Here is a 115,343-nt window from a genome sequence, read left to right on the forward strand (position 1 = left end):
GCAGCGCATGCGTACCTTAGAGATCGCCATCTCCGAAGCAGATCCTGCTGCTGACTCTGGCAATCTCCTGAAAGAATACGACCAATTGCAGCATGAATTTGCAGAAAAAAATGGCTATGGCTATGAAAATGAGATTCGCTCCGTCTTGCACGGTTTTCAGTTTGATCCTTCTTTTTACACGCAAGCCATCAATACCCTTTCTGGTGGTCAAAAAACCCGCTTGGCACTAGCAAAAATGCTGCTGCAAAAACCTGATATCTTGATCCTCGATGAACCGACCAACCATTTAGACATCGAAACGTTATCTTGGTTGGAAAACTATCTGCAAGGATATGCCGGTGCGTTGCTGATCGTTTCCCATGACCGTTACTTCCTAGACAAAGTCGTCAACGAAGTCTACGAACTGAGTCGTCAAAAAATGCGCCACTACAAAGGCAATTACAGCCGCTATTTGACCCTGAAAGCGGAGCAGTTGCAAAGTGAATGGAAAGCCTTTGAAAAGCAGCAAGAAGAAATCAATAAACTGGAAGACTTTGTTGCCCGCAACCTTGTCCGTGCGTCTACCACCAAACGCGCGCAAAGCCGCCGTAAGCAATTAGAGAAAATGGACCGGCTGGATCGCCCGCAAGGAGATGAAAAATCCGCCCACTTCCTTTTTTCTATTGAAAAGCCTTCAGGAAATGTTGTGATGCAAGTAGAAAATGCCGCTATCGGTTATTCTGAAGAAGAAGTCTTATCGGCGCCCATCGACTTAGATGTTCGGCGCAAAGATGCGATCGCTTTAGTAGGACCGAATGGGATCGGCAAATCAACCTTACTGAAATCGCTGATTCATAAAATCCCCTTTATTCAAGGAAAGGTGCATTTTGGCGCCAATGTCTCAATCGGGTACTATGACCAAACTCAATCCGATCTGCATTCAACCAAAACGATCCTCCATGAGCTTTGGGATGACCACAGCACCACACCTGAAGTCGAGATTCGCAATATATTAGGCAGCTTCTTATTTTCTGGAGAAGATGTTGAAAAGCCGATCACGCTATTAAGCGGTGGCGAAAAAGCCCGTGTCGCTTTGGCAAAGTTAGCCATGGACCATGACAATTTCTTGATTTTGGATGAGCCAACCAACCATTTAGACATCGACAGCAAAGAAGTCTTAGAAAATGCGCTGATCGATTATGAAGGCACTTTGTTCTTCGTATCTCACGACCGCTACTTTATCAATCGAATCGCCACCAAGGTCGTGGAACTGTCTGAAAACGGCAGCAAGCTCTATCTCGGCGATTACGATTATTATTTAGAAAAGAAACAAGAAGAAGCTGAGATCGCAGCGATGTTGGAAGCAAAAACAACCGAAACCACCCTCTCAGCGGGCAAGCAAAACTTTGTCCAAAGCAAGGAACAGCAAAAAGCCGTTAGAACCTTACAGCGAAAAGTCACCCAAATCGAAGAAGAACTTGCCGCAATAGAAGAAACGATCCAACAACTGGAACAAGACATGACCGCACCAGATGCGTTGAATGATCATGTCAAATTGACCGTGTTGAATCAAGCATTAGAACAAGCCCGCACTGAACAAGAAGCTCTACTAGAAGCATGGGAAAATACTAGCTTAGAACTAGAAGCATTTGACAATTGATCGAGGAATCGGTCTGTAGGCCGATGACAAGCGCCCCCTCCTTTGTTTTACTTAAAAGAACAGGATGAATACGTACGATTCGTAAAACAAGGAGGGAAAAATGCAAAAACAGACAGATGTTTATCGAAAGCGTCGGCCAATGGTTGTTTTGGCAGGATTGGTGTTGATTTGGATTGGGTTCAATCGAATCTCTCATCACGTGTTGTACGGAGAGTTGTCCGAACACGTGCACACCGTCGTTGCCTATGATGAGAGTTATGACGACGAATATGTTTATTCTCAGGCTATCTTTAGTGATGACATCAATGCTTATTTATGGGAAATGGACATCACGACACCGATTTTCTTGCAGACGAACGAAGATTGGGCCGATAGATCCTATGGCAATGACGGCAGCCAAACCTTAGCAGAAAACGGCTGTGCGATTGCTTCTCTTGCGATGGTTCAATCCTATCTTGAAGGCTATCCCATTTCGCCACTAGAAGTCCTCGATTGGGCAGGAGATCATTATTACGTTGACGGCCAAGGAACGGACTGGCGGATTTTTTCTGACTTTGCCGATGCAAACGGCTACAACTATTATGATCTTGGCACAGATCTAGCCAGTGTTGAAGCTTACTTGCAACAAAATCATCCCGTCATCGTTTCTGTGACTCCAGGGGAATTTACAGATGGCGGCCATATTATGGTCTTAGGTGGAATGATGGACGATCAAGTGTTTGTCTTAGATCCCAATGATGATCCAGAAAAATCCCATTACGCTATCTATTACACACTAGATGAAATCGCTAATCAAAGCTTACGCTTTTGGACCTTCAGCTGATTGATCAAAAAAAGTCCCCGTTCGGGGCTTTTTTCTTTGTCGTCCCGAAAGCAGCAACTGGATCTTACTTTTTTAATAAAAAAACCATTCTTTCTCCCCTTAGGAATCCGCTTTCTATTATAATGGAAGAAAGAAAGGTGTGAAGTCTATGAAAATCGGTATCCCAAAAGAAATCAAGAACAATGAAAATCGTGTGGCATTGCCGCCCTCGGGAGTCTATGAGTTAGTCCAAGACGGACACGAAGTCTTCGTTGAACAAGGCGCTGGTGCAGGATCAACCTTTTCTGATCAAGCGTACCAGGAAGTCGGCGCTACGATTACTACCGTTGAAGAGGTTTGGGCCTCTGAATTGGTTATGAAAGTCAAAGAACCTTTACCAGAAGAATACCCCTTTTTGCATGAGGGACTGGTTTTATTCACCTATTTCCACGTAGCCGCCAATCAACAGCTTGCTCAAGCGTTGATCGACAGCAAAGTGATCGCTGTTGCTTATGAAAACGTCCAGCTGGCGAACGGCACCCTGCCTCTGCTATCGCCTATGAGTGAGATCGCTGGAAGAATGTCTGTTCAAATCGGCGCACAATTTCTCGAAAAAATATATGGCGGAAAAGGGATCCTGCTTTCAGGTGTTCCCGGCGTCCGTCAAGGTCGGGTAACGATCATTGGTGGTGGCGTTGCCGGTGAGAATGCCGCGAGAGTCGCCGTAGGTCTAGGCGCACAAGTGACGATTTTAGACGTTTCGATCCCACGCTTACAAGAGTTGGATCGACAATTTTCTGGTCAAGTCCAAACCTTGTATTCCAATCGCTTGAATATCGAACGAACGATCCAATCCGCAGACTTGGTGGTAGGAGCCGTCTTATTGCCAGGACAAAAAGCTCCGTGCTTAGTGACCCGCGACATGGTGAAACAGATGCCTGAAAAATCCGTGATCGTCGATATTGCCATTGACCAAGGCGGAATTTTTGAGACCGAAGACAAAGTCACTACCCACGACGAGCCAACCTATATCCGGGAAGAAGTTATTCACTATGCAGTCGCGAATATGCCAGGTGCTGTGCCGCAAACGGCAACCATCGCATTGAGCATTGCCACCTTACCGTATGCCCAGCAGCTAGCCAACGATCCTTTAGCAGCGTTGCGAGAAAATCAGGCACTTGCCAAAGGGGTCATCGCCTATGAGGGCGCATTTACTTCAAAAGAAGCCGCTCACGATCTGTCATTGCCTTTTACCGATCTATCGGAATTGATTTGAACCACTCTCCCACAATAAAAACAGCAGCCGCACAAGTAATTCGCGGCTGCTGTTTTGCTTTCTATGAGAATTTCCTTTTTTGGGTAGCATGGGCTTTGGAAGTATGCTATATTCATACTTAAAAAAATTCGACCTAGACAGGAGGAACACTGTGCTTACTCAACAACAAATCCAAGCATTTCCCAAAGTAGAACTTCACTGCCACCTCGACGGTTCCATTCGTCCAGAAACATTGATCGCCATCGCCAATCAGCAAGAACTACCGATCGAGCAAGACATAGAAGCTGTGAAAGCACAGATGCAAGCCCCCAAAGATTGTCATGACCTGAGGGATTATCTTCGCTGCTTTGATTTCGTTCGGCCGTATTTGCAAACACAAGAAGCGTTAGCAGCTGCCGCCTATGATGTGATGGAACAAGCCGCTCAAGATGGGGTCGCTTATATTGAGATCCGCTTTGCTCCCAGCTTATCGATGGACAAAGGACTCACTTGCAGCCAGACCATCCAAGCCGTGATCGAAGGCATCGCACGAGCAGAAGAACGCTACCCGATCAAAGGCAATGTTTTGGTCATTGGGATGCGTCAAGAAGACCTACCAGCTATTACGGCGATTTTTGATGAAGCGATCGCTCTTACCGATGAAAAAGTCGTCGGCATTGATCTGGCAGGTCCAGAAGAAGACGGGTACGTCCCTGATTTAGCTGCCAGCTATCAAGTGTTCCTCAAGAACCAAAGTGTCCAGCTGACCTTACATGCAGGCGAATGCGGCTGTGTGCAAAACATTTATCAAGCCATCGAAAGCGGTGCGCAGCGGATTGGCCACGGCATCGCCTTAAAAGGAGATCCTACTGCTCAAGCGTTTGTTCGAGAACAAAATCGCTGTATCGAAGGCTGCCCTACCAGCAATGTTCATACGCGTGCGATTCCCACATACTCGGCATACCCATTAAGAGAATGGCTGGAGGCCAAGGTCCCTTTTTGTTTGAACACCGATAACCGAACGGTCTCAAACACGACATTGACCAATGAATACCTGCAAATGGCTCATCATTGCGACATGTCCGAATCAGAGATGCGCTTCTTAAACGAAACTGCCGCTCAGCATTCCTTTGCGGAAGCTGCCGACAAAGCGGTACTCTTGAAAAAAATTCAAGAATGGCAATTCTAATAAACATGGACGCTAGTGATCCCCACTGGCGTCCATGTTTTATTTCCAAAACGATCAACTTTTTTTCCTTCACGCAAAGAAGAGCCGATCGATCCGTGCTAACCCCAAAGCATCGATTTCTAAAAGAGCTCTTTCGTAAATTTCTGTATTCGTTAAAGCCGCACTCTCGTGGGCATCGATCCCAATAATACAAGAGCAGCCGACTTCCTTGGCGATCTTCCAAAATTCAGGATGCGGATAGCCACCGTTCGTATAGCCTGCCAAATTATACTCCAACGGCAGTTGATACTCTTTGGCTTTTTCACATAGGCGGTAGGCAACTTCTTCACAATGAGAATCGAAGGTTTTATAGCCCCGCATGAACACATCTGGGTGTGCCATATAAGCAAAAATTTCTGATTCAATTCCCTGTAAAGAAACACGGAGATAATCTTTGATCGCTTTTACCGAATCCCCGGGTGTGTGGTCGTAATAGTGATTGCTTTCGATTTCAGGAAAGTGATTACCAAAAATCAAATAGTCGATCGACAGCCTTTCTTTCTCTGCAACTAACCAAAGGATCATTGTTTCAAAATATTCACACTCTAATCCTAATTTCACATCGATTTGTCCTTGGTACTTTTCCTGTAAGCTTCTCATCGATGAAACGTAATCTTCCAATTGCGCAACATCCATCCGCATGGGGGAGACATACCCATCCTCAAAGGGCCAGGGACAATGATCAGCGAAGCCAATTTCCTTAAAGCCAGCTTGGATGGCTTTGATCACATAGTCTTCATCAGAATCCCGTGCATGTTTGCATCGAGTTGTGTGGGTATGATAGTTTGCTTTCCACATGGTTAATCACTCCTTCTTATTACATTTAGGTTAATTTGTTTTTGTGATCGCATTTTAGGTACACTCTTCTTGAGGCGTTATCCTTCAAACCGTTCGTTATTTTACAAAATATTTTGTAAGCGGAACCATTTTTTTCGAAAAATAGTACTAGCTATCAACACCTATCACTTAGCAACTTCCTCATTCTGGATTTATTCCAGTCCATTTCATTATAGAATTGCGGCTATCCCAAGACAATCAAAAGAAAGCTGCAATCGGTTGCTTCTTTTCCCATCACTTCCATTGAGTCGTTTCTCTTGGGACAAATGAATTTTTCAAGAGAACGTGTCTTGGTGCGGTTTTGTCTCCTTGTACCTCTTGAAAAAGTAGCTGGGTCGTCCAATCCACCATCTCCTCTAATGGTCGTGCGATGGACGAAAGCAAAGGGCTAGTACAAAGACAAACATTGGTGTTTTCATAACCAATCACTTGAATCGCTTCACCAACCTTTTTATCCAGTGAATGAAGGGAACGTAAAGCACAGGCTGCCAAAAAATCGCTTGCCGCAAAAATGCCATCGATAGAAGGCCATTGACGAAAAAGTTGATCAAAGGAAGTTTGCGTGACATTTACAAAATCGAGTATGACCTCGTGAACATAGATCTCTGGGTATTGGTCCATCACTTGATAAAAACCAGCTGATTTTTCTTGAACGGAATGTAATGTCTTTGGTCCATTAATGAAGAGGATCTCGCGACAACAATTTTGGATTAAGATCTGTGCTGCCAACTGTCCACCTGAGGTATTATCCGCAGAAACGGAGGATACTTCATCGCTAAGGACTCTACCCACACTCACTAGAGGTAATTTGAGAACCTTTTGCAACAACGGACCTTGCGTACAAAGGTTGGTACATAAAATTACCCCATCAATATTATTTGCGAGAAACAAGTTCAAAAAATAGGTTTCTCTTTCAGGATTCCCTTGTGTGGTACCGATCATCAAACTATAGCCTTTCTCAATCAGTTGCGACTCGATTCGGGTAATAAATTGATTATAAAAATCATTTTTCAAATCATAAATCAGCAAGCCGATCATCTTTGAGGAATTGTAATAAAAGGACCGTGCTAATTCATTTGGTACATAATCAAGTGCTTGAATTGCTTCTAGCACAATCTGCTTTGTTTCTTCATTGACATATTTTCTGTTATTGATCACTCGTGAGACGGTGGTCACAGATACATTGGCAAGTTTTGCCACGTCTTGCATGTTTGCCATTGGTTCCTCCTTTCTCTCTTTTACATGTCTCGTAAATATTAAATCCTTTTCCATTTGATCCATTATCCGAATGCAACAATCCAAAACGCTTCTTTTTATTCTATAATAACAAATTTTATCTCGTATTTTTTATTTTTATGAAAATAAAAAAGTTGTTTAGATGAAATTTCATCATAAACAACTTTTCTATGCTAGATAAAATTTGCATTCAATGCCAGCGTTTTTTAAGAAAACAAGAAAACTACTCCCGTGTTCTCTTACACAATCATCTACACAAACCCCCAGCTAATTTTTTAGATCTAAGCCTTCAATCAACGCCACCGCACGATCGATCCCAACATCTTTTGTTTCTTCTAGCACCACGTAACAGTATGGCTTGTGGTTGATCAAAAGCTGTAAAATTTCTGGATACCGTATTTGTCCTTCGCCTAATGGGACAGGGATCACTTCTTCTCCCGAGAGTTGAAAATCCTTTAGGTGCAAGCAGACGATTTTCTCTCCGAAAAGAGTAAATGCTTCTTCTACCAATGCGACTTGATCAGCAGCCGTTTTTGCGGTGATCAAATTCGTTGGATCGTAAATGATCCCTAAATAATCAGAAGGAACACGTTCAATCAGCTCGGCGATGCGCTGATTCGAATACAGCGGATGATTCAGTCCGGCTTCGATCCCTACCATGATTTGATATTTTTCTCCCACTCGAACGAGTCGCTGGATCACATGGATCAAGTCTTCAAAAACCTCATCTGAAAAATTCTCTTCACTATATCCCAGTGCGGCAATGACTGAGCCTGTTTCTGAAGCCACCATGCTGGCACCAAAATAACGGGCATGGAATAAATAGCGCTCAAATTTCTGTAAGATTTTTTCTCGTTCCTCTGGTTCGGGATGAATCAAGTTACTATAACAACTTAACAAAGCGATTTGAACGCCTTGTTCTTGGAATTCATTCTTGAAGAAGGTCCCCATACCTGGATTCATCTTTTCAGGAGCACTTAGATCTGGAAAAGACGCATTCAAGGCAAACTGAACGTTTTTTATTTTCTTTGCACCTACCGCTTGTGCTAACTGCTTTGGTGTATATTCTCCTGAAAGGTCATGCCCTCGGATGGCTAAATGAATCATCTGACTCCTCGCTTTCTACTGTTTTTTCCCATTCAATAATCAAATTTTCATAAGGTTCTAGCCTATGGTTACCCCGCGCCAGCGCTTCACCTGATAAGCGTTCGAAACCGGGTAGATGTAAGGTAAAATCAGCTGTCGTCAGCCCTAAGTTACTGATCCAGAGTTGGACATGGGTCGCTGACTCTCGGCGATACTTCATCACACCTTCCGAACATTTGATCAACTGGCGCTCTGATTCATAAGGGAAAAGTTCTTTGCGACAAAACGACTGCCATATCAAACTGTCTGGTAAATTGCTAGGTAGCGCACCTAAATAGATGATCTCTCCTTGAGCCAGTTGTTTCTTAGCTAGTAGCGTTTGGTCATTCCCTCGTCCGATCGTTTCCCAATCTTCTGGGCAGTGAAAAACTGTGACCAAATGATCCAAAGGTTCTTTTAGGCCGTCATAGGTTAGCTGATAAGTCAGTCCTTTCACCGTAAACTGCTGGATTTGGTCAAACCCGAGCCATTCTCCTAAACGATCTAAGCCATTCGTCGCTGGCCACGCCAGCTCTTTGGTCCGATCCCCCGTCATCGGGCCTAAAATCAGCTTGCCTCCTGCTTCGGTAAAGGCGGCAAATTTTTTCAGTAAGGTAGGACTGATCCAACGAACAAATGGGGCAAGAACAACATCATACTCTTCTAACGGACTATTTTCTTGAATGATTTCTACACGAATCCCTTGGCGAATCAGACTGCCGTAAAATTCGGTAAACAGGCTGCGATAATTATAAACACCCCCATGATCGATCGTGTAAAAGCGTTTCGAGTAGTCCGAGTAGATGATGGCTATTTTTGCCGATACATACTTCGTTTCCGCTAAAAGTGGTGCGATCTGTTGTCTTAGTTCACCAATCCGAACTACCTCTTCATACCCACGATCTGGCTCTCCCCAAGCAGTTAACACGGCGCTATGGGGTTGCTCCACACCATAGCGATGTCCACGAAAATGCCAAAAGCAGAAGGATTTCAAATTACCAGCATAGCCAATGAACGCTTCACTTGTGACAAACCCATGAGGACGAGGTGCCGCATAATTTTCAATATGACCTGCATTGGCAGTACAAGTTTCTAACAATAACATTTCCTTGTTGCGCGGTTTGACATTCCGCCAACGATCCAAGTTCATCGTATACGCTGGATAGTTGTCTGCCGGTGCATACGTATCAAAACCAGCAATATCTAAATCAGCAAATAGCTCATCATTTTGCAAGTTAAACCCAAAAGCGGAGTTATGGGTAATGGGTAACGCGGTCTCCATTCGGATAAAATGACAAAGATCATGCGCAAACTCATTCAACGTATCGGTGGTAAAACGGCGAAAGGCATTCATCAAGGAAGAATTATGCAAAAATGGGGTCGTTAGCGGCAAGACGACATCCTCAAATGCGTCATACCACTCACTCCACACCTTCGTTCCCCAACACTCATTGAGGTTAGTCACGGATTGATAGCTGTCTTTTAAATACGTATGCCAACGCGTTTGGCACGTCGTACAATAACATAGATCGACATGACATTTAAACTCATTGTCCAATTGCAACATAACGACATTTTCATGTTTTTCGGCAATCTCAGCGATTTTTCTCGTTAACCGATAAGCATAACGGCGAAAGTCCTCGTTGTTTGTACAGACATGCTGTCTTGAGCCGTGATGCATCTTCGTTCCATCTTGGTTAGTGACCAATGCTTCTGGGTACTGTTTTGTAAACCAGCGGGGTGGGGTCGGCGTTGGAATACATAAGCAAACATCGATGCCATTTGCTTGGTACTGTTCTAGCGCACGTTCCAACAACGAAAAATCATATTCTCCAGGTTGAGGCTCCAAGTCACGCCACATGAATTCCCCAATTCTAGCAAAATTCATGCCTAACGTTTTCATCGTGTGACTATCACTTTGCATGATTTCTTCCGACCAGACTTCTGGATACATGCAGGCGCCGTAATAAATATCAGGAAACAGTGGTTGCTCATGGAAAAACGCCTGTAGACGAATCGCTACATAGCGAGCGATCATATGCGCCCCGAGCTTTGAAAAGTGGGTATCATCTGCAAGACCTGCAGGATAATTGGGGTGCTCATTCGGTGCTAACCAAACAAAGAGTGCTTTGGAAGCTTCTAGTCCTAATGTGTCATAATAATGATAGGTATAGCGATTTAAATCAAACAAAACCACTTCTTCCGTTCGACTAAGTTCTCTTAAGACAGGTAAAAATGCTGACAACGTATGCGCCAATCGTCCCTCTTCTCCTACCCGCCGTTCAACAGGTGTACACAGGATCGGGATTCCTGCTTTTTCTTTGATTTGACGGATCATGTCTGTCAAATGAGCAATGTACGCCTCCATCGTGACATGATTTTTCTCTTTTTGGTCATTATGTCCAAATTGCAGTAGGACGACTGTATTCGGTTCGACTTCTTGCAGGAGTTGCTCAAACAACCCTTCTTCGATAAACGAACGAGTCGTACTGCCGTTTTTTGCAAAATTGCGTACGTTTACTTCTGGGGGTAGATAGCTTGGTAAGGCTTGTCCCCAGCCCATCATTGGCTGTTGATCAAGGGGATAATCCGCCACGGTTGAATCTCCGCCTAGAACGATTTTCATTTCTTTTCTTCCTCCATCTATTTACTATCAGATTTCCAACAGCGTTGACAAGTCCGCTGGTTTTCTTGCTGAACTTAAGCTGCATTAGAAATCGCTTTCTTTTCTATTATACAAAACATTGGCTGACGAAAACATGGAAAAATCAGAGCAAAAGCTGCGAAAATACGAGCTTTTCCGCAGCAACCAACAGTGATCAGCTCTGACCTTTTCGATATTGTCCTGGGGTCATTCCCGTGCACTTTTTAAATAAACGATTGAAGTAACTGGGATTATACCCAAGGTTTTCTGCGATTTCATTGATTTGATGATCGGTTTCTAGCAACTGCCGTTTCGCTTCTACGATGCGAACATTGGTTAAATAATCAATAAAGTTGACCTGCTTGGCACGCTTGAACTCCTTACTCAAAAAGATTGGGTCTACTTCGAAACGATCCGCAACATATTCTAACGAAATTTGTTCATTGCGAAAATCAGATTGGATGTACTCCGCTACTTTTTGGATCATTTCACTATAAGAATTAGCGACATTTTCTTGCCAGAGGATGGAAACGGGCTTTAAGAAATGATGGTACAAAAAGGCTTGGATTTGATTGATGTCCAAAAGTCGTTCGATTCGCTCTAACACAACCGTTTTCGATACATAATCCGTTCGTGAGACACCATTTTCATTTAAAAGGTAATCGACTTGATCGTACAGTCGATTGACCACATAGATCACCGCAGCCTGTTGATTGTTTTCTGCCACGACCTGTTCCAAAAACCGCTGGACACTTCGTTGCAATTCTTCATGATAGCCACTTTTCAGCGCTGTTAAAATCAAATTTTCTTGCGAAAGAGAATACTTCGGCAGCGGGCGCATTTTCTCTCCTTGAAGCACTTGATTTTCGGGAATCAACCGTTGCAGATGGATTTGCTTTTTGAGACGTTGGGCAACTTCAGGCAACTTGCGAATCTCAATTTCTTGTTGCGAACTAACGATGGTGACATAACGGCAGACGATCAAATTGATTTGCTTGGTGACCATCGTGAAGTAATCTGCCAGTTGCTGCTCTTGATTGACCACAAAAACCGAAATCCGCCCTTCATTTGACGAAACGATGGTTGATTCTGGGAAAAACATGGCTGTGACATCCGTTATAATGTTTTCTAGCGCAAACAAAATGTGGGTTTCATCTTGTGAATTTGCTTGATTGCTTAATAGATCATTGAGTTGGTAATAAAACAGGCGATACCCTTGTTCACTTAAGCGCCAGTTTTTTTGCTGCAGTAATTGTTGCGATTCTTCCTCTGACAAATAGCCATAATACCCTTCCATCAAATGTTGGATCACTTGCCGCTTCAGCGAATCTTGAAAGCGTTCCGCCTGATTTTGTAGCAATCCTTTTTCCCGACTTAATTGTTGCCAACGGTCCACCAAAAACTCCAGATCGTTTTCTTTTTTCCATTGGGTATTACCAAAGAGCTGATCCATCGTTTTTTCAAAAGGTTGGTATTGTTTTTTTGCCAAAAAGAGACTCATGACTGCCACACAAGCAATAAAAAGAATGCTTACGACGATCAGCACTCTAGCCAAATGAGTGACTGGCTCGGTAATCAAAGCTAAGGGAACGACGGTATAAAACGTCCATATTTGGTTGAGTCGCGTACTGTTTACGGCGATCATGCTATAATCATTGCCATTGATCGATTCGACCCAGGTTCCTTGATGCTCCTCACTCAGCGGTTGGATAACATTCGCTAAGTTCTGATCGCCAATAAAACGAAAACTCTCATGATTAAAGGAAATCGCTGCGAGTCCATTTTCAATTTGGGTATCATAAAAATACTTTAACAATGATTGCTCGTCGATCGTTGCAACTAAAAAAATTTTAGGCTGATCTTCGCCTTGGCTATCAATGTTTTGTACAAAAATCAATTCATCCTCTTCTTCAATGATCTTCCACTGATACTGCCTACCATTATCGATCCGATAGCGTTCAAATGCTGTTTTGGTTTGCTCGAGCGTTAATTCATACGTGCCGCCACTTTCAATTCCAAAGGGCGCCTCTCCAAGCGAATAAATACCGATTCGATTGACATAATTGGAGCTATTGGTTAAGTAAAACAATTCTTCTGACAGCTGGATCAACGTCTGATAATTCGTCGTTTCCAATAAATCTTCTTGGTAACGCCTTTGAAACGATTGCCCCCAAACGCTTAAAGTCACTTCCAGCTGCGAGAACTGTTGGTTGATGTTACTAACGATTCCTTCGACTTGGCGATTGTTTAGTTCTTGATACGATCGTTGTAATGGTCCGATCAAATAGGCATGCAAAAAGATTGCAACGGCTAATAGCGGTACGACGATCCATAGACTGGCTAGCTGCAGTTTTCGATGAAAACCGCCTGTTTTAAAGTACTTCATTCCCAAACACCCTTGTAATAGATTTTATGTAACAAATTGTCATGCGAAAAAACGCATGACAACCTATCCACAACTATTGAAGTGTATCATCCTTTGACGGATCCAATCAGCATTCCTTTGGCAAAATGTTTTTGCAAAAACGGATAGAAGATCAAAATTGGCAAAGTCGCCACAATGATGACTGCAAATTTGATTCCTTGTTCAGGCGGCACATAGTTGGGGTCCATACTTGCTAACGCATTGGCACCACTGGAGGCCATCGTGATCTGTCTTAACAATAACTGAATCGGCCATTTTGCTGAATCGTTGATATAGAGCAATCCACTCATGAAGTCGTTCCAGATACCAACGGCGTAAAAAAGGGTGAAGGTCGCGATCACTGGTTTTGATAAAGGCAAAATGATTTTCCATAAGATCCCTAGTTCCGTACAGCCGTCCATCTTGGCGGATTCTTCCAATTCGATCGGCATTTCTTGGAAAAAGTTTTTGATGATCATTAAGTTGAACGGATTGATTGCAATTGGCAAAATCAATGCCCAATAAGAATTGATCAGTCCTAAATTTTTAACCACGATAAACGTTGGGATCATCCCACCTGAAAAGAGCATTGCAAAAATCACGAGATTCAACAAGGTGTTCCGTCCTTTTAGGTGCTTACGTGATAAAGGATAGGCAAAGGTGAAGGTACAGAAAAGCTGCACCAGCGTGCCAACGATGGTAACGCCGACCGTTACAAGCAAACTACGGATAAAGGTGTTGGTTGAAAAAATAAAGCGATAGGAGTCGAGACTGATCTCATTTGGCCATAAGAAAAACGAACGTGTGGTCAATTCTAACTCCGTAGCAAATGAACCTGCGATCACATAAATAAAAGGAATCACCATGAATAACCCAATCAATGCCAAAAATAGCGCATTAAAAATGTCAAATATTTTCCCTGCCTTCGTATTGTGTAAAGTATCCATCTTTTTCCTCCTTAGTATAAGCCGCTTTCGCCAAAGCGTTTCGCTAATTTATTGGTACAAAGTACGAGGATGATCCCAACGATCGATTTAAATAATCCGACGGCTGTTGAGTAACTGTAAGCGCCATTGGTGATCCCCATCATATACACATACGTATCAAAAACATCTGCTACTGTTCGGTTCAACTGATTGGTCATCAAGAAAATCTGATCAAACCCAGTAGACAAAATCGACCCGATCCGCATGATCAGCATAATGATGATCGTCGAACGAATCGCAGGCAAAGTGATGTGCCACACACGACGGAAACGTCCTGCACCATCCATGATCGCGGCTTCGTATTGTTCCTGATCCACACCTGATAAGGCAGCTAAATAAATAATGGTCCCCCAACCGATCTCTTTCCAAATCGATTGCATCACGATCATGGGGCGGAACCATTGCGGGTCTGAGAGAAAGTCGATTTCAACGCCTGTCAACGAAGCGATAAATTGAGTGATCGCTCCATGATCGATGTTGAATAAGATATGCCAAAGACTAACGACGATCGTCCATGAAAGAAAATGTGGTACATAGACGAAGGTTTGAATGGTCCGCTGAAACAGCTTGTTGCGCAATTCATTCAGTAACAGTGCCAAAAAGATGGGTGCTGGAAACGAAAAGAAGATGTTTAAAAAGGCAATCATCAACGTGTTCCACAAGATCCGAAAGAAATCAGGATTATTGAAGAAATCCATAAAATTTTGTGTTCCAACCCATGGACTATCTGCGATTCCTAAAAAGGGCACATAATCTTTGAAAGCAATGATCAACCCATACATCGGTGCATAACGAAATACTGCAAAATAGATGATCCCGGGAATCGTCAAAATATAGAGCCATTTATTTTGTTTAAAATGGTTGAGAAAACTCCCCCATTGCTCTTTCGTTTTCGGCACTTTTTTTATTGTTGTTTCCATTCATTCTCCTCCTCTAACTCCGCTCCGATCAGTGCTAAACAACAAATCGTATTTAGACCCCACTGTGACAACACATTGGTCGATACCCACGGCATTTCTTTTATTTTTTTCCACGTTGTCGCTGCTTCAATGGTCGCTTCGATCGGCAATGGAACACCCGATTTGTCATTATCAAGCAATAACTGCCAAGCCCTTTGACTGATTGCTTGATCGTTACGCACTCGCCCAGCAAAGGCCATCATCGTCGACGCAAACATTGGCCAGGCAAAATGAGGTTCCGTCAGTACCCCGTTTGATTCTTCTGCTTTTCTCTCAGGACTCAAGCTATAAAACCAGCCAAACTCCCCTAACATCTCTGTCCACTCGGGGTCTTCCAGCACTTGAGCAAGTTCTAACCAAACTTGCGGCGCCCCAAAGGAGATGACCATGTGATAGCCGCCAAAATTCCCAGTTCCTATATAAGATAAGGTTTTGTCTTGTGGATCAAATAACACTGTGGGACCAGACAATAGGCGCTGGGGCATGGCTTTGATGCAGGTGATGCCGGTGCGAATTTTTTCAAGGTAAACAGGATCATTCGTCCGTTCCCACTGGGTAAACCAGTTCGAGACTAGCGCAGCCCAATCTGGTCCGATGCGAATCGGTATCCGTTTCGTTTCTCGTTCATAAAACTCGCGCATCGGTGGTAACGCATCAAAAGCATAGGTTTCATTGTCTTTGACTTGTTCCATAATCTCCCCAATGCGTTCATCCGCTGTCAAATAGTAGTAGTAGCGATGGAGACCCGCCATTGAAATTCGAACTTCTTTTGCTTGGCAGCCCCAATGAATGACATTATGCCGTGACCCTAATCCTTTGTATTCACCAGCATGGTACTGATCGACTTCTGAAGTATGTCTCGTCATGCTTTCAGCCAGATAGTAAACGCTTGGATCACCAGTCCGTAAGAAATCTAGCCAAAGCCACATGTTAGGGACCAATTCAGTGTTTTGCCAAGCGTACCCACCAAGATCGTAGCGCCATTGGTGTCGAAACTGATCATAGGTATGCATGACATCACCATAGTTCCAATAGCCATACCAACTTCTTTGTTGGACTTCTGCTAAATAGAATTGACGCATCTCAGCCAATTGTTGCTCCAGCAACTGTTTCGTTTTCGTTGATTCGTCTGGTAAACTGATCCTGCCAAAAACCTTCGTCTCTTGATAACGCTCAGGCAATGAAACGATCTGGGCAGGTTCTTGGTTTTCTTGAGCTAAGCCCAGCAACACTTCTTCTGATGGGGCTTCTTCATATAGATCCAACCAACAACGCGTCGTATTTGCTACACCAACTGCCGTCGAACGAATCTCTTCCATTCCTTCGTATCCGCTAAGCATATGATCCCGTTTGGAATAGTGCTGAAAATCCATTGGCTTGGCATTCGGTGACCACTGCCACATCGTGATTTGGGTTTCTTTTTGGGTGATGCCTGTCACCTCGATCGCAGATGGTGCTTTTTCCCAAAATTTCTCCATGCTGCAAGCAACGCCGCCGGTTTCTCCCCCAGCGTAAAAGGTACCTGAATAATGCTCGCCATCCCCAATGGGCAACCAACAGTACCCAGCTTCGGTCTGTTTTTCTAATTCAAATGACCGATGATTGATTTGATTGACCCGAAAATTGTCCCAAATAGCATTTTCCACCGCATGAGACAGCATCGGCTCGTCCGCTGGGGTCAATGAAACGAGCTGTCCACTGGCTTGTTCTTGATAGGGAATGTTTTGCTGATAGTGTCGACGTGAAAGTAACAATTGTGCCGCTTCATGATACACAGCGTCTGCAATAAATTTGACTTGTCGATTCCAATTTTCACCTGTCAACGCATAATCAAATGCTATCCCCATGCCTTCATAAGTAAGTGGTTTGATGATAATGACCGTATGAATGATTTCCAATTTGCTGATTTCGCGAAAGATGCGGAACCGTAAAATAAACTCTTGCACCACTTCTTGATCGATCTCGATGACGCCCGATACTTTGATAACGGCTTTTTCTGAACCATTTTCTTCCAACATCAAGTCCGTTACTTTGGACTGCACCTTTTTGTTTTGGTATTGCAGGATTGCGTGAAGATCTTGCAATTTTTTCTGCCCATTGACCGCTACCCAGTCCAATACATTTTTCCCTTCCCCATGTTTCGGGAAGAAGCCTTTGATCGTACCGTTGTCAAAATAAATACCATTGTAAGCTTCCCTAGCAATCGCCTGTTTCTTCTGGACACGCTGTTTTCTTTGAAAAAGTAACTGCGTCGTTTCTGCCACCAGACCACTGTGTCCTGTCCATTTCACACTGCCATCTGGCCAGTAAGCCAGTACTTTCGTTTGCAGCGGCTCCTCCCCCAGCAAAAACAGTTCCTCACTTAGAACCTCAGGTTGTAAAGCTCCTTTTTCCCATGGATACCCAAAACTCAGCCCACGTTTTCCCTTAGGTTTATTTTTGAGCCATTTCAATGCCATGTTCGATTTCCTCCTCTTCCCTCTCTGCAGGTTGAACTGCATCGTTTTTTTGCTTTAGCTTTTGTTCATTTTCATCAAATAATTTCAAGTAAATCCCCATTGTGCCAATGATCCACATCCCAATACTTAAAAATGGAAGGAGACCGGGGAGAAAAAAGCTGATCGTACTACAAATTCCAAACCAAAGGACGCCTAAAAAGGTGCCAATAGGCTGAAAAAAAAGAAAGCGTAGCGAAGCGCCTAGGTACTTCTTCGTTGGGAGCACATAATATTCGTACATGCTAAGCAATGTATTGATCACAGCGATCGCGACGCATTGGCTAACGATCAATAGGATCAAGCCTGTTTGAGTCAATGCCGCTAAAAATCCTTGCTGGATCACCACCATGGGGCACAAATAAAAGAGAATGATCGGTAAGCCCAAGCGATTCGATCGCCAAAAGTTCCTGCGGTAATACCCAAAGAACGTTTGAAAAAAAGGCGGCGATTCCTGTTTAAGGGTTTTCTTTGCTATGTGGAATCCTGCTTGTACGCTAGGCGCCAGTCCAAAGATGATCCCACCTACTAGTGCACCTATAATAACGGTTACATTTATCAGCAAACAATAAAAGACAAAATCTGCTGCTTGATATGCTTTCTGCCAATTCATCACCGTTCCTCCTCTAAGGAATATACCTTTAAGTCTTTATAGCGGGCCTTCATTGGCGCCATTTGCCGAAATCCGATCGCTCCTTTGGTTAATACGGGACCAAACTGTTCCTTATCAAGGTACCTTAACACCAATAAGTCATTGATCCAAAAGGAAATCGTTGCACCTACCTTATCGATTTTTAGGTGATAAAAGCCTCGGGCATCTGCTACACTCGGAAGTGGATCTGCGCCTTGGGCGACCAGATGAAACCCATGACTTTTGCGCAAATTACACGTTTCAAACGCCCGTTCCTCCTCATACTTTCTTCGAAAATAAGAGAGGTGGTAAGCATTGATCCCTCCAGAATGATACTCAGGATATGCCCCGGTTCGTTTGGGTACTTCAGAATCGAAGATCGAGCCACCCTTGCGATTGGCTGCTGCAAAAAAGAGCATACATAAGCCTGGTTCAGCCAGTGGTTGAAACTGCCAGGTGATTCGTAGGTCCGCTGGAAATTGTTGAGGCAGCCATAAAACAAAATGTGGTTGTTTGTTTGATTCTTCAGAATACGTATTCGCCAGAATCATCCCGTCTTGGAAAGTAATTTTGGGCTCTCCTTCAGCAATAAAGTGTTGAATATCTGCTGCTTGATTCAGCGGATTTTCATAGATCAATTTCGCTAACATTTCTTCTTCTCCTTTTATGCGTATATGAGCTGCTTTTCTCTTTTCATAGTAAACTTGACCTACATTTCTAACAATTGACTTTTTTTGAATTCCTTGATATCAAGCGTTAGATTAGGGTTTCCACTTGTTTTTTTCCATTTTTTCTTTTCTGATTTCTTACTACCTGTCTCGTCTCACCTAAATAGTACTCCATTTTATTAGCTGAATAATTAGCTGAAAAAAATTATTGAAAAAGAAAAAGGTTGAGAGCAAGATCCACTCAACCTTCTTCGACTGTCGTTATTGTGCTTGATGAAGGGCATTCGTTTCTTCCATCAGCTGCGTGCCTCCTTGATTCTTCCAAAGTTCGATCGCAGCTTCCCAACCCGCTTCATCGATTTGTCCTGCAATAAATTGAACCCGCGCATCACTAATGATCTGATCAAGCTGTGCCCCTTTTGTTACATACGTATCTGTATTATAGGAGGCTGCTGGGTTAAAGACAGCGTGCTCTAAATCAGCTTCCATCAATGACAATCGTTTTTCATAGCTTTCAGTAGCCGCTTCTGTATCAGGCTTAGCAATATAGTACAGGGTATCTTCCGTTACATTCATCCCAATTTGTGAGTACCCTTTGACCGCATTTGCTAACGCTTCAGCTTCTGATTCTTCTAGTGCGACGGACATTCCATCCACTACTTCAAAATTGATTCCTTCGATTCCGTTGTTCAGCAATACCTGTGCTTCTTTATCATTTAATTTATCAAGGAACGTCAACACCTCTTTTAGATGTTCCTCTGTCTGGACACTCGACTTAGGAATCGCCAAGAAACCAGAATAGCCATCTGTCGGTAACGCATTCATCGTACCGCTATTATCTTTTAAATTCCCTGTAAAGACGACGAGGTCTTCTTCTCCAGCTTGCAATAATTTATTACTGATTTGTGCTGCTCGTGAATACGTATCAATAATGATCCCACCACGTCCATTGATAAACGGCTCATCCCATTTATCTGCTGCCATGGTTGCAAAATCACGATTGACATAGCCTTGTTCCACCATATCTTTAACAAATTGCATTGATTCTAGGTATTCTGGTTGCATAAAGGATGGCTCTAAAGTGCCGTCTATTTCTTTCCAAGCATTTCCTGCCCCAAACCAAGTAGCTAACACATCGTAAGGACTATTGGAATTGATCGAGCCAGGCCATTGGGGAATAATCAAACCAAACGTATCATTTTCACCATTCCCATCGGGATCGTTCTCAGTAAATGCTTTGGCAACCTCATAGAGATCATCGATCGTTTCTGGTACATCTAAGTTTAAGTTTTCTAACCAATCTTTTCGGATGATCACCGCCGTCCGCATCGCATCACGTTTCCGATAAATTCCGTACACTTTGCCATTCACAGAAGAATTACGCAAAACATCCTCGTTAGATTGAGAGAGATTAGGATAATCAGCTAAATAGTCGGTCAAATCCCAAAAAGCGCCATTTTCTGCTGACTTGATAAATCCTCCTGATTTTCCTTGAATGACCATCACTTCTGGAATATCATCTGAAGCTAACGTAATATTCATTTTATCCTCGTAGGATGTATTGGGTGCCCAGGTAATATCAATGTTTTTGCCAGTGTACGCTTCTAATTGCTTCAAAATCTCGTTGTCACTTGCAGGTGGTTCAGTTTCAATGTACGGCGATAAAATCGAAATCGTATCATAATCTGTTGTGGAACCTGCTTCCTCCTTCCCACATGCCGACAAAAAGGCGACTGATAGTAACCCCAAACCAAGAATCGTACTTAATTTTTTCACTACTTTTCCTCCTTAGATTTTGTTGTTGAGCCCGATTGAATAAACCGCTTTCAATACCAAAAGCATAACGAAAAGCAGGATTTCCAGCAATTGACATTTTTTGTTAATCGTTGATATATGGCTGGGTAGGGGTTTGTTGACAACGATCTGCTGAGTCTTCCCTTTCCAAAAAAAGTAAGAACATCTGAAGCACTGGCTCTTGGCTTAAAATCTTCGCTCTCTTTTCTCTATCCGTCTCTAATTTCATGCTATGCTTCTAAATAGATGGACAGATCTTTCTTACTCAAGTAGCACATTCTCTTAAGAAGTTACTTGTGACCAAACCAATTAGGCTGTAAATTTTTCAAATTAAAAAAGACCAATTTCTTGGTCCTTTACAAACTGATTTCAATCTTATTTTTACTCTGATAGTGTTTGCCATTGATCAATACCGTAATGCCTACGCCCTTGCCAAAATGTTCTCCTGATCGATCATACCAGACAGAAATAAAATCACCTTTCATCGGCAAATCCTCAAAAGAAAAATACTCAAGCGTCGTATCTTTAATAGGGTCGATCGTCAGTAGTCCCTCATCAGAAAGATGAATACCACAATATCCACGAATGAATAAATCACTGAAAGCAGAATGATTGTAATCTTTTCCACGTTCATAGCCACCTTTTCCTATGGGCCAGTTCTGGTCTTTTAAAATTTTTCTGGAAAGCCATTCTCCTGTATCTGGATCAATATTTTCATCAAGCCAATTGACTTTTGTCCCATCTGCTTTGTTTCGATAAAAACTATTCGCATAGGTCAGCAATTCTCGTGAAATGTCTGTTGCTTTAAGTGAACTATTTTTGTTTTGCCGTGAGGCTATCATTGCATCGATCGTTTGGGTTGTGGCAAACGGCCAAGATGGTCCATTCCAAAGGCACTCATGATTTTTCTCACTGGGTAAGTTATAACACAGATGATCTCTGGCTGCTGTAGTCAGACCATACTCACCGTGAAAACACATGGGATCACTCAAATAGCGCCAAGCCCTCGCATGAGTATCTTCGGCAATACCAAAGAGCCAAGGGAGATAGCCAATCAATTCTTTTACATTGTGTTGCTTTGGTATTTGTTTAAAATCAAATGTTGCAATTTGCGCATCTTTATCCTCTAAGGGAATCACTTTAAAAAATTCTTCTTCAGAATCCCATAAATACTTTATTATATTTTGTTTTAAAAGTGACGCTTTATTTCGATAGTCTTTAGCAAGTGAAGAATCACCTGCTTGCTCGGCAAAATAGGCAATTCCTAAGGCATTGGCATACATGTAACTATTTAATGTTGGCCTCAATCCGCTACCACTAATAGAACACTCCATGGCATCCCGGTCATCATTTGACCAAAACAAACCATAACGAGTCAGATGATGCGTTTCGATCTCTTGATAAAAGGTTACCAAATGAGGTAATAACTGAACACCATACTCAGCATCTGACCAAAGAATCGCATAATTTTTGATCGCATCAATGATCCAAGACGAATAGGCATACTGATTTCCACTGCCTTTAAACCAAAAATCAACATATTCGTGAATGAGTTCGCGACCACATTTTAACCAACGAGCTTCGGAAAGATGATGTCCAACAGCACAATTGATGGAATTGTATGGTCCTGACCAACGAACGGGTGGTAAAAACTCAGTTATGATCGTTCCCTCTGGTGTGGCTTTCAGATGCTTCCGAAATACCCACCATCGAAAATAATATGCTTCTTCAAATAATGGTTGATTACATGTAAATACTGGGACGTTTTGCATCATCCAGGTTTCTGCGTCAGCATTTGATATACATTGAGAATAAAGTTCTTCATCATTGTGATTAAATGTATCAATATATTTCTTTATAAGATTTTCCCTCATTGTGCCCCTCTCTTTTCCTACTTAGCGATGTACGTTCTCGTTGTCTCTCTACTACCGCTCATACACATCATTTTGATCCAAGGTCGGCGCTAACGCAGTGACGATCGTTTCCACCATCTTTAAGTTCTCAACTCCTGCAATCTTGCCGAACTCGTCGGCATGGATGGAAAGATTTTTTAATGTTAGATTGCGGATCGGTTCTGCTGGGCTGGCCTCGATGAAAAAAGCACGCACGCTTTGTTGTCCTGTTTTGGTAGCTTGCACGTTTTCAATAGTAATGTCGCAGACCTTTGCTGGACCTACTGGAATAGCTGGTTGTACCATCAATTTGTGCCAATAGTCGGGAATCTCTTCCTCATAATCAGCTGGCAGTTCTGGATAACTATAATCTGGGTACCAATTTGTTTGTAAGAGAAAAGGAAAGCCAACATCCTTCATCGTTAAATCCGAAGCAGTGACCTTGCGTATAAATCCACCTCGATTGTTGGCGGATTTGATCCGAAACCCTGCGCCAGTTTGCTCAAAGACGACTTTTTGGATGTTGATCTCTTCGATCCCACCCGAAGTTTCACTACCAATGGCAATTCCTGAACCATACCCTAACTGACAGTCTTTGATCGTGATTTTCCGACAGCTTCTTTGCTGGGCTAAGGCTTCTGCCCCACGTCCCGCCTTGATCGAGATATTGTCATCGTTGCAGGAAATGTAGGCATTTTGAATCGTGACTTCTTCACAGGAATCAATATCGATGCCATCAGTACTAGGCCCTTTTCCATTGTCTATCGTGATGCCGTCGATCAATATGTGGTGAGAATACGTGATTTGGGTATTCCAAAAACCCGACTGTACCGACGAAATGCCTTTGATGGTTACTTGCTGACTTTCATAAACAAGGATATTTCGTGGGCGCTTGCAATCATAATCTGCTGCCCAGCGTAAGCCTTTCTTTGCGTAATCCGCCATCATCCCGCTGGCTTCATCTGTTCCCCAAAACGTTTGCCACCATATTTCTCCACGACCATCAATTTTTCCTTTTCCAGAGATCATGACATTTTCTGCGTGAAAAACATTGATCATCGCTGCAGGCCACTCCATATTGATCCCTGCGACCCGATTATCTACTTCGGGATAATCGGCCAGTTCTTGACTACCATACAGAATCGTATCCTCTGAGACAATCAAGTGCACATTGCTTTTTAAAAACAATGCGCCGATTTGATAGGCGCCGGGTGGTGTAATCACTGTTCCCTGCACAGTTGATGCTTGGTCAATTTCTCGTTGCAATAATTGCGTGATGTCTTCCATTCTTGCTTGCCTCCTACGTTTTTGTTTTAAGCTGTTGATAGGTTTGTCGATACCCATGATTGTAAAAATTGCGCATCGCCAACCTTTTTTCATCTATCATTTCGTTGGATAGAACTGAGTGCTTCTTACTGGCGCTGTCCATCAAGTAAAGCGTTCCTCTTGGCACATCTCGTTGTCTTTTCCCATGTGCTTTCTGGCGTCCTTTTTTCCTACATTCTTTACTATAGTCCCCTTAGCGGCAAAAGAAAGTTCTTTTTGATTTCTGGGGATCGTCTTTTTTTGCATCGTCCTTTCTTGTTAGAAAAATGCGCCTTTTTGTCTACAAAAGCAAAAAGGCGCAACCTGTCAAGGGAGGAAATAAGGTGCTTAACTAACTGTTTCTCATTGGGAGAACCAACGCAGATCATTTTCAAAAGCTTGTTCTACGTGAGTTTCTTTTGTCCCACCATGGATAGTTCGACTGTTTCTTGGCAACTTATTGCGTCACTTATGGCCGCTCGATCAATGATCGCTGCCTCTTTAAAGCTGACCTCCTGACACTGTTCAAAAATCATTTTCTTTTGCCCTTTAGCTGATTCAAAGGCAACTGACTCAAAAGCAACGCGTTGGATCGGTGAAACCTGCTGTGCTTGTTCATCGACAAACCCTTTTAGCTCGACCAAAGGGTTCTGCCCTACGATACGGGTATTCTTGACCAAAATATCCGAAATGATTGGTAACTGTTGGGCTGCCTGACCATCGGCATTGTAAGCGACAGGATGAGCCATGAAACGATCCAACAGGCAATCGATGATCGTCACTTGACGAATATAGCCACCACGATCATTCTGCGCTTTCAATTCTAGCCCATAAAGCGTATTGGTCAGTTGACAATCTCGAAAGGAGATATTTTCGACACCACCAGATTGCTCACTACCAATCGCGATGCCATGTCCCCCACGAATAGCCAAATCAAACAGCCGAATATTTTTCGCTGGTCTATTGATCTGATTTCCTTCTGGATTTTTGCCAGATTTGATTGCGATACAATCATCACCCGTATCAAAAATGGCGTCAAAAATCAGCAAGTTTTGCGAAGAATCTGGATCCCATCCATCGCCATTGTCGATGCCTTTGGACTGAATATTCACCCCATGGGTCACAACGGTGTCACAGTAGATCATATGGATAGTCCAGCATGGTGGATCAATCAACGTCAACTCTGTCAAATGGATGTTTTTGGCCTGCATCATACAGATCAAACGTCCCCTTACTCGTCTTCCAGGTTTTCCATCAGAAACATATTCTGGATACTGTTCACGGTCTGCATAAGAGTTTCGCATCGCCAGTCCTAATGGATTCCCGCCACCAATGATCGTCCCTTTGCCACAAAGACGGACATTTTCACAAACGATACGTCCTCGATCGCCCCGATCGATATACCCAATGTTGATCAATGAACGGAAGCAAAACAATTCCCAGCCTTCATAACGGCTTAATGGTAAGCCCTCTTGATTCACGCTTCCTAAATACTCGTGAGGGGCAACCCGATACGTTTCTATGTCGAGGCTTGCTTGCAATGTGCCATCTACCTGAAAAATCATATTGCTTTTTAGCTCCAACGCACCAGAAAGGATCACCGCCCCTGTTGGGATCCAGACAGTGCCATTGCTAGGGCAATCGTTGATCGCTTGCTGGAGAATGGCGGTACTATCTTCTTTGCCTGCGCTATCAGCATGGTAGGGTGCTTGCGTAACATCTAACACAACACTTTTTTTCTTTGTACGAAAGGTCGTCGTGACTGCGGTATTTGTAAGCAGGCACCCCTGATGATCGAGGCAGATGATCGTTACTTGATACGTTTGATCGGCAGATAAGTTTGTCAACGTCCAATGCGTCTTGTTTGTTGGTCTGGTTTGGATCAAATCGTTGTCTAAAAACAATTGATAACCAAAAATAGCTTGAGCGTGCAGCGGCTTCTCCCAAATAAGGGTCGCTTGATGAGCGCCGATCGTGCTTGGTACGACATGAAAATCAATTACTTGAAATGGTTCCATCGGTTTGTCCTTTCTTCAACGAATTCATTCAATAGAAAAAAGATATTCCAAAACAGCGAATATCTTTTTCCACAATTATTTAAGACCAGTCGTGCTGATGCCTTCAACAATGTATTTTTGAAAAATAAAGAAGATGATCAACACAGGCAGTAAGGAGACCACAGACATCGCGAACATCGCTCCCCAATTGGAAGTGCTGCTAGCATCTAGGAACTGCTTTAAGGCAATCGATACCGTGTAGTTTTGCGGACGTGTAAGGTACAGCATCGGTCCGATCAGTTCTTCCCATTTCCAATAGAAAGAGAAGATCGCAGCGTTTGCCAAGGAAGGCTTCATCAACGGTAGAATCACGCGGAAGAAAATACCGACCCGTCCACAGCCGTCCATTTTTGCTGCTTCATCTAAATCTGTCGGGATCGCAGAGACGAATTGAACCATCATGAAAATAAAGAAAGCTTGTCCGAAGTATGAAGGAACGGTTACCGGACGAATCGAGTTAAGCCAGCCTAATTGATTAAACCAAAGATACTGAGGCACCATGATGATCTCTTGCGGCAGCATCATCGTGACCAAGATACAAGCAAACCAAAAGCCTTTTCCTTTGAAAGGAATTCGACCAAATCCATAAGAAATGACAGCCGAAGAACAGACCGCCCCTACCATTGAAATCAACGCGATTTGCAACGAGTTGAAAATATAGCGAATGAAGGGAATCCCTGCGATCCCTTCAAACCCCTTGGTAAAATTTTCTAACGTCCAGTTTCGGGGGATCAACTCCGTTGCCGTTCGAAAAATGTCACTACTAGGTTTAAAGGCACTAAACAGCAGCCAGAAAATCGGATAAAGCATCAGTAATGCAGCAACTAAGATCACGGCATCAAAGAAATAATTTTGTTTTTGTTCACGCATCAATCAAACCTCCTCGTTTTCTTTAAACACCCAAAATTTCGATGTTGCGAACAACAGAATCGTAATCAACCCAACGATGACCAGTAAAATCCACGCTAAGGCTGAAGCATAGCCCATTTTGAAATCGGTAAAGGCTCGTTGATACATGTACAAGGAATAGACTAACGTGCCGTTACGGGGTGAACCCGTCCCATTCGAAATGATAAACGCAGGTGTAAACGTCAAAAAGGCCATGATCGTTTGATAGATCAGATTGAAAAAGATGATTGGCGTCAGGACTGGAACCGTGATATTGAAAAACTGTCTGATTTTTCCTGCCCCATCAATTTCTGCCGCTTCGTAATAATCTTTCGGAATATTTTTCAAACCGGATAAGAAAATCAACATCGACGAGCCAAATTGCCACGCTGCTAATAAAATCAAGGTCATCAACGCTAAGCCAGGACTTTTAAAGAAGTAGATCGGGTCTAAGCCGATCGCCGCTAGCACGCCATTGATCAACCCTGAATCGCCAAAAAGATTCCGCCACATGATCGAGACCGCCACGCTCCCACCTAAAATCGAAGGGATATAAAATAATACCCGATAAGCGCCGCTTAATTTCGATGGGCGGTTGATCAGCATCGCCACTGCTAATGCGACGATCAGCCGTAAAGGGACTGCCAACACAACATATTTCAGCGTAACAGTCAGTGACTGAACAAACTTGGGATCATTCGTAAAAATCGTCTTAAAGTTATTCCAGCCAACAAATTGCGCCTCTGTCAATAAATCATAGTCATGAAAAGACATAAAAAGAGAAATCCCCATCGGGACGATAATAAAAGCAAAAAAGCCAATGATGAAGGGTGAGATAAATAAGTAGCCTGTAACCATATTCTGTTTTGATTCTGGTAATCGATTAAACCAGCTTTTGAGTTTCCCAGGTTCTTTTGCCGTGGGTGATTTTGATTGTAGTTCCATAATTTTCACTTCCTACCTCCTATAGTTGATTACGCTTACAAGTTGATTTTAACGAAGTGCTTCTTAAGAATGAATAGAAAAAAAAGTACAGAAATGTGAAAAACTAGAGGACCTATTTTTTTCCCCCATTGTTTCTCCTAAAAAAACGCCTTTACTGAAAAAGTCAGTAAAGGCGCCGCAGCTATGCTTATTGATAGTTTTCTGCAAAAATTTCTTCGCAGCGTTGCGTAAAGGCATCATAAGTTTCTTCTGGTGTCATCGTGCCATAAGTGATCTCTGCGTACAGCTCTTTAAAGTACGTGTTGATTTCAGCAAACCCAATTGGTGGGATTGGGGATGGATCACCGACGATGTCTGCAATATCATCTAAGAAATCAGAGGACTCTTGTTCTTCTGGTGTCATGTCGGCATAAAGCAATTCTTTGATGGCATCATTGGAAGGAATTCCCCGCTCAGTACCGATGATCTTATTGGCTTCTTCACTATTCACTAAAAAGTCAACAAACTTCGCAGCTGCTTCTTTTGATTCAGAAGCATTCGCGATCGAATAAAAGAACCCTGGTCGATACGCCATCGCCCCGTTTTCTGAGTCGAATGGACGAGCCAAGTTGATTTCGACATCTTCTGCGGCGGAGGCCTTATAGGTCAAGTATTGATTGGACCAAGTCATCATATAGGCTGCTTTTCCTTGTGAAAACGGATATTGATCCATACTGTTGGCATTGCTAGTCACTTCTGCGGTTGGCATTGCTTTGGCTTGCGTAAGATCTGCGATATCCCCCATAAATTCAACCCAGTTTTCTTTGGAAAAACCGATCTCTGGTTTGCCGTCTGCATCGTATTGGTATAGATCTTCGCCTTTAGTACGTAAAAAGTATTGCAAAATCGTACTGTTGTCATTGTTATCATTCCAACCATAATCACCGGTTGCTTCAGCGATCGCTGCCGTACTTTCTACAAGGTCATCGAAGGTATAATTGCTAAAGTCGATCCCAGTGCCCCCTTGTTCTACCAATGAGGGATTGTAGAGCATCGCCATCGTATTGACAGAAGTTGGTATGCCAAAAACTTTTCCATCTAACTCGCCAGTTGCTAAAATTGATTCTTTGATATCATCGGTTTGAATCTCATTGCCGATAAATTCCGACATATCTGCTAATTGATTTTTCGTTCCATATTGCGCAATGTACTGCACATCCATCTGGATCACATCAGGTAATTCTCCAGAAGCCGCTTTTGTTGCTAGTTTTTTCCAATGGTCATCCCAAGAACCATATTCATATTCAACTTTGATGTCAGGATTGTGTTTCTCAAATTCTTTGATCGATTCGATATACTTCTCGTGTCTGACTTCTGAGCCCCACCAGGTAAAGGAAATCGTCGTTTTCCCATCTGCATCAGCTTCTGAGCTTCCGCTACTATTGCCGTTGTTGCCACAAGCTGCTAAGGTCGCCCCAAGAAACAACAAGCTCGCTGCTTTTAAAAAAGTTTTCTTCATTCTTCTACACTCCTTTTTTGTTTGCGCTTACAATGTGATTGTAATGGAAATCCTCGTTAATAAAAATGAAAAAACAAGAGCAAATATGTGAAAAACTAGACTGCCGTTTTTGCTGAAGGCTAAGCCTTCACGGGCAATAGCTAGAAAAAAATAGAAAAACAGATGAAAAATGTAAAAAAACAGACATGCTCTATTTTTTCCAATATACTATGCTATACTAGCGTTGAAAAGGCTTACTTTTCAAAAAACAAGGTAGGTGGAAACAATGAAAAAAATACAAACCGGACTGTTTCGTCTTTTTACGGTAACAGCTTATTTTGCTAAATTAAACCTTTTATGGCTTTTCTTTACCCTTTTAGGGTTGGGGATTTTTGGCTTCGGTCCTGCCACCGCTGTCACGATTAAATGTTTACATGATTTTCGTAAAACTGGCCATGACTATTCAGCTGTTGCCTTCTGGCAAGCCTACAAGCAAGCCTTTCGCACCTTTTCCCTTTTTGGCATCGGATTATTGAGTACAGTACTCCTGTTGTTGTTTAACTTACGGATTACTCATTTTTTCCCGACTGAAATGGCTTGGCTGCGCCCTGTCTATTTACTTTTAACGATTCTCCTCCTTTACACTGCATTCATCAGCTTTATGACCTATGCCAAAGCCGAACAACACGCTTGGAAACAGACCTTGTACGTCAGTATCTTTCTAGTCTTTCGCTACCCACTGCAAGGCCTTGCCTTGTTGTTTACCTGGTATTTATTGTTTCTCTTATTGACTGCCAAAACCTCCTTGTTACTCGTCTTTGGACTAGTGATTTTCTTGTTTTTCGCTGAATTTTTTCATGGTCAGATGATTGAAAAAACCAAACAATTGCAAGCAAAGCGAGGCAGTGTCCATGAAGTCCCAGAAGCTGATCAATCACTTTAAAAAGCAGCCTTTTGAGCGACAGTTACATTTTGTCTTTTTTGCGACGGTGGCAATTATCGTCTCATTGGCTGTTCTCCTGACCTTAGTTTGGCGACAAGTCTACATGGCGCAGCTGAAAGAAGCCGCGTATAAAGATGTCTCGATCATTTCAACAAATATCGCCAAACGTTTAACTGCCGTCGAAACCCTCTCTTTTCGCATTATCGATAGTGCACCGATCCAAAATGGCCTACAAAGGATCTTGGCACAAGATTCCTTGCAATCCTTAGAAGCGATCGACCAAAAGAATGCCTTAAGTGCAGAAATCAACGCCCTCGTACGCAATGAATCAACGATTCAAAACGTCTATCTCTTTACCCCAACGAACGAAAACATGATCAACTTTCTAGCCGAGACCGACCATATCTTTAATGGCCAAACCATCAAAGATATGATCGAGACTTTGCCCGATAAGCCTGCCAAAGGGAGTTGGTTTTTTGCAAAAGACCTTTCTCAAGGTGTCTATCTGCGAAAAATCTATTCAACAGCCGATCTTTCTTTAACCTATATTGGTACGGTGATATTTCTAGTCAATACGTCCTTCTTTCGTAACGAGATCGAAAGTCTTCCTATTGTCTCTGAACAAAACCAATTTTTCATGGCGTATCAGAACCAATTTTATAGTACCGCAAATGACGAGCAAACCCTCGCTGCGGATCAAAATACCTTGCAGCAGAAAATGGGAACCTTCCAGCGATCGATCGGCTCCATGACGTTTGATAATCGCCAGTACTACTATGCAATGGATCGGAAGACGATGCCGAATATGACCTTCATTTATTTACTGCCTGAAAACCAAGTCTTAGCGGATCTTTATAAACTACAAGGCCTTTCCATCGCTGTTAGTTTGCCTTTTTTATGTTTGATTATTGTTGTGATTCGGAAAATAAGCAATCAGCTGACCCGTCCTTTAGCTGACTTGGCTTCGCAAATGGCCGTTCTGCGGAAAACGAAAAAACTGGCCTCTTTAAAGACCCTCGCTGTCCCAGAAAATAGTCAAGAAGAGATCATGGTCCTTTACGAAAGCTACAATACGATGATCGATGAATTAAATGCCTTGATCAAGGACAATTATGAAATGCGTATTTTGTCCCAAGAAATCGAATTTAAGGGATTGCAAGCGCAATTAGATCCACATTTTCTCTACAATACGTTAGACTCGATCAACTGGATCGCCATTGAAAATCAGCAGTGGCAGATCTCAGAGATGGTCACCTCCCTTGCCTATTTGTTTCGTAAAAAAATCGATACCAAGTCTGACTTCACGACGCTGCAAGATGAGTTAGATATCGTGCATGCCTATATCAATATTCAAAACGTTCGCTTCGGGAAACGGATCGAGTATATCGAAGTAATTTTGGTGAATGACCTGTCCTTTAAGATTCCTAAGTTACTAATTCAACCATTGATTGAAAATGTCTTTAAATACGCCGTCAATGATATGAAGGAAACGTGTCGCCTCATCCTCACGATTGAACAACAAGCAACCTTTCTCCAAGTCAGTGTCTCTGACAATGGCCCTGGTTTTAAAGCCAACTTCTCGATTGAAAAAGAAGGCGGCATCGGATTGACCAATATTCAAAAACGATTGCAACTGCATTATGGTGATCAAGCGTCGTTAGCCATCGTCTCCTCGATTCCCTTCAAAAAGACGACGGTGCGCTTTGTGATCCCCTTAAAAGGAGTGAGTGAAACATGAAAAATATCCTCGTTGTTGACGATGAACCCTTGATAGCAAATGGTGTGGCTAACCTCGTTGCTTCTTTTGATTTCCCATTAGTGGTCAAAGGAATTTACACAGACAGTGAAGAAGCCTTGGCATTTTGTCAGCAAAACACCATCGACATCGTGATTACCGACATCAATATGCCTAAAGTCAATGGACTTGCCTTGATCAAAAAATTAAAAGCCATCAATCCTGCGATTCAAATCATTATTTTGACAGGTTTTGGCAGCTTCTCCTTTGCCAAAGAAGCGATGGCTTTAGGGGTCAAATTTTTCCTTGAAAAACCTGTTTTTCCGAGCAAGCTTTCAGAAGCGTTGGCTGAGACGATCGAACGCTCTGAACGTCGCCAAATGGAATCTACCCTCTATTTAAAACAACAAATTGAACAATACATCAATAGCTGCGGAGAAGAACCGCTGCCTGAATCGTTAGTTTTTCCATTTTGTATGTACTTATTTGATTCGAAATTCTATCACGCCATCGCTAAGCGGATCGAAAGCTATGAGAACCATCACGAGTTGGTGATCGGTCATCAAAACAAAGTTGGCTATATCCTGAACTTCAGTACGGAAAATACCTTTAATCTCTTTTTTAAAACGAAGGTACAGGCTGCGCATCTAGGAAAAGGGATCGCCATCAATTGCTGGGTCGAAACTCCCGAAAAATTTTTACTCAGTTATCATTTAGGCAAGCGGAACTTGGATAAGGAGTTTTATTTTGATACCTTTGAAGTCATCCAAGAAGCCCAAATCTCACAAGAAAATGTCTATGAAAATAGTCTCTATATGGAATACCGTGAAAAACTTTTGGCATTGATCGACAAAGGCGAACTGACTTTAGCCCAAGTTCTTACGGAAAACTTTTTTTCTACCTGTCGCATGGAGCTTTACCCTGTCCAACTATTGCGGCTGCAGGTCAACGATTTGTTATCGGCAATTTTTGAAAACCATCGCATCAAAAAAGACATTTACTTTGATGACTATTCCCCAAAGATCATGCTCTTGAATAATTGGCACGAACTCCAGTTTATGCTGCTTCACTGTATCGATTTGATGCGGGGCAGCTTAGATGATAGCGAGAACATGCAGCTGTCCCAAAAGGTCAACCTGATCATCGAAGAATATTATGACCATGAAGCATTGTCATTGAAATGGATCGCAGCCCATCTTTTGTACTTGAATCCTGAATACTTAGGAAAAACCTATTACAAAGAAACCGGGATTCGCTTCAATCAAAAATTAGCCGAATACCGCATCCAAAAAGCACAAGAACTGCTGAAGAAAAACTACAAAGTCTACGAAGTGGCAGCGATGACGGGCTTTAGCAATGCGCCTGAATATTTTGTTCAAACGTTCAAAAAGATTACTGGTATGACACCAAAGAAATTTTTGAAGCAGCAAGAAAAAGCCCTTCTCTCTTAACGTTTCTTCTATAACGAAAGCATTGTTTTGCTATTTCAACAAAAGAGGTAGTCCGCTCACGAATGTGAGCGAACTACCTCTTTGGCTAACCAGTGATTGATGTCAAACAACTGATGCGACCGTGTTCGTTTTAAGGAATGAGCATTTTTGTCTAGCTTACAGCGTAAAGACTTCCTTTAACTCCTGTGTCACTGGCGAATCATCCGAATTTGTTTCCATGAGTTCTGCCATGTAATGCCACCATTTTTGGTTGATCTCGGTTGCCGCTAACTGCTGCCAGCGGGTTTCATCTTCAATCTCAAGGTAGCCAAACAACGCAAGGGTTTCTGGATCTAAGAAAATCTGGTAGCTTTTCGCCCCGTGTGCTATGAGCTGCTCTTTTAGTTCTGGCCATAGTTCGCGATGCCGTTTTTCATATTCTGCTTCATAACCAGGATGTAGCTTCATCCGAATCGCTTTTTTGATCATCTTTGTTTGCTCCTCTCTTTATTGCGTAAGGTGTTTAACTTAACAAAATGAAACCAATAGTTCAGTAAATGCTAAGACTGTCAGTGATTGCCCGTAAGGCATCGCCGTAATCGCAATGTTTTTGTAGTACGCCAAGTCTTCTCCCATTCCAGTGCCGATGGAAACATTTTGGACTTCTCCATCTTCTGCGACTTGTTCGATCAAACCGGCTAACGCTTTATAGGCAACATCTTCCCAAGCTTTGTCAATGTAACGCTTATGAACGGCTTTTAAAATCCCATAGGCAAAACCAGCCGTCGCGGAAGCCTCCACATACGAGCTAGGATCGTCTAACAAGGTGTGCCACAGGCCACTTTCATCTTGCATTTCTTGCAAGGCAGTTAGTTGGTCTAAGAGGGTATTGATCAAGAAGCTACGTAACGCATCTCCTTCTCGCAAGTCGAGAATTTCAATGATCTCAGGAATCGCAATGGTGATCCAGCAGTTGCCTCTTGCCCAAAGCGCTTGTGCATAATTGTGGCGTTCTTCAAAGGTCCAGCCGTGGAACCAAAGCCCAGTTTTTTTATCCACTAAGTATTTGATATGGATCATAAATTGTTGTTTTGCTTCTTCGATATAAGCCGGACGATTCAGCAACATGCCAATTTTCGCCAAAGGCAAAGCAGTCATCATCAAGGTATCGTCCCAAAGCTGGTTACGATTTTCTGGTCCATAGGTCGCATGCTGCAGACCATTTTCGTCGGTTCGCGGCATATCATGCATGACCCATTCCGCCCATTGTTCAAGGTAAGGCAAGTAACGAGAATCTTTGGTGTCTTCATAAAGATACGCCATTGCCAAAAGCGGCGCCATCGTGTTGACATTTTTAGGCGGCGCGCCTTCTAACATCCGCTGCTCAAACCATTCTTCCACAACTTGGAGCGCTTTAGGATTTTTGGTGATTTGGTAGTTTTTATAAATGCCATATAGTCCCACTCCTTGCGGCCAGTTCCAAATCCCCCAGCTTTTATCATCAACGATCAAGCCGTCAAAGTCTAATAGAAATTCACCATTATCATCCTTGATCGTCGTTAAATTTTCGATCATGCGATCAATTTTTTCTTCCACGACACGTTTTTCCACAAATAACTGTTCTAAAATCACCATTGGGTTCATCCTCTCATTTCTCTTTGATAGATTGATCGTAACACGCTTACATTTACACGAAAATAGCAGTTATTGACACTTTACTATCTATTCTTGTATGATAAAATCAAACGAGCACGAAAGGAGCCAATCATGGAGAAGCAAAGTGCGGACACGATGATCAACGATCGCTTTGAGGCCTTTCATATCAAAGACATCGTAGAAGAAAACAATACCCTTTATCATTACCATAGTTTTTATGAGATTCACTGTACCTTAAAAGGATCAGCGGTCTTCTTTATCGATGGCGGAGAATTCCCTCTAGAACCTGGTACGATCATCTTGATTCCTCCGAATGTCTTGCATCGAATCGTCCATCAAACTTCTGATTTTTTCGAGCGAACCTACCTGTATATCAATCCTAGTTATCTCGCTGCCCTCTCCACTACCCAAACAGATCTCACTGCCTGTTTTCGTAGCAACGGCGGCATCAACAGTCGTGTTTTATCGATCGATGCCGACCAACTAGACCAGCTATTGCGACCTTTGCGAAAAAAAACGGATAGCAATTATGGCACCGACTTACTTTATCAAAATCATTTGATCGCGTTTTTGATTTCCATCAATACGATTGCCTATCAGGAAAAAGAACCGCTGTTTTTATCCGACTCACTCTATAAAAATAAAGACATTTTGGCTGCCATTACCTATATCAATCAGCATTTGACCGCTGATCTCTCTTTAGATACTGTCGCCAAAGCCCTTTTCATGAGCCCATACTCGCTTTCAAGGACCTTCAAAAAAGAAACTGGCGTCGCCTTTCATGCCTATGTCGTAAAGAAACGACTCTTAAAGAGCAAAGAAATTTTACGTAAAACCAGAAGCGCCACCGCCACCTTCGAAGCTTGCGGCTTCAACTCCTATACCCATTTTTTACGCTGCTTCAAACAAGAATTTCAGCTGACACCAAAAGAATTTTTACAAGAAGAAGCCCAAAATCAGTTTGTTCGTTTTACGCATTTTGCAGGGAAAAAATAGCAAGCCGATGAAAAGCGTCCACCATTGGCTCGTGTAAAAAAAGAGTTCCTGCTTCCCTGTCCTGATGTTGCACGACACAATACAAAAAGAATGACACATTTTCTCGTGTCATTCTTTTTGTATATTATAAAACTTCCCCATTTGAAGCGATCACTTTTTTATACCACTCAAAGGATTTTTTCTTGGTTCGTTTCAAGGTGCCGTTGCCTTGATCGTCTCGATCCACATAGATAAAGCCGTAGCGTTTACTCATTTGACCGGTGCTGGCTGCTACAAGATCAATACAACCCCAAGTAGTATAACCAAGTAGTTCCACGCCATCGATCGTCACTGCATCTTTGAAGGCTTGAATATGTTTTTTTAAATAGTCGATCCGATAATCGTCTGCGACAAACCCATTCTCATCAGGGGTATCGATCGCCCCTAACCCATTTTCTACGATAAACAACGGCTTTTGATAGCGATCATACAATTGATTCAATGAATTTCTCAGTCCTAACGGATCAATCTGCCACCCCCACTCAGTCGATGATAGATGTTCATTTTTAATTGATGGAAAGAGGTTCCCTGTCGCTTGCGCATAGTCTTCTGGGTGGGCACTGACCGTTCGAGAACAGTAATAAGAAAAACTGACAAAATCAACAGGAGAAGCCGCTAAAATCGCCTCGTCCTCAGGTGTTATTTTGATTGTTAAGCCTTCTCGCTCAAATTTTTTCAAGGCATAATTGGGGTATTTGCCTCGGGCTTGCACATCGATAAAGAAATAGCCTTCGCGATCACGATTGATTGCTTCTTGGTAATCTTCAGGTCGGCAAGTATAAGGATAATGACTGCCACCAGCCAGCATACAACCAACTTGATTGGTCGGATCGATTTCATGAGCTTTTTGGGTTGCTAAGGCACTGGCGACTAACTGATGATGCGCTGCTTGGTATTTGATTTCTTGACGATTGTCCCCTTCTTTAAAGACGATCCCGCCACCTACAAAGGGCTGATGCAGCAAAATATTGATTTCATTGATCGTCAGCCAATATTTGACCAACCCGCGATAGCGTTGGAAGACGGTTTCCGCATAAGCCACATAGAAATCAATGAGTCGGCGATTTTTCCAGCCACCAAATTCCTTGATCAAATGCAGCGGAACATCGAAGTGGGCAATCGTGACTAATGGCTCGATTTGATGTTTTTTCAATTCTTTGAAGATTTTCTCGTAAAAAAGCAGTCCTTCTTCGTTGGGCGCTTCGTCATTGCCATTCGGAAAAATCCGTGACCAAGAAAGTGACATCCGATACACGTTAAAACCCATTTCGGCAAAAAGGGCAATATCTTCCATATAATGGTGGTACATATCAATGGCCGTTTGGGCTGGATAAAAAGAATCTTCTTGCCATTCCAACATTTCCAGTTCACCAGCAGCGACCTTTGCGCGATCAGGACCAGTTGGTAAGAGGTCGACATTTGATAAGCCACGTCCTCCTGCTAATACGCCTCCTTCTGCTTGATTGGCAGCCGTTGCACCACCCCATAAAAAATCATCTGATAATCCCATGTTATTTCCTCCTAAACTTTGACTACAAGTACTTCCTCTTCTTTAGCTACCAATCCTTCCTTCACAAGTTCGACTGCGGTATATTGTGGTGTATTGGTAACGATGATCGGTACTTGTGTGACATATCCTGCAGCTTTTATCTGCTGTACATCGAACGTCAGCAGTCGCTGCCCTTTTGTAACTTTTTGCTCTGCTTCTACTAACGCATCAAAATACTGACCATTTAGTTCCACTGTGTCTAAACCGACATGGATCAACAATTCAATTCCCGTGTCTGAAACCAAGCCAATCGCGTGTTTGGTAGGAAATACAGCAGCGACTTTTCCATCAAAAGGCGCAATGACTTCACCGATGGGTTCATCGACCGCAAATCCTTTTCCGAGTGCTTCAGAAGCAAATGCGTCATCTTTGACTTGATTCAGTGGCATCACGGTTCCTGGTACAGGATTGATCAATAGGGTATCTTCTAAGACTACTGCTTTCATATCTGGAACATCAATTGTCACTTTTGTTTCATATTTGAAGCTTAAGACATAGGTAACGACCACACTCACCACAGCTGCAATCACCAATGCGATAATGATATTCCAAAAATAGCGCATCGTATCATCACCGATATATAGTAAGACTGCTGGGAGACCAGACGAACCGGTCGCAAAGCGATGCGTATTGGTCAAGCCAGCATACAAACCACCAGAAGCCCCACCGATCATTGCCGCAACTAACGGATATTTTTTTGGCAAATTGATTCCATATAAAGCGGGTTCAGTAATCCCCATGTAGGCAGTGATCGCCCCTGATACCGCCAACTGCTTAGTCTTTTTCTCTTTCGTACGCAATGCGACAACTGCTACTGCAGTTGCTTGAGCAATGTTTGAGACCAATGCCCCTGGACCAAAAATACTGTCATACCCAAGTTCTGCCATTTGCATCACCCCTAAAGGAGCAATCCCATTGTGCAATCCAAACATCACCATGATTGGTAAAAAGCCACCAATCAAAACCGCTGGAACCCAGCTAGCATGGACACTTAAGAAGGTAAAGAAAGTTGCCAAATAGCCACCCAAGATACTACCGATTGGTCCAAATAGCGAGAAGGCTAAAGTACCCATTATCAAGAATGTTAGCATTGGAACAAAAACCAGTTCTACTGATTTTGGAATCACTTTGTTCAAAAACTTTTCGACATACGACTGGAAAAAAATCACGATCAGGATCGGAATGACTGATCCCGTATAGTTTGCTAATGTAAAAGGAATAACCCCAAAAAAGTGAACGGGTTCGCCTGCTGTGACCAAGGCACCCCAATTAGGATGCATCATCATAGCAGCCACTGAAGCCGCTAAAATCGGATTGCATCGCAATTTTTGTGCCACAGTGAAGGCCAGGATCATTGGTAAGAAGAAGAAAACACCATCTGCAAAAAGATTCAGCATGTAATAGGTTTGCGAATCAGCGGTGATCACATCAAAGACGATCAACAAAGCCAAAACTGCCTTAACCATTCCAGCACCGGACAATGCCGGAATAATTGGTTGAAACGTTCCTGCCACAAAATCGATCACTGCAGCTGCCGGTCCTTTTTTCTCCCCAGGCTCTGACGTCCCTGATGATTGAAGCGAAACCAATTTTGTGACTTCTTCATAGACATCTTTGACATGTGTTCCAATCACGACTTGATGTACCCCTGCGTTATTGATGTATTTGGCAACCCCATCGAGTGCCTCTAATTCTCCTTCATCTATACGCTTTTCATCTTTGACTTTAAAGCGTAATCGTGTTTGACAATGATAGGCATCCGTGATATTTTCTTGTCCCCCCAGATACTGGACGATTTTTTTTGCTAATGATTGATAATTTTCACTCATACATTCCACCCCTAGATAAATTTCAAAGAAAATCTATGTTGTATGTGCTCACCGGTAAAACATACTGTTCTTTCTGCCAGCAATGTACCATTTTTAGAGAACGGTTCCAATCCTTTTTCCTAAAGTCAAAATGGATTTCACCTTTTCATTAAATACCGCTCTTTTTTCGAAATTTATTCCACGAAAAGCCCCCGCATTGCCTTGACGAAGCCAGGAGAAACAATGGTATAATTTACTCTATGAATGCGACACTTTTGAATTGTGGCAATCAAAAACAATCGATGAGCGCACGCCATAGAATAATCATGTAAAAAAAGGCGGCACAATACTCTCTTAAAATTACTGGAACTGCAGCTTCTTTCCCCCAAACCGTTGAAGCACCTCATAATGGAACAACGATTCAGCATAGCCTGTTACGAACGGCGATGCTGCGTTGGATTTAAAAAAAACAGCCGAAGGGAACGAAAAAAAATGACAAACGAAAAACAAGCAATTCCTCCAAAAACGATTGTCTTTAACGAAAAAGCTTTTCAAAAAACGGATCAAACGATCATTCGATGGTTAGGAAATTCCGGCATTCTTTTAAACAGCCGGGGTACTTGTATCATGGTCGATCCGGTCTTAGAAGGATTTGACCTGCCGTTACTGATCGATCTGCCAATCAAACCGTCGGCAGTTCCTCACTTAGATGCGGTATTGATCACCCATTCGGATAACGATCATTACAGCATTCCGACAATTGACAAATTAGTTTCTGTTACCGACAGCTTTCATGGACCCAAGTATGTCGCCGAACTTATACAAGAGCACTTTCATGTTGCTGCCCAAGGCCACGATATCTATGATTCATTCACCGTGAAGAATTTGACGATTTCTTTAACAAAGGCGTATCACCTTTGGCAAAATGAAACGACAAAATTTGATCGTGTCTTCCAAATTGAGGACTATTGTGGCTTTTGGATCGATACACCTGATGGCTCTTTGTGGATTCCTGGAGATTCTCGGCTTTTACCAGAGCAATTAGAGATGCCTCAGCCAGATGCGATCTTGTTTGACTTTAACGACAACGCGTGGCACATCGGCTTTGAGAATGCCGTCAAGCTGGCAAACACCTATCCGCATGCTGAATTGATCCTCTCCCATTGGGGAACAGTGGATGCTCCGCATATCGATGCCTTTAATGGGGATCCTGAAGCTTTGTACGATCGGATCGTCAATCCAAAGCGGATTCGTCTTGTCGCTGCCGGTGAGCCTATCGAATTGAAATCAACCACTCCTAACAATGTACAATAGGGAAAAAGGACCACACCATATTCGGTGCGGTCCTTTTATTCTTCTGCCATCTCTTTAAACGTCGTTTTTCGGCTCGTCTCTAAAAAACGAGCATTGGTGATTTTCATTTGGATATTTTCCTGATAATCGAGGGAAAAAATCTTAGCAAACAAAACTGTCAAAAGGAACTGAATCGATTCTTCTGTGGAAAAATTTCCGATTTTGGAATACAGTTTTTCTCGGCTAGCAATCGTCAAGACGATCGTCGAATAGTCCCGCAAATAGTTCTCTCCACCACTCGTAATACTGATAATCGGCACACCATTTTTCAACAATGTTTTCACATTTTTCATAGGATACGTTTCTGAATTATTACCAGAATAAGAGATCAGAATGGCACAATCCTTTGGGGTCAGCGTATTAGAAATCAAGCCAGATTCATCCGCATCTGCAAGAAAGGCTTTTTTATGGATCGTGTTTAAGTTGCGTTTAAACAGCTGTCCGAAATAAGAATTTGGACTACGCCCATAGATGACGATGGTTTGAGCGCCATTGATGAGCCTCGCAGCTTGATTCAGGTCTTTTACGGTCATAAGTGCCGCTGTTTCTTTAATCGTTTGCATACGCAAGTTCGCCAAGTTTTCAATGATTTCTAATGTGTCTGCAGCTTCATCAAAAGGAATGTTCACATCGATTGCTGCTGACCCATCATCAAAATGAGCCAATTCGTGCATGAAGGCATATACAAATTCTTTCCAACCAGAAAAGCCAAAATATTTTGCAAAACGGACCAGCGTCGGCTTGGAAGTATGGGTCAGTTTTGCGATTTCTTCCATACTATACTCACTAACTTTTTCTCGATTGCTTAATAAAAAGTCACCGATGGTTCGTCTCGCATCATTTTGTTTAAACGCTGCTTCTTCAATTTTTTGAAAAAGATACATCTGGTTCTCCCCTCTGATTGACGCCTGCAGTTTGTCTAGTACGCTCAACTCATCATTGTTTCTTTTTATTATAAGCGATGAGAAGGATGAAATGAAGACGGAAAACGAGGATCAAGCTAGCTTTCGCCTATCCTCGTTCAAAATACAGAAAGTATTTATTTCCCAAAAAAGCTAGGACACCAATCAAGCACAACAAGCCCCCAGATAGAATCATCTGCATCCCTGCTGTTTCATTGCCGCTGACTAGTATCAGCAAGCGTGATGCATAAGGTGCTAACGTGACCCCTAAATTGTATGCAACGATCGAGACGATCGTGCCAAACTTAGCTTCCGCTTCACCACCAGTCGTCAGCAAGTGGGTGAAAAAAGGCATGATGTTGCGAAAGGCAAAGCCTAGTAGTAAAGAACAACCCAAGAGCAGCCCCACCGTCTGCAAGGGATAGGTCAAATAGATGCTGCTTCCTGCAAGCAATGCCGCAATGGGCAGCAACCAGCGATGTAGGCGGCTATATATCAAGCCAAAGGCATTGCCTGCGATAAATGCCCCCGTCGCAATGGCGGCGATCATGTTACTGCCATCGGTCGCATCACCAATTCCTTTTTCCAACAACAACGGTGTGATCTGCAGATTGTAGTTGATAAACAAGACAACGATTAGAAACAAGAGCACACCCAAAACAAATGACTTTTGTTTCCGTTCTGTTGAAACCGTGACGTTCGCTATCAGAGCCGCATCAGTGGTCGCTTTTGTTTCGTTGGGAATAAACACCTGAACAAAAAAGAGACTGATCAAGGCAAAGCCATAAACGAAGAAAGAGATCTCCCAACTGATCTTCACTAGCTGCCCTACCAGCAAAGTCATAAAGATACCACCTAAACCACCGACGGCACTTTCTAACCCAAGGGCCTTGGCTTTCTTTTGCGGCTCATTTTGGAACAACAAACTAATCATTTGAATCGCCAAACGATTGAATAAGCCGATCCCGAAGCCAAGAATCGCGCGCGAAAGAAACAAGACAGGAAAGCTCCCCTGATACCATGCCGGCAGCGTGCCAAAAACTGCCACAATGACCAAGCCGGTGACCATCGTGTATTTTTTGCCGATCCTTTTTTCGATCATGCTGGTAGTAAAAATCCCCAGCAAAAGAAACAATGACGGAATCGTGGTCAGTAACCCGACGTAGACCGCATCTACTTCTGGAAAGCTTGCCGCAATCGCTGGAACATTGGCAGAAATCGCCGGTGCCGAATAGACGACCATTGCCACCGACAACAGTGCCAGCAACTTCATTGAAAAAAATTTCATAGTTACCCCTTTTCTTTTTACAAAATACTTTTTTTGTTTCTCTGAGTTCAACCAGATAAGACACCAAAGCAATCTTTTCCTACCTCTTTATTATTTGCTGGATCGCTAGCATTTGACCAATGCTTCCTACGCTGAGGCTTTATGCTTGAAAAGCATTGGTCTTCTGCATTTGCTGCAGATCGTCACCGATAGTCTGCGAAAAAACCTTGCAGTCTGTTGTTCTGCAAGGTTTTCTTCGATCATTCATTTTTTAACAATCCTATCAGCTACGCAAGACACCCTAAGAGAACTTATTTCTGCAGCTGTTCTATGACATCTTTCGTAATTGCCTCAGCAGTGATACCAAGTTCGGATAAAACGTCCGCTGCCCGGTAATTATCATAAAATTTCTTTTCTAAGCCATAGTTTTTGACGGCGATCTCACGATCACCAAGATAGCTGGCAATCATTTGTCCATAGCCGCCCTCTCGTATGCCGTCTTCCAACGTGACAACGAGTTTATGCGCTCGTGCCACAGCATCCAGCAATTCTTTGTCGACCCCTGAAATAAACTTAGGATTGATCACCGTTGGGGTAATTCCATGTTGCATTTTCAATTGTTCTGCGATCTCTTCCGCTAGCGCATAAAAGTTTCCGACACCGACGATGGCTACCTGCGTGCCAGCTTGAGTCACTTCATTTTTTTGATCGCTAAAGTCAGTAGAGGCTGCTCGTACCGTTTCGTTGACAGGTCCAACCGGTACCCGGATCGCAACTGGAGCGTTGGTTTGTTCCAGCGACCAATCCAACATTGCTAGATATTCTTCTTTAGAGGTTGGCGCAAGATAAACAAGGTTGGGAATATGTGCCAAAAATGGAATATCAAAAATTCCCAAATGGCTCTCGTCATTCATTCCATGAATCGATGCACCGTATACCAGAATCGTTCCAGGCAGATGATTTAAGGCCAAAAATCATGGGAAATTTGATCAAAACTACGTTGCATAAAGGTAGAAAAAACGGTCCAGACAGGTTTCGCTCCATTTTTTGCTAACCCAGCAACCATCGATACCGCATGTTCTTCTGCAATACCCACATCTACAAATTGTTTACCTGCTTTTTCTCGTTGTTCTGGAGAAAAAAGCAGCATCGGTGTACCAGCATTTACAGCCACGACTTTAGGATCTGTCGCCATTTTTTCTAATAAATAATCCGTCGTTAAGCTGTTGTAGGTTACTTGATTGCCCCCAGCAGAAATATATTCGCCGGTTTCTAAATGAAAGGGACCGCCTGCATGAAACTTTTCACGATCTTCTTCCGCAAACTTGAAGCCTTTGCCTTTGATCGTATGAATGTGTAATAAAACAGGATGATCAATGTCTTTCACTTTTTCAAATAAAGCGATCAAGGCAGCGAGGTCATTTCCTTCATCTAAATAGTGGTACTCAAAACCAATCGCTTTGAACAGATTGTCTGCTGCTTGCCCCTTGGTTTCCCGCAATGCCCGCAAATTCTGGTACATCCCCCATGGTTTTCCGCGATTGATTGGTCATTGTCGTTGAGGATCACGATGGTATTGGTGCCTAATTCCACAATATTGTTCAAGCCTTCAAACGCTAAGCCACCTGATAGAGAACCATCGCCAATCACGGCAACGACGTTATACGTTTCATTTTTTAGGTCACGGGCTTTCGCCACACCATTTGCCAACGAAACTGAGGTGGAGGTATGACCGACTGTAAAGAGATCGTGCTCGCTTTCTTTCGGATTCGTGTAACCAGAAACCGCATCATACTGCGTAGCATCAAGAAAGGCATGGGCGCGTCCCGTCAGCATTTTATGGATATAGGTCTGATGAGACACATCAAAAATCAGCTTATCGGTGGGGGAATCAAAGACTTTATGCAACGCGATCGTCATCTCAACCATCCCCAGATTGGGGCCATGGTGCCCCCCATGGTGACTGATTTTTTCCAATAAAGCAGTTCGTGCTTCTACTACCAGTTCTTGAAGTTGCCCACTGGTCAATTCTTTTAACGCTTTGGGGCTTTTGATTTTCTCTAATAACATGTACGTCCCTCCTGTAAAAATGTTTGAATAGTTCGTGTGTTTACTCACAAGGAAAAAGACACGAAGTCGAAATGAGTGGATCGTTCTCTAAAATGAAAAAAAGCGGCAATCGGAGCTGGACGCTCTTTTTTAAATTCCTGTCAAACCAAGAAATAGCAAGTTATCCTAAAGGGATATCGTGATTTTTCTTAGTTCTAACCATCGCTGCTCATTTCTTCTATCTAAAAAGATACCACCTAGAGTTGACTTTAGGTCAAGTGGTTTTTGAAACATTTTGAACAAAACGAGGTTGATTTTTCCTAATTATTGAAACAATTGCAGGTTTATTCTCTATAAATTTTCTTTTCTAATACATATTCCTAGAAGTTCATTTGATATGTCATAGTAAATTATAAAAAACTGCCATTAAACAGGATCCATTCCCTGCTTAATGGCAGTTTGCTTATTTCCGATACATCTTCAATTCCAAGAACAAATCATTATAGATGCCCAGATACTCAGCACCTAAGTTTTCATAGACTTCGAGGTGTTCCATTAATTCATCGGATGGATAGAATTGTTCGTCTTCGGTGATCTCGTCAGGCAGTAATGCCATGGCTTCTTGGTTAGGTGTGGAATAGCCGATGTACTCTGCGTTTTGTGCAGCGTTCTCGGGTTCTAGCATAAAGTTCAAGAAGGCGTAAGCACCGGCTTCGTTTTGTGAGGTCTTAGGAATGACCATATTATCGAACCACAGGTTGGAACCTTCCGAAGGGATCACATAATGAATGTGCTCGTTTTCGTACATCATGTCGGCTGCTTCCCCAGAAAATGTGACCGCAACCGATGCTTCTTCATTGGCCATGTACATTTTGATTTCATCTGCGACGATGGCTTTGATGTTTGGAGTCATAGTCCGCAGCTTATTGAATGCCTCTTGCAGCTGATCATCGTCTTTGCTGTTAAGAGAATAGCCTAAGCTGTCCAAACCTAATCCCATCACTTCACGCGCGCCATCGATCAGCATGATGCTATTTGCTAATTCGGGTTTCCAAAGATCGTCCCATTGGGTGATCTCACCTTCATCAAAGAATTTATCGTTATAGACGATCCCCAGTGTTCCCCAGAAATAAGGGATGGAATATTGATTGCCTGGATCAAAACTCAAGTCCAAAAAGCGAGGGTCGATATTGTCTAACCCTTTGATTTTACTGTGATCCAATGGTTTTAAAAGATTTTGTTCCATCATTTTCTCAATCATGTATTCACTCGGTATGGCGATGTCATAAGACGTACCGCCTTGTTGGATCTTCGTGAACATCGCTTCATTTGAGTCAAAGGTTTCATAGTTGACTTTGTAGCCTGTCTCTTCTTCAAACTTACTGATCAAATCAGGGTCGATGTAGTCGCCCCAGTTGTAGATGTTGACGACCTCAGCGCCTGCCATACCAGAGGAGCGTTCCAATTCACGGACACCAAAGAGCAAGATCAGGACGATCGCAACAATACCGATAATCAGAGATTGTAGTCGTTTCATCGCAGATTTGCCACCTCCACACGGCGGTTTTTACGCAATTTCTTCGCGCCGTTTTCTTTACTGATAAAGTAATAGCCTACCACCAGGATCATGGAGAATAAGAAGACAAGTGTACTTAATGCATTGATTTCTAAACTGATTCCTTGACGTGCTCTAGAATAGATCTCTACCGATAAGGTACTAAAGCCATTGCCTGTCACAAAGAATGTCACGGCAAAATCATCGAGTGAATAAGTAAATGCCATGAAATAGCCGGCGATGATGCCCGGTGTCAAGAAAGGCAAAATGATATTTTTAATGACTTGAAAATTATTCGCGCCTAAATCACGGGCAGCATCGATCATTGAATCGTTCATCTCTTGCAGTTTCGGCAAGACCATCAACACCACGATCGGGATACTAAAGGCGATATGCGAAAGCAATACGCTGAAAAAGCCTAAGCTAAACCCGCGGAACAAGTTGCCGATCATCGTGAAGAAAATCAAGAAGCTGGCACCAATGATGACATCTGGTGAAACCAACAAAATATTATTCAAACTCAACAATGCCGTTCTCGTTCGGCGTTTGCGGGTATAGTAGATGCCCATCGCACCAAATGTGCCGATGATCGTTGCCAGTAATGCTGATAAAAATGCCAGCATAAAGGTGTTCAACACGATGATCATCAAGCGGGTATCTTGAAAGACGGATTGGTAATGTTCAAAAGTGAAACCCGTAAAAGCATTCATGGTGCCTCCTTCATTGAAGGAATAGAAAATCAAATAAAAGATCGGCACGTACAAAAGAATAAAGACGACGATCAGATAAAGATTGGACCAGCGAAATTTTTTCATTTACGTTGCCCTCCTTTTTTCTTTTCTCCCGTAAACAGCATCACGAGGAACATGGCGATGATCAAAATGACGCCGATGGTCGAACCCATGCCCCAGTTTTGGGTAACGAGAAAGTGCTGCTCGATCGCTGTACCAAGTGTGATCACGCGATTGCCCCCAATCAAACGGGTCAACATGAAGAGGGAGAGCGACGGAATGAAGACGGCTTGGACACCGCTTTTCACACCGTTTAACGACAGAGGGAAAATCACTCGTCGGAACGTATCATAGCTGTTTGCCCCTAGATCGCGACTAGCACTGATCAAAGAGGGATTCATTTCTTCTAAGGCATTAAAAATCGGCATGATCATAAAGGGCAGTTCGATATAAACGGCAACCGTCAAAAAGCTAAAGTCGGTAAACAAAATCTGCTTTGGTCCAACACCCATGATTTCTAGGAAGTTGTTGACACTGCCATGAATGCCGAAAATCCCAATAAACGCATAGGCTTTTAACAATAAGTTGACCCACGTTGGTAAGATGATCAACAGCAGCCACAAATCTTTGTGACGCAGCTTAGTTAAGAAATAGGCTGTCGGGTAGCTGATCACTAAGGTAATCACGGTGATCAAAAAGGCATACCAAACCGAGTTTAAGGTCATGATCAAATATTTGCCAGAACCTAAGTAGCTTTGATAATTGACCAGCGAAAAGTTGCCGTTCATATCAAAAAAGGATTGGTAGATGATCAATAAGACTGGTGCAATAACAAATAGCAATAACCAAAAGACATAGGGTATCGCATAAAAACGACGCATTTTCGTCATTAGCTTTCCCTCCTAATCTTCGTAGCTCTCTAAACGAGCATCAAAATCTTCTTCGGACTCATTGAAACGCATGACGTGGATGTCTTCTGGTTCAAAGGAAAGCCCGATCTTGCTTCCTTCAGTGGCTTTTCTTGTAGAGTGAACCATCCATTCGTTGCCTTGTTCATCGTAACAAATGATTTCGTAATGCACGCCTCGGAACAATTGCGTGTCTACTTCAACGACCAGCTTGCCTTTTTCCGCCGTCGTCAAATTCAAATCTTCTGGACGGATCACGATCTCAACAGCTTCATTCGGCCGCATCCCGCCATCGACACATTCAAATTGCTTGCCGACAAATTCCACTAAGTTGTCTTCGATCATCGTGCCTGTGACGATGTTGCTTTCACCGACAAAATCTGCCACGAAATGGTTGATTGGTTCATCGTAAATATCCACTGGTGTGCCGCTTTGGACGATCTTCCCTTTGTTCATAACGAAAATCTCATCACTCATCGCCAACGCTTCTTCTTGGTCATGGGTGACAAAAATAAAGGTGATGCCTAGTCGCTGCTGCAATTCCCGCAGCTCGTATTGCATGTCGGTTCGCAATTTCAAATCCAATGCGGACAATGGTTCATCCAGGAGCAATACTTTGGGCTCATTGACGATCGCTCGTGCGATTGCGACCCGTTGGCGTTGTCCTCCAGACATTTCGCTGATTTCACGATTCTCATAACCAGGAAGCTGCACTAGCCGCAACGCTTCTAAGACTTTTTTATTCACTTCATCTTTTGGTAATTTTTTGATTCGCAGACCAAATGCCACATTTTCAAAAACGTTCATATGTGGGAATAAGGCGTAATCTTGAAAGACAGTATTCACTTGCCGTTGATTGGCAGGAACGTCATTGATTCTTTGTCCATCAAAATAAACGTCGCCTTCTGTTGCGTCCGAAAAACCCGCAATGATGCGTAAGATGGTTGTTTTTCCACAACCTGAAGGACCTAACAATGTATAAAAGCGACCTTCTTCAATATCAAAACTCACTTTTTTCAAAACTGTTTCATCATCATCAAATCGCTTCACCACATTGTTGAATGAAATTATTGTTTTTCCCACACTCTTTCCTCCTGTACTATAAATAAGAATCTGTCACGACTACAAGCACACGGCTTTTTTTGCCCGCAATATTTTTTAATTGATGCGGCTCAGTCGCCTGATAATAAATCGATTGGCCTTTACGAGCCTTGTACTGCGTTTCTCCTAGTGTCAACGCCACACTGCCCTCTAAGACATAGATAAATGTTTCTGCTAACGATGGTTCAAAGGTCTTGTATTCGCCCGCTTTATCAAAGGTCAGCAAGACTGGCTCCATTTCTTTTTCATTGGAATCGGGAATCAGCCACTTCAATTCATAGCCATTTTCTTCATCATAATAAAGCGTGCTGTCTTCTTCGCGATAAACCACTTGATGCTGCGCATTTTCTTCTCGGAAAAATTCCTCTGGTGTCACGCCTAAAACTTCTAAGATCGTAAAAAAAGTTTCCATAGAAGGCGAACTCAAATCACGCTCCAACTGTGAGATATAGCCTTTCGTCAAATCGGTCCGCTCGCCTAATTCTTCTTGGGTCAAATTCTTTTGAACGCGCAAATTGCGCAGCTTCTCGCCAATCTCCATGTTCATTCCCCCTTTGATTGACACAACTTCAAATAAAAAAGTTTGCTATAAGTAAACTTCATGTTTAATTTCACTTTTTCTAGTATACAAATAATTGCAAAAAACACAAGCTTTTTTTCTTCATTTTTTTGAATTCTTTTCTCTCTGATCAAAAAAAGGAGTGACGCTAAACGCTTGTATTATAAAGGAAAGGAATGGCGGTCCCGTCATTTTCGCTTTTCACAGGTTTAAAAGAACAACTTCTATTTTAACGAAGAAAAGGTAGATTTAATAATAATCTGTTTTTACTGATTTTTTGATAAGAAGACCTGCCTTTTCTTGCTTCACTGGTTAAAAAAATAAAACTTATGGTATTATGAGTACAAACCATCAAAGGAGTGTCTGAAATGACGAATTTCTCTACCTTTCGTGTCATGAATGAACCAAATTTTACTGCTTCACTCACAACTGCAACCCTTGACGAGCTGCCAGCAGGCGATGTGCTTGTCCGTGTTGATTACTCAGATGTCAATTACAAAGATGCCTTGGCAGCAAAAGAAAATGGCGGCGTGATCCGCACGTATCCGATGACGCCGGGAATCGATTTAGCAGGGGAAGTCGTGGACAGTCAGTCTGCTGATTTTGCCCCAGGCGACCAAGTCTTAGTGACAGGTTATGGCTTAGGGGTTTCTCACCCAGGCGGTTACAGTCAATTTCAACGGGTCCCAGCCGAGTGGCTCGTGAAACGTTCTGCTGGTTTTTCAGCAAAAGACAGTATGACCTATGGCACTGCTGGGTTCACAGCAGCTTTAGCAGTGCAAGAATTAGAACAGCTGCACTTAGCAAAAGACGCTGCTATTTTGGTGACAGGCGCTAGCGGTGGCGTCGGCAGTGTCAGCATTGCTTTATTGAAAAAACTGGGCTATACAAATATAGTGGCGCTATCTCGGAAAAACGATGCGCAATGGTTGTTAGACCTAGGCGCAGCAAAAATCATTAGTCCTGATGACGTGGTACCAGAAAAGGTCAAACCATTAGCAAAACAAACGTTTGCAGCGGTCATCGATACAGTTGGCGGTCCATTGCTTGCGGCAGTGCTTCCGCAAATCGCGTATGGGGGCGGTGCCTTCTTATGCGGCAATGCTGGTGGAATCAAAATCGAAACGACTGTCTTACCCTTTATTTTGCGTGGGATTCGCGTAATTGGGATCGATTCGGTCAATGTTTCCCATGAGATCCGCTCGGCATTATGGGAGAAATTAGCGGGTGAGTGGAATGTGATCGATCAGCTTTACACGAAAGCCATCACTTTGGAAGACTTGCCAGAAACATTGGCAGCTTTATTAGCTGGTACGCACCAAGGACGGACGATCGTTGAGGTGTCACAAGCGCAATGAGAATTTTGATTACGGCTGGCGGTACTTCCGAAAAAATCGATGATGTCCGTGCAATCACGAATCATTCCACGGGCTCACTTGGTCAAGCCATTGCCAAGGAATGGCTGCAATACCCTGAGGTGGCCATCGATTACGTTACGACGAAAACTGCCAAACAACCGCCGACCGATCCACGCGTTACCTGTCATTTCATTGAAGGGACCACGGACTTGTTGACGCGGTTGACCGATTTATTGACGACCCATTCGTATGCTGCTGTGATCCACAGTATGGCAGTCAGTGATTTCACCCCTGCTGCTCATTTTTCAGAAGCAGCGTTTTATGAAGCAATCAACGATGCCCTACCAGCTTATGACAACCAGGTCACTCCGGCATTGATGGCACACGTGCTCACACAATCTGAAACAACGGCAGGCAAAGTTTCTTCCAATACTGATCATTTGTTTTTAGTGTTGAAGAAAACCCCGAAAGTGATCCAAACCATCAAAGCATTACAGCCGACAACCTTATTAGTCGGATTCAAATTATTAGTAGACGTAGCGGAAGCCGAGTTGTTTGCGGTCGCACGAAAAAGTCTGCTGGCTAGCCAAGCGGATTATGTGTTGGCCAACGACTTGACGCAAATTTCTGGAAACCAGCATGTCGGACACCTTTTGACACAAGAAGGACAAATCGGGACTGGCCGCACAAAAGCTGAGATCGCAACCTTGATCGTTGACACATTACGCAATGACCTGCGTGCTTAGCTAGATGTTTTTTTAGAAAAGGAGAAAGAAACATGAAACAAAAACACGTTCTGCTTGGCGTCAGCGGCAGTATCTCTGCATACAAAGCAGCCGACCTAACCAATGAATTAACCAAAAAGGGCTATGCAGTGGATGTCTTAATGACTCAAAATAGCACACAATTTATTACGCCTTTGACTCTACAGTCATTATCCAAACGCCCGATCCATGTGGATGTTATGCAAGAACGTCAACCAGATCGCATCAATCATATTGAACTAGCCAAACAAGCCGATCTTTTCTTGCTCGCCCCAGCCAGTGCTAACAGTATTGGCAAGCTGGCGCATGGGATAGCCGATGATTTGATCTCAACAGTTGCCTTAGCGTTGCCGTTATCCGTGCCCCGCTTGATTGCGCCAGCCATGAATACCGTCATGTACGAAAACCCGATTGTTCAAAGAAATTTGGGGAGTTTGAAAGAAGTCGGCTTCCAAGAGATTGAACCCCGTGAAGCGTTACTGGCTTGCGGTGATTTCGGCAGAGGCGCATTAGCAGCAACAGAAACGATTCTTGAAAAAGCATTGACTGCTTTGGAAGTACGGAGTGTCTAACAATGAAAAAAATATCAACTTTTGAACTTGTCTTAACAGCTTTCTTTTTAGGAATCTTGATTCTTTTAGCATCGGTTCCCTTTCTTGGGTTTATTCCCTTAGGACCAATCAATGCGACAACGATGCACATTCCTGTGATCATCGCTTCCATTGTATTAGGCCCTCGGATCGGCGGCTTTTTAGGCGGCGCCTTTGGGATCATCAGTATGGTGCGTTCGACCTGGATCATCACCCCGCTTTCTTTTGTCTTCTCCCCTTTCGTACCGATTTATGGGAGTGATCAAGGAAGCTGGAAAGCGATCCTCGTAGCGTTGATTCCTCGTATTTTGATTGGTGTCGTTCCTTACTTTGTGTACAAAGGCTGTCAAAAAATCTGGAAAAACAAACAGCAAAGTCTTTCGCTACTGATTGCTGGTGTCGCTGGAGGCTTGACGAATACGATCCTGGTAATGAACTTGATCTACTTCTTGTTCCAGCAAGAATATGCGGAGGTTGTGGGGAAAGCTGGCAATGCTGTCTATGCAGCGATTTTAGGTGTAATCTTCGCCCAAGGTGTACCTGAAGCCATTGTAGCGGGAATCGCCACGATGGCAGTTGGAACCGTCCTTTTACGCTTAGTCATGAATCGCAAAAAAAATCGTATCTAAAAAAATAGCGACCGCCCAAAGTTAGCTTTTTGGCTAACTTAGGCGGTCGCTTCCCTTTTGAGTGTCTTATAAACTTTGTGTCACTTGGAGTGCTTCGACAAGCTCTTGATACTGCTCTTGGGTCAAATACTCTTCATAAAATGTCAGATAATCATCGATATCTGCTTGGGTCAAATAAGGCAGCTCTTGCTTGATTTGCAGCAGCAGTTCTTCAAACTCCTCATCCGTCAGCATATAAGAAGACCAATCATCGGTTTCATCATAGCTATCCCAGTACTCATCATCATAATCATTTTCATACCCATCGTCATAGCTGTCATCCCAACCATAATCATAGGGAGAAAACAATTCTTCTGGGTCAATCAATTCTTCCGCTGTAGGGATTGCAACAGCAGTATCACTTTTCTTCCCTGTAAAAGTCACCGTGGCTCCGATAGTGGTTTGCAGCTCATCCGCTTGCACGAAGTGAAAAGCCATTTTCTGCTGATTTGTTTTCGTATTGACGGTCATGGTTAAGTCAAACTGCTCGACTTCTTCCAACATCGTTTCTAATTCGGCGACTTGCTTTTGATCGGCGCCGTGTTCTTGGGCATAATCTGCATAATCTGCCAATTCTTCTTTGGTAAACGTGTGGCTGATCGTATCTCCATCTCTTTTGAAAGCATCCGGTTCAAAGGTTTTCAGATAGTCTGCAAATGTCTCATTATGAAAAAGACTGTTCATGGTAAAGAGGTTTTCAGGCTCTTTTTCTGCTTCGGTTGTCCCCTCGCCGTCCTCTGCAAAAGTTCCTTCGCCAAAGTAAGAATCTAAGGTTTCTTGATCGATGCGCAGGTATTTGCCTTCATATTCCGCAGCGTCTGGTTTTGTCCCATAACTGTCACTACCAAATGCGCTGATATACCCTTGCAGTGTTTCATAGATTTCAGCTGACACATACGCTTCTTGTTTTTCTGGATCGACGATCAGCTTGATCGGCAGCTCCTGCCCCCCAAAAGCGACTGCCAGATTGAGTAAAATCGCTTTGGTTTCTTTGTCCTGGACGAAGTCCCCTTTAAATGACGAGCCGACTAACTGTGACATCAACATAGAGGCATACCTATCGGCTTCTTGACCGTATTCGCTGCTGCTGCCCATCTCAAAGGTATCGATCGTCGCTTGGAATTCACCAGCATTCGCTGCTTGCTGATTCGTCAACTGTTCGGCAAACTGTTCTTGCGGTAATTTCGTACAACCGCCGAAAAGAAAGGCGAACCCAACAAACAAAATGACGCGTCCCCACTTTTTCATCCTGCTCACTCCTTTTCGTTTATTGTACCGAAGACTGAGAAAGCTTACAAACCTAAGCTCTTTTTTATCAGCTCTCATAAAAAAAGACTGCCCCTCGGGACAATCTTTTCGCTAATCTATTCTTCGCCGATGATTCGGACTTCTGTTTCTAAGGTGACATCAAAGGTTTCTTTGATGACTTGTTGGATATGAGCGATCAGTTCAACGTAATCCGTTGCAGTGGCTTGATCGACATTCACGATAAAGCCCGCATGTTTTTCCGAAATTTGGGCTCCGCCCCATTTCAATCCTTGTAAGCCTGCATCTTGGATCAGCTTTCCGGTAAAATGACCGACTGGACGTTTAAAGACACTCCCACAAGAGGGGTATTCTAGCGGTTGCTTCAATTGCCGCAATTCTGTCAGTTCATCCATCCGCTTTTTGATTTGCTCTTGATCGCCTTTTGCTAAATCAAAGCGACTGCTCAAAATGATCATCTTTTGCTCTTGCAATTTGCTATGACGATAAGCAAATTCCATTTCTTCCTTGGTATAAGTCACGATTTGACCATTAGCCAGCAAAACGTCGCAGGACGCAAAGACATCTTGGATTTCGCCATCATAGGCGCCAGCATTCATAAAGACGGCACCGCCGACACTGCCAGGAATCCCGCAGGCAAATTCAAAACCAGTCAACGATTCATGCAAAGCGACATAGGTGGTATCGATCAACTTTGCTCCAGCATCGACGATCAAAGAAGTGCCGTCTACCACGATTTGGTTCATTTCTGATAGCATGATCACCACGCCACGAATACCACCGTCACGGACGATCAAGTTGCTGGCATTTCCTAAGACGATCCAAGGAATCGCTTGTTCTCGGCAATAATCAAGTAGCTGTTTGGCTTCATCTGCTGTTTTGGGAAAAGCCAAAATGTCTGCCGGTCCACCAGTTTTTGTATACGTATAGTTCAATAAGGGTTCATCTTTTAATAAGGCAATTTCAGGGAATTGCGCAATCATCAAGTCTTTATTCACGAGAAGGTTTCCTTTCACAATAAACATCTCACTTATTTTAGCATGTTCAAGGAAAAGTTGCTACTTCTGGTGAATCAAAGAAAAGCTTAATGGTCGAATGACCCATAAGCGCCTCTTTTCGAATGACTTGATTAATAAAGAGTAAGCTTCAAAAAAAGTGTTTTGTTATTTCAGATAATCGTTCTTTCATCTCCGTAGTGACTTTATCGAATACTTCTAAGTTGCTGCGATGCAAGAAGTCCACACTGCAAATATGCTGACAAAGAATCGACCCTTGAACTTTACTTTATTGTGTTTCGGTAACTGTTTGAAACGCATTCGATCGAGCAAATTTTTCTTCTACATATTTTTTTGAGCTACTGATTGGCATCACTAAGATGGTATTGAAACTCTTGTTATAATAATCATTACTAACCACTACACTCGGTCTTTTTTTTGCCATTTCATTTCCTTTGGTGGGATTTAAGTCAATAAAAGAATATCTCCTTGCCTTACCATTCAATGTTCTCCTCACCTAAATCTTTTTCAAAAAACATCTCACCTGTGTCAAATTTTCCCATTTCTTCTATGATCGCTAATTCTTGTTTCCAAAAAGCTTCAAAAGGAAGGCGCTGCTTTTTCGCCTCTTACCTTGATCTCACCTTCTGGGGTAAATTCAAAAATTACCCAGTGATTCTCTTTTAAGCCTAGTATTTGCCGCACACTTTTTGGAATAGTTATTTGATTTTTCGAAGTCATTTTCGCTGAAACTTGCGCTTTGATCGTCATGAAACTGCCCCCTTTTCAAAATGACTGTATCATAAAATGGAAGTAAACGTAAGGAGCCATCGTTCCTTTTCCGTACTACAAACGAATTTTCTCTAGCATCCAAATTTAATCCTTATTCTTCCTCCTTGTTTTCCTCATTCCGCTCACTTGCTTTGCGCTTCTGGCTTTTTTAGGTAAAATGGGAGGCGTAGTGGAAAAGAAGGAGGAGTCTCAATGAAATTTATTTCTTGGAATGTCAATGGTTTACGGGCCATCGTTAAAAAAAATTTTTCTGAAGTGTTTGAAGCCCTCGATGCTGATTTCTTTTGTTTGCAAGAAACAAAGCTGCAAGAAGGTCAGATCGAATTGGATCTACCAGGCTATCATCAATACTGGAATTATGCGGAGAAGAAAGGCTATTCTGGCACAGCAATTTTCGCAAAAGAACCTGCACTATCGGTCCGTTATGGATTAGGAATCGAAGAACATGATACGGAAGGTCGCGTCATCACGCTGGAGTATCCTGAATTTTTCTTGATTACTTGCTACACACCAAATTCCCAAAATGAATTGCGTCGCTTGGATTATCGCATGACTTGGGAAGATGCCTTTTTGGCTTACTTGACTGAATTGAAACAACAAAAGCCAGTGATTCTCTGTGGTGATTTGAATGTTGCCCATAAAAATATCGACATCAAAAACTGGAAAACCAATCAAAAAAGTGCTGGGTTTACACCTGAAGAACGGGAAAAGTTTTCGACTCTTTTGGCTGCTGGCTTTACCGATACGTTCCGCTATTTCTATCCAGATGCAGAAGGTATTTATTCTTGGTGGAGCTACCGTTTCAACGCTCGCAAAAACAATGCTGGCTGGCGCATCGATTACTTTGTCGTTTCGGATGACTTAAATGAGCGCTTGCTAGACGCCAAGATCCATACAGATATCATTGGCAGTGACCATTGTCCGGTGGAACTGGATCTCAACTAACCGTAGGAAAACTTCAGTTTTTCTTAACGTTTGTTCGCTTTTCATTCTTTGATTTTGTGCTAGAATGGCAATGAGGTGAGTCTGATGAATTTTATCGCAATGGACTTTGAAACAGCAAATTATCAAAAGCATAGTGCCTGTTCCCTTGCACTAGTCATGGTACAAGATAGCAAAATCGTGGGCGAATATTACACATTGATCCAACCGGAAACGGAATTTTTTTGGAAAAACATTCAAATTCATGGCATCCGTCCAGAAGATGTACAAGAAGCGCCTAAGTTTCCTGACGTATGGAAACAAATCCAACAATATTATCAACTGAACAGTTTGATCGTTGCCCATAACGCTGGTTTTGATACTGGAGTTTTGGCGGGATGTCTTGATTATTATGGGTTGTCACAACCAAATTATCTTTCCTTATGCACGGTGCGAACGAGCCGCAAGCTGTATCCAGAATTTACGAACCACAAATTAAACACGGTTTGTGAGCAATTACAGATTCCTTTACTAAACCACCATGATGCACTAGAAGATAGTCGGGCATGTGCCCAAATCTTATTGCGTCAAGAAGAAGAATTTGGTATCGATCCATTAAAAAAATTGGTTTTAGTCAAATAAATGAAAACGTGCGTCCTAAAGTCAGCATTGCGCTAGCCTTTAGGACGCACGTTTTCATTTAAGGAAGGATTCATTTTAAGTCAGATCGATCCAATAATGACAGATTATAGCGCCATCTTCAGGATCAATGACTTTTTCTGTCAATTTACCTCCGTTGTTTTCAATGACTTTGGCGGAGGCGCGATTGGCTTCTTCACAGGTTACTAACACGTTGTTCAAGCCAAATTGTTTGGCACTTACCAATGACTGTGCCAGCATTGCCGAGCCGATGCCTTGCTTTCGATGGTCTGGGTGCACCGAATACCCGATGTGTCCGCCAATTTGGCGCAAATACGCATTAAGTGTCAGACGCAGATTCAAGAGACCGATCACTTTTTGATCTTGGATAGCCAGATAGGTACGGGCGGGAGCGAATCCTTCTGGTACCGTTTCTGCTGTTTTAAAATCCGCCAATCCCTCTAGCCAGTCTTTGGCTGTCGGACTTTCTACAAGTCCTGCCCCACCGTGAATGACTTCTTGATTCTTCTCGAACGCTTGCCGATACGCTTCGATTTGATCGCAGTCTGCGATCGTAGGTTCCCGAAACTCCATTTCCTTCACTCCTTTTTATGATTCAAAAAGACGTGCCATCATCAAGACGTCAACTTTTTGCCCCTCGCGGGTTTGCACCGCTTCTTTCATACAGCCTTCTGTTAAAAAACCAAATTTTTGATACAGATGGATCGCCCGTAAATTTCTCGCTTGAACGGTCAACTCGATGCGGGTCAATTCGCCAACTTCTACTACCCAGTCCAGTAATTCTTCAATCAGGAGCGAACCTAAGCCTAAGCCCCAATAGTCTTTTAAAATCGAGATACCGATCTCCCCGACATGGGCTAATTGCCACTCTTCATGGCCTTTGACTGATGCCATGGCGATCAATTGTTCTTGATCAAATGCCAACAACAGCAAATAGTCGTCCCGTTCATAGATAGCGTCCAGCTGTTCTGCCAATAAGGCTTCTGGCAACGCCAAGCCGCTTTCGTCCATCAAGAGAAAATCCGTTTCTTCTCCTAGCTGTTGACTGACTGCTAACACAGCTTTGGCATCAGCACCCGTAGCTTCTTTGATCTGTAATTGGATCTCACTCATGGGCTGCCTGCCATTTTGTTGTGATCCGTTGCAAAAAGGCGGTTGCTTTGGTGCCATATGCATGACATTTCACAAGACGTTTTTGTTCATCTGTATCATCTTTTTCCAAAATCAGTTCTAAATAATCCTCTGGCAGGGAGGCTTCTAAGAGATTGCCCCATTCGATCACACACAAGCCATCCCCTTCGAAATAATCATCCAGTCCTAAATCTTCTGCACCGTATTCCACCCGATAGACATCCATATGATACAGCGGTAGCCGCCCATTGGTATATTCACGAATGATCGTATAGGTCGGACTTTTGATCAGTTGCTCGATCCCTAGCCCCAAGGCGATGCCTTTCGTCAAGGTTGTTTTGCCAGCACCTAAATCGCCCGTCAATACCAGATTATCCCCTGGCTCGGCTGCCTCTCCAATGATTTTTGCAAATGCTGCAGTTGCTTCTAAGTCGTTAATGGTAAACATAGTCCCCATCCTTTGATCAATCTAATTTACTAGTTGCTAGTATAGCTTGTTTTTCAAGGAATTGTAAAGAAGGAGCTTAGGGAAAATTCCCCGACGATCACTGGATCGTTGCTTTTGCGCACACTTCCTCCTTTGCTGCCCTCAACTTTCCAAGAGCAAAACAAAAAACTGACCCTCAAGGGATCAGTTTTTCATCAGTGCAGCGATTGGCTGCTTATTTTTCCATTAGTGTTTGTGCCGCAGTAATGATTGATAATTTGTAGACATCTTCTTCATTTGAACCACGAGACAAATCAGAGATTGGTTTGTTCAATCCTTGTAAGATTGGTCCAATCGCTTCAAAGTTACCGAAACGTTGGGCGATCTTGTAACCAATGTTTCCTGATTGTAAATCTGGGAAAACAAAGACGGTTGCTTTACCTGCTACTTCAGATTCAGGAGCTTTCAATTGCGCAACTGCTGAGATATACGCAGCATCGAATTGCAATTCTCCATCGATTTGGTATTCTGGTGCCAATTCTTTAGCGATTTTTGTTGCTTCAACGACTTTATCTACTTCTGGTGCTTTCGCAGACCCTTTCGTTGAGAAGCTTAACATAGCAACTTTTGGATCGATTTCAAATAATTCAGCGGTTTTCGCTGAGTCAACAGCGATTTCTGCCAATTCTTGTGCAGTTGGGTTTACATTGATGGCACAGTCTGAGAACAAGTATTTTTCTTGGTCACGACCACGAACCATTAAGAAAGCACCACTTGTACGGCTCACACCTGGTTTTGTTTTGATGATTTGTAAAGCGGGTCTTACTGTATCACCCGTAGAATGGATCGCTCCTGAAACCATTCCTTCAGTAATGCCCATGTAAGTCAACATTGTACCGAAATAGTTGACATCTTTTAAGATTTCTTCTGCTTGTTCTTTCGTTGCTTTGCCGTTGCGGCGTTCCACAAAAGCTTCAACCATTTCATCCCAACGATCATAATTTTCAGGATCTAAAATTTCAAAGTTTGATACGTTGATTCCGCGAGCTTCCGCTGCTTTTTCGATTTCAACCGGGTTACCGATCAAAACAGGTTCAATCAATTCTTCTGAACGTAAACGGCTAGCAGCACCTAGGATACGAGGATCTGTTGCTTCAGGAAAAACGATTTTGATATGACGACGCACGATTTTAAATTTTAAACTTTCGAATAATTCCACGGGTAAAGACCTCCAGTTTTTTTATACCCTTCCATTGTACAATAATTGCGAAAAAAAGAACAGATAAAAATCCTGTATTAGTCGATTATTTTAAATATCGTTACCTTTTTCACAAATCCACTCATTCTAAATAACACAGTTTTACAACTGTGTTATTTTTTCTGGCAGCGCCCAGGAAATCGGTTCTTCCCCTAACGCCAGCAATGCTTGATTGATCTTAGAAAAAGGCTTCGAACCAAAGAATCCTCGATGCGCTGATAACGGACTTGGATGAGGCGCTGTTATAATAATATGCTTGCTGGTATCTAGCAAAGCGGCTTTCTTTTGGGCGGGTTTGCCCCAAAGCACAAAAATGACCGGTTCTTCTCGTTGATTCAATTTTTCGATGATCGTATCAGTCAGCTGCTCCCAGCCATGCCCGTGATGTGAATAGGCTTGCCCTTCACGTACTGTCAACACGGTATTCAACAATAAGACCCCTTGTTGCGCCCAAGGTACGAGATAACCGTGGGACACAGGTGGAATCCCTAAGTCATCAGCTAATTCTTTGTAAATATTCCGCAACGAAGGCGGTATTTTGACCCCCGGCTGTACGGAAAACGACAGTCCGTGGGCTTGGTGAGGGCCATGATAAGGATCTTGACCTAAGATGACAACTTTTACGTCATGGTATGGTGTCAGTTTTAAGGCTTCATAAATATGATCCATTGCTGGATGGATCGTTTGCTGGGCATATTCTTGTTTCAAGAAAGTCCGCAGTTGTTGGTAGTACGGCTGCTCAAATGATTCCTGCAATTGTTCTTGCCAATCATTGTCCAATAGTCGTTTCATGGCGAATCTCCTTTGTTTTCTTCTAGGATAACAAATCCCTCCCCTTAGAAACAAGAATTACTCTTCGAAAGAAAAAAAATGCGCGATTTATGGTACACTATTTGTAGAAACGATTAAGAAAGGACGCTGACAATGATCAAATTAATTGCTTCTGATATGGATGGTACGCTTTTAAATGCTAGTATGCAGATTTCAGAAGAAAATATCCAAGCAATCAAATATGCCCAATCCAAAGGAATCGAATTTATGGTCGCAACTGGCCGTAACCGCAAAGAGGCATTGCCGCCGCTGCAAGAAGCCGGGATCGACTGTGCAATGATCACCTTGAATGGGGCCCAAGTCTACGACGAAGCGGGTAATTCATTATTCACTGTGCCAATCAGCCATGAACAAACTCGTTCGTTGATCGACCTACTAAAAGAAAACGACATCTATTTTGAGATCTCCACGAGCAACGGGATCTATTCGGAAAGCCAAACACGTCGGATCGAAAATTTTGCGATCCATACGGCAGAAGCTATGCCCCATTTAACCCATAAGATGGCGATCGCTATGACAGCTGCCCGTTTGGAATTTTTACCGATCAATTATGTCGATGATTTCAGTGAGTTGTTTTCGATCGAAGAATTAGAATTTTTGAAAGTGATCTGCTTCCATCAAGATGGTGCGCGGGTATTGGGTCCTATCACGAAAATCATCGATGGGTATGGCGATTTAGTGGTGACTTCTTCTGGACAAAACAATATTGAGATCAACCACCGAAACGCGCAAAAAGGAATCGCAGTGGCGCATGTCGCTGAGGATCGGATGATCTCACTGGAGGAAGTGATGACGATCGGTGACAACTTAAATGATGTAAGTATGCTGCAACTGGCAGGCGTTAGTTTTGCAATGGGAAATGGCGAGCTAGAGGTAAAAGAAGCCGCGAAGTATTTGACGGACACCAATATTGAGTCTGGTGTCGGCAAAGCGATCGTTCGGGCAATTGATGAAAATCTTTAAATCACGCAGCTTTTTGGGGATACATGAGGAGGCGTAAGTATGTCAGAATTTTTCATCCAAGACAGACAACTTAGTAGAGTCACACGCACCATTGTCAAAGATGAAACAGGCAAATCACTGTTTTTAATGGTGGGCCGTTGGGGAACTAAGGGCGATGCTCTTTCCCTTTACCGCTTGAATGGGCAAATGGTCGCTAGTATCAAACAAATCAGTTTTACTTTTGGTACGCGCTTTGAGATCTACAAAGACTTTGAGAAAGTCGGTACACTGCAAAAAATCTTTAACTGGCCGGGTGATTTCTACTATATCCAGCAGCTTCACTGGGCGGTCCACGGCGATATCTACAATCATCGCTATGGGATCCATCATTTCAATAAAAAGATCATGGAAATGGATAAGGCGACCTTATTGACGGGGGATTATTATGTACTGGATGTCGTTGATGATCGGGATGCACCGGTCTGCATCTGTATCGCTGCCGTCATGGATTACTGGCTGTACAATCGGCACCGCAAGAAAGACCATCCTCTTGAGCTTCGACTAACAAATGGAACCAGCTGAAAAATCAGCTGGTTCTTTTTTGCATATGGTCGTATAGGTGGCCACTGATCTCTCTTTGGGCCACGACTTCAAAGCCATGCTTTTCATAGAGCCGCTTCGCATGGGGATTTGCTCGGTCAACACTCAAGCCGATCACCTCATAGCCATCTCTAGAAGCAATTTTCGGCAACGCTTCTAATAAGGCTGAGCCGACACCTTTGCCGCGAAATTTCTCAGCCACACAGATGGTATCTAAGTACCATTCATTTGGTAAGGTTTCTTCATCGATAAACAGCTTCATGTCTTTACTCAAACCGTACTGTTCCAGCACTTTATCTAGAGGCTGATCGATCGTCGCCTCTTCTTTGTCTGGGTATCCAAAGGCGACCCCAGCAACCTCCCCGTCGATCTCATTGACCAACGCACGGCGAAAGCCGTAACGATAGTCGGGTTCTAGCATGGCATCTGCCAAGATCTCTAAGGTCTTTGCTTCACCGATCTCTTTGACAAAGGGCAATTCCATATCCTTTAAAATGACTAAAACAAGTTCAGCCATGACAAAGCGATCTTCTTTTTTTGCAAATCTTATCACGTTTTCTCCTCCTTGCTTCTATACATAGAATAACAATTCTCTCAAGAAAAACCAAGTTGAATCGACAAAGGATCCACACAAAGTTTTCCTTATTTATTCATGCAATTCCAACGGCAAGCCGTCTGGATCTTGGAAAAAGGTCATTTTCTTATTCGTAAAGGTATCGAAACGAATCGGTTCACACGCAATTCCTTTGGCGGCTAACTTTGCCACGACTGCTTCAATATTTTCCACCGCAAATGCCAAATGCCGCAAGCCAGCTGCTTCGGGGAAACTTGGTCTTGCTGGTGGGTTTTCCACCACAAACAGTTCTATTTCTGATTCCCCAAAGCGCAGGTCGATTTTTACATCTTTCTTTTCTGGGCGCGCATGTTCACGAATCACTTCAAAGCCTAATTTCTCTACATAAAATTCTTTGGTCTGCTGGTAATCACTGGCGATGATCGCCACATGATGCATTTTTGAAAACATTATTGCCACTCCTTTGTATTGGACTCCTCTCTCAGTTTAAAGCCTTTGGCTGCATTTTACTAGAAAAGACTGCCGAAGTTCTCCTCTTTTCATAAATGGTTTCTGTTATACTAGAAAGCGGAAGGTGATGAAAAAAATGAAACTACTTTATATTTCAATCTCTGGAAATACTCGTGCATTCGTCAACCGCTTGTTGGCCTATGCGGATCAGCAAGACACTCCGAGTACTTGGGAAGCCAAAGAAATTCATGATAACAGTGTGTTTGAACAAGAAGACGAACCTTATGTGGTTTTTGTCCCTACCTATTTAGAAGGTGGAAATGGCGTCGATAACGGCGATCAGGAGATTCTCACAGAAACCATGCGGGAATACATTGACTATGAAAACAACGCAGCTCTTTGCTTAGGCGTGATCGGCAGTGGCAACAAAAACTTCAATTATCAATATTGCTTGACCGCAAAGCAATATGCGGAGCAATTTTCGATCCCGTTCTTAGCGGATTTCGAGCTGCGAGGCACGACCCAAGATATTGAACGGATCTATGCTTGTTTGAAAGAAATCGATCCTGCCCACAGCAACACTTAATTTTAGCCAGCATTCATTAGCCATTAGGAGGACTTTTGCATATGGAACCACAAACGATGGTCATTTTGATCATACTCGCCAGCATTCTCATCTTGACCGCATTAGATATCTGGAATCGATACAAAGTACGCCGTTACGTTCGGCTTGCTTGGGGAAAGCTTCCCCGTCAGCCCCGCTTTGATAAAGAAGCGAGTTTGAAAAAGGCTTGGCTGACTGAGAAGAAGTTTCACGATTTTGATAGCGAGGTCGATGACATCACTTGGTATGACTTGGATGGCTTTTCGTTGTTTGAGTCCATTAATCTGACGTTTTCCAGTGTTGGTTCAGAAGCATTGTACCAGCAATTACGCAATTTTCGCTTCAAGACGGACAAACAGCTGACCAAATTGATCGACTTTTTTGCTGCTGACAGTGCCGCACGCGAACAATCCCAATATACGTTTGCTCGTTTAGGAAAACAAGATGATAATTTTTCGAAAGCCTACTTGGCCAATGAAGCTGCGCAATCGATCGGTTCTCTGCCTTTCTTTGTCTTTTTAGGTGTGCTGCCGTTAGTCGGCATCTTGCTGCTCCTGCTGGGGTTTGTCCAAGGCATCCTGTTGACGTTGGTTAGTGTCGTTTTCAATACGATCTATTACTCCATCAAAAAAGCCAAGCTGGAAACAGAACTGAACAGCATGCGCTATCTGGTTCAAACGATTGCCTGTGGCAGTCAGATCGCTAAAATCAACACGCCCCTCCAAGATGAGATCAAACAATCCTTGGCACCATTAAAAAAGATCACTCGTTTCGCCTTTTCGTTTCGTGCCAAAAACGGCAGCGAAGGAGACATGTTGTTTGAATACATCAATATCATTTTTATGCTGCCGTTTATTTCCTATCAAACGGTCACTACTACCCTGGCAAAGCACCAACAAGCAGCCATCGATCTGTGGAATTTGTTGGGAAAATTGGAAGTCGCAGCCGCCATTTTAAATTTTCGCACGTATATGCCCATCACTTGCCTACCGACCTTCCAAACAAGCGGAGGTGTACAAGCAACGGGTACGTATCACCCGCTCCTAAGTGAAGCAGTCATGAATGATGTTGCTTGGACCCACAATACCCTCGTGACTGGCTCCAATGCCTCGGGCAAATCGACGTATGTCAAAAGCATCGCCATCAATTGCATCTTGGCACAAACGATCCAGACAGCAGTTGCCGAAATCTTTACGATGGTTCCCGGTCACGTCATTACCTCGATGGCTGTCGAAGATGATTTATTTGAAGGCGACAGCTATTTTGTAGCAGAGATCAAATCCATCAAACGCCTGCTAGGCACCGTTGCTACGAACCAGCGCTGCTATTGTTTTGTTGATGAGATTTTAAAAGGAACCAATACGGTGGAACGGATCGCTGCTTCTGCCAGCATCATCCATTGGCTGCGTGCCTACCCATCATTGGCATTTGTCGCCACCCATGACATTGAGCTGACTGAAATTTTAAAAAACGACTGCCGCAACATTCATTTTTCTGAACAAGTCACGGAAGATGACGGCATCTCCTTTGATTACAAGGTCAAATCCGGTCCTGCCTTGAGCCGCAACGCGATCGCCCTCTTAAAAGTCATGGGCTACCCTGAAACGATCGTTCAAGACGCCTATGCCGCCGCCAATGATTTTGATCAAAACCGTAAATGGCAGGATTTATAACTTCCTACAAACAAAAGCGCCTTATCCTGTGACTAACACTGGGATAAGGCGCTATTTTACGTTTCAGTTAGTCAAACAAACCAGTCGTTAAACTGTATTGCTCTCCTTGTAACACATCGTATTGGATCAAATTGTAGGCATCATAGATTTCTTGGGCCTCTTGATCCAATGCAAGGGTCGTCTGCCATTGCCCGCCTTGATAATATTGACCCATTTCAAAAGCTGGCAGCTCATCTTGCAAGGCCAATAACAACTGGTAAAACCCGCTCGTTGGTTGGTCACTGGCTTCTAATAGGTTCGGCGCAAAGTAAAAGGGACTTGTTACTGGTACATCTTCTGGTGCAAAATTCCCTTGCGAATCGACCATCAAAAACTCCGTTTCATGCAGGGCAGCCGTTTCATTTTGCTCCTTGATCTCATCGGCATAAATGCCTGGTAAATGATCCCCCCAAAAGACGACCAGCGTTCGCCGATCCAGCTGTTCTAATTCAGCTACAAAGTTTTTCAATGCTGTACTGCTGTAGGAGATATCCTGCAGGTAGTTTTCCAAAGAAGCCATATTGCCCGGACCGCTTGCTTGGTAATTCAAGGTATCGTATTTACCAGCATACGGCATATGGGTCTGCATCGTCACTAAATGGACAAATTGCGGTTGCTGATCGTTTTCCAACAATGCCAGCACTTCTTTGTAGGCCGCCTCATCAGAAATGTAAGGATTATTTTCGATTTTGTCGGTATAGGTCATCGTCTCTTGATCGATAAACTGTTCAAACCCCATCACGCCATAGACATCCTTGCGTTTGTACATCGATGTATCGTAAGGATGGATCGCCGTTGCCGTATACCCGGACTGTTCCAAGAAAGAAACCAAGGATGGCAGTTGCGTCAATTTCGGCACCAGCATCGTGTAAGGCGTTGTCATCTGTGGATTCAATAGGCCCATGGCAAAACCAGTCAACGCTTCAAACTCGATGTTTGCCGTACCGCCTCCATAATTTTGCGAAAGCATTTTTCCGCTGATGGTTTGATCGGCGACGTGGTAATAGTCTTTCAACGGATCGCCGGTGATCGACAAGCCATTTAAATGGCTCGGGTCGGAAAAGCTCTCGCTCATCACATAGACGATATTTGGTGCTTCACTTTCACGGTCTTGATTTTTCTTTGCAGCCTGTGTATTGTAGGTGTCCGCAATCGCTTGGATCGCTTCTTTTGAATACCCCTCAGGTTTCGTCATGGCATCTACCCGCAGGTTGTACAAAAACCCACCGATGAATCCCGTATTGTAGTAGTTCATTTTTTGTGAATACGGAATCCAGAGCGCCGTCTGATTGTAGGCTTTGCGTAAAAGGTTGTTGCTGTCATTGAAGTGAGAAACATAGACTAAGCCCAGCGAGCATACGACCAGCACTGCCCCTCGCATCACTTGCAAACGCAGGTTTAATTTGCGGCTGCGATAGATACTCCAGCCTATCGCTCCGATCGCAGCCAGAGCGAAGAGGATGGCTAAGAAAAAGGCGCTATTGCCGATCATGGTTCGAAGAAGGTCGAATTGAGTGACCATCTTTAAATCATCGGGATAGATTGGTTCTTGGCGATAGAGCATCTTTGTGTGGTTGGCATACCCTAAGATTCCGATGACGACACTATAAAAGATGCCCCCGATCAGTACCGAACCTGCCAAGCTGGCAAACACCCCATACACCAGCAGTAGCACCCCACAAGCCAAGAAAAACTTTGCTGTATGCCACGAAAAGGCAAATTTCAGAGCTAATTCAACGGAAAGATTGTTTTGACACCATTGCAAATATAAATTACTGAAAATGATCAACAGGACGATGGCGATGCCTTTTAATGCGATCTTCAGATAAGGATGGCTATTTATTTTCACGAAGGAACATTCCTCCTTTTCTACACGTTCTAGGTACCCTCGTATTTTATGCTTTCGAGGCAAGAAAGTAAAGCCGAGGTAAGAAGCTTTTGTTATTTTTAAAGAAAGCAAGCCTCATAAAAAAAGAGTCTAAGGTTTCTTGCCCCCTAGACTCTTCTTTCTATCCGAATGGAACTCAATCATTGGTTTCGTTTATTTCCAAAAATCATCAAAAATCGTGACTGGCAAGTGGCGTTTGTGTTGCGTTTTGTTCCACCAGTTTTCAATGGTTTGTTGGGCTTCAGCCGAAATTTCCTTGCCTTCTAAATAGTCATCGATGTCGTTGTAGGTCACTCCTAAAGCTGCTTCATCTGCCACTAAAGGTTTACCATCTTCCAAGTCCGCAGTTGGGACTTTTGTATACAACGCTTCTGGCGCGCCTAAATATTGCAAGAGTTGACGGCCTTGGCGCTTATTCAAACGAAACAGTGGTAAAATATCGGCTCCGCCGTCCCCGTACTTCGTAAAGAAGCCGGTGATGTTTTCCGCAGCATGATCTGTTCCCAGAACAGCTCCTGCTTTTTCACCCGCAATGGCATATTGCGTGATCATCCGTTGACGGGCTTTGATATTGCCTTTATTAAAGTCGGAAACCGCTAACCCTGCTTCTTCCACCGCTTGTACTTGCGCATCGACGGCGGCTTTGATGTTTACCCGCAGCTCAATGTCTGGTTGGATAAACGCTAGCGCTTTTTTGGCATCTTCTTCGTCTGCTTGTTCCCCATAAGGTAAGCGTACCCCTATGAACTGATAGTTGGGATTCCCAGTTTCGCTGCGCATTTCCTCCATCGTCAATTGCGCAAGCCGTCCAGCTAACGTCGAATCTTGTCCACCACTGATCCCCAAGACAAACGTATGCAAGAACGGATTCTTTTGCAGATACGCCTTTAAAAAATCAATACTCTTACGAACTTCTTCTTTCGGGTCGATGGTCGGTAAGACTCCTAATTCTTTGATAATTTCTTGTTGCATGGTCATAGAAACGCCTCCTCTTATTTTTTGAAGCAGCTGACTGATCCTAGGACCAGCGCAGTTGCGGATTACAAAATCGCGCCATTGGTTTGTTTGCGTACTTTTTCAATCGTGCGCATTTTATGATCCCAGCATTCTTGCGAAAGATCGACTGGGTATTTCTGTGGATTCAAGTCACGTTTGTACTCGTCCCAAAGGGAATCCAAGCAATTCGTCGCATAGGCTTTGATGTGTTCTAAGTCAGGCACTTGATACACTTGCTGGCCATCTACAAAGATGTCTTGCAATAATGGTCGCGCATCAAAGTTCGTCACTGTTTTGTTGATAAAGGTATGAACAGGATGGAACATGAACAGTTCGTCTTCTGCTTGTGGATTTTCTTCCCATAGCGTGACATAATCGCCTTCTGACTTGCCGTCAGATTTACGGGTGATCCGCCAAACTTGTTTTTTCCCAGGGGTCGAAACCTTTTCAGCATTGCTGGATAATTTGATGGTGTCGATCATTTCTCCCTGCTCATTTTCGATGGCCACCAGTTTATAAACCGCGCCTAATGCCGGTTGATCGTAAGCGGTGATCAGCTTGGTGCCGACACCCCACACATCGATTTTCGCCTTTTGCATTTTCAAGCTTAGAATCGTATTTTCGTCTAGATCATTGGAAGCATAGACTTTGGCTTCCGTGAATCCCGCTTCATCCAGCTGTTCACGGACTTTTTTCGAGATATACGCCATATCGCCGCTGTCGATCCGCACACCTAAGAAATTGATCTTATCCCCCATCTCTTTAGCCACACGAATCGCATTTGGCACACCTAAGCGCAATGTATCATAGGTATCGACTAAGAATACGCAATCTTTGTGGGTTTGGGCATACGCCATAAATGCATCATAGTCATTGCCGTAGGATTGCACGAGGGAATGGGCGTGGGTTCCGCTGGCTGGGATGCCAAAAATCTTCCCTGCCCGCACATTACTCGTCGCATCTGCTCCGCCAATATAAGCCGCTCGGGTCCCCCAAATGGCTGCATCCAATTCTTGTGCCCGCCGTGAACCAAATTCCAACAAGGGATCCGTGCCGATCACGGATTTGATGCGGGCCGCTTTCGTGGCGATCAGTGTTTGGAAATTGACCATATTCAGTAACGCCGTTTCGATCAACTGTGCTTGTGCCAACGGCCCTTCTACTTGAATGATCGGTTCATTGTTGAAGACTAAATCGCCTTCTAACGCAGAACGAACGGTACAAGCAAACTTGAACTCCTTTAGATACTCTAAAAAGGATTCTGGATAGCCACCGATTTCTCGCAAGTAGGCAATATCCGTTTCTGAAAAGGATAAATCGTTCAAATAGTCGATCAATCGTTCCAGACCGGCAAAGATCGCATAGCCGTTTTCAAAAGGCATGTCACGGAAATAGCATTCAAACACCGCATTACGATCGGCTCTGCCTAACTCCCAATAGGTTTGCATCATGTTGATTTGGTAGAGATCGGTGTGCAGCGTCAAGCTGTCATCTTTAAATAATTTCTGCATGTTCTTACTCCCTCTAGCTTACTTCTTCTCATTATAGCAAAAAAAACACAAAAGACAGAAAATCTTGTTTTTTCAAAAAAAGTTGGGTTTTTGCTAGTACAAGGCAATCCATCTGAGAACAAATTGCTCAAAAGCATGGGTCAGCCTCCTACTTATTGGCGCATCATTCCTGCGCGCGTATAAGGTCGCCCCTTTGTTCAACGTTTGATTGCTCTTGCAACGTGCATGTCCCAACTTCTTTCAACTACTATTCTTTCACAGGCAATTGAACAAGAATGACATCTTTCCTCGGTTTAGAAAAGGTGATGCCTCTTGCTTCCATTTCTTTACGAATATTAACATTGACGGTCACGTCTTTGCGATCGACCTTCAGCAAACGATGAATCGCTGTGTCGACTTCTTCCCGACTGATTTTCTTTTTATTGTTGATCAATACTAAAGAAATCGTATCAAAACTATCCACATAGAGAATCTGCGTCCGATCAAGCGAGTACAATTTATAGTATTTGATCGCTATTTTGTCGAATAGATACTTGGAGATGTTCGGGTAAAAAGTTTCCATATTTAAATTTTGGTTTACTGGGGTTTCAATCAACTTCATGCACAACATCCTCTCTCGAAACTAATTCTGTTAAAATAAAGCGGCCAACACCGCCGTCTTCCGCGCGCTCAATGGTTCGATCACAAACTGCTTTGATCGCTGGGCTAGCATTTGCTACAGCCAAAGAAACATCCACCGCTTCAAACATCGCAAGGTCATTTTCACCATCACCGATCCCGTAGCTTTTGGCAGCGGGAAAAGCTTCTAAAAAGGAACGGATCGCGGCACCTTTGGTCGCCAATGGATCAACGATCTCCAGTGTTTGGACAAAGGATTGAAAAATCGCAGCCGTTTCTGATTGGATCATCGCCCGCAGTCGTTCTCTTTTTTCGTCTGACGCTTCCATCAGTTCGATTTTGATGACCTTTATCTCTGGATGTTCCTTCATAAACTGCAGCACGTCGTCTTTATGAAGACATTCGTTGTAAAAGAACTCATATTTGTAGTCAGCGATGATTTGTCCTCGCTCCCCTAACTCCGCGAGTAACTGCTTGCGGCTTTCTTGAAACTGCGCTTCATACAAATGCGCTTGTGGGGAAATGATGCCATGGTCAGTATGTAAGAAATAAAAAACCTCTTCTGTTTCTAAGATACCAATCACTTGCGCCAGTGTCTTATAGGGCAAAGTATGCGTCAAAACAGGCGCTTCTCCTTTTAACATCAGACCAGCGCCGTTTCCAAAAATCACATCGCAGGAAAGGCCTTCTTCCGCCATCATATCTTGAACAAGCTCAAATCCTCGCCCTGTGACAAACACAAAGTGATCCCCTTGGGCTTGCAAACAACGGATGGCTTCTTTATTGATCTCATGAATCGGGTGCCCCATTTCTTGGAACGTCCCATCAATATCAGAAAAAACTATTTGCATCTTATCTTCCTTTCTTTGTTATAATTATAGCACATTTTAAAAAACGCAAAAAAATTTTCTTGACTTTGTCGTTACGTCAACCTTTAGGATACAGGTGTAAGGAGGGAAAAGCCGATGGAATATACGATCAGTGCCTTAGCTAAACTGTCAGGAGTCAGCAGCCGTACCCTGCGGTATTATGATCAGATCAAGTTGTTACAACCGCAACGCACCAACTCAGCTGGTTACCGTATCTACGGGAGACAGGAAGTCGATCGCCTACAGCAGATTTTATATTTTAAGTCTTTTGGGCTGTCATTAGAAACGATCCGCGGAATCTTGGATGAGCCACAAGAATCGATCCAAACGGTCTTGTTGCAGCATTACCAACAGCTTTTACAAGAGCGAGCAGCCCTGGACAGTCTTTTGACCACCTTAGCGCAAACAATTGATTATTATGAAGGAGAAAAGACGATGACCGATCAAGAGAAATTCCGTTATTTTAAGGAACAAAAAATTCGTGAAAACGAAGCGAACTACGGTGCCGAATTACGAGAAGCCTACGGTGAGGAAATCATCGAACAAAGCAACCAAAAGTGGCAGCAGATGACCCAAGTCGATTATCAAGCACTGACCGACAACGAAAACCGCTTGTTGCAGCTGATAAAAGAGCTATTGAATGAAAAGGAAGGGAAACGAATCCCTTCTGACAAAGCCGAAAAGGCTTTTGCTGCGCATCAAGCATGGCTTAAACAAGCAGCGCCCTTTTACTCAGCAGAATATCACCGATCTTTAGGGGAAATGTACGTTCAAGACGAGCGTTTTACCGCCTATTACGATCAAAAAGCAGGCGTCGGCAGCGCGCAGCTGTTGAAACAGATCATTGACCATTACACCAAATCCCATTAAAAAAACGATGCGCAAGCACTGCCCGCTCAGGGGCACTGTTTGCGCATCGTTTCGTCTGTAGCTATCGTTTGATGAACTCATAGGGCATGCGATAGTTGCCGCTTTTTTCCATTACCGCCAATTGGACGGCAGTCTCCCCGCAAGCTTGCAAGTGATGATCGATCGTTGAAAGCTGCAGCAGCTCGCTGATGTATAAATTGTCCCGTCCAATCACGAGCCATTCTCCCGGCGCCTGCGACTGGATCCCAGCAGCAACATGATCCCCATTGGTGAAAATCGCTTCGACTCCTTTATCTGCAAAATAAGCAGCCGCTTCTTTGCCATCTTCTTCCGTCAAACAATCCCAAAAAATCAAGTCTTCGGAAAAGGTCGAAAAATAGTCATGAGCCAAACGGACCGTGATTTTTGAATTGCTGCTGAGCTTGCGGCTACGTCCCAATGTCACGCCGATTTTCTGGATGCCTTGTTCCTTAAAATACGTGAAGACCTCCTTGATCGATTCCTCTCGATCGATATAAGTGCAGCCGTCAGTCAAATACGAGATATTTTCACAAAAGACGATGCGTCCGTATGAACGATAAGGCAATAAGGTTTCGATCGGATTCGCCCGCGAGGTAATGATCAAAGCATCAAAGCTTTTCGCCGCAAATTCTTGCAAATATGCTTCCTCTACTTGCGGATCATAGTTCGTGGCTAAAAGCGTCACCTTATAGCCACGAGCAAACGCTGCTGTCGTGATGCCGCTCAATAATCGATCAAAATAGGGATGATTGACAAACGGCAGGATCACACCGATATTTTTGGTTTTGCCGACACTTAATGCCCGCGCCGTGTAATTCGGAATATAGTTGACCTCTTCCATGACAGCCAGGATCTTACGACGCTTTTCTTCACTGACATAAGGATTGTTATTAATGACTCGTGAAACCGTTGAGACCGAATAGCCGGTCAAGCGTGCAATATCCCGAATGTTTGCCATGACTCACTGCTCCTTAAACGAATAATTGTTCTTTCATATAGTCTATCACACTTAGCCCACATGTATAAAATTCATAGTAATCGTTGTGATGAATAAATCCGATGCGCTGAGACCCGAAGTGTTCATCACACGTCAAGTGACTGATCTCATCCACAGGAATTTCTACTAACCGTTCTTGAAAGAACCCTTTTGGCTTCGTCAATACCAGTTGTTGTCCATCAAATGCCAACGTCACATAACAACATTCCGCACCATTTTTCTTCATGTATGTATTCATGTTTCCATCCCGCCTTCCTTTTTATAAATCAAGCATACTGTATGAAACGCGTCTCAGAGCAAGTCATTTGTTTCACTTTTTGACAAAAACCGATCGACCTTCATGTGAATCACTTCGCATATTTTGCTTTTGTTGGTACAATAAAAAGAGAACAGTGCGAAAAAAAAGCGCTATTTTTTAAGGAGGACCGCAAAGTGACATTAGAAGAAGCTTTTTTATTAGACACCTTGCGTTGCCGCTTCAAATTTTTAAGAGAAGAACGCGGATTGAGCCCAAAAGAAGTATGCCAGCATCTCGATGTGTCTTACCCCGATTACACCTTATACGAAGCAGGCGATCGCTTACCCGATGTATTGACGCTGCTACATGCAGCTTCCCTCTATAATGTTTCTGTCGATTACTTATTAGGACAGACAGAACGACCAGAACGGTATTTATGCTAACAATCGACTTTATCGAAAAAACGATCAAATGGTCGTTTTTTCTTTTGCCTCTTTCCCACTTTTCATCGATTAGCAACAATTGTTATCTAATCAAATGAAAAAAATCAAATCATGCGGTTCTTCTTGAAAAAAAATGATAGAATAAACCATCATACATAGAAGGAGTTCAAACAAACATGACCTATGCACTAGAACTAACCGATTTACGCAAAGTCTATGCTACCGGCGTTGAAGCGTTGCGGGGCATAAATTTGACGGTGGAAGAAGGCGACTTTTATGCCTTGTTAGGCCCAAACGGCGCTGGAAAGTCCACCACCATCGGCATTATCACCTCTCTTGTCAATAAATCTTCGGGAAGCGTCAAAGTCTTCGGCTACGATTTAGACAAAGAATTGGTCCAAGTCAAACAACAGATTGGTCTGGTTCCCCAAGAATTCAATTTCAATCCCTTTGAAACGGTCCAGCAGATCGTTGTCAATCAAGCTGGGTATTATGGTGTCCCTCGCAACGAAGCCATCAAGCGCAGCGAAAAATACTTGAAGCAGTCGAATTTGTGGGAAAAACGCAATGTTCGTGCGCGGATGCTGTCAGGCGGGATGAAACGCCGTTTGATGATTGCTCGTGCCCTGATGCATGAACCACGGCTATTGATTTTGGATGAACCGACGGCAGGTGTCGATATCGAATTGCGGCGGGAAATGTGGAGCTTTTTGCGAGAGCTGAACCAAAAAGGCACAACGATCATTTTGACGACCCATTATTTAGAAGAGGCGGAAATGCTTTGCCGCAACATCGGGATCATCCAATCTGGTGAACTGATCGAAAACACCAGCATGAAGTCCTTATTGGCAAAACTGCAATTTGAAACCTTTCTTTTTGATATCGCACCGATTGAACAAGCACCAACGATCACTGGGTATCCGATCCAAATGGAAGATGAACAGACCATCGCTGTTGAAGTCGCTCGAGATCAAGGCGTCAACGATCTTTTTGCCCAATTCAGTCAGCAAGGGATCAATGTCCTCTCCATGCGCAACAAATCCAATCGCTTGGAAGAACTATTTTTGAAAATCACCGAAGAATCACACGAAGCGGAGGAAAACCATGTTTAGTCTTTATTTTACAGCCTTAAAAAGTTTAGCGGTCAAAGAGACCAACCGCTATTTACGGATTTGGGTGCAGACCCTCGTCCCACCCGTCATCACTACTTCCTTATACTTTATTATCTTTGGGAAAATGATCGGCAGCCGCATCGGCGAAATGGGCGGCTTTTCTTATATGGAATTTATCGTTCCTGGGCTGATCATGATGTCGACGATCACTAGTTCTTACTCTAACGTGTCATCTTCCTTCTTTTCACAGAAGTTTCAAAAAAACATTGAGGAACTCTTAGTGGCGCCGGTCCCTACCCACGTCATCATTTGGGGCTTTGTCTTTGGCGGACTTGGCCGTAGTATCTTGGTGGGCACATTGGTGACCATCATTTCCCTTTTCTTCGTCCCATTACATGTTTATTCTTGGGTCATCGTTGTCTTAACCCTTGTCATGACCGCCATCTTATTTTCATTAGCAGGGTTGCTAAATGGGATCTTCGCCCAATCCTTTGACGATGTTTCCATCGTGCCAACCTTTGTTTTACAACCATTGACCTATCTTGGAGGCGTCTTTTACTCCATCAGCATGCTGCCGCCGATTTGGCAAACGATCTCCAAAGTCAACCCGATCGTGTATATGATCTCTGGTTTCCGTTACGGCTTTTTGGGCACCATCGATGTCCCGATTTTCCTCTCCATCGGTATTTTGGTCTTGTTCATTGTCGTCTTATACAGCGTATGCTGGTACTTGATCCAAAAAGGCCGCGGGCTGCGTAGTTAATTACAAATAAAAAAAGATGAACTTCGTTAACGAAGCTCATCTTTTTTCTTTTATTAGGCATTCAAGACGACTTTTTCCAGCAATGCACCGGCTTGGTGTCTGCCTTCTAAATCAGTACTTCCAAAAAATTGCTGCACGCGATCCATGTTGGTGATCAAAACGATCACCATGGTTTCTTTGCCTTGCTGCTTGATAAACGGCAGATCCATTTGTGCCAGTTTGGTTTGCGGAGTGACTTGCTCCCCAGCTTTGACAAAGACTTCAAAGCCTTGACCGCCAAGGGAAACTGTATCGATCCCCATATGCACAAGAACTTCAACGCCGTTTTGGGTTTTGATCCCGACGGCATGTTTTGAAGGGAACACAGTGGTGACTTCGCCACTGACTGGTGCAAAGATTTGGCCATCTTGGGACTCGATGGCATAGCCTTCTCCCATCATTTTCGTTGAAAAAACTTCATCTGGTACATCTTCTAATGGGACGTATTCACCATGGGTCACGGCATGCAGATCCACTTCGTTGGTGTAACGATCACCTTCTGCTGCTTGATTTGGTACCAAGAACCAGCTCATGGCAAAAGATAAGCCGATCGCCAAGATGATCCCTAGAACGGCGTAGACAAAGTATTCCCCGATATAGGCTGGCAAACTAAAGATACTTGAAAGAATGTACCCATAAATACGAACACCGAAGAAACTGATGAAGGCAGAAGCTACAGAACTACCAACTGTTGCTGCGATAAAGGCTTTTTTATACTTCGACAAAATCCCGAATAACGCAGGTTCTGTGATCCCTAACAAGCCTGAAACCGCCGACGATAGAATGATCGATTTTTCTTCTTTGGTTTTGACTTTGAAATAAATAGCTGCTGTTGCGCCGGTGATTGCCATATTTGCCATAAACATCATTGGCATCAGCATATCATATCCTTGATTGGCAAAGTTTTGCAAAGCGATCGGGGTCATGGCATGATGCAGTCCCGTGAAGATTGCGATTGGTCGAATCGCCCCTACCACGATTCCTGCTAAGACAGGCGAGATAGTGAATAATCCAGCCACGCCAGCAGCCAATAAGTTTCCTAGATGGATACTGATTGGGCCAATGACCGTTAATGTCAAGATACCAGCGACAAACAACGAAATCGTCGGTGTAAACACGGTACGCAGCACTTGTGGTAAGAGTTTATCGACCCAACGGTAAATATAGCTGAGTGCCAGCACGGCAAAGATAATGGGAATCACTGTCCCTGCATAGTTAAAGACGGGTACTGGCAGTACGCCGAACAAACGAAAGGCGGAAATGCTTCCTTCGGCTACCGCATTGGTCATTGTTGGAAATTGCAGCGTTGCCGCGATTGCGATCGCTAAATATTGATTGGTTTTAAAAATCCGAGCGGCAGAAGCAGCAACAAAAAATGGCAAGAATGTGAATACGCCGCTCGCAATCATGTCGATCACTAAATAGGTATCTGTTTGATTAGAGATGACATTCAATGCCACCAATCCAGCCATCAATCCTTTGATCATTCCTGCGCCAGCGATAGCTGGAACGATCGGACCAAAAACGCCAGAAACGGTATCCATAAATAAGGAAACGGCGCCTTTTTTCTCAGATGACTCCCCTTGGTTCGCTTCATCAAGTCCTAATTCTTTGGCCAAAGGTGCATAATAATCAGCAACATCCGTTCCTATCACTACTTGCAGCTGATTGCTTTGATATTTTGTTCCTACGACTTTGGGTGTTTTTTCTAACGCCGCATAGTCGACTTTTTTCTCATCCTTTAAATCAAAACGCAAGCGAGTCATACAGTGCCATGCATTGTTGATATTGTCTGATCCGCCAACATCTTTAATGATCTGTTTTACGATGTCTTCTTTGGTCATCTTTTTTTCCCCCTGTTGTTTGCTAACGGTCCTGATCCTTTTGACGGGCGCCCTTTCAGGTGTTTCCGTTTTCACACACATAGTAGCATGCTCACACAGACTTGTAAAACCAGTCCTTTTTTGATAAAACTAGAATAAAAACCCTATATATCAACGTTTTATTATAAAATAGGCAAAAATTGGACTGGTTTTATGGTGTATATCCAGTTTTTATTAGACCAAATTGACAGCGGTTGCCAAGCATGTTTCAATGGCTATAGCAACTAGAGACAAAAATTGGAGTGAATGAAATGACACCAACGATCATCACCGACGTCAAAGCCTTTGCGATCAAACCTGATCGTCATAACCTTGTTGTCGTTAAAGTAGAAACGAACAAAGGCGTATCTGGGTTAGGTTGTGCAACCTTCCAGTTTCGCCCACTAGCCGTAAAAACCGTCGTTGACGAGTATTTACGACCCCTCTTACTTGGCCGCGATGCCAATCAAATCGAAGATCTTTGGCAAGTGATGAATGTCAATTCTTACTGGCGGAATGGTCCGATCACCAACAATGCCATCTCAGGAGTCGACATGGCTTTATGGGACATCAAGGGACAATTAGCCGATATGCCATTGTATCAACTGTTAGGTGGAAAAGCGCGTACGGCGATTCCCGCCTATACCCATGCCGTGGCAGATAATCTCGAAGACCTTTATCAAGAAATCGATCGCTTCTTGGCTGAGGGCTATCGCTATATCCGTTGCCAATTAGGCTTTTATGGTGGAAATCCTAGCCAACTGCAAACACCCGATCAGCCCATCGCTGGTTCCTATTTTGATCAAACAGACTACATGGACACAACACTGAAAATGTTTGCTGCGATCCAAGAACGATACGGCAATCAATTTCAAATGCTGCATGACGTGCATGAACGGCTACATCCAAACCAAGCGATTCAATTTGCAAAAGCCGCTGAGCCTTTCAATCTCTTTTTCCTAGAAGATATTTTGCCGCCGGATCAAAATAAGTGGTTGCAGCAACTCCGCAGCCAGTCGGCGACCCCGATCGCGACCGGCGAATTGTTCAATAATCCGATGGAATGGCAAGAGCTAGTCAAAAATCAACAGATTGACTTTATGCGCGCCCATGTCTCACAAATTGGTGGGATCACGCCAGCATTGAAATTGGCTCACTTCTGCGATGCGATGGGCATTCGGATCGCTTGGCACACGCCGTCTGATATCAGCCCTGTCGGCTTAGCCGTCAACACCCATCTAAATATCCATCTCCATAATGCCGCGATCCAAGAAACGATTGCGATCCCAGCAAATACCCAGTCGGTCTTTGGTGGTAGTCCGCAACCTGAAAACGGCTATTTTTATCCCATCGAGAAAAGTGGGATCGGAATCACGTTCGATGAAGCAGCAGCTGCGGAATTTCCCGTGGTTTACCGTCCTCATGAATGGACCCAGAGCCGTACACCAGACGGCACTTTGATCACTCCTTAAACACAACAAAAGACATCCCCTGTCCAATCGACAGGGGATGTCTTTGTTCTCTCTGGGTAAGGACAACGCAACTGGCACATTTGCTTTTCCAAAATCAATCGATGCGTGAGCGATGGATCTCACGGTCAAAGGGACGGATATAGGTCACAGCATAATCAATGGCAACGATATTGCTGAACTCATACACGCGGCCGTCTTCTAAAATCGCCCGATTGCTGATCTGCATTGCCGGCGTCCCCCGCTTGCACAATAAAATACCCGATTGCGCGGTCGATGTGGTGATGGGGGTATAGCTGGTAATGTAGTGGGAAATTCGGTATCCGCAGCTTTCGACATAGCGTTGGATCGAGTGCTCCACGATTTCTTGTGTCAATTCGGGAAATAGGCTGACGGGCAATTTAGAGGTTTCCAGCTGTTCGATTTTATAATTGACGATCCGCACTCGTTCAAAGGTCCAGACTTCCTCGTCTGGGCCTATTTGGAAAATCTGCTGTTCATCCAACGTTGCTACCGCCTTATTCAAGGAAATCATTTTGGAATGGATGCGGTCATAAGGGGTGCGGGTCAAGGAATTAAAGATCATTGGATTTTTGACCCATTTTTCATGGATAAAAATCCCTGAACCTTGAACCACTTTGACGATCCCGATCTCTTCAAGGTTTTTGATTGCTTGCTGGATCGTAAACCGAGAAACACCATAGGTTTGCGCAAGAGTTCTTTGGTTGGGTAGTTTGCCGGCAGAAAATTCTTCCTGATAGATTTTACTCAACAGATCTTGTACGATAAATTCACGTTTTTTCATAACGGCTCCTTCATTTGAGCGGGAGCGATCTCGCTCATGGACCAACTGCAAGCCTTCATATCGATACGACCACTGGCTTTGAAGACCACCCCTTCATCGACGAGTGCTGCTTTTCGCACATTGGCGGAGGGACCAACTAAGACGCCATCTGCCCGCACGACACGATGGGCAGGGACATCCTGAGGGCTCAAGCGCATCGCTCGACCGACTGCTCGCGCGCCGTTGATTTGTCCCAATTTCCACGCAATCTGACTATAGGAGACGACTTTACCAAAAGGGATCTGCCGCGCCAGCGCATAGACTTCTTCATAGAATGGATTCATACTGTTCGCTCCTTCTTTGATTCTTTCTATCATAGTACTGGATTCCCTGCCAATAGTAAATGAACAGACGCAACTTTAGCAATAGCCATACAAACACTCGATTCGTTCTCTAGCAAGCCAAGAACGAATCGAGTAGTCATTAGTTTGGAAAATCAAAGTAGGTTTTCGCATTGTGATAAGAGATATCTGCGACGATCTGCCCTAAATATATTTCATCTGCTGGTAGTTGTCCGTCTTCTACCCATTCACTGATCACCTGACACAAAATCCGCCGGAAATACTCGTGGCGTGGATAAGACAAAAAGCTGCGAGAATCCGTCAGCATGCCGACGAAGTTTCCAAGAATCCCGCCTTCTGCTAGGGTCGTCAACTGATGCCGCATACCAGAATACGTATCATTGAACCACCAAGCAGAGCCTAATTGCAGCTTGCCTTTGCTCTCTTCTTGGAACGCCCCCATCAGCGCAGTCAACACTGGATAATCTTTGGGGTTCAGTGAATACAAAATCGTCTTTGGCAGTAAGCTTTCCGCCTGAAGCTGCGCCAATGTCCGACTTAAGCCGCTCGCTAGACGGTCGTCCCCCATCGCATCACCGCCGCTATCAGGTCCTAGTTGTTGGAAAAGTTTTTGATTGTTGTTGCGAGTCGCCATCAGATGCAATTGCGCGGTCCAGCCTTGCTTTGCGTATTGGCGCATCAAGTCAATCAGCAAGCCGGTTTGAAACTGTCTGATTTCTTCATTAGTCAGTGTCCCAGTGGTCAAACGCTTCTGAAAAATCGCTTCAAGTGCAGCGGTATCGTAGGCTTCCTCTCCAAGACGTGACAGACTGTGATCTGCTAAACGACAGCCCCGTTGCTGGAAGTAGGAAATACGCACGGTCAATGCTTCAACCAGCGTTTGATAGCTAGTGATTTCTTTGCTCGCAGCTGCAGCCAATTGCTTAAGGTATGCTGGAAATTCTGAATTCTGCAGATTAATTGCTTTGTCAGGACGAAAGGTAGGATACACAGCAAAGGATTCTTCTGCCAGCTTTTGATGATACGTCAACGAATCAATGGGATCATCCGTCGTACAGATCACCTCAACGGCCATCTTTTTGATCAGCCCTCGTGGTGAAAATTCCTTCGTCTGCAACTGTTGATTGGCTTTTTCCCAAATGCTTGCTGCATTGGCTAGTGTCAACCGCTCATCAATACCAAAGATTCGCTTCAATTCCAAATTGGTCCAGACATATAATGGATTGCCAATGCAAGCCTCCAAGGTCTGCGCCCAAGCACAGAATTTTTCGTAGTCATCAGCATCGCCAGTGATCAAAGATTCTGCAACACCATTGGCTCGCATCAAGCGCCATTTGTAATGGTCCCCCGCCAGCCACGCTTGGGTCAGATTGGTGAAGTTTTGGTCTTCGAAAATCTCTTTCGGATCTAAATGGCAATGGTAATCAATGATCGGCTGCTTTTTTGCATACCCATGGTATAACTCTTTGGCAAAGCTGTTTTTCAAAATAAAATCGTCAGTTAAAAACATTTCTTCGCTCCTTTTCTTAACGCCCCACGCTCTTGTCGATGGCTTCCCACAACCCTAATAAGTAGGAAGCGCCGATCGCCCGATCATATAAGCCATAGCCTGGACGTCCCGTTTCTCCCCAGATCATTCGCCCATGATCTGGTCGAATATAGCCGTCAAAGCCATTTTTGTACATCGCTTCTAGGATCTGATACATGTCTAACGAGCCTTCAGAGGAGAGATGCGGTGCTTCATAAAAGTCTTTGTCATTGCCCAAGTATTGAATGTTACGAACATGGGCAAAAGGAATTCGATCCCGGCGACAAAACTCAGCCAAAATCTCATAGACATTATTGGCTGGGTCTTCGGCGATACTGCCAGTACAAAGTGTGATACTATTTGACGGACTGTCGACCACGTTACAGACCCAATCCAGATCATCACGGTTTTTAACGATACGCGGCAGACCAAAAATCGAATAGGGAGGATCATCTGGATGAACAGCCATCTTGATGCCGACCTCTTCGCAGGTGGGAATGATGGCTTTTAGGAAATAAGCAAAGTTTTCTCTTAATTTGTCATCATCGACATCCTTATACGCAGCAAACAATTCTTTGACATGAGCCAAACGTTCTGGTTCCCAGCCTGGCAAGGTATAGCCAGAGCTTGACTCCTCAACTTCTTTGACGATCTCTTCTGGGTCTTTGTCGATCCCTGCTTTTTCAAATGCCATCGTAGAAGAACCATCGGCTAAGCGATAATCGAGATCCGTTTTGATCCAATCAAAAATCGGCATAAAATTATAGCAGATCACTTCGATCCCGTATGCTGCCAAATTACGAATCGTTTCTTTGTAGTTTTCGATATACAGGTCTCTCGAAGGCAAGCCAATCTTGATGTCATCATGAATATTGACACTTTCGATCACCTTCAGAGAAAGTCCAGCTGCTTCGACTTCTTCCACGAGCGCCTTGATCCGTTCTTTGGGCCAAACTGCTCCAGCAGGCAAATCAAAGAGTGTACCGACGATGCCTTTCATCCCAGGAATTTGACGGATATCTGCTAACTTGATTTTATCGTATTCTTTTCCATACCAACGAAATGTCATTTCCATTTTTTATTCAATCCCTTCTACTGTTTCATGTAATGTTTTACGGACTGCGCCGGTTCCTGCTAGCATCTTAGCGAACAAGTGACCCACGTTTTCAGCGATTCCTGCTTGATAGAGATCCAACCCGAAAATCTGCGGATTTGCTAAGATTGGGCGAATGATCCCTTGAACATCGGCGGCTGTCCCTAACTGACACTCCCGTAAAATCTCTTGCAATTCTGCTAAGAGGGGATCAGGACTTGGGACAAATAGATGGCCTTCATTATCGATCGCTAAGAGATAACGCAACCAGCCAGCAATCGCTAAGGGAATGAAAGTCAGCTCAGAAGCCGAGCCTTCTTTCTCCACATACTTTTTGATGGTTTCGCCAAAACGGATGGCGATTTTCTGTGAGGTGTCTGCGGCGATCCGCTGTGGGGTGTCAGGAATCAGCGGATTCGGTAAACGAAGACCGACCACCTCATCGATAAATTTCTTTGGCTGAATGATCTCAGGATCTTCCACTACCGGTAAGCCTTCACGATAGCCGATTCCTTTGATCAAAGCGACAATATCTGGATCGGTCATTTCCGAAGCAATGGATGTATAGCCGAGTAAACAGCCGAACAAACTCATTGCCGTATGCAGTGGATTCAAACAAGTTGTGACTTTCATACTATCGGTTTTGTCTACGATCTCTCGACTCGTCAAGATCACCCCTGCTTTGTCTAAATTCGGGCGACCGTTCGGGAAATCATCTTCAATCACCAAGTAATGAGTCGCCTCTGTGTTAGCAAACGGAGCGATCGTCGTTCCTTTATCGGTCCGGATGACTGGCAACTGCTGAAGGCCAGCTGCTGCTAATTCTTCTGCAACTGCTGTTGAAGGATTTGGCGTAATCCGATCGATCATTGACCACGGAAACGTCACTTGCGCGTTGTTTTCTAAGTATCGAACAAACGCTTCTGAAACATGCCCCAGCTTTTGCCACTCTTTTGCGATGGTGACAATCGCCGCTTGGAAACGGAGCCCATTTTGCGAAAAATTATCGGTGGAGACCATAGCGATCGGAAGAGCCCCTGATTGAAAACGATCCCATAAAAAGCTAGCCAAAATGCTCATTGTATGGTTGACCTGATGAGGACCCGCAGCGAGATCCGCTTGGACGACAGGCAAAAAATTCCCCTGACTGTCTTTTAAGCCATAGCCTTTTTCTGTGATTGTTACGGTGACCAACTGCACAGAAGGATCGCTAAACAGCTGACGTACTTTTTGATAACTATCGGTGCAAGATGGATGACAATAATAACTGGCAGCTGTCGATTGCAAAAGTTTTTTCGTTAATTGACCATCCTCATGCATGATCACTTCTAGAATATCATTCTCATAAGGTGTATATACTTGATCGATTATCTGTTCATCAAATGTTTCGCAGACAACGATGCCGCTCGATAATTCGTTCTGATCAATCAAGGATTGTGCGATTTCTGCATGAAACGCTCGGTATAAATTTCCTCCGCCAAAATGAAGCCATCTCGGCTGTATTGCTGTTTGAGCATCAATCGCTGCTTTTTTTTCAGCAGGAAAAATGACGTGCGCCTTTTTCAAGACATTGTGATCAAACATGAATATCCTCCTTAAATTACACAAACTGATATATTAGTATTCTAATCTACGCAAAAGAAAAATGCAAGCATTTTCAAGAGAGAAACCTGCAATTTTTTTGTTCGCAAGAATGATTCTTCCCTGCGAACAAAGGCTAGTATTTTCTCTAGACTGTTCCATTTCTGGTTTGACCTTACTGCGTTAAATGAACAAGACAAAAAAACACAGTGAAGTGGCGTTCACTTCGCTGTGTTTTTTATTAGGCATAGCAGAATTTGACTGTGTTTCGCATCACTCAATGGGATGATAACTAAAACCTTGCCCCAGTACTTCTGAGACATTATTGACGATCACAAACGCTTTTGGGTCAATCGTCTCAATGATTTGTCTGATCTGCATAAACTCTTGGTCGCTGGCAACGATCAGCAGCACTTGCTTGTCGGCTTGCTGGTAACCGCCTTGGGCAGCCAACAGGGTTGCACCCCGAGCTGTTTTATCAAAGACCGCTTCTCGAATCTCATTCACGTGGTTCTCACTTAAGATCATGATAGATTTCTTTCGGTTAAAGCCGGTTTCAATGTAGGTCATCACACCAGAGGTGATCACGATCGATAAGATCGCAAACAAGAACTCTTCAAACCCGAAAACGAACAAGTTCATGGAAACAACGATCGCATCGGTCGCCAGCAAGCCAATCGCTGGATTCAAATTAAAGTATTTCTTGAAAATCAGCGGTGGAATCGTTGTGCCGCCGCTGGAAGACTGATTTTTGTACAAAATCGCTACTCCTAAAGCAAAAATCGCACTGCCAAAAATCACGGAAAGCAACCGGTCTTCAGCCACCATATATTCCGGGACTAAAGCAATTGCTACTGGAAAAGCAAAACTACCATAGAGGACTTTCATAAAAGGCCCCTTCCCTAAAAAGGCATAGGCAAGAATAAGCATGAGAATATTCAAGACCATGATCACAGCCGCTCGGTCCCAACCGAGTGCTGACTCTAATAAAATACCGATTCCGCTGACACCGCCAGCTGCCACATGATGCGGTCCTAAAAATAAATTGATGCTTGCCGCTAACAAGAAAAGTGCTGCGGTGATTTTTCCATAGGTTTTCAGAATTGTCATTTGTTTCCTCTTTTCTCTGTCATTTACACGGTTTATTCAAGCTGCTTTGCAGCCATTCTTACTCCTCACTATACGCCCATTTGATGTCACCGACAAAATTTATGTTTAGCCAGAGGGAATAACCGGAAATCTGTTGGCTGATTGCCTGATTCAATCGTTCTCGCAAGGGATCTTGCTGACCTACTGTATCGAGAGGAGTTGCAGGTAAAATCACTACATCTAATTCCACAATGACTTGATTACCGACTTTGGCGGTACGTAACACAAAGTCCACCACTTCTTCTGCGCGCAATTCTTTTTCAACGATCGTCATGATGGTCTCCCGCAGTTCTTCTTTTGGAGTAGAAGAAGTCAATTCTAAAATCGCTGCTTTCAACTCTTTTATCGAAAGCTGGATAAAGAACAAGGTGATCCCGATGGAGATGATTGGGTCGACATACATCGCAAAATTCCCATAGGGACTGGCTTGGATCAGCCAGGACACAAGAAATGAACCGACGACACCCAGACTAAAGAAAAAGCCGAAACGCCATTGTTCTAGTTCCACCCAATAAAAGGGATGGGTCAGTGGTTTCTTTTTTAAGTACAAGTAAAAAGAGAAACAGTAGATCGTACCCACCAGCGAGAAATACAAACCGATTGGATCAATCATGCCATCACTGACGTGTAATAAACTAAAAGCAGACTCAATGATCCCATAAATTGAGATCAGCAGGATGATATTATATTGAATAAATACCACTAATGGCATCAATGCCTCTTTACCGAATGGGAAACGTTCAAAATCTTGGGCTTGGATATATTTTGCCACGTACAAAGCAATCAGTGACATCACTGCACCAATCAATGTATAGACCCCATCTAACAAGAGGACGTTATAACTGACCAGCAACCCAAAAAGCAAGGCCCCGCCACCATAGATACTCCCAGCGACAATCGATGCCAACAAAAGCTTGCGTATTTTTTTCTTTTCACTCATGATATTCCTCATCTTTCACAAAAAAACTATTCTTTTGATTGCGTTCTTCTATCTATAAGCCTATCTTCCCATATAAATAACATGAAAAACAGTCAATTTTTTCATACAAAGCGGAAAAAAATAGTGTCGCTGTCAATTATTCACTCTATTCTCTAATGACGTATATACGGTTTTCCTCTTCCTCTCTTTTTACATTCTGGTGTAAATCCCCTTGACTACACAGATTGATTCCCTTATCATCAAGGGTAACCATATTCAATCAGAATTTTCAGAATATTCCGTTATATTTTTCATGACGGCGATTCATTGGAAGACAGGGAGGATGAAGAGAGTGAAAGAAACAAAACAAGTCCCGTGGACAGGAGAACCAAATCAACGTGCGATCAACTATTTGAATGAAGAAGGCAAAGTGATCGTTTGCCCAACCAAAGTCGGCTATATCATTGCCGTCTCTGATAAAAAAGGGCTGGAACGCAAGTTTTCAGCAAAGAATCGCAAGCGTAACAAACCAGGCGTCGTTCTTTGCAGCTCATTGGAACAGCTACATGAATTAGCCGAACTAAATGCGGAAACCGCCGCCGTTTACGAAACTTGCTGGAACAATGACGTGTTATTCGGTGCGATTTTGCCTTGGAAAGAATCAGGAAAAGCCTATATCCCAAACGATGGTTCAGAAGAATTGATGACGGACGTTCGGGGAACCAGCTGTTTTGTGATCAAATTCGGTGTCCCTGGTGAGCAGATTTCAAAAGAACTTTGGGATCAGAAAAAGAAATTGCTTTTCGCCAGCTCAGCGAACCCTTCAGGCAAAGGAAACCGCGGACTTGTTGAAGGGATCGGCGAACAAATCGCGCAAGAAGCCGATCTAATCATTGAAGGCAACGACTATGTTGCATCGATCCAACCAGACAAAACGCTGGAAACCCGCTATGAGCAAGGAGTCATGGTTTCTTTCGTTGATAAAGACGGCAACTTAATTCCTGAGCAAGGAGACCAACGCTCCATCACACCCGCACCTGTCTTGATCCGTAAAGGACTCGATGTTGAAAAAATCCAAATGTACCTTTCTGATCACTTCAACTCATGGGACTATCGCCACGGGGAGTACTATTAAGTCTTTTTGTAATAGACAAACGCTTGTTGATCCTCTATTCTAAATCAGTACAGCTATATTTCGTCAGATTCAACAGCAGTTGGAAACTGCCATCGAAACAAACGAAAGAGAGTGAAGACCGCCTTGCGGGTCTTCACTCTCTTTTTTTTCAGCAATTTCATTGATTCTTTCGCTTGATTTTTCGAACCTCCAGCAACCATACGTTTAAGAAATCGGACATCGTTTAGTCTATCTGCTGTATAGATTGCTGTTTGAGTCATCCGTTGGGTAAAGGTATGTTTTCTTATCGTGCTTCCCAGCGTTTTTTGATTTCAAAGGCAATCGATTTTGGTCTGCGGTCGCGAGTAAATATCCCCTTCTTATTGCCATCGATCCGACGAATATTCGCAGCTGTTGCAAAATCAGCAAAATTCCATAAGTGTTCCCCAACAACGTAATCTAAAGCATCCAGCACTTCAAAATTGGCTTTGTAAAAATCAATTTGGAATTCTTCTGAATAAGGTGTCCGATAGAGTGAATGCAAGCCTGAAATCGTGTCCGCTCCGAATTCAGAAAACATGATCGGTTTATCAGGGTACTTTTCGTGCCACTTTTCAATTTCTTGTCGAAGCCCTATCATTGCAGAGTCAAGATCCCCGTGCTCTATATACCAGCCATAATAGCGATTCAAACAAAGAATATCAACGAGTTCTGCTGCTTGATCTAAATCTGGCGATGCATTGACGATGTTTGGTATCACAATAGGCCGTTTTTGATGGTCCAATGCTTTAGCCAATTCAACCAACGGTTTAAAATATGCTCCGGCACCTTCTTGATGACTCGCTGGTTCATTCGCGATCGCCCATACAACCACACATGCATGGTTCTTATCACGTTCAATCAACTCTTGAATCACCTTGTGATGGTTCTCATGTGTTCTCAGCGTTTCCCAAGTATTCTTCTTGTTATTGTTCAAATTGACATCTACGTGAAAATTAGTAAACAGTCCCACACCGGGAACCTCGTCAATAACAACGATTCCTTCACGATCAGCAAGCCGCATTTCTTCTTCTGAATAAGGATAGTGTGATGTTCGAAAAGAATTCGCACCCAGCCATTTCATAAGGTTTTTATCCAGATTCGCAACAGCGCCGTTGTACCCCTTACCTAATACAGGGAAATCTTCGTGTTTGCCGAAACCTTTAAAATAAAACTCTTTATCATTGATATAGACTTTATTCTGTTTTATTTGAATCGTTCGAGCACCGAATTCTTCAGTATAGGTATCGATCAAAAGTTCTTTATCAAAGAGCGATACCTCCAATCGATAAAGATAAGCATCCAACGGTTGCCAGAGTCGAGTTTCAGAGATTACTAACGGTTGTTCAACATCACTGCTTTGGGCGATCAACTGATTGTCTTCATCCCAAATTTTCAGCTTGATGGTATCATAGTTCCCAGTAATAGACACTTCTGGCCGAACCGTTGTTACCCCACCGTGATACTCATAATGGATCACGATATCATCAATATATGTTTTTTTCGTTGTGTATAGTTTCACAGGACGATGGATACCACAATAATTGTAAAAATCAAAACGAGGTGTTACCGATGGTCGGCCATTTTTTTCTTGATAAAATCCACATGGCAGTGTACTTTCATCCAAGATATTTGAAACACACACTTTTAAATCGTTTTTCCCAGCATGAACCAAAGAATCAATGTCTATTTCAAAGGGAGTAAATCCGCCAATATGATGAGCTGCTTTTATTCCATTGATATAAACAACTGCTTCATGAGTCACGGAGGCAAAGCGCAACACTTTTCTTTCATCCATTAGAGAAATCGGGATCATCATTTCTGTTTCATACCAGAAGTTTCCAACATGTTTCCTAATTGTTTCATCAATTACTTGGTCATCAATAGACCCTGGTACCGCGATCAAGAAAGGATCTTTCAAAGGTTTCGCTGGATCAATTGCTTCATTCTGTTTTTCAACTTGAACACGCCAGATGCCGCTTAAATCGATCAGCGAACGTGTTTCATTCATCACGGGATACAACATTTTATCTACCTGCTTTCTGCATGTTTTTGTTCCTCTAAGTATGCATCTTTATCGATCAATTTGAACCATGGATACCAAAGGATCGGCGACAAAATCAACTGCAAAAGAAGCTGCAGAATAATGATCGATACACTACCGCCAATACTAGCATGAAATCCTACTGGCAATCCAAAGATCGCTTGTGCACCAATCGTTCGTTCGATGAATCCGATATTGGTTAAGAAGTACGCGATTCCTAAACAAATCGAATTATTGAAAATAAAAGGTACAGCCATTTTAAAGTTTAGAACTAATGGAGTTCCAAAAATTACCGGTTCAGTGATACCAAATAATGCTGGGATGATCGAAATTTTTCCCATCTCTTTATAGCGTTGGCTTTTGCTTACAAACAGCATCAGCAAGACCAGTCCCAATGCCGATCCTCCCCAGCAAACGATATTGATAAATGCATGAGTAACAATATTCGGTAATGGCTGCCCTGCTTCATAGGCAGTCAGATTCTCAACATTCAAAGCCATCCAGATCGGTGTGACGATTGGTCCAATAACATTCGTTCCATGAATACCCAAGAACCACAAAAATTGTTGAAAAGCAATAATCAGCATGACCGCCCAGATAGAACTTCCGACTCCTTGCAACGGCGTTTGAACGATCGTAAAAATCAGCTGATGCAGATTGCCAAAGGAAGTAAGACTAAACAAGTACGCGACAAAACCGGAAAGCGTACCCAATAAAATAGTTGGGATCAGTGCTTCGAATGAACGCGATACCATGGGTGGGACACTCGCAGGCATTTTGATTGTCCACTTCCGTTCCTTAATAAATACATAGCCTCGACCAACTAAAAGCCCAATTATTATTGCAGAAAACATACCGCTCGTTCCAATCCAAGTAAGTGGAATCGCAGTGATATTGGCCTCGTCGACGGTATAACTGCCTAATGGTGTAAAGATCAAGAAGCTCATGATAGCAATCAACCCGACAGTTGTACCATCTTCTCCCAAGTTAAATTTGGACGTCAAATTTTTTGCTATCAAAAAGACAAGATAAATTGAAATTGCACCAATCGTCAAATTGTTGATTGCGCCAAAAAACACATCAAGTCCGATAGTGACGAAAAATTCCGCAACACTTGGTATTGGGAATGCACGAAAAATAACTGCAAATGAACCAAAAATCATAATACCGATCAGTGCCATCATTGCATCAGAAATCGATTTTATATACTTATTATTACTGAATTTCGTGACCCCTGCCAAGACCCCATCAAAAGTAGCCATTATTTTTTCCATCTGTTTCTCCTTCTCTCTATAATATAAACTTCTTCCTTTGCTATTAATTAAAATGTGCACTTGTTAACTAATATATTAGAATATTAGCATGCGCTTTCAAAGGTTGCAATAGTTTTTTTTATCTTTATTAGTTATACTGAAAAGACAAACTAATATATTAATAAAAATAGGAGACGCCAAATGACTATAGCAAGCTATAAAGATGAAGCTTATCACATCATTAAAGAAAAGATTATTCGATTGGAATTATTGCCTGGGGAAAAAATCTCAAGAAAACAATTTGTGTCTATGCTGGATATCGGTGATACTCCCGTTAGAGAGGCCATTCTTCAACTGAAAAGAGAAGGGTTGTTAGTCATAAGACCTCAAAGCGGAACGTTTATCTCCAAAATCAATATGCAGCAAGTTCGGGAAGCAAAATTTGTACGAGAAAAATTAGAATCTGCTATTGTGGTTGAAGCGATTGGGATTATTGATGATGCACAAATTGAATCCCTTCGGCAAATCGTCGAGATGCAAGAGATTTACCTAAAAAACGGCAACTCGGAAAAATTCTTTGAATTGGACGAAGAGTTTCACCAATTTTTTTACCTGGTGACCGATAAAACACATGTTTATACTTGGTTGCTGGATTTAAATGTTCATTTGAATCGCTACCGCCATTTGACCTTAAAAGTAAAAGACTTTGACTGGATGAACATCCTGCAGCAGCATTGGGATATTTATGAAGCGCTGAAAGCCAAAGATGCAGACCTTATCGCAAATTTAGTTTCTCGTCATTTAGACCTCGTTGATGAAAATTATGAAGCTGTTTATGGTGAGTTTCATGAGTACTTTGATTAATTCTATACGTTGGAAGCTGCAGACATAGGGTTGCTTGTTTGATTGCGAACCAGCATAAAAGACCAGTCCGATAGTTTCCGGACTGGTCTTTTATGCTTCAGACATTAACATGACTGATTAAGTATATTCATCCGTTCCCCCCTAATTATCACTTGACAACGAATGATCACTCCTGCTGGTTCTCCGAACTTCGTGATTCATTTTTTTCGCCATCTATCATGAGTGATCGCTTCAAATGCTTCTTTCCTATCCCTTGATTCGATTTACAGACTGCTTGGTACTGCCGCAGTTTTCTTATCTTCCTCATTGCTTCTATTAACCAGTTCATTATTTTATAGAGTGTTAACCACGAATCGAAAAATACCCAACATAACTTTTAACTTATATAAATAGATCCTTCATCGCCACAAACATGAAACGATTGTGCTGTTGGTGACATCTTTTATGTATAGCAAAAAACCGATCTGACCACGAGCAGATCGGCTTTAGATCAGTTTATCACTTTTTGGATGTTCTATAACGGCACTATTTTTGTTCCGTGTACTTCATTGATCGACAATGTATCTAGAACAGATGCTGCGTTCCTATAAGTTATCCCTGCCCCTGGTAAAATAATCAGTCGATCAGCTGCATATTCTATAAGCTTTCTCAAATGAGCAAAATTTTCTACAATACTTTTGTGTGCAGGACCGCCATGAGTTAAAATCCGATGAACATTTCTATGACTTAGCCAATCAATCGCCTTTAGCTGTTTCTCAACTGTCAACTCATCAAAAGCCATATGAAAGGTAATTTGCATCTCCCCTGATGCTTTTATCAATCGTTCCATTACTTCCTCATCGATCCATCCATTTTTTAAACAACCAAAAACCACACCATCGGAACCAAGCTGTCGACAGATCGTAATATCCGCCAGCATCGCTGCAGACTCCTCTTCAGAAAAGGAAAAATCTCCTCCTCGCGGTCTTATCATTGTCATTACTGGAACTTCTTTAGAATGAGCAATCGCAAGGGCGTGTTTGATCACTCCATAGGAAGGGGTCGTCCCCCCAACCGCTAAGTTATCACACAATTCAATTCGATTGGCTCCAGAATCAATGGCTGCTGCAATTGTTTCGAAATTTTCTGCGCAAAATTCTTTGATAACACTAGTCAATCGTTTGCTCCTCTCTAGGCATCCGAAAGCCGTTTCCTAAATATGACTTCTGCCAGCATTTAAATATGAAAAATCCGTTCTGCATAGTGTTTTTCAATCTGCAGATTTCGCTCATGACCGCCATCAATATTCGCACTTAGATAGACCGGCGGCTCATAGCCTTCTTCAACCATGAGTTGAATGGCTTCATACATTGTTTGCTGTAATAAAAGCACTGCAGCAAACGATGACGTTCCACAGACCCTTGTATCAAGGCCGTCAATATCCAAAGAAGCGTCACCAAAAGCAGAATGATTATCCAAAATGACATCTGCAAACTCGTAAAGTTTTTTTCCGCTGCTGTGTCTCGATTCCGCACGTTTTGAGACATCTAAAGAAGTTACTACGATCAATTTATTCCCATGTTCTTTGATTTCTTTCGCCATCTCAATTGCCATAGGATTTCGACCAGAATTCGATATTAAGAAAAAAACATCACATTCATTAATCTGCACTTTATGCATCAATGTCTTGCCAACACCTTCGCACTGTTCATACATTCCGCCAGCAGGATCCATTATGACTTTTGTTGGAATCAAGCCTCCGGCTCTTCCACTGATTTCAATAGCCGCAGCATAGGAATGACCGCTGCCGAATGACTGAATGATTCCGCCATTCATAATTGCAGAAGCTGTGATTTTTGCCGCTTTAGTGATGTTTCCCGACTCATTTTCTTCCAGCAATTTCGTTAATCGTTTGCATTCTTCAAAAAAAGTTAACATCTTGAATTCACTCCTTTTTATACTGCTTCAGTTGTCTACATCACACCTAATACACGTAATAGAATTGATAGTACGATGATCCCTAAAATTGCTCGGGTCGAATTTACATGTTTTTTCCCTAATAGCCAATAAATGATTCCAACTAATAATGCTGGAATAAGCATTGGCATAATTTGATCCAATGTCTCTTGAATATTTAACGAGACTTCCCCAGTCTCAAAAGTCAACACAATCGGTGCCCTTACAACTGATGGAATCATTGCACCAATGACTGTAACCCCCAACAGAGTAGCAGCATTAGTCAAAGCATTGAGATGTCCAGACATACTGGTTACAAGCTTTACACCTTGATGATAGCCAATACGAACAGTGAAAAATCGGAAAACCAAAATCGCAATGTTGACTAATAGCCAAATCACTACACCTATCGCATTTCCTTGTAAAGCCAAGTAAGATGCAACAGAACCAAAGACCGTTGGAAATAACACGCCAAAAATTGTATCCCCGACACCAGCAAATGAACCCATTAGACCCGTTTTTAAGCTTGCAACTGTATCTTTAGCTTTATAACCCTCTGCCTCTTCCGCCGCAATGTCCATACCGAGAATAAATCCGCCCATATGAGGAGTTGTGTTAAAAAATTGACTGTGAACTTTCATCATTGCCTTTCGTTTTTCGCTGTCTTCACTGTAGAGCTTCTCAATGACTGGAAGCATTGCATATAAGTATCCGCCGCCCATCATACGTTCATAATTCCATGACAGCTGACTGCCGTATAGCCAATCGATACTAACTTTATTTAAATCTTTTTGACTAATCTTCGTATTCATTTTCTGCTAGACCTCCTTTAGAATCATTCATCACGGCCGAAAAATTACCATTACCAACAGAAGTTGTCATTTTTTTAAACTGATAGAGCGCCAATGCAAATCCTAATAAAGCAACACCGAACATCGGCATCTGCAAATAGGCGACTGCTATAAAACCAATGATCAGGTAGGTCAGAAAGTTCTTTACAGGTAAATATCTCAGCAAAATGGCTATACCTACTGCCGGTAGCATTCCACCGGCAACAGACAATCCACCTGTCAACCACTCTGGAATAACATTTGAAACAAATTCAACAATCGTTTCTCCAAAACTAAATACGAGAAAAATTGGAACGCCTCTGGATAATCCCCAACTAAAGGTACCTAATAGATGATATCGTTTTATTTTTGCTGGTTTCATTTCATCAACTGCTTTATCAATTCTCTTTTGGAAAAACACATTACAGAATCGTGCGAGAATATCTAGTTGAATCATTAATAAAGCAACTGGTACTGCTAAACCAATACCAAATTCTACTCCTCGCCCGCTTGTCACTGCGAAGACAGTCCCGACAATTGCTGCAGTCATGTAGTCAGGTACACTTGCACCACCATATGCTTGAATCCCCAAACCCATAAGTTGTAGTGTTGCTCCAACAGCTAAACCCATCTCAAGGTCTCCCATGACAAGTCCTGTGATGGTCCCCATGATCAACGCTTGATTTGCAAAGATGTTTATTCCTAAATTCTCAACGATTGCATAGAATCCTAATAATGATAAAACGATGATTTGCCAAATCTCAATGTTCATCTCGTCCCCTGCTTTCTATATAATTGTGAAAAAGCTTTTTCTTCTTCCATTGGTACCATTTGAGCAGTAAAAATGATTCCTCGCTTTTCCAATTCTAATATTTTTTTGATCGCCTCTTCTTTTAAAAACAGTGATTTTTTCACTTGGATAGTTCCCTCTTTTGCACTCGCATTCCCAAGATTGACATAATTGATTGGTGTACCTAAAGCGATCAGCTTAAATATACTTTGAATCGTCTTCGTAATGATCATCACCTTTTGTCCTTCGTACAGACCTTCTTTAAGACGCCTAGCAGCGGTTTCAACTTTCAGAATGCTCAGCTTTATACCTCCTGGAATAGCTGTTTTTAACGATGCTTTGGCTATTTCATCATCCACGATCTCATCATCAATAATCATCACTCGGTTTACACCAAGACTCCCTATCCAGAGTGTTGCTACTTGTCCATGAATCAATCGCTCGTCCAGCCTTACATGTGCAATTCCGAGATGAGTTGTTTTGTTATTGTCACCATTTTCAAGTATGGGCGTAAGATCAGAAACTTTTTCTTTGTCCATCATTCTCGTGGACCGAATGGCTTCTTTTCCTTCTTTCAGCAAATCATTTACAATTTGCGCTAAGGAGACTTTGTCATTCATACGCAAACTAAACGCTTGAAGCAGCATTGGTACATTCATTCCTGCAACGATCTCAATGTTTCTTGAAGAAGTCTCTTTTAACTGGATAGCACAGTTAAAAGGTGTTCCGCCCCAAATATCTGCAAGAATCAAAATTTCATCTTCTTCGGCAAAACAATTTACCACCTCTTGTAATTCCTTCTTGAAATCTAACGGACTGGCTTCCGAATAAAAAACACAAGATTCAACATTTTCCTGAAAACCCATTATCATTTCCGCCGTCTTCTTTATCCCCTCAGCGAATACTTCATGACTTATCAAAACAATCCCGCAACTCATTCAAGCGCCTCCTTTAATGTTAATTCAATAACTGAAACGAATTCATTTGGTTTGATGATTGGAACATTGAGCATCAGCATAGTCGGATCTAAAGCTTCCTTAATATGAACTTCTGTGATTTCTTTATAAAGATCAGTCGTCGCTTCCCGTTCTCCTCCTAAGTTTTTTGTATCTGAAAAACGTATTTCAGATCCATCATGAAGCAATCGTGCAAAAGAAACTTTCCCACCTAAATCAGGCAATAGAATTGTTCGATACGGCCAACTAAAAATATGAAGATATAATTTATCCCCTTTTTGAGTATAGCGGCAATCGATTGGTGGGCGATAGCTGCACGAAGTTGAACCATAGATCGATTCACCATTTCTGACAAGCCACTGCCCTACTTCTGAAAGGATAGATGCGCTTCGGTCATCCCACAACCCTCTGGCATTCGGACCGATGTTCATAGTAAAGTTTCCGCCTTTCGATACGGTATCGATAAGCTGTTTGAGAACTAGCTCACTTGATTTAAATTGAAGATTGTCACGATCATATCCCCAACTATTATTTAAAGTTTGAACAGTTTCCCACAGTGCATTTTCGTCTTCTAATCCTTTGTTTCTCGAAAATTGTTCCGGTGTTTGTACACCTCTACCTAATCCTAAACGATCGTTGATTAAAATATCGGGTTGCAGCTGTAAAATTTGTGTTTCCAGAACCTTACTTCCCCAGTCTTCTGCTCCTTTTCCTAATGAAGTTCCCCAATCTCTACTTTTATATGAAAAATCAAACCATATATAATCAATCTTTCCATAATTACTAAGCAGTTCTTTGACTTGATTTGACATAAATTTGCGATAAGTATGCATATCGCCAGGATGACGTTCAATATATTCGTGCTTATTTCTCATAGGATGGTAGCCGTCTACTTCAAATCCGTGGTGATGCCAATCCAGAAGAGAATAATACAGACCGATCTTCATTCCAACATTTCGGAAGGCTTCGATTAGTTCATTTAAGAGATCCTTTCGATAGTTTGTATTGCAAATTTGATAATCTGTCTCCTTAGTATCCCATAAACAAAAACCATCATGATGCTTTGCGGTGATTATGACATATTTGAATCCTGCCTCTTTTGCTTTTTTTGCCCATTCGTTAGGATCTAATAAATCTGGATTGAAGTGATCAAAATATTTTTTGTATTCATCGACACTGATCTCTTCTAATGTCTGAACCCATTCATGTCTAGCCGCTACGGAGTACAATCCGAAATGGATAAACAAACCATATCTGCTTTCTGAGAACCATTTTTTTCTATTTGTAATTTCTGCCATGTTATCCTCCCGAAAATTCAAATTGATCGACCACCTAAATGATATCGGTTACATCTTGTTTTGGCTATATATGGAGAAATTCTTGATGTTTGTTCATAAATTTGTTCAATACTAAAAAAAAGCAGTTTTATCCGCTAAACTGACTATGACCTACGAAATTATTTATAAATTAGGAGGACACTATGACTGCTGTACTAGCATTCGATTTGGGCGCAACCAGCGCTCGAGGCATTGTTTATCGTTTAGAGAACGGTTACTTGGAAGAAGCTGAGGTTTTCCGATTTGACCAATACCAATACTACCTATCAAGCTCTAAAGAGTATCATTGGGACATGAGAAAGATAAAAAGAAACATCAAAAAAATTATTGCAAAAGCTTACCATCAATATCAAATCCAAAGTATCGGCTTTGATACATGGGGATGTGATTTTGGACTAATTGATGAAAATAATCAATTAGTGATGGATCCTCTAAGTTACCAAACCATGCTTCTTCAAGAAAATAGTCATTATGGAAGAGACTTGCCTGATCTCTTTCGTCAAAAAACAGGAATAGAAAATGCATCCATTAACAGCAGCTCACAGCTTATCTATCTGAAAGAGAAACATCCAGAAAAAATAAAAAAAGCCAAAAAATTATTAATGATGCCGGACTTAATTCATTTTTTATTGACAGGGTCGCTGCTTTCCGAGACGTCGATTGCTTCTACGAGTCAATTATTCGATTTAGAGAAAAACAACTGGTCCTGTGAATTACTAAAAAAAATAGACATTGATCCTGCTCTTTTTTCAACAATCGTGCTTCCTTATACACAGGTAGGTACTGTGCCTATTGAGCAAGCGGCTATTCCAGTCTACTCCGTTATGCAGCATGATACAGCCAGTGCTGTCTACGCATTACCGAGCACAGAACACACAAGCATTTTCTTGTCATCAGGCACATGGTCAGTATTAGGAAAAAAAGAAGAGAGCGGGATTTCTCTACGTCATCCTTTACAAAACGGCTATTCTTATGAGCAATCAGGCGATGGGAAGATTTTGCAGTTAAAAAACTTACTAGGCATGTGGTACATCGAAGAAGCATTGACAGCGATTCAAAAAAAGCATTCATTGACTATCGAGGATTTACAACCGCTTAACAATACCAAACCCATCTCTTTTTATTTCGACACTGGCGATCACCGATTTTCTAAGAAAGGAGAATTCACCGCCCTATTGGAATCGTACGGTCAAAAACAAGGATATAGCCGACTTTCCTCTCCGCAAGAATTAATCACGACAATTTATCAAAACCTAGCTTTTAAATACACAATGATATTTGAAGCTTTGATAACACAGTCGCCGCAAACAATTTTTCTTTTTGGCGGCGGAAGCAGGTCTTCTTGGTTAAATCAACTCCTTGCTGACTTAACCAAATGTACTATCACAGTATGTTATCCAGAGAGTTCCGCTTTAGGAAATGCGCTTGCACAATACACCTCTTTAAATGAAATAAAGTCTCAAGAAGAATTGATTATGCTTGTGGCAAACTATGCTCCACTCAAACACTATCATCCAAAAAAAAATGATTCTTTTGAGGATGCCTATAAGATATATCAATCGCTATTCTCAAAGTAAAGATCTCTTTTAGCAAAAGACAGGAGGAATAAAAATGAATCATCCAAAAATCGGTATTAGACCAACTATTGACGGTAGACAAGGCGGTGTCAGGGAAGCACTTGAAGAGCAAACGATGGCGATGGCTGTAAGTGTGAAGGAGTTTATCGAATCAACTTTGTTTTATATGGATGGAACGCCGGTCAAATGTATGCTGCTGGATAAAACAATCGGCAGTTTTGCAGAAGCCAGCTTTGTAGACGATGCATTTGCAAGAAACGACGTCATTGCAACTTTAACTGTAAGCCCTTGCTGGTGTTACGGAACCGAAACACTTGATCTTCGACCTGACACTTTTAAAGCGGTTTGGGGGTTCAATGGAACGGAACGACCAGGAGCAGTGTTTTTAGCTGCGGCTATGAGTGCCTACGCTCAAAAAGGAATGCCTGCTTATAAAATTTATGGAAAAGAAGTACAGGACCATGATGATACCAATATTCCAGAAGATGTGAAAGAAAAAATTCTGCTTTTTGCTCGCGCCAGTATTGCAGCGGGAGAATTAAAAAATAAATCCTATGTGAATATTGGAAGTTCCTCGATGGGGATTGCAGGAAGTCAGATTGATCAATCTTTTTTTGAAAAATATTTAGGGATGCATGTTGAATACGTAGATATGATCGAAATACTAAGACGAATTGAACTAGGTATCTATGATGAAAAAGAGTACCAGAAATTACGTGAATGGATTACTGAGTATTGTAATGAGGGGATCGATGTTAATAAAGGAAAAGATTATCCAGATGTAATAACACATTCTCGTTATATTCCAGATTCAGAACAGTGGAATTTCATTGCAAAGCAAACCATTATCGTTCGGGACATTTTATTGGGAAATCCGCGTTTAACTGAACTTGGGTGGGGTGAAGAAGCAAAAGGAAAAAATGCTATTTCTGGCGGCTTTCAAGGTCAGCGTCAATGGACTGATCGGTTGCCAAACGGAGATTTTTTAGAATCGATTTTAACAAGTACCTTTGATTGGAATGGTCCAAAACAGCCTCTTGCTTTTGCGACAGAAAATGACACTTGTAATGCCGCAGCTATGCTTTTTGGAAGCTTACTCACAAATAAAGCTGCTGTTTTCTCGGATGTGCGTACTTTCTGGAGTCCAGAATCTGTCAAGCGGCTGACTGGTCATCAATTATCAGGAAAAGCTGCAAACGGTGTCCTGCATCTTTTAAATTCAGGTGCAAGTGCCCTTGATGGAAGCGGCGGCAGTCTAGACAATGACGGGATGCCTACCATGAAAGAGTTTTGGAATATGACAGATCGAGACATTAAAAATTGTTTGGAAAAAACGAAATGGTGTCGTGCAAATTATGAGTACTTCCGAGGAGGCGGTTTTTCCAGTCAATATCATTTACAAGCTGAGCTACCTTTGACCTTAATACGTATCAATCTGGTTGAGGGAGTCGGCCCCACCCTCCAACTTGCTGAAGGATATTCTTGTGTGCTCCCTTTGGCGATCCATGATACTTTAAACAATCGGACTGATCCAACTTGGCCCACAATTTGGTTTGCTCCTAATTTAGGTGAAACTGGATTTGAAGATGTCTATCGTGTGATGTCTTCTTGGGGAAGCAACCATGGTGCCAGTGTACATGGTCATATAGGAGCAGAATTAATCACTTTAGCAAGCATGTTGCGAATTCCAGTTTCTTTACACAATATACCTAGAGAACGATTGTTTCGACCACACGCTTTTGATGGATTTGGAACCAAAGATCTTGAAAGTGCTGACTTTGCAGCATGCAAAGCCTTTGACGCATTCTATAAATAATAATGAAAGTAGGATAACAATGTATTCAGAACAAAAACAGCAATTAATTGATTATGGAAATAAGCTTATTGATTTAGGTTATACGCTAGGAACTGGCGGAAACCTTAGTCTTTATCTGCGGGAAAAAGATCTTATGCTGATTACTCCCTCTGGAATTCCATTTTCTGAGATCACCCCTCAAGATATTGTTCTCATGCGCTGTACCGGAGAAATTATCGAAGGAATAAAAAAACCTTCAAGCGAATGGCGTATGCACGGTATTATGTATGAACAGCGCCAGGATCTCCATGCGGTCATTCATGCCCATACGCTTTACTCAACAGCTTTTGCTGTGGCAAGAAAACCTTTTTCTGCTTCTCACTATATGATCGCTGTCGCCGGCAAAAACGTCCGTTGTGCTGACTACGCATCTTTTGGAACGGAAGAACTTGCACAAAATGCTTTCAAAGCGATGCAAAATAGAAAAGCAGTTTTGTTAGCCAACCACGGGGTTCTTACAGGAGGGACAACTCTTTTTGATGCTTTTAACGTACTGGAAGAACTAGAATATTGTGCTAAGGTTCATATATTAGCAACTCATATCGGTAGTCCATCAATTATTAATGATGGGGAAATGGCCAACATGGCTGTCCGTTTTAAAACTTATGGACAGAAAAGGAACGATATATGATAAAATAAAGAAAATTCTTGCTAGGAGATAGAAGGATGACAGATTCTAGAAGGAAACAAATATTGACATTATTAAAAAAGCATAAAAAGATGGACAATATTGATCTACAGAAAGCTTTGTTCTGCTCTCTTTCTACACTGAGAAGAGATCTCCTGCTACTTGAAAAAGAAGGTTTGATCCGCCGATATCGTGGAGGCGTTGTACTTGAAGTTGAAAGAAACCATGTGATCTCAACTAGGTACCGAGAAAATGTCATGATTCATGAAAAAGAATACATTGCCGAGATTGCCAGTACCTTTTTAGGACCAGGAATGAGTATTTTTATCGATTCCAGTTCAACTGCCAAAGCGCTTCTTCCCTATCTGTCAGAGTTATCAAATAGCGTAATTATTACTAACGGACTACAAATTGCCTATGAATTATTACATGAAAGCCAAGAAGGGACAAAGATATATATGATCGGCGGCGAGGCGATAAAAGATGCAGAAAGTGTTGTTGGCGATTATGGCAACTCTTTCCTAAACTTGTTTCAAATTGATTTGTTTATTTTAAGTTCTACGGGTATCGACTCCGAGGGAATTTATGAGGCTAATTTTGCACAGGCCCTTTTTAAGAAGAAAATTATGCGTATGGCACAGCAGAACCTTCTGCTTGTCGATGATACAAAATTTGAAAAAAAACACGCGTATAAACTCGCCGATTGGTCAGCATTGGAGTGTATCATCAGTAATAAAAAACCGCCAGAAACATACCTAAAACGCGCACAAATACTTAATATTGATTTTTTGTTTTAATCTCAAAATTTTACTTGCAAGTTATGCCGCTCTATTTTTAGTTCGTTGACAGAAAAACGAGCTTCTTTGAAAGAGCGATATTTTCTTTGCGGTCCTCATTTAATCATCGACCACTTTATTTCTGCTATAATACCCTCATAAACACATAGGAGGTACTCGATGAAAAAGCATTCCTCAATTGCTTTCTAGGGGACGACGCCAATGACAGTGACTTTGGACTACACTTACTGCTGGGTTGTGGGCTGCCGCAACACAGTGCTTAGCACAAAACGAAAAAACTAAGCGTGGTACGGATTGCGAAATCGCATGAAGCTGGAAGCAGAAGTAATCGTTACGGACGGTGAATGTGTCCCTAGCCAAAGAAGCCTGATGAAGAACGAACGGAACCCTTTTCTCTCAAAAGAAATCATTCTTTTGGAGGAAAGCAAAATGAGAAAAGATGAAAATACGACCTTTGTTTGTAAAAACTGCAGTACGCCTGTGGCACCCTTGACCAATGGTTCTTACCGCAACCATTGTCCCCAGTGTCTCTACTCGTTACACGTGGATATTCGCCCGGGTGATCGTCAAAATACTTGCCATGGCTTGATGCGATCGATTGACTATCGCCAACATTCCAAAAAAGGCTATCAGCTGCTGCATGAATGCACCCGCTGCAAAAACCAGCAGTGGAATATCGTGGCACAGGATACGCAACAGCCAGACCATTTTATTGAGTGGTTGACTCAAACCGCTGCGTATCACTAAAAAACCAAAGAAGACCATGCTTAAGGCTGGTCTTTTTTGGTTATCAGAACAACGGACCCCTTATACCACTAACTGCTCATAAACATTGTCGTCATAAGAAGCGCTTGCTTTAACCTAAAAAAACAGCCCGCTGTTTCGTCGATTGGTTGACGAAATTGCGGGCTGTCCTGCTAGTGTCTTCTTGATGATTTTACGTTGGTTTGCGCTTATTCAAAAACGAATTGATTGTGATACAGTTCTGCATAAAAGCCGTCAGCCGCCACCAATTGATGGTGATTGCCTTCTTCAATGACTTTGCCATCCTTCAAGACAACGATGCGGTCGGCATTCAAAATCGTCTTCAAGCGATGGGCGATCACAAAACTGGTTCGACCTTTGATCGCTTCATCCATTGCTCGTTGAATTTTCGCTTCGGTCACGGTATCAACGTTACTGGTGGCTTCATCCAAAATCAACAATTCTGGATTGGTCAAAATCGTTCGGGCAATACTCATCAATTGTTTTTGACCAGTACTGAAAAGATTATTCTCTTCGGTGATCTCCGTGTCATAGCCTTTTTCCAACGTCATAACAAACTCATGGATATTGGCTTGTTTCGCTGCTGCAATGACTTCGGCTTCAGTCGCTTCTGGTTTCCCAAAAGCAATGTTTTCGCGAATCGTCCCTGAGAACAACACGGATTCTTGCAAAACGATTCCCACTTGAGAACGCAGCAGATCCAAGTCTAGCTCCCGGATGTCGATGCCGTCAAAGGTCACAGAACCACCATTCACATCATAGAAGCGATTCAACAGGTTCATGATGGTCGTTTTTCCTGAACCCGTCGGTCCGACTAATGCGACCATTTCGCCTTTGTTGACTGTGATCGACACATCTTTTAGGACCAATTTTTGACTGTCATACCCAAAGTCCACATGATTCAAAGCAACCGCCTCTTTGATGCCCTTCACTTTGATCCCGTCTTTTGGTTTGACTTCATCGGGTTCATCAAACATTTCATTGATTCTGCGCGCACCAGTGATCGCCAATTGAATCATGCTGTAACCAGAAGAGATCTGCATCAATGGTTGATAATACTGCTGCGAATACTGGACAAAGGTCACAACTAATCCTAAAGCAACGGAACGTTCTAAGTCACCGTTCAATGCTAACCAGCCACCAAAGAAAATCACGATTGCCGTGTTCAACAAGGACATCCCTTGCATCAATGGGAAAAGCAGCCCAGAGTAGACTTGCCCTTTGTAGGTAGCTTCGCGGACTTGTTGGTTGTGGACCAGAAAACCATCGATGGTTTCTTCTTGCAGTCCATTGGTGATGATGATTCGTTGACCACTGATTTTTTCATCGACATAGCCGTTTAATTTTCCGACTTCATCTTGCTGCAGATCGACATATTTGCGGGCTTTTTGGATCACGATCACCGCGATTAAGACCGCAATCGGGGTAGAAGCAATCGTTGCCCATGCCAATTCAACGTTTTGACGGAACATCATGATCAAGATTCCCACCATTAAGACTACATTGGTCAGCACTTGCAACAATGCTTGGTTCAGACTGTTTTGGATGTTATCCAAGTCACTGGTAAAACGGCTCAAAATATCACCGTCTTGATGAGAATCAAAGAATTTGATCGTCAATTTTTCCAGTTTATTAAATAAACCGATCCGCATTCTGTTGGTTGATTTCCCCACCACTTGCGTGAACAAGATACTATAAACAAAATTGGCTGCACTGGCTAAGACATAAAAAATCAACAATTTCCAAATGATCGATAGAAAAGCTGATTTATCATCGACCCCTTGCATCAAACCACCAACATAATTCGCCAACTCTTGGAACGCTTCTCCGACAAAGACAGGCGCTTGCACTTGCAGATACGTTGCCAGAATCACCGTCACAAAAATGAATAGAAACGACCACTTGTATTGTTTTAAGTAATGGTAGAAAAATTTACTCGCTTTGAACAAATCTGTCATGGTTACTCCTCTCCTTTCTGTGTTGCGAAGATTTCTTGATAGATGGCATTGTTATTGGCTAAAAATTCATGGCTTCCTTCACCAACCAGACGTCCATTATCTAAAACGAAGATGCGGTCGGCTTTCACAACAGAGGCAATCTTTTGCGCGATGATGATCGTTGTCGTGTCTTTTAATTGTTTTTCAAACGCTTCGCGAACCAATTTTTCCGAACGAGCATCTAATGCACTCGTACTATCATCCAAAATCAAAATTTTCGGTTCACCGATCACTCCTCGAGAAATCGATAAGCGTTGCTTTTGCCCTCCAGAAAAATTGCTGCTGCGCTCGGAGACCGGCGCTTCAAACCCAGCGGTCAATTTTTGAATAAATTCACTGGCTTGGGCGATTTCCGTTGCGCGAGACATCTCAGATTCTGAGGCGTCTTTTTTCCCTTGCCGCAAGTTTTGGGCAATCGTTCCTGAAAAGAGGATCGCTTTTTGCAAGACAAAAGCGACCGTTTTACGCAAGCTTTGTTCATTGACTTCTTTCAAGTCAACGCCGCCAACTCGCACGACACCTTCCGTTGGGTCAAACAAACGGGGAATCAGCTGCGCCAGTGTTGATTTGCCGGCACCAGTCGCCCCTACGATCCCAATCATTTCGCCAGGTTTGATGGTAAAACTGATAGCCGTTAGGGCATTTTTTTCATCCCCAGGGTAACGGAAACTGACGTTTTCAAAAGCGACACTTCCAGACAACTCTTGTTCTGGGACATCTTGGTATTGCAGATCCGGTTCGGTATCTAGAATCTCTTTGATCCGTTTTAGCGAAACTGCAGCCCGCGATGTCATCATCATCATCATGCCGCCGATAATGATCGCCATCATAATTTGCATCAAATAATTCATGAATGAGGCAATTCCCCCAATCAAGGTTGGATCATCTTTCGCTAGATCACTGACAAAGAAGATCGCGCCGACGACGGCTAAGTTGGCTGCCAGCATAAAGGAGGGGATCATTACAGAGAACAAGGTTCCTACGATAATATTATGCTTCGTTAACGTTTCACTGACTTTGGAAAAGCCTTGTAGCTGGTTTTCTTCTTGAACAAAAGATTTCACCACACGAATCCCCATCAAATTTTCTTTGGCAATCCCATTGATTTTGTCGATCAAGTTCTGGATGATCATAAAGTGTTTGCCCATCCGTGTAAAGGAGAGTGCCGTAATCACTAGGACAGCGATAATTAGTAAGACGATGATCCACCAAAGTTGCGGCATGGTTGTCATCGCCAAAATGAAGGCACCGATAAATAAGAACGGGATGCGAAACAACGATTGCAACGAGATCATCACTAAGTTTTGAATTTGCGTGATGTCATTGGTCAAGCGCACCACTAGGTTTCCTGCCGAGAAGGTTTCGATATTACCAAATGAGAATGTCTGGATTTTCCGAAACATCTCTTCCCGAATATCGGCACTAACGCCTTGCGCCACTTTCGCAGAAAAAATCGTGTTGATAATCCCTGCAACAAGGCCTAGCAATGCTAGCCCAATCAGCTGCACACCAATTTTTTTCATTTCATCATTGTTTTCGGTAATAATTGATTCTAGCACTTGCTGCAAGAGCTTCGGCTGCCATAATGCAGCAACGACCATTAAAATGACCGATAATAAGGCAATGCCGGTTGCCGCTTTGTACTTTTTGACATGGCGTAAGACCAGATCCATATACGTACCACTCCTTTGTGTTTAGCAGAAAAGACTGCCAAAAAATTTCGGTTGCACAACAATTTACCATGGATCACGACGGGAAACAAGCGAACAAATAAAACAAAAAGAGCTTTCATGAAAGCTCTTTGAAAATATTGCATAAATGTTGTCGAAAATAACGAATAGTAAAGGGATTATGATGATCCTCGATACTGGTTTGATTATTTTTTGTCGCTAAATCTTTGACTTACGATTCGCTGTTTTCCAGCTCACTTTTTTGTTTTTTTGTCAGTTTTTGTTTGACTAAATCGTAGGAAACCAAAATCATTTGTTCGATGTTTTCTTCCATCAAGGCATCAGATGCCAACTTGATGGTATTCCAATGGGTCTTATTGGCATAATACCCTGGAATGATGACGTCAGGAAATTGCTCTCGCAGCGTTTCGTTGACCTCGGGCAGATTTTTCAAAGTCAAAAACGCTGTTTCTTCTGGTTGTGGACTCATGATTCCAAACTGCTTTCCTACTAAATCAAAGTAGATTGCATCCCAATCTTCGCGATAATAGACTTTGGCTCCCGGCAAGCCTTCCCCAAATGCTTGAAATCGCTGCATTTTTTGTGCAATTTTTTCTTCAATCGATGTACTCATTGTGTGTCCCCCACTTTCTGCTATCAAAATCGCCATTTTCTGTCTCAATTTTGACAGATTGAATCGCTTGCTGCTCTATTTCCTACTATTATACATGGTTGTCGTGGAAAAAGGGATTTTTTATCAGTGGCATGTCGACTGATAATGACGTTACATGCAGCTGTAAGCGGCGTTACATTCATTCATCTTTCTCAGAGGACACAAAAAAGCCCTCATCAGCGAGTAAGTTGTACTCGCCAATAAGGGCAATTGATTACTAGATGTCACGGACAAGATTCATTTGAGAATCTTAGTACCAACCATTTGCTTCCCAGAATGCTTTGGCAGCAGACCAAGAACCATAACGTGATGCAACATATTCATCGGCAACCTTTTCTTGGTTAGCAGCTGAATAGTCACCATTTAAGTAAGAGTTGGTTAATTGGTAACGGCCATAGTATTGTCCGTTTGTCGCTGTGTAAGAACCCCCAGATTCTTTGTTGGCGATCCATTCTTTTGCTGAAGCTTCTGAGCCGCTAGCTGAAGAGCTGTAGCTTGAGCTGCTTTGTGTGCTTGCAGCAGATTGTGTGTTGCTTGATTGTGAAGCTGCTGGTTCACTTGGTTGTTGTACACTTGCTGCAGCAGTCGTGCTTGCAGATTCTGTATAAGTTGCAGTGCCATCTGTAGGGATGATCAATGCTTCCCCAACAAAAATCAAGTTTTTATCAGCAATCTCGTTTGCTTCAACGATCGCATTGATCGTATCATCAGAGCTATAACCATAAAAGTTAGTAGCGATTGTTGATAATGTATCACCAGATTGAACAGTGTATTGTTCGTCTGCAAAGGCGTCTTTCCCACCTAAGAAAAGGCCGAAACCGGCAAGGACAGCTGTACTAAGTAAAACAGTTTTTAAAGACTTCATATAATTAAATCTCCTTCTTTGAAACTCATTTTGCGTCATTTGAGATGACTCAAGCGCATAAACAAGTCTAACATCGAAGTATATTTCATAGGTAAAGAATTCATTACAGATGATTACGAAAACGACAGTTGCCTTACGTTTCGTAAGAATTTGAGAATCCTATCATATCAAGCTTTGCTCTGCTGTAATTTTTAACATTACAGTTATTTTGTTTTCAGGTAAACCAGTTAACCTTAGAAAACCTTTCCTATATTACAAAAAACCCTCTTTTTACACAGGATTGTAACAAAAGAAGGAACGAGACAAGGTCTCATTCCTCATTTACTTTCTATTTTTTCTTCACTGGGATCAATTTATTCATGACGATCGCCGCAATAGCGCTTAAAGCAATCGGTGAATCTAATAAATATTGTAAGAATTGAGGCGCAGATTCTTTGATTTCTGCTGGCATAAACAACAAGCCGATGGCAATAATCAACGGTACCCCGATAATATACAACTCCCGCTCGGAAAACTCTTCATTCTTAATGACCCGAAAGCCGCTCAACAAAATAATGACGCAGACGACCGCGAACACGCCGCCGATGACAGCAGAAGGTACTGCGTGAATCAAGGCTGAAAGTTTTCCCATGAAGGACAATAGGATAAACCAGACGGATGCCATCACAAAGACTTTTTTACTAGCAACCCCTGTGATCGAAATGATCCCTGCATTGGTAGAATAACCAGTTACAGGTGTCGTTCCAACTAAGGCGGCAACCAAGCAGCCTAACCCTTCACCGATCACGCCTTTATTGATCTGTTCATCCGTAACAGGTTCTTCTGTCACAGAACTGACCGCGTACCAAGTTCCTGTTGTTTCTGCTAGGAGAACCATATAGATCACTAGCATCGTTAAGATCGCTGAAACATCAAAATGCAGGCCATAGTTTAGAAATACCAGTTTTGGCAGACTAAAGAAAGAAGCATCCGCCACCGACTGAAAATCAACGCCTCCCATAAAGGAAGCAATCACGGTACCGATAACCAAAGCAATAATGACCGAACTGATTCGGAAGTATTTTCCCATTCCTGGAAAATAATCGCCTAACATGGAAAACAAGATCAAAATCGCAGCAGTAATCGCAGCTAACAACATGTTTTGATTGGCACTTAGAGTTTCAGTGGCAGGATAGATATTGCTAGTAAATGCTGTTGGCAGCAGCGTCAAACCAACGATCATGATGATCGTTCCACTGACGATCGTAGGAATAAAATGACGAACGATATACTTATAGATGCCAGTAAAACCTAGTAAAATGACTGCTGCGGCACCAACAATGCTGGCACCTAACACCGTGTCCATACCGTTGGCACCAAAATAAATACCGATGATCGCTCCAACGGGTACAAAGGATGGTCCTTGACATACGGGTAATTTCAAGAAAAAGAGGACTTGGATCAAAGAAGCGATCCCTGCTCCTAAAAAGGTCGATTGGATCAAACCTGATGCGTCTGAAGAGGACATTGCCACCGCGGTTGCGATAATAAATGGCGGCACATACACGTCCATTGCCAACACATGCTGTAATCCTAAAAATACTGCTTGACCAAAGGGAATGTCTTCATTCATTCCGATCGTTAAATGTTTGTTTTTCGTTGATTCCACTGTCTCATTCTCCTCATTTTTCGTGTACTTTTTTTCCTTGGACCCAGACTTGGCGAATATTTTGCATCGTTGCTAAGTACAGGATTTTTTGTAATCTTGCTTCGGGTGAGGTGAACACACCGAAGTCAGGCAAAGGATTTTCTTTTTGTCGCGTATCGATCACTTGCACATCAAACGCATACCCTTCTTTGATGACACCTACTGGTAATCTCAGTGCCTCACCGCCGCCTTTTGTCGCCAATGAGAACGCATCGATCACGGATATACGAGAATCAGCTACTCCTCGTGTGTTTTGAGGAAGCGTGACATCCACGCCATCTTCTAACATTCTCGAAGACATCACAGCTTGTTTGATGTTGTCATACAAACTCGGTGAAAAACCGCCGGAGATATCCGTTCCTAAACCAATCGTGACCCCTTGTTCTTTCAAGCGCTTGATTGGGATCACGCCATTGGCAAAGTAGGCATTTGAGATGGGACAGTGCGCAACTGCGGCGCCGGTTTCGACAAAACGAGCGCCGTCAGCTGGGCTGATGAAATTGCCATGAGCCATCACTGCTTTTTCACGCAACAAGCCAAAATCTTGCAGCACTTCGGTATCCGTTTTACCAAATCGTTCTTGAACAAAGTCATGTTCCCATTGCCCTTCACTGCAGTGGGTCTGAACATGAACATCATATTTTTCAGCCAATGCGCCTAACCCTGCCAAGCCTTCATCGGTACAGCTGGGGACAAATCGCGGAGTGACCACAGGATAAACGCCTTGTGGTGCGGTCTTTGCGATTGCTTGTACTTCTTGAATAAAACGTTCTGTATCCGCTAATGCCTCTTCTGTTGACGCGTCTCGATAAAAAGCAGGATTGGCTTGGGGATCGTCCATAACGACTTTTCCGACTAATCCCCGTTGACCAAGAGTGGCACAAGTCTTCGCCAATTGAAGGCTCGCTTCTAGATGGATCGTTGCAAAATAAAGAACCGTTGTCGTTCCTCTTGCCAATAGCTGTGCTACCAAATCTTGATAGACAGCTTTGGCAAATGCTGGATCGGCATATTTTGCCTCCAGCGGAAACGTGCATTCATCTAACCAGACATTTAACGGTTCATCTAACGCGATCCCTGCTTGCGGCCATTGTGGTGCGTGGACATGCAGATCGACAAATCCTGGTAAAAAGCACTGGCCTTCGGATAAAGCCTGAAGATTCTCTGATGCTTTTGCCAGCTCTACCTCATACCCTTGATCTGTTTTGGCAGTAACTTTCGTGATAATCCCTGCGTCATCGACTTGAATCAAAGCTTCTTCTATATATTCTAGTTTTCCATCAGTTGGCGTATGGAAAACATCTCCTTTAAAATAGCGAATGGTTGCCATTTGTTTGATTTCCCCCGTTCTCTAAGACATTGTCAGGAAAAAGCCGTTCATTTAATGTTCCTTTTTCACTAACACGATGTTCTTATTTTAACGCTATTCGAAAATAGTGCAATAAAATTCACTATCATAAAGGAAGATAAAACGCTGAACGTTCGGTTTTTATGCGATTTCAAAAAAGACACCGTCTAGAAATAAGACAGTGTCAGTTAACGACGCTTATACTTTTGTTTTCTTTAGTTGCCGATAAAATACCACCAGTCCACCTACTAGCAAACAGAGTACTCCTGCAATCGAGCCCCATTTTGCTGGCTCTAAAAAGCTTTGGATCCTTGAGGTCTGATTCGTTGCCGTCGTTCCTGATAGCTGAAACAAGAAAGCCAGCGGCTGATGTTCAAAACGAAGAATGACAAACAGGAGTGTCATCAAAAGAAATTGATGTACCAGACTCCCTTTGCTTTGTGTGGCATACTTGGCTAAACTCTGCTGCTCGATTGCTTCGGGTTTTGCTGCCAAATACTGTTTCGTAAGCCATTGATTCAATCCCGCATTAAAGAAGCTAATGACGAATAAACTTATTGGAATCAGTGTGTCGCTGCTGAACAGAAGAACACCTGCCATCAGCCCAAGTAAATATGTTGGTACCAGCTGTTTTTCTAAACGATGAGCGAGTTTTCCTCCGAGAAACATGGCACCAAAAAGGCCCAGTGCATATGGTAAGTAAACGTGCATGCTTAGCGCTTGTGCTCCAAGTCGACCGGTAACATACACCGAGCCGAAAAGAAAAAGAAAGTTTCCGATCACCCCACGAATGAAGGTGAGCACATTTAGATGAAGTGGCTGTTTCCACGAGCGGCTGCGTTTCGTTAAAGTGATCAGCAGCAAAGCAAAGAGAAACAAGAAGCCAGTGATCGCCCACTCAAACAGGGCATTCGACTTGATCAGCCTTGCTGCTCGCAAGCCAAACAGTAAGAGAAAGAAAAAGAAATACAACAAAAACTGCTTGTTGAATAACTGGTTGCGTTGCATCAACGGTCTTTTTGGGAGGTTGTTGAAGGTTTGACTACTCTTAGCTGCCAGCACAAAGAGTGCAAAATAACTGCCAAATAGGCCAACGCCTTGAAGGTCATCAGACAACCGTAAGGCAAACAGTAAAACGAAAAGAAAGAACAGCGCCTCCTTCCAATCATTTTTCAGCGGCTGTTCAGTGAGCTTGGCTTTTTGGCGTACCATCAGGTCAGCTGGCGGCAGCCAAGAAGCACTGATCCCCAACAAACCAGCCGCTGGCAAGAGTGCCACGCTCCACCAAGTGCTCAAGATACCCACCAATGCGCCGGCGCCGCCGATCAAGACACTTGCTGCTAACAGCGATGGTGCAAAAAGCGCCGTAAGCGTCTGTAAGAAAAAGATCCCTGTCATGCGAAAGGTATAAAACAGCGCAAAGGCTAATGCTGCACTTAGCGACTGCTCTTTGCTCAAAGATAAAAAATAAAGATACGGAATGATCGTGATCGTATTGCTGATGATCAAAAGTGCGGTATGGGATTTGAAAGCTTTCATCGTCCGACTCCTTGGTTTGATTTAAGGTTCCATCTTTCTTCTATCCTACACCTTCAAGCAATCCTGTCAACGTGCGTACCAAATTTAAGCAAAAAGAAACCAAGTGTTTTGTCAAAGGACTGACACTTCGTTTCTTTTTCTTATTGCGATTTTCGGTTAGGAGCCAGTAGACTGAATCGTTTGCTTAATTGCCTGAATTTCTTCATACAACCCTTGAAACTCTTTTGCAAGCTCACTCATGATGTCTGCGCTCATCAAAAGATCTTCCGCATGACTTAATAGTAAGGACATCCAGACTTTTTCCCCTTGGGCTTCTTGTTGAACTAACTTCCGATGTGCCAAATGGGCTTCATGATAATGTTCTTTTCCTTTTTCGATTGCTTGCAGTGCAGCCAGATTCTGGGCTTCTCTTCCTTTTTGAATACTTTCAAAAAAGCAACTTCTTGCCATACCCGCTTGCGAAATAATCTGAAAACAAATTTGTTCTTTTTCTTCCATTCTACTCTCCTATTAGTTCAAGTGCTTGTTCCAATGCTTTTTTTCCATCCATCATGCCATAGGTGCGCATGTCGATACTGGCTGCTGGACAAGCAACTAAACCTTGGACTTCATTTAATCGGTATGAAACTTGCGGTCCTAACAGTACGCAATCAGCATCTTTTGCTGCAGTCGTTACTGATTCAATGGAGAACGCATCGATCGCCACCGTTTCTCCTTTTTCTTGCGCTGCTTTTTTCATATTATTTACTAAGACACCAGTAGACATGCCGCCAGCGCAAACTAATACTATTTTTTTCATCATTGTTCCTCCATTTTCTCGTTATTTGTTACTCAACGACTGTCGCTTGGGTTTGCAGATTCTTTTCTTCAGCTAGTGCTGCTTTGTCTTGCAGACGCATAAAAGGGATATAGATGAGGACACATAAGACAAATTGAATCAATTGTGCAATGATTCCTTGCCAGCCATTCACTAAGAAGCCACCGAAAATAATCGGAAATCCAGTTGGGATATTGACTCCATTGTGATAAGGCAAAAAGCCCACAATTGTTAAGAGATATGCTGACAACACGGAAACAGCCGGTGTTAACATCAAGGGAAGCAGCATTCTGATATTCATCACCTGAGGAATCCCAAATTTGATTGGCTCAGAAATACCAAACATGGAAGGGATCAAACCAATTTTACCAACAGCTTTTAGTTGCTCTGATTTGCAGCCAAAAATAGCCAGTAAAGCGACTGCAAATGAGCGAGCCCCGCGATTGTTCAAAATAAACCC

Annotated in this window: 103 protein-coding genes and 1 pseudogene (2 of these 104 only partly in view); 31 read left to right on the top strand and 73 right to left on the bottom strand. The window is 42.8% G+C overall.

Translation table 11 applies throughout. The annotated features are described in order from the left end of the window. From ACTW1R_RS12945 to add, 4 genes are all read left to right on the top strand, one after another. On the top strand, window positions 1-1,639 hold the 3' portion of the coding sequence (locus tag ACTW1R_RS12945; RefSeq protein ID WP_271813980.1) for an ABC-F family ATP-binding cassette domain-containing protein. The gene continues 293 nt to the left of window position 1, outside the view; only the last 1,639 of its 1,932 coding nucleotides appear in the window; the start codon falls outside the window, past its left edge; the stop codon is at window positions 1,637-1,639. A gap of 100 nt (window positions 1,640-1,739) precedes the next feature. Then, complete coding sequence (locus ACTW1R_RS12950) at window positions 1,740-2,462, top strand: C39 family peptidase (RefSeq protein ID WP_016608824.1); 723 nt, start codon at window positions 1,740-1,742, stop codon at window positions 2,460-2,462. A 148-nt stretch (window positions 2,463-2,610) separates the two neighbouring features. Next, complete coding sequence (gene ald, locus ACTW1R_RS12955) at window positions 2,611-3,717, top strand: alanine dehydrogenase (protein ID WP_081116086.1); 1,107 nt, start codon at window positions 2,611-2,613, stop codon at window positions 3,715-3,717. A 151-nt stretch (window positions 3,718-3,868) separates the two neighbouring features. Then, window positions 3,869-4,885 (top strand): adenosine deaminase, encoded by a 1,017-nt coding sequence (gene add / locus ACTW1R_RS12960; protein ID WP_195960848.1) that lies wholly within the window; start codon window positions 3,869-3,871, stop codon window positions 4,883-4,885. Window positions 4,886-4,954: 69 nt separating this feature from the next. Here the strand turns inward: add and ACTW1R_RS12965 are convergent, their stop codons facing one another. From ACTW1R_RS12965 to ACTW1R_RS13045, 17 genes are all read right to left on the bottom strand, one after another. Continuing rightward, on the bottom strand, window positions 4,955-5,722 hold the full coding sequence (locus ACTW1R_RS12965) for a histidinol-phosphatase (protein WP_271813978.1): 768 nt from the start codon (window positions 5,720-5,722) through the stop codon (window positions 4,955-4,957). Between the two features lie 273 nt (window positions 5,723-5,995). Continuing rightward, window positions 5,996-6,979 carry a LacI family DNA-binding transcriptional regulator gene (locus ACTW1R_RS12970; protein ID WP_230319087.1) on the bottom strand — a complete coding sequence of 328 codons (984 nt, stop codon included), beginning with the start codon at window positions 6,977-6,979 and terminating at the stop codon, window positions 5,996-5,998. A gap of 285 nt (window positions 6,980-7,264) precedes the next feature. Beyond that, entirely contained in the window at window positions 7,265-8,104 is an 840-nt protein-coding gene (locus ACTW1R_RS12975; protein ID WP_271813244.1) for a sugar phosphate isomerase/epimerase family protein, read from the bottom strand. Further along, entirely contained in the window at window positions 8,076-10,748 is a 2,673-nt protein-coding gene (locus tag ACTW1R_RS12980) for a beta-galactosidase (protein ID WP_271813242.1), read from the bottom strand. Before ACTW1R_RS12980 ends, ACTW1R_RS12975 begins: the two co-directional genes overlap by 29 nt. A gap of 193 nt (window positions 10,749-10,941) precedes the next feature. Then, window positions 10,942-13,152 (bottom strand): helix-turn-helix transcriptional regulator, encoded by a 2,211-nt coding sequence (locus tag ACTW1R_RS12985; protein ID WP_271813240.1) that lies wholly within the window; start codon window positions 13,150-13,152, stop codon window positions 10,942-10,944. A gap of 86 nt (window positions 13,153-13,238) precedes the next feature. After that, window positions 13,239-14,117: a carbohydrate ABC transporter permease gene (locus tag ACTW1R_RS12990; RefSeq protein WP_005234200.1), complete on the bottom strand. Its 879-nt coding sequence runs from the start codon at window positions 14,115-14,117 to the stop codon at window positions 13,239-13,241. A gap of 11 nt (window positions 14,118-14,128) precedes the next feature. Next, the gene (locus tag ACTW1R_RS12995) at window positions 14,129-15,076 is read right to left on the bottom strand and encodes an ABC transporter permease (protein WP_005234199.1); all 948 of its coding nucleotides are present in this window, start codon (window positions 15,074-15,076) and stop codon (window positions 14,129-14,131) included. After that, window positions 15,061-17,574 carry an exo-rhamnogalacturonan lyase family protein gene (locus tag ACTW1R_RS13000; RefSeq protein ID WP_271813238.1) on the bottom strand — a complete coding sequence of 838 codons (2,514 nt, stop codon included), beginning with the start codon at window positions 17,572-17,574 and terminating at the stop codon, window positions 15,061-15,063. The genes ACTW1R_RS12995 and ACTW1R_RS13000 overlap by 16 nt, the downstream gene beginning before the upstream one ends. Next, the gene (locus tag ACTW1R_RS13005) at window positions 17,549-18,223 is read right to left on the bottom strand and encodes a YesL family protein (RefSeq protein WP_271813236.1); all 675 of its coding nucleotides are present in this window, start codon (window positions 18,221-18,223) and stop codon (window positions 17,549-17,551) included. The genes ACTW1R_RS13000 and ACTW1R_RS13005 overlap by 26 nt, the downstream gene beginning before the upstream one ends. Then, window positions 18,223-18,891, bottom strand: a complete 669-nt coding sequence (locus ACTW1R_RS13010; RefSeq protein ID WP_271813233.1) for a DUF1961 family protein — start codon at window positions 18,889-18,891, stop codon at window positions 18,223-18,225. The genes ACTW1R_RS13005 and ACTW1R_RS13010 overlap by 1 nt, the downstream gene beginning before the upstream one ends. A 279-nt stretch (window positions 18,892-19,170) precedes the next feature. Further along, window positions 19,171-20,685 (bottom strand): extracellular solute-binding protein, encoded by a 1,515-nt coding sequence (locus ACTW1R_RS13015; protein ID WP_271813231.1) that lies wholly within the window; start codon window positions 20,683-20,685, stop codon window positions 19,171-19,173. A gap of 374 nt (window positions 20,686-21,059) precedes the next feature. Continuing rightward, on the bottom strand, window positions 21,060-22,577 hold the full coding sequence (locus ACTW1R_RS13020; RefSeq protein WP_142965481.1) for an MGH1-like glycoside hydrolase domain-containing protein: 1,518 nt from the start codon (window positions 22,575-22,577) through the stop codon (window positions 21,060-21,062). 51 nt (window positions 22,578-22,628) lie between these two features. After that, entirely contained in the window at window positions 22,629-23,882 is a 1,254-nt protein-coding gene (locus ACTW1R_RS13025) for a glycoside hydrolase family 28 protein (RefSeq protein WP_034858964.1), read from the bottom strand. Between the two features lie 422 nt (window positions 23,883-24,304). Next, entirely contained in the window at window positions 24,305-25,918 is a 1,614-nt protein-coding gene (locus tag ACTW1R_RS13030) for a glycosyl hydrolase family 28 protein (RefSeq protein ID WP_016608841.1), read from the bottom strand. 75 nt (window positions 25,919-25,993) lie between these two features. Further along, window positions 25,994-26,827 carry a carbohydrate ABC transporter permease gene (locus tag ACTW1R_RS13035; protein WP_016608842.1) on the bottom strand — a complete coding sequence of 278 codons (834 nt, stop codon included), beginning with the start codon at window positions 26,825-26,827 and terminating at the stop codon, window positions 25,994-25,996. A 3-nt stretch (window positions 26,828-26,830) separates the two neighbouring features. Continuing rightward, a complete protein-coding gene (locus ACTW1R_RS13040) occupies window positions 26,831-27,790 on the bottom strand; it encodes a carbohydrate ABC transporter permease (RefSeq protein WP_016608843.1) in 960 nt (319 codons plus the stop codon). A 187-nt stretch (window positions 27,791-27,977) separates the two neighbouring features. Beyond that, window positions 27,978-29,288, bottom strand: a complete 1,311-nt coding sequence (locus tag ACTW1R_RS13045) for an ABC transporter substrate-binding protein (protein ID WP_489927293.1) — start codon at window positions 29,286-29,288, stop codon at window positions 27,978-27,980. A 265-nt stretch (window positions 29,289-29,553) separates the two neighbouring features. On the opposite strand from ACTW1R_RS13045, the gene ACTW1R_RS13050 reads away from it, so the two are divergent. From ACTW1R_RS13050 to ACTW1R_RS13060, 3 genes are read left to right on the top strand one after another with little or no spacing between them, the layout of a single operon-like run. Further along, a complete protein-coding gene (locus tag ACTW1R_RS13050) occupies window positions 29,554-30,210 on the top strand; it encodes a DUF624 domain-containing protein (RefSeq protein ID WP_010749870.1) in 657 nt (218 codons plus the stop codon). Continuing rightward, complete coding sequence (locus ACTW1R_RS13055; RefSeq protein ID WP_016608845.1) at window positions 30,179-31,948, top strand: sensor histidine kinase; 1,770 nt, start codon at window positions 30,179-30,181, stop codon at window positions 31,946-31,948. The genes ACTW1R_RS13050 and ACTW1R_RS13055 overlap by 32 nt, the downstream gene beginning before the upstream one ends. Beyond that, window positions 31,945-33,396 carry a response regulator gene (locus ACTW1R_RS13060; RefSeq protein WP_271813222.1) on the top strand — a complete coding sequence of 484 codons (1,452 nt, stop codon included), beginning with the start codon at window positions 31,945-31,947 and terminating at the stop codon, window positions 33,394-33,396. The genes ACTW1R_RS13055 and ACTW1R_RS13060 overlap by 4 nt, the downstream gene beginning before the upstream one ends. A 156-nt stretch (window positions 33,397-33,552) precedes the next feature. Here the strand turns inward: ACTW1R_RS13060 and rhaM are convergent, their stop codons facing one another. Together rhaM and bglB are read right to left on the bottom strand one after the other, a co-directional pair. Next, window positions 33,553-33,864 (bottom strand): L-rhamnose mutarotase, encoded by a 312-nt coding sequence (gene rhaM, locus ACTW1R_RS13065; protein WP_016608846.1) that lies wholly within the window; start codon window positions 33,862-33,864, stop codon window positions 33,553-33,555. A gap of 39 nt (window positions 33,865-33,903) precedes the next feature. Continuing rightward, window positions 33,904-35,010 (bottom strand): beta-galactosidase BglB, encoded by a 1,107-nt coding sequence (gene bglB, locus ACTW1R_RS13070; protein ID WP_034858968.1) that lies wholly within the window; start codon window positions 35,008-35,010, stop codon window positions 33,904-33,906. Between the two features lie 132 nt (window positions 35,011-35,142). Here bglB and ACTW1R_RS13075 point away from each other — a divergent pair, with 132 nt between their 5' ends. Beyond that, window positions 35,143-36,027, top strand: coding sequence for an AraC family transcriptional regulator (locus ACTW1R_RS13075; RefSeq protein ID WP_016608848.1), 885 nt, complete (start codon window positions 35,143-35,145; stop codon window positions 36,025-36,027). 124 nt (window positions 36,028-36,151) lie between these two features. On the opposite strand, the gene ACTW1R_RS13080 is transcribed toward ACTW1R_RS13075, so the two are convergent. Together ACTW1R_RS13080 and ACTW1R_RS13085 are read right to left on the bottom strand one after the other, a co-directional pair. Then, complete coding sequence (locus tag ACTW1R_RS13080; protein WP_016608849.1) at window positions 36,152-37,576, bottom strand: 6-phospho-beta-glucosidase; 1,425 nt, start codon at window positions 37,574-37,576, stop codon at window positions 36,152-36,154. Window positions 37,577-37,587: 11 nt separating this feature from the next. Further along, complete coding sequence (locus ACTW1R_RS13085; RefSeq protein ID WP_016608850.1) at window positions 37,588-39,444, bottom strand: beta-glucoside-specific PTS transporter subunit IIABC; 1,857 nt, start codon at window positions 39,442-39,444, stop codon at window positions 37,588-37,590. 471 nt (window positions 39,445-39,915) lie between these two features. Between ACTW1R_RS13085 and ACTW1R_RS13090 the strand changes: the two genes are divergently transcribed. Next, window positions 39,916-40,737 carry an MBL fold metallo-hydrolase gene (locus ACTW1R_RS13090; RefSeq protein WP_016608851.1) on the top strand — a complete coding sequence of 274 codons (822 nt, stop codon included), beginning with the start codon at window positions 39,916-39,918 and terminating at the stop codon, window positions 40,735-40,737. Between the two features lie 35 nt (window positions 40,738-40,772). On the opposite strand, the gene ACTW1R_RS13095 is transcribed toward ACTW1R_RS13090, so the two are convergent. The 8 genes and pseudogenes from ACTW1R_RS13095 to ACTW1R_RS13130 all read right to left on the bottom strand — a co-directional run bounded on the left by ACTW1R_RS13095 (window position 40,773) and on the right by ACTW1R_RS13130 (window position 49,830). Further along, a complete protein-coding gene (locus ACTW1R_RS13095; RefSeq protein ID WP_034858971.1) occupies window positions 40,773-41,660 on the bottom strand; it encodes a MurR/RpiR family transcriptional regulator in 888 nt (295 codons plus the stop codon). A 127-nt stretch (window positions 41,661-41,787) separates the two neighbouring features. Beyond that, window positions 41,788-42,966, bottom strand: coding sequence for an MFS transporter (locus tag ACTW1R_RS13100; RefSeq protein ID WP_153883584.1), 1,179 nt, complete (start codon window positions 42,964-42,966; stop codon window positions 41,788-41,790). Window positions 42,967-43,256: 290 nt separating this feature from the next. Further along, window positions 43,257-45,015 (bottom strand): annotated as a pseudogene (locus ACTW1R_RS13105) (1-deoxy-D-xylulose-5-phosphate synthase). Between the two features lie 442 nt (window positions 45,016-45,457). Further along, complete coding sequence (locus ACTW1R_RS13110) at window positions 45,458-46,531, bottom strand: ABC transporter substrate-binding protein (RefSeq protein ID WP_010749877.1); 1,074 nt, start codon at window positions 46,529-46,531, stop codon at window positions 45,458-45,460. Further along, entirely contained in the window at window positions 46,528-47,364 is an 837-nt protein-coding gene (locus ACTW1R_RS13115; RefSeq protein ID WP_005228535.1) for an ABC transporter permease, read from the bottom strand. The genes ACTW1R_RS13110 and ACTW1R_RS13115 overlap by 4 nt, the downstream gene beginning before the upstream one ends. After that, window positions 47,361-48,170, bottom strand: coding sequence for an ABC transporter permease (locus tag ACTW1R_RS13120; protein WP_010749878.1), 810 nt, complete (start codon window positions 48,168-48,170; stop codon window positions 47,361-47,363). Before ACTW1R_RS13120 ends, ACTW1R_RS13115 begins: the two co-directional genes overlap by 4 nt. Window positions 48,171-48,182: 12 nt before the next feature. Beyond that, window positions 48,183-49,271 (bottom strand): ABC transporter ATP-binding protein, encoded by a 1,089-nt coding sequence (locus ACTW1R_RS13125; protein ID WP_005228533.1) that lies wholly within the window; start codon window positions 49,269-49,271, stop codon window positions 48,183-48,185. 16 nt (window positions 49,272-49,287) lie between these two features. Beyond that, entirely contained in the window at window positions 49,288-49,830 is a 543-nt protein-coding gene (locus ACTW1R_RS13130; RefSeq protein ID WP_015510239.1) for a helix-turn-helix domain-containing protein, read from the bottom strand. Window positions 49,831-50,216: 386 nt separating this feature from the next. On the opposite strand from ACTW1R_RS13130, the gene ACTW1R_RS13135 reads away from it, so the two are divergent. The 4 genes from ACTW1R_RS13135 to ACTW1R_RS13150 are packed head-to-tail and all read left to right on the top strand — an operon-like array spanning window position 50,217 to window position 53,189. Next, window positions 50,217-51,206: an acrylyl-CoA reductase family protein gene (locus ACTW1R_RS13135; RefSeq protein ID WP_086337942.1), complete on the top strand. Its 990-nt coding sequence runs from the start codon at window positions 50,217-50,219 to the stop codon at window positions 51,204-51,206. Continuing rightward, window positions 51,203-51,952 (top strand): phosphopantothenate--cysteine ligase, encoded by a 750-nt coding sequence (coaB, locus tag ACTW1R_RS13140; RefSeq protein ID WP_087627898.1) that lies wholly within the window; start codon window positions 51,203-51,205, stop codon window positions 51,950-51,952. The genes ACTW1R_RS13135 and coaB overlap by 4 nt, the downstream gene beginning before the upstream one ends. 32 nt (window positions 51,953-51,984) lie before the next feature. Next, complete coding sequence (coaC, locus tag ACTW1R_RS13145; protein WP_087627899.1) at window positions 51,985-52,542, top strand: phosphopantothenoylcysteine decarboxylase; 558 nt, start codon at window positions 51,985-51,987, stop codon at window positions 52,540-52,542. Window positions 52,543-52,544: 2 nt separating this feature from the next. Continuing rightward, window positions 52,545-53,189, top strand: a complete 645-nt coding sequence (locus tag ACTW1R_RS13150; protein ID WP_005228527.1) for an ECF transporter S component — start codon at window positions 52,545-52,547, stop codon at window positions 53,187-53,189. A 66-nt stretch (window positions 53,190-53,255) separates the two neighbouring features. On the opposite strand, the gene ACTW1R_RS13155 is transcribed toward ACTW1R_RS13150, so the two are convergent. The 4 genes from ACTW1R_RS13155 to ACTW1R_RS13170 all read right to left on the bottom strand — a co-directional run bounded on the left by ACTW1R_RS13155 (window position 53,256) and on the right by ACTW1R_RS13170 (window position 56,260). After that, the gene (locus tag ACTW1R_RS13155; protein WP_034869132.1) at window positions 53,256-54,476 is read right to left on the bottom strand and encodes a hypothetical protein; all 1,221 of its coding nucleotides are present in this window, start codon (window positions 54,474-54,476) and stop codon (window positions 53,256-53,258) included. Between the two features lie 116 nt (window positions 54,477-54,592). After that, window positions 54,593-55,477 (bottom strand): UDP-N-acetylmuramate dehydrogenase, encoded by an 885-nt coding sequence (gene murB / locus ACTW1R_RS13160; RefSeq protein WP_371875350.1) that lies wholly within the window; start codon window positions 55,475-55,477, stop codon window positions 54,593-54,595. A 301-nt stretch (window positions 55,478-55,778) separates the two neighbouring features. Further along, window positions 55,779-55,934 (bottom strand): type II toxin-antitoxin system PemK/MazF family toxin, encoded by a 156-nt coding sequence (locus tag ACTW1R_RS13165; protein WP_228766564.1) that lies wholly within the window; start codon window positions 55,932-55,934, stop codon window positions 55,779-55,781. A 155-nt stretch (window positions 55,935-56,089) separates the two neighbouring features. After that, the gene (locus tag ACTW1R_RS13170; protein WP_230319084.1) at window positions 56,090-56,260 is read right to left on the bottom strand and encodes an AbrB/MazE/SpoVT family DNA-binding domain-containing protein; all 171 of its coding nucleotides are present in this window, start codon (window positions 56,258-56,260) and stop codon (window positions 56,090-56,092) included. A gap of 213 nt (window positions 56,261-56,473) precedes the next feature. On the opposite strand from ACTW1R_RS13170, the gene ACTW1R_RS13175 reads away from it, so the two are divergent. Beyond that, the gene (locus ACTW1R_RS13175) at window positions 56,474-57,226 is read left to right on the top strand and encodes an exodeoxyribonuclease III (protein ID WP_005234144.1); all 753 of its coding nucleotides are present in this window, start codon (window positions 56,474-56,476) and stop codon (window positions 57,224-57,226) included. A gap of 84 nt (window positions 57,227-57,310) precedes the next feature. Beyond that, window positions 57,311-57,844 (top strand): 3'-5' exonuclease, encoded by a 534-nt coding sequence (locus ACTW1R_RS13180; protein WP_010749886.1) that lies wholly within the window; start codon window positions 57,311-57,313, stop codon window positions 57,842-57,844. A 75-nt stretch (window positions 57,845-57,919) separates the two neighbouring features. Here the strand turns inward: ACTW1R_RS13180 and ACTW1R_RS13185 are convergent, their stop codons facing one another. The 5 genes from ACTW1R_RS13185 to ACTW1R_RS13205 all read right to left on the bottom strand — a co-directional run bounded on the left by ACTW1R_RS13185 (window position 57,920) and on the right by ACTW1R_RS13205 (window position 61,470). Then, window positions 57,920-58,435, bottom strand: coding sequence for a GNAT family N-acetyltransferase (locus ACTW1R_RS13185; protein WP_489927294.1), 516 nt, complete (start codon window positions 58,433-58,435; stop codon window positions 57,920-57,922). A 15-nt stretch (window positions 58,436-58,450) separates the two neighbouring features. Further along, a complete protein-coding gene (locus ACTW1R_RS13190; protein WP_010749888.1) occupies window positions 58,451-58,975 on the bottom strand; it encodes a GNAT family N-acetyltransferase in 525 nt (174 codons plus the stop codon). Beyond that, window positions 58,968-59,441, bottom strand: a complete 474-nt coding sequence (gene tsaE, locus ACTW1R_RS13195; RefSeq protein ID WP_010749889.1) for a tRNA (adenosine(37)-N6)-threonylcarbamoyltransferase complex ATPase subunit type 1 TsaE — start codon at window positions 59,439-59,441, stop codon at window positions 58,968-58,970. Before tsaE ends, ACTW1R_RS13190 begins: the two co-directional genes overlap by 8 nt. A gap of 214 nt (window positions 59,442-59,655) precedes the next feature. Beyond that, window positions 59,656-60,639, bottom strand: a complete 984-nt coding sequence (gene pta / locus ACTW1R_RS13200; protein ID WP_005228517.1) for a phosphate acetyltransferase — start codon at window positions 60,637-60,639, stop codon at window positions 59,656-59,658. Window positions 60,640-60,780: 141 nt separating this feature from the next. Next, a complete protein-coding gene (locus ACTW1R_RS13205) occupies window positions 60,781-61,470 on the bottom strand; it encodes a uracil-DNA glycosylase (RefSeq protein ID WP_015510245.1) in 690 nt (229 codons plus the stop codon). A gap of 132 nt (window positions 61,471-61,602) precedes the next feature. Here ACTW1R_RS13205 and ACTW1R_RS13210 point away from each other — a divergent pair, with 132 nt between their 5' ends. Together ACTW1R_RS13210 and ACTW1R_RS13215 are read left to right on the top strand one after the other, a co-directional pair. Continuing rightward, window positions 61,603-62,472: a Cof-type HAD-IIB family hydrolase gene (locus ACTW1R_RS13210; RefSeq protein ID WP_015510246.1), complete on the top strand. Its 870-nt coding sequence runs from the start codon at window positions 61,603-61,605 to the stop codon at window positions 62,470-62,472. Between the two features lie 39 nt (window positions 62,473-62,511). Further along, window positions 62,512-63,033: an LURP-one-related/scramblase family protein gene (locus ACTW1R_RS13215; protein WP_005228514.1), complete on the top strand. Its 522-nt coding sequence runs from the start codon at window positions 62,512-62,514 to the stop codon at window positions 63,031-63,033. A 4-nt stretch (window positions 63,034-63,037) separates the two neighbouring features. Here ACTW1R_RS13215 and ACTW1R_RS13220 read toward each other — a convergent pair whose 3' ends face one another. Both ACTW1R_RS13220 and gloA2 read right to left on the bottom strand, forming a co-directional pair. After that, window positions 63,038-63,604 (bottom strand): GNAT family N-acetyltransferase, encoded by a 567-nt coding sequence (locus ACTW1R_RS13220; RefSeq protein ID WP_005228513.1) that lies wholly within the window; start codon window positions 63,602-63,604, stop codon window positions 63,038-63,040. 93 nt (window positions 63,605-63,697) lie between these two features. Continuing rightward, the gene (gene gloA2 / locus ACTW1R_RS13225; protein ID WP_005228512.1) at window positions 63,698-64,075 is read right to left on the bottom strand and encodes an SMU1112c/YaeR family gloxylase I-like metalloprotein; all 378 of its coding nucleotides are present in this window, start codon (window positions 64,073-64,075) and stop codon (window positions 63,698-63,700) included. Window positions 64,076-64,211: 136 nt separating this feature from the next. On the opposite strand from gloA2, the gene nrdI reads away from it, so the two are divergent. Both nrdI and ACTW1R_RS13235 read left to right on the top strand, forming a co-directional pair. Beyond that, window positions 64,212-64,661 (top strand): class Ib ribonucleoside-diphosphate reductase assembly flavoprotein NrdI, encoded by a 450-nt coding sequence (gene nrdI / locus ACTW1R_RS13230; protein WP_005228511.1) that lies wholly within the window; start codon window positions 64,212-64,214, stop codon window positions 64,659-64,661. 41 nt (window positions 64,662-64,702) lie between these two features. Next, window positions 64,703-66,352: a MutS-related protein gene (locus tag ACTW1R_RS13235; protein WP_375826500.1), complete on the top strand. Its 1,650-nt coding sequence runs from the start codon at window positions 64,703-64,705 to the stop codon at window positions 66,350-66,352. 67 nt (window positions 66,353-66,419) lie between these two features. On the opposite strand, the gene ACTW1R_RS13240 is transcribed toward ACTW1R_RS13235, so the two are convergent. The 5 genes from ACTW1R_RS13240 to ACTW1R_RS13260 all read right to left on the bottom strand — a co-directional run bounded on the left by ACTW1R_RS13240 (window position 66,420) and on the right by ACTW1R_RS13260 (window position 72,255). Further along, window positions 66,420-68,240 carry an LTA synthase family protein gene (locus ACTW1R_RS13240; protein ID WP_375826499.1) on the bottom strand — a complete coding sequence of 607 codons (1,821 nt, stop codon included), beginning with the start codon at window positions 68,238-68,240 and terminating at the stop codon, window positions 66,420-66,422. Window positions 68,241-68,432: 192 nt separating this feature from the next. Next, entirely contained in the window at window positions 68,433-69,257 is an 825-nt protein-coding gene (gene nadE / locus ACTW1R_RS13245) for an NAD(+) synthase (RefSeq protein WP_010749896.1), read from the bottom strand. Window positions 69,258-69,319: 62 nt separating this feature from the next. Next, window positions 69,320-70,786: a nicotinate phosphoribosyltransferase gene (locus ACTW1R_RS13250; protein WP_375826498.1), complete on the bottom strand. Its 1,467-nt coding sequence runs from the start codon at window positions 70,784-70,786 to the stop codon at window positions 69,320-69,322. A gap of 247 nt (window positions 70,787-71,033) precedes the next feature. Then, entirely contained in the window at window positions 71,034-71,387 is a 354-nt protein-coding gene (locus ACTW1R_RS13255) for a DUF1827 family protein (protein WP_010749898.1), read from the bottom strand. Then, on the bottom strand, window positions 71,374-72,255 hold the full coding sequence (locus tag ACTW1R_RS13260) for an HAD-IIB family hydrolase (RefSeq protein WP_142973331.1): 882 nt from the start codon (window positions 72,253-72,255) through the stop codon (window positions 71,374-71,376). Before ACTW1R_RS13260 ends, ACTW1R_RS13255 begins: the two co-directional genes overlap by 14 nt. A gap of 114 nt (window positions 72,256-72,369) precedes the next feature. Here ACTW1R_RS13260 and ACTW1R_RS13265 point away from each other — a divergent pair, with 114 nt between their 5' ends. After that, a complete protein-coding gene (locus ACTW1R_RS13265; protein WP_074535470.1) occupies window positions 72,370-73,143 on the top strand; it encodes a MerR family transcriptional regulator in 774 nt (257 codons plus the stop codon). Between the two features lie 61 nt (window positions 73,144-73,204). Here the strand turns inward: ACTW1R_RS13265 and ACTW1R_RS13270 are convergent, their stop codons facing one another. Both ACTW1R_RS13270 and ACTW1R_RS13275 read right to left on the bottom strand, forming a co-directional pair. After that, entirely contained in the window at window positions 73,205-74,122 is a 918-nt protein-coding gene (locus ACTW1R_RS13270) for a LacI family DNA-binding transcriptional regulator (RefSeq protein ID WP_010749901.1), read from the bottom strand. A 13-nt stretch (window positions 74,123-74,135) separates the two neighbouring features. Next, a complete protein-coding gene (locus ACTW1R_RS13275) occupies window positions 74,136-74,399 on the bottom strand; it encodes a hypothetical protein (protein ID WP_005228502.1) in 264 nt (87 codons plus the stop codon). Between the two features lie 194 nt (window positions 74,400-74,593). On the opposite strand from ACTW1R_RS13275, the gene ACTW1R_RS13280 reads away from it, so the two are divergent. The 3 genes from ACTW1R_RS13280 (at window position 74,594) to ACTW1R_RS13290 (ending at window position 76,717) form a co-directional block, all read left to right on the top strand. After that, entirely contained in the window at window positions 74,594-74,842 is a 249-nt protein-coding gene (locus tag ACTW1R_RS13280) for a helix-turn-helix domain-containing protein (protein WP_005234115.1), read from the top strand. Between the two features lie 176 nt (window positions 74,843-75,018). Next, on the top strand, window positions 75,019-75,954 hold the full coding sequence (locus ACTW1R_RS13285; RefSeq protein ID WP_074933275.1) for an ABC transporter ATP-binding protein: 936 nt from the start codon (window positions 75,019-75,021) through the stop codon (window positions 75,952-75,954). Beyond that, on the top strand, window positions 75,947-76,717 hold the full coding sequence (locus tag ACTW1R_RS13290; protein ID WP_005228499.1) for an ABC transporter permease: 771 nt from the start codon (window positions 75,947-75,949) through the stop codon (window positions 76,715-76,717). The genes ACTW1R_RS13285 and ACTW1R_RS13290 overlap by 8 nt, the downstream gene beginning before the upstream one ends. 53 nt (window positions 76,718-76,770) lie before the next feature. Here the strand turns inward: ACTW1R_RS13290 and ACTW1R_RS13295 are convergent, their stop codons facing one another. Next, entirely contained in the window at window positions 76,771-78,600 is a 1,830-nt protein-coding gene (locus tag ACTW1R_RS13295; protein ID WP_271813190.1) for a glucose PTS transporter subunit IIA, read from the bottom strand. Window positions 78,601-78,890: 290 nt separating this feature from the next. Between ACTW1R_RS13295 and ACTW1R_RS13300 the strand changes: the two genes are divergently transcribed. Continuing rightward, window positions 78,891-80,090, top strand: coding sequence for an enolase C-terminal domain-like protein (locus ACTW1R_RS13300; RefSeq protein ID WP_005234111.1), 1,200 nt, complete (start codon window positions 78,891-78,893; stop codon window positions 80,088-80,090). 94 nt (window positions 80,091-80,184) lie between these two features. Here ACTW1R_RS13300 and ACTW1R_RS13305 read toward each other — a convergent pair whose 3' ends face one another. The 7 genes from ACTW1R_RS13305 to ACTW1R_RS13335 all read right to left on the bottom strand — a co-directional run bounded on the left by ACTW1R_RS13305 (window position 80,185) and on the right by ACTW1R_RS13335 (window position 87,524). After that, the gene (locus ACTW1R_RS13305) at window positions 80,185-80,892 is read right to left on the bottom strand and encodes a GntR family transcriptional regulator (protein WP_005228494.1); all 708 of its coding nucleotides are present in this window, start codon (window positions 80,890-80,892) and stop codon (window positions 80,185-80,187) included. After that, window positions 80,889-81,215, bottom strand: a complete 327-nt coding sequence (locus ACTW1R_RS13310) for an MGMT family protein (protein WP_005228493.1) — start codon at window positions 81,213-81,215, stop codon at window positions 80,889-80,891. The genes ACTW1R_RS13305 and ACTW1R_RS13310 overlap by 4 nt, the downstream gene beginning before the upstream one ends. 139 nt (window positions 81,216-81,354) lie before the next feature. Further along, entirely contained in the window at window positions 81,355-82,743 is a 1,389-nt protein-coding gene (gene uxaC / locus ACTW1R_RS13315) for a glucuronate isomerase (RefSeq protein WP_016608895.1), read from the bottom strand. A gap of 16 nt (window positions 82,744-82,759) precedes the next feature. Continuing rightward, window positions 82,760-83,836, bottom strand: a complete 1,077-nt coding sequence (gene uxuA / locus ACTW1R_RS13320; protein ID WP_271813188.1) for a mannonate dehydratase — start codon at window positions 83,834-83,836, stop codon at window positions 82,760-82,762. Between the two features lie 3 nt (window positions 83,837-83,839). After that, complete coding sequence (locus ACTW1R_RS13325; RefSeq protein WP_271813185.1) at window positions 83,840-85,438, bottom strand: mannitol dehydrogenase family protein; 1,599 nt, start codon at window positions 85,436-85,438, stop codon at window positions 83,840-83,842. A gap of 270 nt (window positions 85,439-85,708) precedes the next feature. Next, entirely contained in the window at window positions 85,709-86,545 is an 837-nt protein-coding gene (locus ACTW1R_RS13330) for a YitT family protein (RefSeq protein WP_015510257.1), read from the bottom strand. A 58-nt stretch (window positions 86,546-86,603) separates the two neighbouring features. Beyond that, window positions 86,604-87,524, bottom strand: a complete 921-nt coding sequence (locus ACTW1R_RS13335; protein WP_271813183.1) for a cation efflux transmembrane domain-containing protein — start codon at window positions 87,522-87,524, stop codon at window positions 86,604-86,606. Window positions 87,525-87,846: 322 nt separating this feature from the next. On the opposite strand from ACTW1R_RS13335, the gene ACTW1R_RS13340 reads away from it, so the two are divergent. Then, the gene (locus ACTW1R_RS13340) at window positions 87,847-88,638 is read left to right on the top strand and encodes an L-threonylcarbamoyladenylate synthase (protein ID WP_034859003.1); all 792 of its coding nucleotides are present in this window, start codon (window positions 87,847-87,849) and stop codon (window positions 88,636-88,638) included. Between the two features lie 283 nt (window positions 88,639-88,921). Here the strand turns inward: ACTW1R_RS13340 and uidA are convergent, their stop codons facing one another. Then, entirely contained in the window at window positions 88,922-90,682 is a 1,761-nt protein-coding gene (uidA, locus tag ACTW1R_RS13345; protein WP_489927295.1) for a beta-glucuronidase, read from the bottom strand. A gap of 5 nt (window positions 90,683-90,687) precedes the next feature. Next, window positions 90,688-91,974, bottom strand: coding sequence for a PTS sugar transporter subunit IIC (locus tag ACTW1R_RS13350; RefSeq protein ID WP_271813180.1), 1,287 nt, complete (start codon window positions 91,972-91,974; stop codon window positions 90,688-90,690). Between the two features lie 180 nt (window positions 91,975-92,154). Here ACTW1R_RS13350 and ACTW1R_RS13355 point away from each other — a divergent pair, with 180 nt between their 5' ends. After that, window positions 92,155-92,817 carry a GntR family transcriptional regulator gene (locus tag ACTW1R_RS13355; RefSeq protein WP_060791419.1) on the top strand — a complete coding sequence of 221 codons (663 nt, stop codon included), beginning with the start codon at window positions 92,155-92,157 and terminating at the stop codon, window positions 92,815-92,817. Between the two features lie 514 nt (window positions 92,818-93,331). Here the strand turns inward: ACTW1R_RS13355 and ACTW1R_RS13360 are convergent. The 6 genes from ACTW1R_RS13360 to ACTW1R_RS13385 are packed head-to-tail and all read right to left on the bottom strand — an operon-like array spanning window position 93,332 to window position 98,626. Next, the gene (locus ACTW1R_RS13360) at window positions 93,332-93,973 is read right to left on the bottom strand and encodes a copper homeostasis protein CutC (RefSeq protein ID WP_271813179.1); all 642 of its coding nucleotides are present in this window, start codon (window positions 93,971-93,973) and stop codon (window positions 93,332-93,334) included. A gap of 59 nt (window positions 93,974-94,032) precedes the next feature. After that, window positions 94,033-94,734 carry an SIS domain-containing protein gene (locus ACTW1R_RS13365; protein WP_074535455.1) on the bottom strand — a complete coding sequence of 234 codons (702 nt, stop codon included), beginning with the start codon at window positions 94,732-94,734 and terminating at the stop codon, window positions 94,033-94,035. Between the two features lie 35 nt (window positions 94,735-94,769). After that, the gene (locus ACTW1R_RS13370; RefSeq protein WP_074535454.1) at window positions 94,770-95,564 is read right to left on the bottom strand and encodes a PTS system mannose/fructose/sorbose family transporter subunit IID; all 795 of its coding nucleotides are present in this window, start codon (window positions 95,562-95,564) and stop codon (window positions 94,770-94,772) included. Next, complete coding sequence (locus ACTW1R_RS13375) at window positions 95,548-96,354, bottom strand: PTS mannose/fructose/sorbose/N-acetylgalactosamine transporter subunit IIC (RefSeq protein ID WP_074535453.1); 807 nt, start codon at window positions 96,352-96,354, stop codon at window positions 95,548-95,550. The genes ACTW1R_RS13370 and ACTW1R_RS13375 overlap by 17 nt, the downstream gene beginning before the upstream one ends. Further along, a complete protein-coding gene (locus tag ACTW1R_RS13380; RefSeq protein WP_271813175.1) occupies window positions 96,351-97,310 on the bottom strand; it encodes a PTS sugar transporter subunit IIB in 960 nt (319 codons plus the stop codon). The genes ACTW1R_RS13375 and ACTW1R_RS13380 overlap by 4 nt, the downstream gene beginning before the upstream one ends. Continuing rightward, window positions 97,307-98,626: an alpha-L-fucosidase gene (locus ACTW1R_RS13385; RefSeq protein WP_074535451.1), complete on the bottom strand. Its 1,320-nt coding sequence runs from the start codon at window positions 98,624-98,626 to the stop codon at window positions 97,307-97,309. Before ACTW1R_RS13385 ends, ACTW1R_RS13380 begins: the two co-directional genes overlap by 4 nt. Window positions 98,627-98,808: 182 nt before the next feature. Here ACTW1R_RS13385 and ACTW1R_RS13390 point away from each other — a divergent pair, with 182 nt between their 5' ends. The 5 genes from ACTW1R_RS13390 (at window position 98,809) to ACTW1R_RS13410 (ending at window position 104,269) form a co-directional block, all read left to right on the top strand. Continuing rightward, on the top strand, window positions 98,809-100,242 hold the full coding sequence (locus ACTW1R_RS13390; RefSeq protein ID WP_271813173.1) for a rhamnulokinase: 1,434 nt from the start codon (window positions 98,809-98,811) through the stop codon (window positions 100,240-100,242). Window positions 100,243-100,276: 34 nt separating this feature from the next. Then, complete coding sequence (locus tag ACTW1R_RS13395) at window positions 100,277-102,058, top strand: L-fucose isomerase (RefSeq protein WP_489927296.1); 1,782 nt, start codon at window positions 100,277-100,279, stop codon at window positions 102,056-102,058. Between the two features lie 19 nt (window positions 102,059-102,077). Further along, window positions 102,078-102,728, top strand: a complete 651-nt coding sequence (locus ACTW1R_RS13400) for an L-fuculose-phosphate aldolase (RefSeq protein WP_271813171.1) — start codon at window positions 102,078-102,080, stop codon at window positions 102,726-102,728. Window positions 102,729-102,763: 35 nt separating this feature from the next. Beyond that, entirely contained in the window at window positions 102,764-103,522 is a 759-nt protein-coding gene (locus tag ACTW1R_RS13405) for a DeoR/GlpR family DNA-binding transcription regulator (RefSeq protein ID WP_074535447.1), read from the top strand. Window positions 103,523-103,951: 429 nt separating this feature from the next. After that, a complete protein-coding gene (locus ACTW1R_RS13410; protein WP_375826496.1) occupies window positions 103,952-104,269 on the top strand; it encodes an RNHCP domain-containing protein in 318 nt (105 codons plus the stop codon). A gap of 206 nt (window positions 104,270-104,475) precedes the next feature. On the opposite strand, the gene ACTW1R_RS13415 is transcribed toward ACTW1R_RS13410, so the two are convergent. The 10 genes from ACTW1R_RS13415 to ACTW1R_RS13460 form a co-directional block, all read right to left on the bottom strand. Then, the gene (locus ACTW1R_RS13415) at window positions 104,476-106,245 is read right to left on the bottom strand and encodes an ABC transporter ATP-binding protein (protein ID WP_081117932.1); all 1,770 of its coding nucleotides are present in this window, start codon (window positions 106,243-106,245) and stop codon (window positions 104,476-104,478) included. Window positions 106,246-106,247: 2 nt separating this feature from the next. Continuing rightward, window positions 106,248-107,957, bottom strand: coding sequence for an ABC transporter ATP-binding protein (locus ACTW1R_RS13420; protein WP_060791424.1), 1,710 nt, complete (start codon window positions 107,955-107,957; stop codon window positions 106,248-106,250). Between the two features lie 229 nt (window positions 107,958-108,186). Then, the gene (locus tag ACTW1R_RS13425) at window positions 108,187-108,588 is read right to left on the bottom strand and encodes an MmcQ/YjbR family DNA-binding protein (protein WP_010749917.1); all 402 of its coding nucleotides are present in this window, start codon (window positions 108,586-108,588) and stop codon (window positions 108,187-108,189) included. A 289-nt stretch (window positions 108,589-108,877) separates the two neighbouring features. Continuing rightward, on the bottom strand, window positions 108,878-109,492 hold the full coding sequence (apf, locus tag ACTW1R_RS13430) for an aggregation-promoting factor (protein WP_005228480.1): 615 nt from the start codon (window positions 109,490-109,492) through the stop codon (window positions 108,878-108,880). Window positions 109,493-109,820: 328 nt separating this feature from the next. Continuing rightward, complete coding sequence (locus ACTW1R_RS13435) at window positions 109,821-111,104, bottom strand: uracil-xanthine permease family protein (RefSeq protein ID WP_375826540.1); 1,284 nt, start codon at window positions 111,102-111,104, stop codon at window positions 109,821-109,823. A 49-nt stretch (window positions 111,105-111,153) separates the two neighbouring features. Next, the gene (gene guaD / locus ACTW1R_RS13440; protein WP_086337928.1) at window positions 111,154-112,509 is read right to left on the bottom strand and encodes a guanine deaminase; all 1,356 of its coding nucleotides are present in this window, start codon (window positions 112,507-112,509) and stop codon (window positions 111,154-111,156) included. 216 nt (window positions 112,510-112,725) lie between these two features. After that, entirely contained in the window at window positions 112,726-114,066 is a 1,341-nt protein-coding gene (locus ACTW1R_RS13445; protein ID WP_375826495.1) for a hypothetical protein, read from the bottom strand. 156 nt (window positions 114,067-114,222) lie between these two features. Next, a complete protein-coding gene (locus ACTW1R_RS13450) occupies window positions 114,223-114,564 on the bottom strand; it encodes a PTS sugar transporter subunit IIA (RefSeq protein ID WP_010749921.1) in 342 nt (113 codons plus the stop codon). Between the two features lies 1 nt (window position 114,565). Next, a complete protein-coding gene (locus tag ACTW1R_RS13455) occupies window positions 114,566-114,865 on the bottom strand; it encodes a PTS sugar transporter subunit IIB (protein ID WP_010749922.1) in 300 nt (99 codons plus the stop codon). 28 nt (window positions 114,866-114,893) lie between these two features. After that, a protein-coding gene (locus ACTW1R_RS13460; protein WP_142968698.1) for a PTS sugar transporter subunit IIC crosses the window boundary here: on the bottom strand, window positions 114,894-115,343 show its 3' end. It continues 816 nt past the right edge of the window; the window shows 450 of its 1,266 coding nt (coding positions 817-1,266); the start codon falls outside the window, past its right edge; its stop codon occupies window positions 114,894-114,896.

This window comes from Enterococcus sp. R12, from assembly GCF_058135755.1.

Excerpts from the sequence above, each read along its gene's own strand:
- ACTW1R_RS12995 (WP_005234199.1), bottom strand. The coding sequence starts at position 15,076 with ATGGAAACAACAATAAAAAAAGTGCCGAAAACGAAAGAGCAATGGGGG.
- ACTW1R_RS13120 (WP_010749878.1), bottom strand. The coding sequence starts at position 48,170 with ATGACGAAAATGCGTCGTTTTTATGCGATACCCTATGTCTTTTGGTTA.
- gloA2 (WP_005228512.1), bottom strand. The coding sequence starts at position 64,075 with ATGTTTTCAAAAATGCATCATGTGGCGATCATCGCCAGTGATTACCAG.
- ACTW1R_RS13330 (WP_015510257.1), bottom strand. The coding sequence starts at position 86,545 with ATGACAATTCTGAAAACCTATGGAAAAATCACCGCAGCACTTTTCTTG.
- ACTW1R_RS13190 (WP_010749888.1), bottom strand. The coding sequence starts at position 58,975 with ATGAGTGAGATCCAATTACAGATCAAAGAAGCTACGGGTGCTGATGCC.
- ACTW1R_RS13250 (WP_375826498.1), bottom strand. The coding sequence starts at position 70,786 with ATGCAGAAATTATTTAAAGATGACAGCTTGACGCTGCACACCGATCTC.
- guaD (WP_086337928.1), bottom strand. The coding sequence starts at position 112,509 with ATGGCAACCATTCGCTATTTTAAAGGAGATGTTTTCCATACGCCAACT.
- ACTW1R_RS13335 (WP_271813183.1), bottom strand. The coding sequence starts at position 87,524 with ATGAGTGAAAAGAAAAAAATACGCAAGCTTTTGTTGGCATCGATTGTC.
- ACTW1R_RS13425 (WP_010749917.1), bottom strand. The coding sequence starts at position 108,588 with ATGAGTACATCGATTGAAGAAAAAATTGCACAAAAAATGCAGCGATTT.
- ACTW1R_RS12975 (WP_271813244.1), bottom strand. The coding sequence starts at position 8,104 with ATGATTCATTTAGCCATCCGAGGGCATGACCTTTCAGGAGAATATACA.
- ACTW1R_RS13030 (WP_016608841.1), bottom strand. The coding sequence starts at position 25,918 with ATGGAACCATTTCAAGTAATTGATTTTCATGTCGTACCAAGCACGATC.
- ACTW1R_RS13055 (WP_016608845.1), top strand. The coding sequence starts at position 30,179 with ATGAAGTCCCAGAAGCTGATCAATCACTTTAAAAAGCAGCCTTTTGAG.
- tsaE (WP_010749889.1), bottom strand. The coding sequence starts at position 59,441 with ATGTTTACCATTAACGACTTAGAAGCAACTGCAGCATTTGCAAAAATC.
- ACTW1R_RS13300 (WP_005234111.1), top strand. The coding sequence starts at position 78,891 with ATGACACCAACGATCATCACCGACGTCAAAGCCTTTGCGATCAAACCT.
- ACTW1R_RS13235 (WP_375826500.1), top strand. The coding sequence starts at position 64,703 with ATGGAACCACAAACGATGGTCATTTTGATCATACTCGCCAGCATTCTC.
- ACTW1R_RS13275 (WP_005228502.1), bottom strand. The coding sequence starts at position 74,399 with ATGAATACATACATGAAGAAAAATGGTGCGGAATGTTGTTATGTGACG.
- ACTW1R_RS13260 (WP_142973331.1), bottom strand. The coding sequence starts at position 72,255 with ATGCAAATAGTTTTTTCTGATATTGATGGGACGTTCCAAGAAATGGGG.
- nrdI (WP_005228511.1), top strand. The coding sequence starts at position 64,212 with ATGAAACTACTTTATATTTCAATCTCTGGAAATACTCGTGCATTCGTC.
- ACTW1R_RS13050 (WP_010749870.1), top strand. The coding sequence starts at position 29,554 with ATGAAAAAAATACAAACCGGACTGTTTCGTCTTTTTACGGTAACAGCT.
- ACTW1R_RS13385 (WP_074535451.1), bottom strand. The coding sequence starts at position 98,626 with ATGGCAGAAATTACAAATAGAAAAAAATGGTTCTCAGAAAGCAGATAT.
- ACTW1R_RS13040 (WP_016608843.1), bottom strand. The coding sequence starts at position 27,790 with ATGGAACTACAATCAAAATCACCCACGGCAAAAGAACCTGGGAAACTC.
- ACTW1R_RS13340 (WP_034859003.1), top strand. The coding sequence starts at position 87,847 with ATGAAGAGAGTGAAAGAAACAAAACAAGTCCCGTGGACAGGAGAACCA.
- ACTW1R_RS13130 (WP_015510239.1), bottom strand. The coding sequence starts at position 49,830 with ATGGAGATTGGCGAGAAGCTGCGCAATTTGCGCGTTCAAAAGAATTTG.
- ACTW1R_RS13060 (WP_271813222.1), top strand. The coding sequence starts at position 31,945 with ATGAAAAATATCCTCGTTGTTGACGATGAACCCTTGATAGCAAATGGT.
- ACTW1R_RS13370 (WP_074535454.1), bottom strand. The coding sequence starts at position 95,564 with ATGAATACGAAGATTAGTCAAAAAGATTTAAATAAAGTTAGTATCGAT.
- ACTW1R_RS13420 (WP_060791424.1), bottom strand. The coding sequence starts at position 107,957 with ATGGATCTGGTCTTACGCCATGTCAAAAAGTACAAAGCGGCAACCGGC.
- ACTW1R_RS13005 (WP_271813236.1), bottom strand. The coding sequence starts at position 18,223 with ATGAATTGGCAGAAAGCATATCAAGCAGCAGATTTTGTCTTTTATTGT.
- ACTW1R_RS13155 (WP_034869132.1), bottom strand. The coding sequence starts at position 54,476 with ATGAAAAAGTGGGGACGCGTCATTTTGTTTGTTGGGTTCGCCTTTCTT.
- coaC (WP_087627899.1), top strand. The coding sequence starts at position 51,985 with ATGAAACAAAAACACGTTCTGCTTGGCGTCAGCGGCAGTATCTCTGCA.
- ACTW1R_RS13115 (WP_005228535.1), bottom strand. The coding sequence starts at position 47,364 with ATGAAAAAATTTCGCTGGTCCAATCTTTATCTGATCGTCGTCTTTATT.
- ACTW1R_RS13170 (WP_230319084.1), bottom strand. The coding sequence starts at position 56,260 with ATGACGATCAAAGCGCAAGTTTCAGCGAAAATGACTTCGAAAAATCAA.
- ACTW1R_RS13075 (WP_016608848.1), top strand. The coding sequence starts at position 35,143 with ATGGAGAAGCAAAGTGCGGACACGATGATCAACGATCGCTTTGAGGCC.
- ald (WP_081116086.1), top strand. The coding sequence starts at position 2,611 with ATGAAAATCGGTATCCCAAAAGAAATCAAGAACAATGAAAATCGTGTG.
- ACTW1R_RS13090 (WP_016608851.1), top strand. The coding sequence starts at position 39,916 with ATGACAAACGAAAAACAAGCAATTCCTCCAAAAACGATTGTCTTTAAC.
- ACTW1R_RS12950 (WP_016608824.1), top strand. The coding sequence starts at position 1,740 with ATGCAAAAACAGACAGATGTTTATCGAAAGCGTCGGCCAATGGTTGTT.
- coaB (WP_087627898.1), top strand. The coding sequence starts at position 51,203 with ATGAGAATTTTGATTACGGCTGGCGGTACTTCCGAAAAAATCGATGAT.
- ACTW1R_RS13435 (WP_375826540.1), bottom strand. The coding sequence starts at position 111,104 with ATGAATGAAGACATTCCCTTTGGTCAAGCAGTATTTTTAGGATTACAG.
- ACTW1R_RS13020 (WP_142965481.1), bottom strand. The coding sequence starts at position 22,577 with ATGAGGGAAAATCTTATAAAGAAATATATTGATACATTTAATCACAAT.
- ACTW1R_RS13285 (WP_074933275.1), top strand. The coding sequence starts at position 75,019 with ATGACCTATGCACTAGAACTAACCGATTTACGCAAAGTCTATGCTACC.
- apf (WP_005228480.1), bottom strand. The coding sequence starts at position 109,492 with ATGAAGTCTTTAAAAACTGTTTTACTTAGTACAGCTGTCCTTGCCGGT.
- ACTW1R_RS13415 (WP_081117932.1), bottom strand. The coding sequence starts at position 106,245 with ATGACAGATTTGTTCAAAGCGAGTAAATTTTTCTACCATTACTTAAAA.
- ACTW1R_RS13290 (WP_005228499.1), top strand. The coding sequence starts at position 75,947 with ATGTTTAGTCTTTATTTTACAGCCTTAAAAAGTTTAGCGGTCAAAGAG.
- ACTW1R_RS13010 (WP_271813233.1), bottom strand. The coding sequence starts at position 18,891 with ATGTTAGCGAAATTGATCTATGAAAATCCGCTGAATCAAGCAGCAGAT.
- ACTW1R_RS13000 (WP_271813238.1), bottom strand. The coding sequence starts at position 17,574 with ATGGCATTGAAATGGCTCAAAAATAAACCTAAGGGAAAACGTGGGCTG.
- ACTW1R_RS13175 (WP_005234144.1), top strand. The coding sequence starts at position 56,474 with ATGAAATTTATTTCTTGGAATGTCAATGGTTTACGGGCCATCGTTAAA.
- ACTW1R_RS13450 (WP_010749921.1), bottom strand. The coding sequence starts at position 114,564 with ATGGAAGAAAAAGAACAAATTTGTTTTCAGATTATTTCGCAAGCGGGT.
- ACTW1R_RS13210 (WP_015510246.1), top strand. The coding sequence starts at position 61,603 with ATGATCAAATTAATTGCTTCTGATATGGATGGTACGCTTTTAAATGCT.
- ACTW1R_RS13295 (WP_271813190.1), bottom strand. The coding sequence starts at position 78,600 with ATGACCAAAGAAGACATCGTAAAACAGATCATTAAAGATGTTGGCGGA.
- uidA (WP_489927295.1), bottom strand. The coding sequence starts at position 90,682 with ATGTTGTATCCCGTGATGAATGAAACACGTTCGCTGATCGATTTAAGC.
- ACTW1R_RS13150 (WP_005228527.1), top strand. The coding sequence starts at position 52,545 with ATGAAAAAAATATCAACTTTTGAACTTGTCTTAACAGCTTTCTTTTTA.
- ACTW1R_RS12980 (WP_271813242.1), bottom strand. The coding sequence starts at position 10,748 with ATGAAAATCGTTCTAGGCGGAGATTCAACCGTGGCGGATTATCCCCTT.
- ACTW1R_RS13355 (WP_060791419.1), top strand. The coding sequence starts at position 92,155 with ATGACTATAGCAAGCTATAAAGATGAAGCTTATCACATCATTAAAGAA.
- ACTW1R_RS13255 (WP_010749898.1), bottom strand. The coding sequence starts at position 71,387 with ATGAAGTTGATTGAAACCCCAGTAAACCAAAATTTAAATATGGAAACT.
- ACTW1R_RS13380 (WP_271813175.1), bottom strand. The coding sequence starts at position 97,310 with ATGAGTTGCGGGATTGTTTTGATAAGTCATGAAGTATTCGCTGAGGGG.
- nadE (WP_010749896.1), bottom strand. The coding sequence starts at position 69,257 with ATGACCATGCAACAAGAAATTATCAAAGAATTAGGAGTCTTACCGACC.
- bglB (WP_034858968.1), bottom strand. The coding sequence starts at position 35,010 with ATGGTGATTTTAGAACAGTTATTTGTGGAAAAACGTGTCGTGGAAGAA.
- ACTW1R_RS13310 (WP_005228493.1), bottom strand. The coding sequence starts at position 81,215 with ATGAATCCATTCTATGAAGAAGTCTATGCGCTGGCGCGGCAGATCCCT.
- ACTW1R_RS12965 (WP_271813978.1), bottom strand. The coding sequence starts at position 5,722 with ATGTGGAAAGCAAACTATCATACCCACACAACTCGATGCAAACATGCA.
- ACTW1R_RS13085 (WP_016608850.1), bottom strand. The coding sequence starts at position 39,444 with ATGAGTGAAAATTATCAATCATTAGCAAAAAAAATCGTCCAGTATCTG.
- ACTW1R_RS13110 (WP_010749877.1), bottom strand. The coding sequence starts at position 46,531 with ATGAAACGACTACAATCTCTGATTATCGGTATTGTTGCGATCGTCCTG.
- ACTW1R_RS13100 (WP_153883584.1), bottom strand. The coding sequence starts at position 42,966 with ATGAAATTTTTTTCAATGAAGTTGCTGGCACTGTTGTCGGTGGCAATG.
- ACTW1R_RS13180 (WP_010749886.1), top strand. The coding sequence starts at position 57,311 with ATGAATTTTATCGCAATGGACTTTGAAACAGCAAATTATCAAAAGCAT.
- ACTW1R_RS13400 (WP_271813171.1), top strand. The coding sequence starts at position 102,078 with ATGTATTCAGAACAAAAACAGCAATTAATTGATTATGGAAATAAGCTT.
- ACTW1R_RS13350 (WP_271813180.1), bottom strand. The coding sequence starts at position 91,974 with ATGGAAAAAATAATGGCTACTTTTGATGGGGTCTTGGCAGGGGTCACG.
- ACTW1R_RS12985 (WP_271813240.1), bottom strand. The coding sequence starts at position 13,152 with ATGAAGTACTTTAAAACAGGCGGTTTTCATCGAAAACTGCAGCTAGCC.
- ACTW1R_RS13025 (WP_034858964.1), bottom strand. The coding sequence starts at position 23,882 with ATGGAAGACATCACGCAATTATTGCAACGAGAAATTGACCAAGCATCA.
- ACTW1R_RS13410 (WP_375826496.1), top strand. The coding sequence starts at position 103,952 with ATGAGAAAAGATGAAAATACGACCTTTGTTTGTAAAAACTGCAGTACG.
- ACTW1R_RS13185 (WP_489927294.1), bottom strand. The coding sequence starts at position 58,435 with ATGGAGTTTCGGGAACCTACGATCGCAGACTGCGATCAAATCGAAGCG.
- ACTW1R_RS12970 (WP_230319087.1), bottom strand. The coding sequence starts at position 6,979 with ATGGCAAACATGCAAGACGTGGCAAAACTTGCCAATGTATCTGTGACC.
- ACTW1R_RS12990 (WP_005234200.1), bottom strand. The coding sequence starts at position 14,117 with ATGGATACTTTACACAATACGAAGGCAGGGAAAATATTTGACATTTTT.
- ACTW1R_RS13135 (WP_086337942.1), top strand. The coding sequence starts at position 50,217 with ATGACGAATTTCTCTACCTTTCGTGTCATGAATGAACCAAATTTTACT.
- ACTW1R_RS13205 (WP_015510245.1), bottom strand. The coding sequence starts at position 61,470 with ATGAAACGACTATTGGACAATGATTGGCAAGAACAATTGCAGGAATCA.
- ACTW1R_RS13095 (WP_034858971.1), bottom strand. The coding sequence starts at position 41,660 with ATGTATCTTTTTCAAAAAATTGAAGAAGCAGCGTTTAAACAAAATGAT.
- uxaC (WP_016608895.1), bottom strand. The coding sequence starts at position 82,743 with ATGTTTTTAACTGACGATTTTATTTTGAAAAACAGCTTTGCCAAAGAG.
- ACTW1R_RS13215 (WP_005228514.1), top strand. The coding sequence starts at position 62,512 with ATGTCAGAATTTTTCATCCAAGACAGACAACTTAGTAGAGTCACACGC.
- rhaM (WP_016608846.1), bottom strand. The coding sequence starts at position 33,864 with ATGATCAAAAAAGCGATTCGGATGAAGCTACATCCTGGTTATGAAGCA.
- ACTW1R_RS13270 (WP_010749901.1), bottom strand. The coding sequence starts at position 74,122 with ATGGCAAACATTCGGGATATTGCACGCTTGACCGGCTATTCGGTCTCA.
- ACTW1R_RS13365 (WP_074535455.1), bottom strand. The coding sequence starts at position 94,734 with ATGTTAACTTTTTTTGAAGAATGCAAACGATTAACGAAATTGCTGGAA.
- ACTW1R_RS13165 (WP_228766564.1), bottom strand. The coding sequence starts at position 55,934 with ATGGCAAAAAAAAGACCGAGTGTAGTGGTTAGTAATGATTATTATAAC.
- ACTW1R_RS13035 (WP_016608842.1), bottom strand. The coding sequence starts at position 26,827 with ATGCGTGAACAAAAACAAAATTATTTCTTTGATGCCGTGATCTTAGTT.
- ACTW1R_RS13455 (WP_010749922.1), bottom strand. The coding sequence starts at position 114,865 with ATGAAAAAAATAGTATTAGTTTGCGCTGGCGGCATGTCTACTGGTGTC.
- ACTW1R_RS13045 (WP_489927293.1), bottom strand. The coding sequence starts at position 29,288 with ATGAAGAAAACTTTTTTAAAAGCAGCGAGCTTGTTGTTTCTTGGGGCG.
- ACTW1R_RS13395 (WP_489927296.1), top strand. The coding sequence starts at position 100,277 with ATGAATCATCCAAAAATCGGTATTAGACCAACTATTGACGGTAGACAA.
- ACTW1R_RS13265 (WP_074535470.1), top strand. The coding sequence starts at position 72,370 with ATGGAATATACGATCAGTGCCTTAGCTAAACTGTCAGGAGTCAGCAGC.
- ACTW1R_RS13390 (WP_271813173.1), top strand. The coding sequence starts at position 98,809 with ATGACTGCTGTACTAGCATTCGATTTGGGCGCAACCAGCGCTCGAGGC.
- ACTW1R_RS13325 (WP_271813185.1), bottom strand. The coding sequence starts at position 85,438 with ATGTTTGATCACAATGTCTTGAAAAAGGCGCACGTCATTTTTCCTGCT.
- ACTW1R_RS13305 (WP_005228494.1), bottom strand. The coding sequence starts at position 80,892 with ATGAAAAAACGTGAATTTATCGTACAAGATCTGTTGAGTAAAATCTAT.
- ACTW1R_RS13080 (WP_016608849.1), bottom strand. The coding sequence starts at position 37,576 with ATGGGATTATCAGATGATTTTTTATGGGGTGGTGCAACGGCTGCCAAT.
- ACTW1R_RS13445 (WP_375826495.1), bottom strand. The coding sequence starts at position 114,066 with ATGAAAGCTTTCAAATCCCATACCGCACTTTTGATCATCAGCAATACG.
- ACTW1R_RS13405 (WP_074535447.1), top strand. The coding sequence starts at position 102,764 with ATGACAGATTCTAGAAGGAAACAAATATTGACATTATTAAAAAAGCAT.
- ACTW1R_RS13375 (WP_074535453.1), bottom strand. The coding sequence starts at position 96,354 with ATGAACATTGAGATTTGGCAAATCATCGTTTTATCATTATTAGGATTC.
- murB (WP_371875350.1), bottom strand. The coding sequence starts at position 55,477 with ATGATTGCGCAATTCCCTGAAATTGCCTTATTAAAAGATGAACCCTTA.
- uxuA (WP_271813188.1), bottom strand. The coding sequence starts at position 83,836 with ATGGAAATGACATTTCGTTGGTATGGAAAAGAATACGATAAAATCAAG.